Below are 113,200 nucleotides of genomic sequence, written 5' to 3'. Positions count from 1 at the left end.
TGATTGCCACTGCCTGACGCTGGAAGAGCTGTTTCAACAAACGCTGGACGATTACCACCTCCGGCATGAAACGCTGACCACGCTTAAGGAAGAAGCTAAAGCCATCAATGCCGGTAGAGTGGTGAGTTTTTTGATGGCGCTTGGGTTAGAACAGGATCGGCAGGGAGAGCGGCTGAAAACAATTCTGGAAGAGGTGCGCGATGCCAGGAAGGCCGGCCTGTGCATGAGCCAGACCGACAGTCGCGTACTCAGCTTCGTTGAGCACAGCCCTCACTGAGTAGCTTCACCTCTGATAAAAACACCGCAAAGGGCGGTGTTTTTTGTTTCTGACAGTTGACTACAGCTTCAGTGCGCTTCTTTTTGCTGAGTAAATTTCAGCTCAATCAGGGCGATGGCCTTTTGAATCGCACGGCGGGTGACCGGATCAACAGCCGCCGGATGGGTGGTAAAATCGATGGTTTTCAGCTGTTCCGCCATCTTGTCCCGGACTTCAACGGGCGCAATCACATCAATCACGTCGAGAATTTGTTTAATCACTAACTGGCACGCCACGACATCGGAAACCAGTTCCTGATCGGCAGAGAGTTGTTCGGCCATTTTAATCTCCTGTTTTATTTGCGCGACAGTCTACCTGCGCGCCTCGGCACCAGGCAACAGTCCATTCTCTGGCAGAGAGATGAAGAGGAAGCGAAATGCCGGCGACGACTCATTTTTCGAACAACCAGCAGGCCACGCGGTGACCCGGCGAGATCTCCTGCATTCGGGGACTGTGATTTACCCCATCGGCTTCACCTATTTTTTGTTACCACTCCGCGTCGGGCATAAAAAAAGCAGCCCGAAGGCTGCTTTTTCACATGCGTGGTTTTCAGACTGCGTTAAGGCGGAACATTGCCACCGCGTCATGCAGATAGTGCGCCTGTTTCTCCAGCTCAACGGAAGATAGCACCGACTTCTGAACCAGATTCACGTTCTGCTGCGTCACGCTGTCCATTTCCCGAACGGCGATCCCGACCTGCCCGATGCCCTGACTTTGCTCGAGGGAGGCGCTGGCAATTTCCCCCATGATGTCGTTCACCTGCTTCACGGCGCGAAGGATCTCGTCCATCGCTTCTCCCGCTTTTCGCACCTGCTGCGATCCGGTGTGAATATTACTGACCGAGTCGTTGAGCAGCGTTTCAATCTCTTTTGCCGCCCCGGCGCTCCGGCTGGCCAGATTACGCACTTCGCTGGCGACGACCGCAAAGCCTTTGCCCTGCTCTCCCGCCCTTGCGGCCTCCACCGCGGCATTTAGCGCCAGAATGTTGGTCTGGAACGCAATGCTGTTAATCACCGTGGTGATATCGACAATTTTGTTCGCGCTGCTGGCAATCACGTCCATGGTCTTCACTACCTGCTTCACCGAATCCCCGCCGTTTACCGCAGTGTTGGTGGCATTCTGCGCGAGGTGGCTGGCGTGATTCGCATTGTCGGCGTTCAGCTTCACCGTACTGTTCAGCTGCGCCATGCTGGCGCTGGTCTGCTCCAGCGCGGCGGCCTGTTGCTCCGAGCGGGATGACAGGTCGGTGTTCACCCCGGAAACTTCGGTGGCGTTGGTGCGAATAGCCTCGGCGCTGTCCCGGATGCGGCTCACCGCCCGTTGCCAGTTTTCCTGCATTTTTTGAATCGGCGGTACCATCAGGCCAATACAGTTACGCCCTAAGTCCGGCAGCGCGGCAGCCAGTTCGCCCTGCGCCAGAACATGCATGTGGTGGCGGATCGTATTAACCGGCTTTACCAGGCAAAACCACAGGTAGCGTTCTGTAAAAATGACGATCGCAATGCTGATAGCAATGGAGATAATCAGCATCCGTTGGGCCGTGTTAATCCACGTGAGCTGATCCGGGCTCAGCGCAAGCTGTTGTTTGAGGTTATGTAATAGCCATAGCGTCGCACCCGCCACGCAGATCCATGCCAGCGTTGAAAAAATTTGTATCAGCACCACCATCGCGCGAATTTTAATATTGCGAACAATGTTCATTTTTTGGTTCCCCGGTAAAAAATAAAATGCACTTCCTGTGCGGCTTTAGCGACGCGCGTCCTGATCTATTCCCTTGTATAGCTGCATAAGTGAAATTAAATCGCGCCGTAGCGCTATTGTCGGCACGTTTCAGCAAAACTTGACGCGTTTTTGATCAAAAAATCGCCGCGTATTTTGTGGGGAATTTACGTTAGGTTAAACGTTTTTATTTCGTAATTTGAATTAGGGATTATTTAAAATTCGAAATTTATGGAATTTGCGCCCCGCTTTGTTGAACGGGCTTTTCTGTCCGCCGCGCGTGCTACCATGAAGGCGGTTAAGTATGAGGTATGAATCAAAGATGAAGCGCATTTATCTGGCCGTTACCGCCCTGTTGCTGGGCGGATGCACCGTAAGCAAAACGCCTGTTCCGCTCAATGCCAATGAGCCTGCCGGTGTTGTTCGCCTCGCCTATAGTCTGCCGCCGCTGCAAACCGCCAAAGTGGATAAGTTCCTCGCCCAGTCCACGGCATCGCGCCAGTGCCAACAATGGGGCTATGCCAGCGCCCTTCCTTACGGCAGCGATATCAAGACCTGTACTACCTATAGCGGCCCCCTTTGCCTGAGCACCCAGGTGGTGCTGGAGTACCAGTGCCGTGGCGTGACCGGACCACAGTATGCGGGCGTCACCAGCAACTGGTAATTGACCAATACTCATCTATTTTTAGAGACAACTGTACAAAGAGAAGCCTGACGCCAATGTAACCCGTTCCTGACGATAAATATCTCGCGCTGCCGTTTTCCCACGGCGGCTTGACTCTATTTTTTCATCAGGAAATTAACATGCTTCTTTTATTGCTACGCGCCCTGCGCCAGCACCGCTGGTTCACGCTGCTCGGGCTGGCGCTGCTGTTTTCTTCTGTGGGTAACGGCCTGACTTACGTTCTGGTCTTCAGTCAGCTGTTAAACAGCCACGCTACCCCCGCCTGGCTTTCTCTCGCTTATGTCCTTTCCCTTGCACCCGGCTTGCCTGCCAGCTTTGCTGGCGTGTGGTTATTAAAGCGCTGGCCGACGTTTTCTGTGCTGCTTCTCGGCGAAGTTTTCGGTCTTACGGGTCTGCTTCTGCCGTGCCTTGCGCTGTGGAATGAACACCCAGGCTTGCTGTTGTTAAGCCAGGCCGCCGCCGCTTTTAGCACCGGCCTGACGGTGCCGGCCTTAAGTCAGCTTTTCAAACAAGGTTTATCTAACGCACTCATGCCCGCCGCCGCAGGCGTTGAAACGCTGGTGTTTGCCGCCAACGTTATCTTCGGCGTGGGGCTTGGGACATTATTATATGGCCACATCAGCCTCTGGCTGATGCTGCTGCTGGATGCAATTAGTTTCATCGTTGCCATAGGGCTGCTCTGGTACGCCTCGGCGGCCTTTGTTATGAAGGCAGAAGAAGACAGCGCCCCGGTCGAAAGCGAGGAGTTTAGCTGGCAGAACGTTACCCCGGTGCAAAAGCGCAGCCTGTTGCTGTTGCCCAGTCTTGCGCTGGTCGGCGCCCCCGTGATGGCTTTGCTCCCGGCGCTGGCGCCTGCGTTGCCGGGTGATAACGCGGCCAATGGCCTGGCGCTGCTGTTTGCCCGCAGCGCTGGGCAACTGCTCGCCCCGCTCCTGCTAAGCGAAAAACAGGTGCGCAACCGGGCGGGTAAAAGCTTCCCGCTAATGCTGGCGCTGCTGCTTTTTACTTTGTGCTATTTCGCCGTGGGGTACTCGGGCACTTTGTGGCTGGCGGTGCCGCTGATCGTTATCGCTCATTTGTTCAGCAACTGGTTCTATCTGGTCGCCACGCTCAACGTGATGGACAGTTTCCCTGGCCCGCAGGTTGGCGCCGCGATGGCGGCAACCTGGCGACTGCAGCTCGGCATTACGTTAGTTGTCCCGCTGGTAACGGGAACGATTGCCGGATACTTCCCGGCGCAGTGGGTTCTGCCCTGCAGCGGCATCTGCGGGATTATTATTGCCCTATTGGTGCTCGGTGACTTGCGAAAAGTGCGGAATTGTAATTTTATATCGCGGCGGAATCATTCCGCATTTAATTTTAATAATGATGATGACAGCAAGACAGGTGGATAATGGTATTTTATAAAGCAACACTGGCCGGGGCATTAGCTCTGGCTCTGACGGGCTGCGTCACGCCAGCGAAAACCACATCGGCGGTTACCGCCCCGGCTAAACAGTGCCTGGCTGGCGATGCAATGACGCAAACCACGCTCTATTTCGGTATCAGCCGTCCAACCGGCGCGGAAATTACCGCCAATGAATGGCGTAGCTTCGTGGATAAAGACGTGACCCCGCGCTTCCGCGAAGGGCTGACCGAATATGACGCCAAAGGCCAGTGGCTGAATGCTAAAGGCGAAGTGACCCACGAGCCGAGTAAAGCGATTATGCTGATTCGCGGCAGCGATGCCGAGAGCAGCAAAAAGGTAGACGAACTGCGCTCTATCTATAAAACCCGCTTTGCGCAGGAATCCGTCATGCGCATTGACCAGCCGGTCTGCGCCGCGTTCTGATAATTCTGCGTTAAAGAAACGGCGGGGAAACCCGCCGTTTTTGTTTTTACAGTACTAATCCGGCAAACGCCGCCGACAGCAGACTGACCAGCGTCGCGCCGTACACCAGGCGCAGGCCAAAGCGAGACACTACATTCCCCTGCTTTTCGTTCAGCCCTTTGATGGCGCCTGCCACAATCCCGATAGAAGCAAAGTTAGCGAACGACACCAGGAAGACCGACAGGATCCCCAGTCCGCGCGGTGACAGGGTCGCCATGATCTTCTGCAGCTCAATCATCGCCACAAATTCATTCGCCACCAGCTTGGTCGCCATAATTCCGGCCGCTTTCAGCGCATCCGCCTGAGGAATACCCACCAGCCAGGCAAACGGATAGAAAACGTAGCCCAGAATTTGCTGGAAGCTCAGGCCGAAAACGGTCGCGAACAGCGCGTTGATAGCGCTGATCAGCGCGATAAAACCAATCAGCATCGCCAGGATAATCATCGCGACCTTGAAGCCCGCAAGGATGTACTCCCCCAGCATTTCAAAGAAGCTTTGGGATTCGTGCAGCTTCTCAAGCTTGATTTCTGGCTCGGTGCCCGGGCGGGTCGGGTTAATGATCGACAGAATAATGAACGTGCTGAACATATTCAGGATCAGCGCCGCCACCACGTACTTCGGCTCCAGCATCGTCATGTAAGCCCCGACGATGGACAGCGAAACCGTGGACATTGCCGTCGCGGCCATGGTGAACAGGCGGCGAGAGCTCAGGTCGCCCAGCACGCCTTTGTAGGCGATGAAATTTTCGGACTGACCCAGAATCAGCGAGCTTACGGCGTTGAATGATTCCAGTTTGCCCATGCCGTTCACTTTAGAAAGCAGCGTACCGACAATGCGGATAATAATAGGCAGAATGCGGAAGTGCTGCAGGATCCCGATCAGCGCCGAGATAAAGATAATCGGGCACAGCACGCCGAGGAAGATAAAGGCCAGCCCCGCCTTGCTCATGCCACCAAAGACGAAGTCGCTGCCCTGCCCGGCGAAGGTCAGCAGGTGGCCAAAGAAACCGGACACGCCGTTAATCACCCACAAGCCGCTGTCGGAGTGCAGGAAGAAGAACGCCAGCAGGCCTTCAATGACGACAAGCTGTAACAAATAGCGGATGCGGATGGTTTTACGATCGAAGCTCACCAGCCACGCCAGTCCCATGATGACAAAAAGTGCGAGAAGAAAATGAAGGATGTTCATGTGCAGTCTAATTTTGAAAGAAACGTATTTAGCCACAGCTCCTGCGTCAGGTAAATGGCGTGCGTAAGAATATTTAGCCATAAGATTTTCCAATGACAACATAAACTTACTCTTAGCATGGTTACCATTTACGCGGCTAAATATGACTAATTCATGACACTGTATTTGACAATAAAATAGCAAAGCGGAACAAGATTAATTCTCATTATTAATTCAATTTGTCACAAATAAAATAATAGTAACAACCATTCTCATTACACTAATATAATTAACAATTTCTTTGCATTATGGAAAATTAATAATTAAAGTAGCGCCATATTAATGCCCCTCAAAAAGAATATGGAGCCTGTGATGCTGAAGACGGAAATGATTGAAAAACTGAACGAGCAGATGAACCTTGAACTCTACTCCTCCCTGCTTTACCAGCAGATGAGCGCCTGGTGCAGCTATCACAGCTTCGAAGGGGCTGCCGCGTTTCTGCGCCGCCACGCTCAGGAAGAGATGGAGCACATGCAGCGTCTGTTTGCTTATTTAAATGATACCGGGAGCATGCCGCGTATTAACGCCATTCAGTCCCCGTATTTAGAATACGCTTCGCTGGACGAATTATTTAAAGCCACTTACGAGCACGAGCAGTTAATTACGCGTCAGATTAATGCGCTGGTTCATTCCGCAATGACCTCTCAGGATTATCCAACCTTTAATTTCCTGCAGTGGTATGTTGCCGAGCAGCATGAAGAAGAAAAACTGTTTAAATCCGTGCTGGATAAACTCAGCCTGGTGGGTAAAAGCGGCGAAGGTCTGTATTTTATCGATAAAGAGCTGGCCACGCTGGACGCTCAGGCGTAATTGCCGTGGAGTAGCAGGCCATCACGGCCTGCTATTCTCATTTTAGTGCAGCGCCTCGCCGTTTCGCTGGCTGTGCCAGAAAGCGTAGAGCGCCAGTGCCGCAGGTTTAATCGCCTCGATGCTCGCCAGAAACGCTTCCGGCGTCAGGCTCTCAAACTTCGATTCATTTTCTTCCAGCCCATGCAGGGCAATCGCGTCCAGCTCTGGCTGAAGCTCCGCCGGCAGCGCGGGCCAGCTTTCCAGTGACACACCGCGCATGTAGCCGTAGCACCACTCTTCCACGATGGTGATTTCGCGGTTATCCACTTCGCTGGTGCCAAACAGCGGCTCAAACTGCCCCGGATATTCGGCAAGGCGCTCGGCAATGTCGTTCATATGCTGGAATACCAGCACGCTAAAGCGCGTCAGTTCTTCTTTGCTTTCCCATTCTGGCCCAACATCGCCGCCCCACACCGCCCGCAGCACGGTCGCAGGCTCGGTTACCGCTGGCCCCGACAGCAACGCCGTGAGCAGGCCATCCAGCTCGGCTACATCAATCACCGAATGCGCGGTGCCATACTTAAGCAGAATGTCATCCAGCCAGATAATTTCGTCTTCGTTTAGCGGGCCCTGGGTCATCTTTGGCTTCCTCGTCTCACGTTTTAATAAAATTTTGCGTAGTGTACCCGTTCCGCGCGCAACGCGTCATTTTCATTCCGCTTTCGTCAGGCATTCCACCAGTAATTGACGGGTTTTGTCGTAGAGTGAGGGATCGTCCTGCAGCGCCTGCCAGACGCTGTTGTGGTCGGCGCCCGGCACGGTCAGCAAAGCTTGTTTGCCCTGCCCCGATGCCGAATCATAAAGTCGGGGCGGGATCTCCGCCGGGATCACCCGGTCTTCAGCCGCGGCAATCACCAGAATATTGCCGCTAAATTCAGCCACGGCCTGCCAGGCATCACTTTCGGCCCAGCTTCGCGGCTGGCGGATAATGGCGGAAAATTCAGGCCCGAAGTTTACCCGATAAGCTGATGGGTGATACACGCCGGGCACCATCAGGATAAGGGAACGCAAAGGCCGGGACTGGCTTAGTTTCAACGCGTTGTAAGCCCCCATGCTGACGCCCATGCAGCCGGTCAGCTGAGAACCTAAATGTTCGGCAATCGCCAGGGCCTGGTCGGTGCGATTTATCAAAGATGAGTGGGAGAGTTCCCCGCCCGTCTCCCCGTGGCCGATGCAATCAAAAGCCGTGCTGCCAAACCCCAGCCCCGCCATTAAATACCGGTAGCGAAGGCTCGCCTCACGATCTTTTGAACCTCCGTGGATCATCAGGACGTGGCCTTTACTGGCGAAAATACTGTCAGCCTTGAGCGTGTGGCCCTGAAAAGAGACATCAAATGCGTGTCGGGAGAACATGTTCATCGTTGCCAGATGGAATGCCAGGGAAAGGTTTAGCATGGCATTCTTTTAGCGGAACAGGCAGGATAATTTTCAGAATGGCAAATCGCAGGCAATAAAAAACCACCCGAAGGTGGTTTACACGACACTGCTTATCATTGATTTTATTCTTTTTATTCCCATGGTACCCGGAGCGGGACTTGAACCCGCACAGCCATAAGCCGAGGGATTTTAAATTCTACGCAAGATCAATGTGTTACATAGCAACTCATTACAACACTATGCGGAGATTGACTATCCATCTTTGCAGTAGTTAGCAAAAAATAGTTAGTCATGGATAGCTTTGAGCACAGAAACGCCACAGATATGAGTTCGTGCCTAAAGTATTATCAATTTGCTGAATGCGACGCTAACAGTGAGTGGCCAAGTGTGTAAACCCAACATAGCGCACAGCTGACCCGCAGCTGCCAGCAGCGTATCAACTAGCATTTGTCCACTCTGAATGCGCATAGTTATACGCAAATTACTTAAACGGGCTGTGACGTTAAAAGAGCTATCATCCCCAGTCAGGTGCCATGCTGAATGAAAAACAGGGTGGTCATGCCCACCAGAATGAGTGTATTCACCAGCGTGAATCCAGTGGCCAGCTTGCCCCAACGGCGGTTTGTCTGTAGCTCTGCACGTTGTTTATCCTCTAAGGTGAATATTTGTTGATGCAGGGATTTATTCTGTTCCGCGAGCGACTCCAGCATCACGTTTTGCGCCTGCATCTCGGCAAGAGTAGCGGAGAACAGTTTTTCCTGAAGAGCTACCTGCTGATGGCTTAACGCCACTTGCTGTTCCGTAAGGGACGTCAATGTTACGTTTTGCTCCTGAAGTCTAGCGCTCTGTTGGGGCAATTGTTCATGGATGCGTTGTAGTTGTTCGACCTGTTCTTGATGATGCTTACTATTCTGTTGCTGGAACATGTCATGCAGAGCGGTAGTGTCCGCCTTGTTCTGCGCCAGACGGTTCAATAAAGTCAGAAAATGTCTTTGAGCTTCATCTTTGGCATCGTTCAGTTCGCGTGTCTGCTCACCGAGCGTATCGGATATCGTCTCAAGCGGTCCGGTCAGTTTTTTAAATTCAGCGACGAGTTTTCGGTCGAGATTAAAGAGTTTGTCATTACTGTCGTCAATACTCTTCTTTTGCCCGACCAGCTCGCGTCGCAAATGCTCCAAAAACAGATCCTGCACCAGTTGGTCCAGTAACTGTTCATCGTTGGCCGTTTCCGCTACAACAAGGTTTTTATTCAATTTTACTGCTCTCCTCGGCTAAGGATTTTACGTAGTCAAAATCGTTGTTCAACGCTTTATACATCAGCAACCAGCCGAGGCGCTCGCTGCGGCTGATGTCTGGGTTTTTAACGTTGACCTCGATTTCATGCGCCCGGGTATTTTTCGCCGAAAGAATGACATTCAGAAAGTTTTTACTCTCGTGAAGCCGCTGGGAATAACGAGTTAACGACTCGTTGAACTCCTGCTTAATCCGGACGATCCGCAGATGTGTGAGCTCTTTTTTTTTCAATAACTGAGCAACGATACGCTCCAGTCGCCGTGTTGTGCGCTCATTTTTGACAATGTTTTTATTCAGGGCACATTCTTCGGTATCGAACTTAAACTTGATGCGTTTGTGGAAAAGAGCCGTTAAGACGTTGGCGTCTTTGAGGCACGCCCCTTTGATCTCATCCTGATCTTCCCTGCGTGTTTTCTCGCGAAAATAGGTTTCAAACCAGTAGCCATTCAGTCTGGTTATGACCCGCTCTAGATAGGCCATCTCCGGCACCCTTTCAGGAGGAAGCTGGAAATCTTCCAGCAGGTCATTCCAGCATTGGGTATAGGTTTCACCACATTCACGAATCTTCGACTTAAGTAAATCTAGAGATGGCGATTTGCATGTCGTTAATTGCGCGATTAGCTGAGGTACGTTCGAATGCTCACCAAAATCTATACCCGATGCATCATCACGTTTTTGTAATAACGTTTGCTGCTTCTCTAGTAATTTCTGGTGTTTATCTCTATTACAGCTCACACGTTCCTGGTACATGTCAACATGCTCTTCCAACCGTAAGAGCTGTTTTCGCAGCAACGTTTTTTCTGTTTCGTAATGCCCCTTTTCGACGGCCATTTGCTGTTCAATGATATGCGGCAACGCGTAGCCCGTGCGCAAGCGTGAAAGCGGGTTCGACGCCTGGTGCAGAGAGTCGAGTAACTCTTGCAACACGTCTCGCCGCAAATCTCGGCACTGGCAGGCGAACTCGTCATCTCCGGCATTGATTGCCAGCCAGGTGTGGCCGCACTCTACGGGGTAGATCAGTTCACTGATACTTTCAGGCAAGCCCAGCTCCATGGTATTGATTTGTTCAAGCAAGAACGTCCGCATTGCCTTTTTATCAAACCGTTTCTGCTTGATAAGACGCTGAAGTGTTGCATCAGAATAAGCCCGGGTCAGGACAATCTTGTAGCGGTGGCGTTGCCAGTGCCAGTCCTTCAGCAGGTCATTGTCCAACTCTTCTGGTTTTAGGAAGGCCAACGCATCTGCCTTGCCGGTCAGCAGCACCACATCGGCAGAGGCAAGATAACGGCTGGCAAGCATGTTGACATAGTACTGCTCATTGGCGTTGGTTGAATGAGTGCCTGGTAAATCACGGATCAACAGCTGAGCACTGCTCTGTTGCTGCAAATCAAAAAAGCGTCGGGGCAGGAATACATCCACGCTATCGAATTCTCGCACACCCTGCTCAACCTCCTGGCGAAAACCGGCAAAAATGGCCTTCGCCTCCTCGTCGTTAAACCAGGCTGTACCGTTTTCGCGGTGACTAAAGTACCAGAAGTCGTTTTTCGACATACGATAGCGATAAGTGCGCGCTGTGGACATCGTGCCCAGATCCTGCTCGCCACGTAGCAAAGTATTTAGTTCGGTGAAGCAGTCATCACGAATGCCCAGCAAGGTCAAGATCAGTGAGGTTTTACCAACCTGAGCCGGACCGTAAAGGATCACTGAAATCTGCCTGCTGGCATTGTCCGTCGCCTGGATTAGCCGTTGCTCGTCAAATTTCTTTAGAAAGGCGACAAAACTCTCTTCTGCCCACAAGTAACGTTCCCGGCTAAGATCAACCCAAGATTTTTCGGAAGTGAGTTTCATACAGTTTTGCTTCCTTTTGTGCCGCAGTTAGCTTGTTAATCGCGAGTATCAACGCACTTCGATTTGCCAGGGCATCCGTTTCGCCAAAAATCTGCTTCAGGTTATACGCAATATGCTCTCTCAGTTCGGCAATCATCTCCTGATAGTTGCCGATCACTGTTTGTTCGTTATGGAATGCCAGTTCCTCCATCGCACGACGAATGTAATAGATCTGCGCTTTATCACTGTCGCGAATCACGCCCGTTATTTGGTAAATACCATATGCCACACTGGCTACCAACGCCGCTTTACCTACTAACGCCAGCGGAGTCAATCCCCCTTCGTTATTTGGTGCGCTCTTACCATCCACCGTTCCATCTGCAGCATCAGCCCCCAAAAACGCCATCATAGCTGTTTTAATTGGATGATACTGTTCACTGCTGGAAAAGAGAGCATCAAATATTTGCTTAGGTTGGATCTCTTCTGCCAGTTGGGTAGTACAAGCAGGATCGAGCTGCATTGCAAGCCTGGAACGTGCATTTTCCAGCATTAAGGCAGGCAAAATATCCAGAGCTGCGGTGAGTTTTTTAGGCAGAGGAACTTGATGCTCTTTGCTCGGTTTTTTGAGCAGTGTATACAGTCCCGTCATCAGCTCAGGATCTGTCATCGAGTACTCCGTCTGCTTATCCTGAACCAGATATCCCATTCTCCCGGGTGCTGTTGCCGGTAGTAACTGCTGATTTTCAACAGTAGGCAAGAGCCCCTGAGCACGAAGCACCTGTGTATTTGTAGATGTCAGTGCCTTGAAGTTATGCTCGTGGATGCTGACGTTTTCGTATTGTTTATTCCAAGCATCAAGAATGCGTCGACTGCGCTCGTCATCCACTTCTACGCCACGCAACGACAGACGCCGCGCAAAAATTTTGAGATTGTTTTGAAAACCAACCTCTTCGCTTTTATAGTTTTCTTCACAATGCAGAAGTGCATCAGTAAAGTGCTGACGGGTATGCTTTTTTATCGCTGCGCGTAATTTTTGCTCATGGTTAGCGGCTGATTCATCAAAGGCCTCAAGGATCTCTTCTACCATGGATTCATGATGCTGCTGTTTATCCGCCAATATTCTCAAATCATTAATAATTTCGGATACATCTTCGCGAATAAGCCCCATAAAATTATCCAAAGCAATTGCTTCAGACGCCGCGCTGCTAGTGAGCTTATTGGTCACCGTCTGGCGCAATGCATCAATCCAAATATCGCTATTGCCGGAGCCTGTCGCTACGATATCCTCTTTTTTCATTCCAACATTTGGGAATACACGTTCAGCAGCACTGGTCTTGAGCTGTTCGATCTCCTGTAAACCGAGCATCTCAGTTTTGCTGATGACCACCACAGGGCCTCGGTCACTGAAGTTATCTCGCAAATCTTGCAACACACCAGATTTGCTGTCGTTCGCTAACAACGAGGCATCGGTAACGAACATGACGCCACGGGCGTTAACCAACACGTGGCGCATCATATCCTGCCAGAGATAGTTTTTGCTGGTGGTCAACTCATAGCCCGGCAACAGCGCCCAGGTCACCTGTTCATCAATGAACGAGCTTTTCTTGCTGATCAGCAGTTTGGGGTAGAGCAGCTTAAAGCCTGCTTTTTCATAGCGACGAACACTGTTCCAGTCACGAAGGAGGTTTTGAAGTTGCTCCCCGCCCTCGCCTTTTTGCTGCTGAATTTCGCCAGTTTTAAGGTTGAGGCATTGATAGACTACCTGCGGAAAGTAGGCGGGGTCACCATCCACCTGTTCGATAAAAAGCGGCACCTGCTCGCCACGACCCGGATTGGCGTCTAACCATTCATCATTAATACCGAGGATCGTTTTCGCCAAGGTTGTTTTACCAGCCCCTTGCATACCGGCGATAGCATAAATTGGTTCTTTCTGCAAAAGTGTCGTCAGCTCCACCTGACGCAAAACATCGGTAATGTGATCGACATTTTCTGCTGCTTCACCATGCTTAATGGAGAGTTCCAGTGCAGTAAGTAATCCAGTACGTAGATTCTTCAAAGTATTGATGTTAATTGACATGTTAAGTCCTTTTTGATCGTCGGTACGCAGTGTCGCAACATGCTTCCGTTTTCATTCAATATACTCAAGGCAGCGTTCTCAATGGTCGGATCATCCATTCAATGCCAAATGCAGGCTTTCGTGATTATATGCGCCATGAACCTGCCATACATCTATGCACGTCACTTTAGGCCATCATTTTTCCATGAATTTCAATGAACTTGCTCCATCGCGGACGCAGATACTCAATATTAATGTGTGTCTGCATACGCGTTGCTATGATAGTGCTCCCATGCCACTCTAAGAGGTCTTCATCCATCGAGCAGACCTGAGGACTGAAGTAAACTTTCATATTGTGAGGATCAATCGCACAATGGTTGTGGTCAAATAAGGTGTGGATATCCCTACGTAATAGAAGACCGTTCGTAACGTCTGGAATACCTTCTTCGTGTCGCGGCATTATGTGAGCCGCCTCAGTCCTCCAACGCGATTGGACTCCGGTAACGACACAGCGGTCAAAACAATTCTTTCTGACATCTTGTGAAAAGGGTGACTGGTCGGGACTGTAAGTTGTATTGCATTCCTGCCCTTCTTTATACACGCGAGTAGGAAAAATAACTGTGTTGCTCATACCTGGAGAGATTGAAACATACGCGGTCCCTCTACCACTGATCTTTCCACCATTAAAAACTTTTGAAATGGATTTTGTCATGCCCACCAATCTGGGATTACTCATTTCGACGATTTGTCCGCCGCTTCTTTCTGACCGATGGAGTCGAACAAAATGGCCAGTGTAGACATCATGATAACTATCGGGTCGCTCAACGCGCAAAACAACATAGTCAAACGTTCTTGTATCTGCGATGTCCCAATCGCCAGTTTTGACTCGCTTGGCTTTACCTAACCCGACTGTCAGATCAGGTAACAAGGTTCCCTTCTTACCTGCAGTACGAATTGATAAAATTTCTCCTGGCAAGCCCAAGTCTGAAAGCTCATGGATTACTGGGAGGTATTTCCGGGCTACCGGTTTTCTTTTCGTCAAATTCATCAGAGTTACACCAAGCCAAGTCAGTTTCAATTGAACACATTACAAAGTTACGAGTTTGACTGAAAATCTTCGATTATCTTCTGATTATAATCATCCAGATACTTTTGCAGTTCATCCCTGTCGATCAGTCGTATCATGGCTGATTCAGCTAGTTCTTTTGCTGAACGAGTAAAATAGGAATTAGTCACAACCATTGCCTCATCACAACCATAGAACGTTTTAGCAGAGATCACCTGCTGCACCGCTGAGTTACCTACAGAACCAGAATAATTTTTCGCCTGAATAACCATATCCTTACCAAATCGAGTGACGAAGAGATCTGCACCCTGATCTTGTGTTCTCTTGGTTTCTTTAACGTCATATCCCATAGTCTGGAACACTTCCACAAGGAAATCTTCAAACTGGAAACCGTCCATTGCGTCAACTAAGTACATGGTGACGAATTTGTTAGGGTTAAAATGTTCGAGCCGTGTAGCTAATCTATCCACCAGAATATCAAAATAAATACTTTCACACACAGCCAAGTATTTTTTAACTTCATCGAATGAAACTAAAGGTAGACCCGGCGTGGCAACGGCTTTTTCATTAAACTCTACGGATGGGAACACTATTTTGTTGCTCCACAGATAAAATAGAAATAACGAAAGATCAGCCCGAAAAGTAGTACCCGCTTCCTCAATCCATGACTTCAAGGATTCAGTAAGTGTAGATTTAATATGCCGTTTAACTTCCTTAGCGAAACCATAATAAAGAGCGTTAAATGACGTGGTAAGGAGTAATTTATCTAATAGTTCAGGTAATTCCTCAAGCTCATTGAACCCTTTTCTGACCAACACCTCTCGGAAAAGTTGTAATTCGGAGTATGTACCATTATCTGTTGAAAAATCTGCTTCCGATTTATTATTATGAGAGAATCTGGAAGTGTAAATGAAGTTAGTGAAATATGGATCTTTTAAACTGGAGTATTTTTCGAGAACATTTTCAAGCAATTGATTAAGCTGAGTTTGTTCTTTCTTTTTGCCAAATAGATCTTTCAGTACGCCTTTTGATTGATACTGAAACTCGGGATAAAACGATGGATTCAATGGTGTCATTCGTTGTATTTCTGATGTTAGCACGGTCGATGGTGATGAACCCCATGCAGACGTTTTTACAGATGTGATCCCAGTACACCAAGGACAGTTAATTTCAAAAGTAGTTCTTCCACATGTATAACATTGATAAATCATTACAACCCTCCATGCCATTACAGATTAATTAACATCCTGACTTAACTATAAATTATGATCCCAAATATTCTCACAAATTATTTTATACAAAGACTGTCGTTCATCGATATCTTGTTTTTTAAATGAATCATGTGGCTTGAAAGGCAATCCGAATACATTTCTCAACTGATTGAAATTAGGGTTATTCATATATGCCAATGGGCATAACGATTTAGCCAGAAGATTCTCTTTGATGTAATGAGGTTGCTTTTGATCGTAACACAAATCACCATATGACTGGTTTGAGCCTCTAGGTAATAAAACCAAATCACCTAAGCGATTTCTGTAATTGTTAAATTCGTGCTCTTGTTCAAACTCATCAGAGTAACGTTCATATTTATCGGCCCAAATATGCTCGACTTCAAATGGCTTACCGTGTTCTGGCTGATAATATGTAATGAAGGTTGTACTCATTCCGGCTTGTTGCTCAACCCACGCAGTTATACGAGAAAGCAAAAACTTCACAAAACGATAGTTTTGACCATGGAGACGAAACTCTTCCATTCCTGCAAAAGTATCTGGCATTTCGGATAACTTCTTAGATAACAAATCTTTTAATTCTTCAATACTTTTACCACGAATCTCTTTAACAAGACTGTACATTGTGTAACGAATAGAACTGGCAGAGAATTTTCGGAAATTAACAGAACGACGAACAACAAACGTTTCAATATAGCGCGCCACCAGGTTTATTTTGGCTATCACAGCCTCAGGACTGTCACCTACATTTAATGGAGCCAACATCAAAGGGAAACTTAAAGTAGGTGCAATACCCCAATGGTGGATATAAAATACATATTCCAGTTGGTGCGTTAATGCTCTCTCAGCATTCAGTATTTGTGTATAGGCATTCAAATAAAACAAAAAGTTTTTTTGTATAAATCGTTCGAATGTCTCACCATTATCTGGGTCCAATCCCACCGCCTGAAGATTATCTCTAACCCAGCTATGAAAACGCGTACCTATTTTTTCAAAGTCTTCATTTTTTGAACCAGCTTTACCCGGGCGTATTGTATCAGCATATTGAGCACGCAACCATGACTGGAAAAAACGTTGGTCTTCATCTTTGTCATAGTTTTTTAAATCCATCATCGCTTTTTTCCAGAGTTCATTTGCCTTTTGGCGTTTATCTCCCTGATGAAAGCGTGAAAGTAAAAAACCTTTAAGCATTTCGGACGGAGTAAGATTCAATCCTCGGTCATTCATAGTCTCAAAGATGGTATATGCGTTTTCATCTGAATAGGCAACTATCTCAACCATAATAACGTTATACTTAAGCCAGTCGATAAAAAAAGGAAAAGCCTGACCTTTTAACTCATCAGGAAAAGCATCTGTGATATTCTGATATCTCTCCACCATGTTATGGGTTGACTCATCATCCCCATCAACTAAACTATAGCTACCAAAATTAAACAATGCTTCCATGCAAGGAATTCTGTCTTCAACTACTATATTGAATGATTTGCTGCCACGTAGCTCGGAGAAAATCATTGATTCTATTTTCTCTTCATATTTAAGTTCTTTCTGAAGGTTATGGAGGTAAATTAGAAATAAAGTTAATGAAGTCAGTCGTTGCTGACCATCAATAATACTCCGTTTCCCATCTTTACTACTCACAACAAATGGTCCTAAGTAATAATTATTGTAGTTTTCACCCTGCTCCCGAGAATCACCGACTGTGTATTCATTGAGAAACGCAGATGTTAAGTCTGTAACCAACTCTTCAATATGTTTCTCACCCCAGCTATACTCGCGCTGAAAGTAATCAACGGTATATTTTTGCGCATTTAGAACATCAAACAAATTACGATGGCGTGCTTCAATTTTATTATCTAACTTACTCATTATTATACTCCCTGCATTAACGAGACTGACCAAACCCTTAAGAACTCATATTGATAAGTTACATATCAGCCAACAACATCCCAGCCATCCCATCCAGTCGTTTCTTGACCTTTTCCCACCCCGGCATAACCTGCCCCATCAAGCGGTAAAACTCCTCGCTGTGGTTGTGCTCAGCAACATGGCATAACTCATGTAGCAAAACATAATCGATACATTCTGAGGATGCCTTAACCAGCCATGGATTCAGGGTCAGACAGCCTTTTGCTGAACAGTTGCCCCATTGCGTTTGCATCGCCCGCAGACGTATCGGAGGACGCTCACTGACCCAAAGGGTCTGCGGAATCAGTAAATCAAGCCTGCGCTGAAAAACATCTCTGGCACGTTCCCGATACCATTCGGCCAGCAACGCTTTAATCTTTTCTGCCGATTTGTGTCTGACAGTCACTTCCAGCCGCCCACGCAACATTTTCACTCGTTGCGGTACAGTAGCGTCTTCTGTCACTTTCAACTGATATTGCTTGCCAAGATAGTAATGGCTTTCTCCACTGATATACTGACGAGGGACAATGTGTGTCTGTTGCTCCCTGAAATCACGCAGTTGCTGATATATCCAGCGCCCTCGTTTTTTCAGCGCAGACAACACCTCGTGCTCAGGTGTTTCTGGTGGTACAGAGGCAACAACACGGCAGTCCGGATGCACCTTGATGAGCACCCTGCCCTTAACGACCTGACGCGGAATGCACTGTACGGTGATGACCTCATCACCATAAACAATGCGTAACACTTTCATTGATGGCGACTCTTTTTCACTCATGATTTCATCAAACCAACGCGCAGGATCTGGATGATGGTTTCCACGATACGGTTAACCTGATTCATTCCGGCACCCATTTCCCGGCAGGTCGTAAACAGCAGAGGTAACAGATTTGTCTTAACGGCCTTCTCAATATCCTGAGGGTTCAGGGAATTTTCTTCCACCGCTTTGACGATGATGCAGTCCACCTCAAAGGCCAGCTTCGTCCACTTCTCCTGCACCTGAACGTCGTTGACCGCAAAAACCTCAGGCAGCTCTTTTTTAAATACACCGTAATATGCCTGAGCATGTTTGTTTACCGTCAGTGCATCCGGGATATCACTGAGCTTACGGGCTTCAACCTGCTCTTCAAACTCACGGAACAAGAGGTACTGCTTCAGTGGATGGTCGAACAGTTTTTCAGCCTCTTCGATTGCCATACGCAGGAGTTTGGAAAAGGCCTCCTGAGCATACGGGTCATCACGCAGCTCCTGCTCAATCATCTTTGTCACACGGGTTTTAATGATGTCGGTTTCATTGCGGGTTTTATTGTTGTCCCACTCTTCGGGCTTTTCACTCTTGCCCATTTTACCGACTTCATACACGCCATCTGGTTCACGAACCTCAACGCCGGTGACATGCTTATCCAGCAGTTTTTTCACCTGCTCAGCGTAGTCGTCATAATTGACCTGCTCTCCACTTACCTGCATCGCCCACTGGCGAAGACTGGACATCTGTTTTACGGTTTCTTTATAGAGATTTCGGTCTTGTTCCGTAAAGCTCTTGTCGGTGAAGAAGGTGGCGGACTGTAGTGCTACTTTCAGACACCCGGCAAAGGCAGTTAACGCCTCGAAGAAATCATCACGGGTTTTCTGATAGATATCGACCATCTCTCCGTCACGTTCTTCCATTTTAGGCACCAGAACTGCACGCAACTGCTCAGTATCATTCTTGTTTTTAACACCGGCAAATATGGCCCACAACTGGTTATATAGATGCGGCAGACGCTTGTATTCAGAGCTCATGGCGCTGTACAACCCGTCAATATCCTTGATGTCGTATCCTCCCTGCGTTCGGGAGGCGAGATCCTGGTATTTACCTATAGTCGTGTCCAGTTCAGCCAGAATGCCGCGATAATCTATCAGCAGGCCAAACTTTTTCAGTGGATGCAGTCGGTTTACCCGGGCAATCGCCTGGATAAGGTTATGGGATTTAAGCGGCTTGTCGATATACAGCACGGTATTCTTTGGTTCATCAAATCCGGTGAGCAGTTTATCAACGACTATCAGCAATTTGAGCTTATCATCGGTATCGAAACGACTGATGATATTACGGGTATACACAGACTCATCCTGCGTGCCGACATTATCCTTCCACCATTTCGTCACTTCCGGCAGTTTGCTTTCATCCACTTCGGTATTCCCTTCCCGGGTATCCGGCGGGCTGATAACTACAGCTGACTCAAATAACCCGGCTTCATCAAGATACTTTTTATATTTGATGGCGGAAATCTTGCTGTCGCAGGCAAGCTGGCCTTTCAGCCCCTCATCAATATTCTTCGAGAAGTGCGTGGCGATATCTAACGCAATTAGACGGATGCGGTCATCTGCACTATAAACCTCACCCTTACGGGCATATTTACGCTTAAGGTCGGCTTTTTGCGCTTCACTTAACCCATCCGTAATACGGTCAAACCAGGCATCTATTGCCCGGTCGTTTACCTCAAGATCGGGAATACGTTCCTCATAAAGCAGAGGCGTCACGGCCTGATCTTCTACCGCCCGCTGCATGGTATAAGCATGGACAATCGGCCCGAATTTATTGGTGGTTTTATCTTCTTTCAGCAATGGCGTACCGGTGAATGCCACAAAGGCGGCGTTCGGCAGGGCCAGTTTCATTCGCACATGGTTCTCGCCCCCCTGGCTGCGGTGTCCTTCATCAATCAGAACGATGATATCGGGGCTGGTATTGACGCATTCAGGTAATTTTGTCGCTGAGTTAAATTTCTGGATAAGGGTAAAGATTATACGTTCTTTACCGGAGCCAATCTGCTGTGCCAGCTTCTGGCCTGAGGTCGCCATCGCTTTGGCCTTATCATCCTTCCCGGCCAGTTCTCCACCAGAAGCAAAAGTACCGCTGAGCTGCCCTTCAAGATCGACACGGTCCGTCACCACCACAATGCGACACTGCTTCAGGCTGTCATGAAGAATCAGCGCCTTACTGAGGAACACCATGGTGTACGATTTACCGGACCCCGTGGTATGCCAGATAACACCACCTTCCCTGCCCCCGTCCGGTCTGCGTGTGCTGATGCGTTCCAGCAGTCTTTTTATCCCGAACACCTGCTGATAGCGGGCGACAATTTTCCCGGTCTTGTTATCAAACAGGGTGAAGAAGCGGGTCATCTCCAGCAGACGTTCCGGCGAAAGCAGGCTGATAAGCAGCTTATCCTGTCCACTGACAGCCAGTTCACCAGCGGCGATTAACTGCTGGTACCAGTCGAGATCGGCTGAAGGACGATGATCAAACAACGCATGAATCTGTTCAGTCGATAACTGATGGTTGCGCAGCGCATACATTTGCGGATCGGTAATATCTTCTTCGCGCCATGCTGCCCAGAATTTCATTGGCGTATGGCAGGTACCGTAGCGCCCGTCATGCCCGTTAATTGAAAGCAATAGCTGGCTAAAGGCAAACAGCTGCGGGATTTCATCGTTGAGCTGATTACGGATACTCTGGGATATCCCCTCGTCAATGGTTGGCCCTTTCTTGCCGTGACCTGCCGGGCTTTTCGCTTCAATGAGAGCCAGCGGAATACCATTCACAAAACAGACAATATCTGGTCTGCGGGTTTCGACACCACCTGACCGCAATACCGTAAATTCTTCAGTAAAGTGGAACTGGTTATTTTCCGGGTGTTCCCAGTCAATCAGCGCTATGGTGGGGTTGACCTTCTTGCCATAGACAAACTCAGTCACGGCGATCCCGTAGAGCAGATGGTTATACATCCGCTCATTGGCTTTCAGAAGCCCTTCGTTCAGCGCCGGAGAACAGACCTGCGATATCAAGTTATCCAGTGCCTTTTCCGATAACTGACAGGTTTTACCACCAGCAACAAAGGAACGTTTCGACAATACCTCACGCAGAACCGGACGCAGCACCACCTCATCCTGTTTATAGCCCCGGTAATCCATAATCTGTTTTGGGGATAAAAACATCCAACCGAGGCTGGTCAGTAACGTCAGCGCCGGAATTTTGGCGCTGTATTCTTCCTGGAATTTTGGCGTGTACGTCTGGTTCATTGGCTTTCCTTGTTCTTCGCGTTAAGCGCTAACGGCTTCTTCAGCTTCTACTTTCACACGACGTTTCCCGGTCAGTAATTGCTGCATCAGGGCTTTTTTCTCGTCTTTCAGGCAAGTGAGTTTTTTCTCCAGCGTGGAGATCTCGGCATCGGCAGCGGACAAGACGGCGGCGATCTTTTGTTGTTCTTCAAAGCCAGGAACCGGAACTTTTAATGAAAAAAAGTCCGAAGGTTTTACATTTAGCAAGCCATGAGCCCGACCACCTTCATGAGCGATTTGAGACAAACTGTTATTCAAAAGGCCTGACTCAAAATAATGCTCCCAATAGTCACCGAATGATTCTTTGGGTGTAGAAAGTTCAAAACATATATACAGAGTTGTTACTACTCCCTCTGGGTATCGATTTAATCGTTTTATTGCGCCCATCGGATAACCATTAGAGTAACTTTTATTATATGCAAACTGTCCTTTTTTTAATAAAAAATACCCATCAAGGGTATCTGATGCCACTGTTTTCTTGAAAAAATCCTCCTGCTTAATCAAACCATGTTGTCCGGAAATGGTTACAACATTAGTGCTCTTTCCATTGTTTTTGATCGTAACTCTCTGAAATAATTTCGATAAGGCATACAATCCCCAAATTTCAGAAAATCTTGTACCATTATCATCCAGCAAGCGTTTCTTCCCGGTAAGCAATTGCTGCATCAGAGCTTTTTTCTGCTGCTGACTGTTGGCAAGAAACTTTTCCGTTACTGAAATCGTCTTATCCCAGGTCAACAGGATCTGAGCGATTTTCTTCTGTTCGTTTAATGGAGGCACATTAATTGGGTATGATTTTATTGATTCTGTATCTAAACGTCCTGTCCCATGACCCGCAGTACTAACAAGTTGCTTTATTTTGTGTTTCTCTGATACCAGCAAAAAAGATAGAAAAAGACCATCAATATTTTTATTGGGTACTAACGCCTTTAGGTCTTGGTTGAATGCAACCTCTCTAATAGCGAAACCTACAGGAAAATCTTTGAGCAAAGTCATTCCTCGCACAAGAATAAGTGATGCTCCTGCAGGTGCCCGTTTAGCTATTTGGAAGCCTTCATCTGTGAGGGTATCGATACTCGTTTCAATAAAGTGTGTTTTTAAGTCTTTACCTGATATCCACGGCTTTGTCCCACCCCAAAAATTTGCATTCTGTTTGCTCGGAGTTCCTCCCGAGGAAAATTTTGCGATATCGCCAACCTGTGTGGCGACCCATCCCTTAGGCACCATAATCCAACTCCTCCAGATAACCCGCCATCTGCATTTCCAATTTCGCCAGTTCCGCTTTCAGTTGCTCACGCTCAGCACGTACGGACAGCAAATCAATCTCGTCTTCTTCCTCGAAGGTATCGACATAACGCGGGATATTGAGGTTATAGTCGTTGTCCTGAATTTCCTTCAGGCTGGCGAGATAGGCGTATTTCTCGACGTTATCGCCTTCTCGATAAGTTATAACGATCTTCTGGATATTTTCTGCGCTGAGCTGGTTCTGGTTTTTACCCGCCTTGAATTCACGGCTGGCATCGATAAACAGCACCTTGTCATCCACTTTCTGCTTTTTGAAAATCAGAATCGCAGCAGGAATCCCCGTACCGTAGAACAGTTTTTCCGGCAGGCCAATGACTGCATCCAGCAAATTTTCATCGATCAGTTTCTGGCGAATTTTACCTTCGCTGGAGCCACGGAACAGCACACCGTGTGGTACCACCACACCCATACGACCCGTTCCCGGTTTCAGGGTTTCGATCATATGCGAGATAAAGGCGTAATCCCCTTTAGTTTTCGGCGGTACACCGCGACGGAAACGACCAAACCTATCGTTTTCAGCCTCGTCATGGCCCCACTTATCCAGGCTGAAAGGAGGGTTAGCGGTCACGATATCAAACAGTATCAGGTCGCCATTTTTATCAAGCAGTTTCGGGTTACGAATGGTATCGCCCCACTCGATTTTATGGTTGTCTTCGCCGTGCAGGAACATGTTCATTTTGGCCAGTGACCAAGTAGAGCCAATCGCTTCCTGACCAAACAACGCATAATTACGGCTGTCATGTCCGGAGACAATTTTACGTCCGCACTTCATTAACAACGAACCAGAACCACAGGCCGGATCGCAAATGGTATCACCCGGTTGCGGATCGAGCAGTTCAGCAATCAGGTCCGAGACTTCCGGCGGGGTATAGAATTCCCCGGCTTTCTGCCCACCGCTGGCGGCAAAGTTTTTAATCAGATATTCGTAAGCATTACCGATAACGTCCAGCGTATCGACACGGCTCGACTTCAGGTTAAGATCTTCACCGGCGAAGTCTTCCAGCAACTGGCGCAGAATGGTGTTCTTTTGTTTTTCTTCACCCAGACGATCGGTGTTAAACGAAATATCCTGGAACACGCTTTTCCCGGCATCTTTAAGTTTGGTACCGTTGGCTTCTTCAATGGCATGTAATGCCTGATCGATACGCTCACCGTTGCCAGGCTCATGGCGACGCTCATATAACGCATAAAAACTGGCACTTTTCGGCAACACAAAACGCTCATTCGCCATCATGGCTTCAATCAGTTCCGGCGCATCACCATATTGCTCTTTATAATCGTCATAGTGATCCTGCCAGACATCTGAAATGTACTTGAGGAACAGCATGGTAAGGATAAAGTCTTTATAGGTATCAGCACTGATAGTGCCACGGAACGTATCACACGCGGCCCACAGGGCTTTGTTGATCGTGTCCTGACTGATTTTGTCGTTCATGAATCTTCCTAATTTGAAAGAAATTTACGATGCCGGATAGCACGTTGAATAAGCTGCCGGAAATAATACCCCACCACATCCTTTCAGGCACGCCAAAGCACCCTATCAGAATCAGACTTGACTCAAGCGACATTAATTGTTGTGGGAGGGCAATAGAGATACGTGAAAGTATTCAGCACTACAGCAGGAAAAAGACACTGGTGTATAACCAAATCGCAGGCAATAAAAAACCACCCGAAGGTGGTTTACACGACACTGCTTATCATTGATTTTATTCTTTTATTCCCATGGTACCCGGAGCGGGACTTGAACCCGCACAGCCATAAGCCGAGGGATTTTAAATCCCTTGTGTCTACCGATTTCACCATCCGGGCTCGGGAAGAAATTGGAGGCGCGTTCCGGAGTCGAACCGGACTAGACGGATTTGCAATCCGCTACATAACCGCTTTGCTAACGCGCCAAAATCTTTTGCCTTTTCAGGCGGTAACAGAATTTCTATTACCTGAATTTGGAGCGGGAAACGAGACTCGAACTCGCGACCCCGACCTTGGCAAGGTCGTGCTCTACCAACTGAGCTATTCCCGCTTTTTGTACAAGTGAACGTTGGTTGCTATTAAGCTAATCACTTGATTTTATTATCTTCCGGCAAACCTTGCTGCCTTTCGATGCGTTGCATTCTACTTACCTGACGCAATGAGTCAATGAAATTTTCTAACACCACGAATCGTTTGCTGAATTTTGCGCCGGATAGATCACGGTTCGAGCAAATCACCGCGTGCAGCGGCTAAATATTGGAACATTGACCAGAATGTCAGTACTGCCGCAACGAAGAAAAGCGCGATACCGGCGTACTCAATCCACATGTTCGGCCGCCACAGCATGCCAATCAGCGCCAACATTTGCGCCATTGTTTTTGTTTTGCCTATCCAGGAAACCGCCACGCGGCTGCGCTTACCAATTTCCGCCATCCATTCACGCAGCGCTGAGATGATGATTTCGCGGGCTATCATCGTTGCCGCAGGCAGGGTCACCCACCAGGCGTGATAATGTTCGACCACCAGCACCAGCGCCACCACCACCATCACCTTATCGGCAACGGGATCGAGGAACGCGCCGAAGCGAGTGCTTTGGTTCCAGCGGCGAGCGAGAAAACCGTCAAACCAGTCGGTGATGGCCGCCAGCCAAAAAATGAAAGCGCAAAGGAAAGGTGCCCAGTTGAACGGCAGATAAAACGCCAGCACAAAGAACGGGATAAGGATGACACGAAACAGCGTGAGCAGTGTTGGGATATTGAATCGCATAGTGCCAGTTAACTATCTGTCATAAGTGGAAATTGTCTCTATGTTGCTACAGAGCCCTTAATGTTTCAACGAGTAGTAGATCTTTTCTGCCAATGCCTGCGAGATGCCCGGCACTTTTGCGATCTCCTCGATGGAGGCGTTGATTAACGGTTGCAATCCGCCCATATACTTCAGCAGCATCTGACGGCGCTTGGGCCCGATGCCTTCAATCGTCTCCAGCGAACTGGTGCTTTTCACCTTCGCCCGTTTTTTACGGTGGCCGGAGATTGCATGATCGTGCGAGTCATCGCGAATGTGTTGGATCACATGCAGCGCAGGAGAATCCGGCGGCAAAGAGAACCCCTCACCTTCCGGTTCAAAGAACAATGTCTCCAGCCCGGCTTTGCGGTCGCTGCCTTTGGCCACGCCCAGCAATAACGGATGATGTTTGTCCCACGGCACGTCCAGCTCGGCAAACACCGCTTTCGCCTGCCCCAGTTGTCCTTTCCCGCCGTCAATCAGGATCACGTCCGGGATTTTGCTTTCTTCTATTGCCTTACCGTAGCGGCGGCGCAGCACCTGATTCATGGCGGCGTAGTCGTCTCCCGGTGTAATACCGGTAATATTGTAGCGGCGGTATTCGGCCCGAAGCGGGCCGTTGCTGTCGAACACCACGCAGGAAGCGACGGTTTGCTCCCCCATCGTATGGCTGATATCAAAACACTCCATCCGTTTTACTTCCGGAAGTTTTAGCACTTCGGCCAGCGCTTTCAGGCGCTGCTGGATGGTGGACTGCTGAGAAAGTTTTGTCACCAGCGCCGTTGCCGCGTTGGTGCGGGCAAGCTTCAGGTAACGCGCCCTGTCACCGCGAGGTTTAGTCTGCACATTCACTTTACGCCCGGCCAGTTCACTTAACGAGTCTGCCAGCAGGGATTTATCCGCCAGTGCAAAATCGAGCAGGATTTCAGAAGGCAGCGTCCGCATCTGGCTGCCCTGCAGATAGAACTGCCCGACAAACGTTTCCACCACTTCGCTAAGGTCGGTTCCTGCCGGGACTTTCGGGAAGTAGCTGCGGCTGCCCAGCACTTTGCCCTGCCGAATAAACAAGACGTGCACGCAGGCCATGCCCGCATCAAAAGAGACACCAATGACGTCCAGATCGTCGCCGGTATTGGAGACAAACTGTTTTTCGGTAATACGTCTGACCGCCTGAATCTGATCGCGGATCCTTGCGGCCTCTTCAAACTCAAGATTTTTGCTCGCCTCTTCCATCCTGGAAATAAGCTGCGTCAGCACCTGATCGTCCTTTCCCGCTAAAAACAGGCGAACATAGTCCACCTGCCGGGCATAGTCTTCTTCCGTAACCAGGCCTGAAACACAGGGACCAAGACAGCGGCCGATTTGATACTGAAGGCAAGGCCGCGAACGGTTACGGTACACGCTGTTTTCACACTGGCGAACCGGAAAGACTTTTTGCAGCAGCGCCAGCGTTTCCCGCACCGCATAGCCGTTAGGAAACGGGCCGAAGTATTCGCCCTTCGCGTGTTTCGCGCCGCGATGCATCGCCAGCCGTGGGTGGCTATCGGCGCTCAGGAATATAAAGGGATAGGATTTATCGTCTCGCAGCAGTACGTTGTAACGCGGCTGATAAAGCTTGATGTAGTTGTGCTCCAGCAGCAGAGCCTCGGTTTCCGTATGGGTCACCGTGACATCAATATGCTGGATCAGCGCTACCAGCGCCTCGGTTTTACGGCTGGCAAGATTCGTGCGGAAGTAGCTGGAGAGGCGTTTCTTCAGGTCTTTAGCTTTGCCAACATAAATAACCGTGCCGCCGGCATCGTACATGCGGTAGACGCCGGGCTGGCTGGTTACCGTCTTGAGAAAAGCCCGGGAATCAAAAGGTTCACTCACTGCTGATTAACGTCTCCGCATTGAATAACCCGTGGCGAATCGCCAGGTGCGTCAGCTCCACGTCCCCGCTGATATTCAGTTTACTAAACATGCGGTAGCGGTAACTGTTCACCGTTTTAGGGCTGAGATTAAGCTGCTCAGAGATCTCATTGACCTTCTGGCCTTTGGTGATCATCAGCATAATCTGTAATTCACGCTCAGACAAACTGGCAAAAGGGGATTCGGCTTCTGGCGCTATCTGGCTTAAGGCCATCTGTTGGGCAATGTCGGAGGCGATGTAACGCTGGCCCGCATTAACGGAACGAATGGCATTGACCACGTCCTGAGGCGCCGCACCTTTGCTTAAATACCCTGCCGCACCGGCCTGCATGACTTTGGCAGGCAGCGGATTCTCTGTGTGGATAGTCAACATGATAACTTTGATATCTGAAGAGTAGCGGGCAATTTTACGGGTGGCTTCCAGGCCACCGATCCCCGGCATATTCATATCCATTAATACGACATCGACCGGGTTACTGCGGCACCATTTGATGGCATCCTCACCGCAGTTCACTTCACCCGAGACTTTGATGCCTTTAATCTCTTCCAGAATGCGTCGTATCCCTGCGCGCACCAGTTCGTGGTCATCAACAAGAAGAACGTTGATCAAAGGGCTATTCTCCAGAAAGGGATAACGCTGCTGATAGCTAATTGTCCATATATTAACGTTTTTTCGGCAACATTAAAATCCAAATTGCGCTCAGCACATTCTGTTAACCCCCAGGAAGAATATATCTTTACTTTCAAGTCTGTTTCTGCGGCGCATCTCAACGTTCAAAACACCGTGTCCAGGTGATTATTCTCTGATTAAAAAACAGCTAATTATCAAAATGCGACCACTATCAAGAATAAAAATCTTTTTCCCTCTCTTTATTTAACGTTAGTTAAACGAGAACGAAACAATTTTTTTAATTCTCATTTTTCTCTGTAGGAATAACCCTGAGCAAGGGTTGTTTATTACCATAAACATTCAAACGCATTCTCACTGGTCGAACATGAATAATTCTGGTGAATGTTATGGTATACTCCGCCGCCTTATGAATATCACTGTGCATAATGGCAGCGTACTAACTAAGCATTGAGGAAAGTAAATGAGCACTCCAGATTTTTCCACCGCCGAAAACACCCGTGAGCTGGCACAAGAAGTCACCTGTCTGAAGACGCTGTTAACCCTGATGCTGCAGGCTATGGGCCAGGCCGATGCGGGCCGCGTTATCCTGAAAATGGAAAAGCAGATCGCTCAACTGGAAGACCCAGCTCAGGCTGAAGTATTCAGCAATACCGTTAAGCAAATTAAACAGGCTTACCGTCAATAAGCCGGGGCGGCTGGCAGAATCCGGGTTCTCCAGCCGTCAGCACCTGACGCAGCATTTGCCCTCCAGGTTCAGATAATCCCCATCGCCGCCGCATAGCAGGCTATCTGCGTCTTGTTTGGCGCGTTGAATTTCTTCTGCATATTCTTCTGATGGAAGTTCACCGTATTCTCAGAAATTGACAGGATAATCGCAATTTCTGCCGACGTTTTCCCTTCTCCGGTCCACTGAAGAATCTCTCTTTCACGCTTGCTGAGTTTCATGTCAATCATTTCGACCGACGGATCTTCCAGCCGATTTAGCGTCGCCATACTCAGCTCGGCCAGGTAGCTCAGCCGCAGCCCAAGTTCATCTTCCGACAAAATGTCCTTACGAACGTCCGAGCGTGAAACAGACAGGAAACCCGCCGTACGATTAGGGGCCATGACGCAATGTGTTCGTCCGGTAGCCAGACCGTGGTCGCGCGCGGCATCCCAAAGCTCGCGAGATTCAGCAAACAGGGCATCGCTCCAGATTATTTCGCCACGCATGAAATTAGACTGTTTCAATACTGGGTCAATAGCAAAATAGTTTTCAGTCACGTACCACTCGAGCCATTTTTGCGGATAAGAACTCTGCAATGATAATTTAGGCCGAGTAAAAGGCACCGGGTGCCGAACACACAGCGAAAAATAATCAAACTCGAGGCGTTGAGTTTGTTGTTGAACTAAAGTTTGTAATTCGCTGGCTTGAGTAATTGACAGGAAAAGTTCGAGCGCTTCCCGTCGCCAGCTAAAAAAGTCACGTTCCAGCATTATATCTGGCGTCTCTCCCGGCGCTAAAAAGTATTTCATTAATAGAATGTAATAAGCTAACACATTTATTAAGCTAATTAATGTAATTTATGGTTTTTCCGCCACAATTCTTCGGTTTTTACATATGTCAGGAAAAATTTACTGGAGCTCAGTATGGTTAAATCTTCGTTTTCGCTTCTCTTCGGTGCAATGGGCCGGGATCTGGGGCTGGAAATAGCCCAGCCGTCAGTGGCCGTGACGGGCAAAGGTGAGCTCAGTGCCCGTTTTCCTGTGACCGAATTCGCCACCGCCAGCCTGGCGACGGCGGGTTGTGCCCTGAGAGCGCTGCTTTCTCGCCCGGATGCACCGCTTTATATAGACCAGCGGCTGGCCTCATATTGGTTTTCGAGCAGCCATTTCCCCGTGAACAGAGCGTCCGCCGCGCTGTGGGATGAATTTGCCGGTGATTATGCCACTCGGGACGGCTGGATCCGCCTGCATACCAATGCGCCGCATCACCGCCAGGCAATGGAAAGCGTACTGGGTGTGAGCAAGAACAAATCAGCGCTCGCCCAGCGAGTTATCGCGTGGGGCAAAACCGAGCTTGAAGCCGCGATCGTTGCCGCAGGTGGATGCGCGGCCGCGATGTTAAGCCACGACGAATGGCTGAAGCATCCGCATGGGAAAACCGTGGCAACAGAGCCATTGTTCTGGCAGCAGTTCCACGCCGAAGCGCCTCGCACAACGCTGGCACTGTCACCTGCACGCCCGCTGGCAGGCCTCCGGGTGTTGGATCTCACCCGTATTATTGCCGGCCCGGTTGCCACCCGATTTTTGGCCGGGCTTGGGGCGCAGGTGCTACGCCTTGATCCCCCCGGATGGGAAGAGTCGACGCTTGTTGAGGAAGTCACTCTCGGGAAAACATGCGCAAGACTCGACCTCAAGTCTGCCGAAGGCAGATCGCAGTTCAAAGCCCTGCTCGCCGACGCCGATGTGCTGGTGCATGGCTACCGGGCGGATGCTCTCGAAGCCCTGGGCTTTGATGCCGAAACCCGACAGCAGCTCTCTCCCGGCCTGGTAGACGTGTCGCTCAACGCCTGGGGATGGCACGGACCGTGGCGTAACCGCAGAGGTTTCGACAGTCTGGTCCAGATGTCCTGCGGCATCGCCGAAGCGGGCATGCGCTGGAAAAACGCCGGTCGGCCTTACCCGCTCCCCGTCCAGGCACTGGATCACGCCACGGGTTACCTCATTGCAGCGGCGGTATTAAAAGGTCTACAAGTCCGGCTTGAGCAGTATCAGGGCTACAGCGCACGCCTGTCGCTCGCCCGAACGGCCGCTTTATTACTGTCTCAGCCGGCAGGAGAGCCGTCGGCGCTTGCCGCTCTCGGCCCGCATGATTACCAGCCGATGATGGAGTGGTCCGCCTTTGGGCTGGGAAACAGGCTGAAATTTCCGCTGAGGCTGGCAGGCACGCCGATTATCTGGGGCATACCACCGGCGCCTCTCGGCTCGGCGCCAGCCGCCTGGGGATAAAATCAGGCCTGCCTCGCCGCTACTGGGTCAGAAACTTCTCCAGGAATTGCTGCGTGCGCGGCTGCTGTGGGCTGGCAAAAAGCGCTTTTGCCGGCCCCTGCTCCACAATCCTACCCTGATCCATGAATATTGCGCGATCGGCCACATCCCGGGCGAAGCTCATTTCGTGGGTCACAATGACCATGGTGCGTTTCTCATCCGCCAGCTGGCGAATAGTATTCAGCACCTCCCCCACCAGCTCAGGATCCAGCGCGGAAGTCGGCTCGTCGAACAAAATAACTTCTGGCCGCATGGCCAACGCACGGGCAATTGCCACCCGCTGCTGCTGTCCACCCGACAGGCGCCGCGGGTAACTGTTCTCTTTTCCGCTTAAGCCCACCTTCACCAGCAGTTCACGCGCCCGGGCGACGGCATCTGCTTTCGACTCGCCCTTAACGATGACCGGACCTTCAATAATATTTTCCAGCACCGTGCGGTGCGGAAAAAGATTGAAACTCTGGAACACAAACCCCACCTGCTGACGCAGCTCACGAATTTTCTCTTTCTGCTTTGCCAGCGACTGCCCGGCATCAATCGTGATATTCCCCACCTGAATGGTGCCGCTGTCCGGCTCTTCCAGCAGGTTAATACTGCGCAATAGCGTGGTTTTTCCTGAACCGCTCGGGCCGATGATCGCCACGACTTCGCCGGGTTTAACGTCCAGATCAATGCCGTGCAGTACCGTCTGCCCGTGGAATTTTTTCACCAGTTTTTTAACGTCAATGGCGCTCATTTCGGCTCCCTGTCCTGGCGATTAAGCTGGTTTTCAAAATAGTTCTGCAGCGTGGAGAGCACCGTCGCCATCACCCAGTACACCAGAGATGCGGCGAGATACATGGTAAACACTTCCAGCGTGCGGGAGGTGATCAGCTGCGCCTGGCGAAACAGCTCCGGCACCTGAATGGTGGCCGCCAGCGAGGTATCCTTCACCAGGCTGATAAAGCTGTTCCCCAGCGGCGGCAGCGCCACGCGGGCTGACTGTGGCAGAATCGCGCGACGCAGCGTTTGCCAGCGAGTCATTCCGATGCTGGCCGCAGCTTCCCACTGGCCTTTATCAATAGAGGCAATGGCCGCCCGCAGCGTTTCAGAGGCGTAAGCCGCCGTGTTTAACGACAGGCCAATCATCGCCGACGGGATAGGATCCAGCTCAATGCCAAACTGCGGCAGCCCGTAATAAATCATAAACAGCTGGGCGATAAGCGGCGTCCCGCGGAAAATGGACACATAAAAACGCGACAGCAGCGAAAAAGGCAAAAACGCGGACAGACGCATCAGCGCCAGCATAAAACCGAGGATCAGGCCAAAAAACATCCCGCCAATACTCAGCTGGAGCGTGAAAACTGCCCCTTTAAGCAAATACGGTGCTGAATCCAGCACCAGTTGCAAACTTTCTTGCATGGTGATTCCCGATGATTAAAACCTGACCCGCAGCTTACAGATGCGGATGGTAGGCAAACAGCGCCGGCGCACCGCCGGTATGAATAAAGGCAATTGGCCCCTGATCCTTAAATCTTTTTTGCGCCACGCCGTCAATAAGTCCGGCCATTGCTTTGCCGGTGTAGACCGGGTCAAGCAAGATACCTTCCAGCCGGGCCAACAGCTTCACCGCTTCCATCCCCTCTTCATTCGGCGTGCCGTAGCCTGGCGCAAAATAATCATCCCACAGGATGATTTCGCTGGTCGCGCTCACCTCAAGAGAGTGCGCCACGGCCTGCTGCAGGGCGACAACTTTTGGCTTTTGCTGCGCCACGGTTCTGGACACAGTAACGCCGATCAGCTCCACGTCCGGCATTAACTGTTCGAGGCCAACCGCCAGACCGGCATGCGTTCCCGCGCTGCCAGAGGCAACCACCACGGATGACAAGCTCACGGCGTTCTCGCACTGCTGGGCAATTTCCAGCGCGCTTTCAACATACCCCAGCGCACCCAGTGCATTAGAACCGCCGACCGGAATAACATAAGGCCGAAACCCCTGCGCTTCCAGACGCGTAGCCACCGCTTCCAGCTGCTTATCCGGAGCGCTCAGCGCCTCGCACATCTCGACTTCGACATTGAAAAGATCGACCAACAGGCGGTTGCCGTTGGTCAGGTAATTTTCGGCTTTTGTCCCGATCGGGTTTTCAAGCAGCGCCACGCAATGTAACCCAAGCTTTGCCGCTACCGCCGCCGTCTGGCGAACGTGGTTAGACTGGATAGCGCCGGCAGTGACCAGCGTATCGGCCCCTTCACGCAGCGCGTCGGCGGCTAAAAACTCAAGCTTGCGCAGCTTGTTGCCGCCCATCGCCATCGGCGTCACATCATCGCGTTTAATGTAGATTTCACGGCCAAGATAGTCCGAAAAGCGCGGCAGATACTCCAGCGGTGTGGGCGCGCCAATAAATTCCAGACGAGGAAAACGCGTTAGGTGATGCAGTGACATAGGGCCTCCTGAGCCGATAACAATATCCAGTTTTATTATGCACCAGAGAACCGGCTTCCCTCTCTGGGATAAATAAAAAAGGTGCTGAAATCAGCACCTCAGACGGCAGACAAACCGCTGGTGACAGAAGGAATACCAGACGGTTTATCAAAAAAACAGGAAAATCAATTTATTGATTTTCGGCTGATAACCACAAAGAGAGAAAAACCACGCTTTTTCTCTCTTTGTCAGCAAAGCAAGGTGCTGAAATCAGCACCTTTACACCGTGATACCGCGTTACTTAGTGACGTCCGCCCCAAACCATTTATCGGACAGCTTAGCCAGAGATCCGTCTTTCTGCATCTCGGCGATGGCTGCGTCGATGGCTTTCAGCAGATCTTCATTACCTTTACGCACGGCAACGCCAGATTCCTGGCGGGAGAACGCATCCCCCGCTACCGCCAGCGTATTGTTGGTTTTCTTAACCAGATCCAGCGCGGCGAGGCGGTCAACCAGAATCGCGTCAATGCGGCCCACGCGCAGATCCTGGTATTTAGTCGGGTCATCATCATAGGTACGGATATCTACGCCCGGCACGTTTTCACGCAGCCACTGCTCGTAGTTAGTCCCGAGGCCTACGCCCACTTTTTTGCCTTTCAGGTCGGCGGCGGTTTTAATTCCGCCTTCGTTACCCTTTTTCACCAAAGCCTGAATACCGGAGATGGTGTAAGGGGTGGAGAAGTCGTATTTTTTCTTACGTTCGTCGGAAATGGTGACCTGGTTGATGACCACGTCAATGCGTTTAGAATCCAAAGAGGCCAGCATGCCGTCCCATTTGGTCGGCTTGAGGGCGGCTTTAACACCCAGGTGCTGAGCCAGCTGCTCGGCAAATTCGACTTCAAAGCCGGTAAGCTTGCCGTCATCGCCCTGGAAGCTGAATGGCGGATAAGTCCCTTCCAGCCCCACCAGCAGCGTGCCGCGCTCTTTTACTTTATTCAGAAGATTTTCTGCCGCGAAGGTTTTCACGCTTGCGCCAGCCACCAGAGCAACGGCCAGTACGCCCATCAGCGCCTGACGCCCCATCATTTTTAATTTCATGTTTACCCCGATTATTTACGTTTTTTGTAGTGTAGCGGGCGGCTTCGGGATATATCAAAACCAGTCCGCTACAACTTATGCAAATTTAGTATATATCGGAGGTTGCGCTAATTTCCTGGCTCGGGATCGCATGTCCCTGCACCTGGAATTGCCAATATTTGCGTAACGCAATGCGGTAATTATTGGTGCTGGTGCGGGGCAGCCAGGCGTCCAGCGTCTCGTCCAGCAGGCCCTGCAGCGAGCCGGGAAGCGGGACTTTATGCTCACTCAGATGGTTTCCCAGACGACGCAGGCGAACCACGTACTCACGAATCGTGCCGTGGCTCATTTCGGTTTGCTCAAACAGATACTGTTTAAAGCCAATAATATCGAAGTAGTTGTTTTGTTCTTTGCAGTGCAAATCACCGCAAAAACGACACAGCGCCATCCACTCTTTCTGCTCGATAAGCCAGGTGGCCTCATCAATAAGTGTATCAAGTTGGGCAATGGTGGCTTTATTAACTATCACCCCGCTGCGCGTGAGCGTGATGCGGTCGAGCAGCTTACTGCAATGTGCACAATGTGTCTGGGTGTGTTTGAAATCTTTGAGATAGCGGCTTAATGGCCGTCTTTTTGACTGCTGCACCGTCATGATAATTCCCAGGTCGTCAGATAATTGTGCGGCACTCCCTACAACTTACCCAGCTTGGTGCGCAAACGCTTGATCGCCTGGCTATGCAACTGGCTAACCCGTGACTCACCCACATCAAGCACCGCGCCAATCTCTTTGAGATTCAGCTCTTCCTGGTAATAGAGCGTCAGCACCAGTTGTTCGCGTTCCGGTAAAGCTTCAATAGCTTCCATTACGCGCTGGCGAAGATTGCTGTCCAGTAATTGCTGTAGCGGGTTTGCCTGCTGGTGTTCCTCGGTGACCAGTTCAATGCTATCGCCGTGCTCTTCCCGCCACTCATCATAAGAGAAGAGTTGGCTATTATTGGTGTCGAGCAACATCTGGCGATACTCTTCGAGCGGGATGTCCAGTCGCTCCGCGACTTCCGTCTCGGTAGCGTTACGCCCCAGCTCTTGCTCCAGTTGACCAATCGCCTGTGCCACACCGCGAGCGTTACGCCTGACGCTTCGCGGCACCCAATCACGGCTGCGCAACTCATCAAGCATCGCCCCACGGATGCGCTGCACCGCGTAGGTAGTAAATGCCGTTCCCTGCAGGGCATCGTAACGTTCGACTGCATTCAACAACCCGATGCCGCCTGCCTGTAGCAGATCGTCGAGCTCCACACTCGCCGGCAGACGTACCTGCAGGCGCAATGCTTCGTGACGCACAAGCGGTACATAACGCTGCCACAGCGAGTGTTTATCCATTACACCTTCAGCGGTATACAGTGAATTCACGATAAACAGCCCTGCGTTAGTTGAGTTATCGGCATGATTATCCGTTTCTGCAGGGGTTTTAATCGGATGAATAGTGGGTGAAATGGGGGGTTATTTGGAGGTTATGAAGAAATAAACCCGTCGAAATTTAACCATAAAGTATGGCAAATCATGTTCCGGCTTACTTAAAAGTATCAATTGGTTGTTAAATATTAACGCCACCTACTATAGCGAAACCCGAGAAATTAAGCCGAAGAATCTATCCGATAAAAAAAGGATAAAATCATCTGTTATTCCTGGCCTGATCTCTGGTCAGATTATCGTACAGTGATAAATATACGCGTCGTCTCTCTGCGGCAAACTCGCCCCTGCCGTCAGGCAAAGCAGATTACAAGACAGGTCATTGACATGAACATTTTAATTACGGCTATAGGGTCGATGTCTGCGCCAGCCGTGATCGATGCGCTCAAACGCGCATCACACACAGTCATCGGCTGTGATATCTACCCCGCGCAATGGAATTATGCCTCCCGTCTGGTCGACATTTTTGTTCAGGTTCCCCGAGCAACGGACAGCCAGGCCTTTATAGAAAGTATTAATGCGATTTGCGACCAACATCGCGTTGACGCCATCATCCCGCTGACCGATGTCGAGGTCGATACGCTTTCTGATTGTCGCGACGAACTGTGCTCGTCCGCCATGCTGACGCTGATGGCCGCAGACTCTATTACCCTTGCCAGGGATAAACTGGCCTGGAGCAAGCAGTTTGCTCATAACGGCATTTTTCTCCCGCTGCCTTCCGTCGCCCTGGATGAATCACACACGCTGTCATTTTGTTTCCCCGTCATTCTCAAACAGAGGCATGGCCGCAGCAGCGAAGGGCTCCGCCGCATTGAGACCGAATCCGAACTCAGCGAGTTACGCGAGCGGCTCAACGGCAGCGACTGGATTGTCCAGCCCTGGCTACCGGGAGATGTTCACGTGATTGATATTGTCCGGCAGCGCGAGACCGGCGAATGGGCAGGCGTTGCCCGTAAAGAGCTGCTGCGCACCGCGAACGGTGCCGGATTAACCGTCGAAATCATCCAGGATGACGCTCTGGTCACCAAAGCGGCTGAAGTTGCCCGCCTGCTCGACCTTAACGGCTGCATCAATATTGAGTTTATGCGCCATTCGACCGGGGATTATCTGATGGACATAAACCCTCGTTTCTCCGCGGGGGTCGAATTTTCGGTAATGGCAGGCTACGACATGATTACCAACCATCTTCATTGTTTCAGCCGCCAGCCTATACAACCCGCATTTGCCGTAGAAAACGCCATCTTTACGCGCCACTACGTCACTGAAAAATCATTCACAGGATAGAGATATGAGCCAAACAACAGGGCCTGAAAAGCTCACCACGGCCGAGGACTGGGACCATAAATGGCAGGGTATTTTCGAGCATTACCAAAACGATCTTCGCCACGCCTACTATATCGATGCGGTCAGAAAGAGCAGTGAAAAACAGGTATTAGAGATTGCCGCAGGCAGCTTCCGCGATATCGTGCAGCTGACTAAGCGTGGCGTGGAGGGGCACGGCATTGACTTCTCACCGGAGTCAGTGAGCATGGCGAAAAAGCTTTATCCGTCTCTGCAGGATCGCTTTTCCGTGATGAATGCCTTCAGCCTGGCATACCCGGACAAACATTTTGACCTGACCTACCACAATGGATTCTGGGTGCTGTTCTCCGATGAAGACATTCAGAAGATGGCTCAGGAGCAGGCAAGAATCACCCGCGGCAGAATGATCGTTACGGTACATAATGCCCATAATCAGTCGTTCGTTAATTACTTCAACTCGAAAAAAGAGACCGACTCGCTGTTTAACATCCGCTTCTTTACCGTCGAACAAATGCAGGAGATCCTCGGTAAAGTCGCCCGCAAAGTCACCATTATTCCGGTCGGGAAAGGCAAGAAATCACACGAAGACTGGCTGATACGTCACGGCCTGCATAACCCACTGTTGATTAACGGCATGTTCAAATTGTCCGGCCAGCGCTATCTTGAGCGCAGCGAGCGCTTGATGTGTATCGCCGAGCTATAACAGGACGCTCAACACGGTAAAAAGGGCCTTGTCGCAAGACAAAGCCCTTTTTTATTCCGCCCCGAACTCGTTATGCGGCGACGCTTTGCACCTGAGCAATTCGTCTGACAGCCGCGATGATACGTAGCTGCTCTTCTTCCTCAAGATCCGGGAATATCGGCAAACAAAGCACCTTACTCGCCAGGTCGTTGGCTACCGGCAGATGCTCCGCGGCGGAGGACGGTAAATGCCGATACATCGCGAAGGAGCTGATAAGCGGATAGAAGTAGCGGCGAGAGTAAATCCCCTCTTCTTTTAACGCCTCATACAGCGCATCCCGGCTCACCGGGAAGCACTCATCTATCAGCACGGGATAGTAGGCGTGGTTCCACTCGTAATCGCTTTTCTGGGTATAAAACTCAAGGCCAGGAATATCGGCCAGTCCTTCACAGTAGCGCTGATAAATGTCTGCCCGGGCGCTTAAGGCACCGTCAATGTGCTGAAGCTGCAGCAGGCCAAAAGCCGCCTGCACCTCGTTCATTTTTGCGTTAATTCCCGGCGCGATCACCGTCGTTTCGTCAGCAAAGCCAAAGTTTTTCAGGTAATCAATACGCTTCTTGGTTCTGGCATCCGGACAGATGATCGCCCCGCCTTCGATGGTATTAAACACCTTGGTGGCGTGGAAACTCAGGATAGACAGATCGCCACAGTTCAGGATGCTGCTGCCGTTCTGCTTCACGCCAAAGGCGTGTGCCGCATCGTAAATCACCTTCAACCCATAGGTGTCGGCGAGACGCTGAATTTTATCCACATCGCAGGGAATACCGTAACAGTGCACCGGCATGATGGCCGTCGTTTGCGGGGTAATCAGCGCCTCAATCGCGTCGGCGTTAATATTGAACGTCTGCGGGTCAATATCGGCAAAGACCGGCGTCAGGCCATTCCACAAAAGGCTGTGCGATGTTGCCACAAAAGAGTAAGGCGTCGTTATCACTTCGCCGCTCAGTCGCAGCGTCTGGAATGCCGTCAGCAGCGCCAGCGTGCCGTTAGAAAACAGCGAGAGATATTTTACGCCCAGATAGTCGGCCAGAGCCTGCTCAAGCTGCTGATGAAACGGCCCGTTATTGGTCAGGTATTTATTCCCCCAAATTTGCTCGAGGTAAGGAATAAACTCCTCCAGCGGCGGAAGCAGAGGGCTGGTGACAAAAATATTTTTCATAGAACACCTCTTAATAGCGTTCACGCAAAGTGTTGCTAGCGGTTTTACATCCGCCGCAGACATCTCACTCTAAAACGGTAAAAGTACGAGCCGTTTCACCCGCGCAGTAAATACGCCAGGCTTCCTGTAAAGCCTGTTCAAACGTTCCAGCCACGTTAAATCCGCTCTCATTCTCCGTTGGGATCTTGTCGCGCATTCCCACGCGGATTTCATTCAGCTCATCGAAGTGCTCTCGCCAGCCGATGGCCTTGCTGATGTAATCTTCTTCACTGAAAGCAACAAACTGTTCCAGCCCGTAAGAGCGCATAATATCTACGCCCTGCCGGCCCGCCATGGTTGCACCGCACAGGGTCAGCGTTGGTACGCCCATCCAACAGCCATGGTTGCTTGTGGTACCACCCGTGTACGGAAAGGCATCCAACAGAATGTCGATTTCGTGGTGGTAGGAAAGGTACTCGATAAGTCCAGCCCGGCGCCTGAAGCTCAGCTGAGAGGCCTGAGCGCCGTAACTCACCAGTTTCTCAGTGAGTGTCTCAATCATTTTTTCATCGACCATAAAGCCAATGACCAGTTTCGATTCAGGGTAGCGCGCCAGAATCGTCGCCCAGACGCGCAGCACCTCGTCATTGATTTTTTTCGGGCGGTTGAAGCTGCCAAAAGTGATATAGCCATTACGCAACGCTGGCAGCGTATTCACCGGCGGGCTGTCAGCATGAGGTTCAAAGACTTTCCGCATTTCGATAAACATAATGTTTTCGGTCAGCTGCTGCTCAAGCCCTGCGGGTTCACGCTGGGTATGCATTAACACGCGGTAGTCCATGGTGCTCAGCCCCGTTGTGCCGGGGTAGCCAATCCATGAAATTTGTACCGGTGCCGGACGCAAGGCGAAAGCGGGCAGCCGGTTAAGGGTCGTGTGGCCAGACAGATCAAAGAGGATATCAATCCGGTCTTCGTTGATCTGGCGCGCCAGTTCAACGTCATCCAGCGCGTAAACCTCGCGCCATAGCACCGCGCCTGCTTTCAGATACTCGGTCATTTCGTCTTTAGCAAACGATGCGCTGTAGCCCACCAGTTCGAAACGGTCGCGGTTCAGTCCATCCCAGAACGGAAGCAAGAATTGGCTGACCGGATGATGACGCAAATCCCCGGACACAAAGCCCACGCGCAGTTTCTTCTCGGGGTTTTTCTCACCTTTAAAGCTCAGGCGAAGACCGGTTTTAGCCGCCCACTTATCCACAATTCGGCCATATTCACGATGCTTCTCGAATAGCGTCCGGGCATCAACCTTAGCGTCATGCGTCATCACGAACAGCAGGCTGGTAAAATAGTCGAGGTTATGGCTATCCAGCTGCTGCGCTTTCTCAAGGAAATAGCGCGCCTCTTCCAGCTGCTGGTTGTCACTTAAAATCACCCCCATCATCGCCAGATACTTGGGGTCTGGCTTGCGGGTACGCAAAGATTCCCGGCAGCATTTTTCTGCCATGACAATCTCACCGCTGTGGTGATAGATAGCGGCCAGAACATGCCAGTATTCAGCGTTGTTCGGGGCTAAACGAAGCAGCGCATGGAGAATTTTAGTGGCGGGAACGAACGTTTTCAGTTTCTGGAAGACGATCGCCAGATCGTAAAAAATTTCCTGGCTGGAGAAATAGTGCCCCATCATGCGGCACAGGGTGGATAAGGCCTCTTCGGTATCGCCGGTCAGAATACAGCAGCGCGAATAACTGCGCAGCGCCGAAACATCATCCGGATGAGCGAGTAAAAGCTGACCGGCCAGCGCTTTGGCCTGCTCCGGTTTTCTGGCGACGATCAGTCGGTTAACGTCGTTATAAAGCGCGTCGCTGCCCTTCTTCGCCGTCTTCTGCGGTTCATGCGCTGTTCCGGTGGCCAACAGCCCGCCTTGCTCGACTGAAACGCTCAGCAACAGCAGGCTGTCGAGCAAATCCGCAAGGTAGTCTGGATTGCCCTCCAGCAGGAAGCGCTGATAGTGTTTTTTCCACGCCTGCGGCGAACCGCTCAACGCGCCTTTCAGCCGCAGAGAGATAAAGCAGCCCCAGGAAGCTTCATCCGTTCCGAGCATATCCCCGGCCAGATAGCGCCATTCCTCGGCGGTGAGCGTACAAGACTCACCCCAGTGATTACGCACGGTGACGGCTTTGTTTTCCTCTAATACCAGCGCCAGCGGGTTAACCGTCGCCCTGAGAGACGGTGAAACATCCTGATTGTAGGCTCCAGGGGAAGTACTCCAGTAAAGTCCCGGAAGCTGTTTCACATAAAGCGAGGTCAACACGGCCAGAACCTGCTCACGAACATCAGCAGACAGCCCAGGAGTACGTGCGTTAAACACTAACTGCTCGACGCTGAGGCTTAGCGGCCAGGCCGCTCCCAGCAGATCAAGCACCCGCAGGGTAATGGGATCCCCATGAATAACCACTTCGCCCTGGCCATTAATATGGGCGGTCACGGCCTGCCCTTTTTCATTCACCATGCGCCGGAAGTTACCCGACCAGTGAAACGTCTCCAGGAGGCTTAGATCCGGCAGTGAAGGGATATTGTCACCTCCCGCAGCACTTAGCAGACTAAAGCGTTGAGAACGCCCGAGCATGTCATCAAGGTGCTGTTGGTTAACCGCCCTGGGCTGCCCGGTAAACTCGCGGCAGGCCGCCTCAATGTCATCGCCATAATGCAGCGGCAGTTCATATTGCGGGACTATGTCCCCGACATAGCGCAGGCCATATTCGTCTATCAGAGTACAGAAATGGCTAAAGTCCAGCGGCTCAGCGGGCTGACCGAGATAGCGAAGTGTCAGGCAGAGATCGCTCTCATTCTGCGCCTCTGCAACTTTCAGTTTCAGTTCACCGGCCGGCAACTCAGCGAGCAAGAGGGCCAGTTTCGCCCGAGCAGCCTCGAGCTGCGCCTCCACATCCTGCGCACCGGACTGCACGACATGGGATTGAACAATCTGCCGCAGCCCAGCAGCATGATGTTCGCCGGGTAAAGTATGCCATTGCAGCGCAATCACCCCAGAGGTTGACAAATTCTGGCGGCACCATTGCAGCAGCGCGGCTCGCTCCTCCCCGGCAAGCAGAGAAAACACGCCGCCAATTATGATGTAATCAAACGCCCCGCCTTCAATAGCAAGGATATCGCCCAGCCCGGCACAAAAAAGCTCGACGTTAGCAAGCCCCAGCGCCTGAACATAGCGCTGGCCGCTGGCAATGCCCGCCTCATCAATATCAATCCCGATGGCTACGCTTTCAGGCCAGGCCAGCGCGTGGGTCACGATCCCCTTCGCTTCTCCACAGCCAATATCGAGAATACGAGCGTGCGAAGGCGCCACCGTAGCAAGATGGTTAAGCTGCGCGGCGCTCTGCATTGCCACGGGCGACATTCGATGATCCGGGTATGACTGACTCACTTTTTGCTGTCCATTATTTTCAATTAGTTATGTCTTTTCACTCAACCAGGGCGCGATACTTCTCGCGCAGCGCGGTTTTATGTTGCTGCCATCTGTCGCGGTGAACGGAATCCTGAATAAAGGCCCAGCTAAAGGCGTTATCTGAACAACCGGCATCGGACACTTGCGCCAGCGGCTCCCGGCCAACGGCCATTTGCTCTACCGCGCTAAGTTCATGCAGGGCACAGGCCAGGCCAATCTGCCCCAGAAACAGTTCGGCATTGCCGCTTGCCAGGTTGCCATCGATAAAGTTCGCCACCCGGGCAAAGTACGTCTTCGCCAGTTCACCGCCCTCGGTGTAGATGAAACTGGCCTTAAATTCTTCCCAGAACGGAGCAGCGTCCCGCCAGGCAATCGTCAGTTCTTTATGATTCAGCGAGTCCAACAGCGGGGGAAGCGAGCCAATCACCAGGCTGTCTGCGTCAAGCATCAGGAGCGGGCCGTGGAATTTCTCCAGCGCGTGAGGCATAAACGCGAGCCGGCGGCTGGCGTAATGCACTTTGTGATTTTTGCTCGGGATGAAAATTTCGCTGCTGTGGGAAATAGCCAGTTCAGGGAACGCATTGCGCAGGCTGGCTACGTCGGTTTCCAGCTGGCTGTCGCTGTTATAAATATGAAAATGCACGTTTAGGCTGTCGCGGTTGGTGTCGTAAATTGACAGCAGCAGCGGCACGCCGTGCTCGTAGAAATAAGCCTTATCGCAGCCAATCACCGCCGTGGTTTTACCGTTTTGGGTCGGGTGTATCAGCCAGCGGTAGCGCGACGTATCCGCCTGCCTGCCCGGGTTGGCCAGCGGGCGAAAATCAATAAAGGAGTCAGGTATGCCGCCGAGTTTATAAATAGCGCAAACCACCATCACCAGCGTCAGCGGATCTTCGCCAATCAAATCTGAGTTCGAGGTAAGCTGTTGAATCACCACGTAAGCCTGATTGTAATCGTCTTCCATCAGGCAGATCAGCAGTAAAATTTTCAGCGCGACCTGCTCGTTTTCCAGCTCGGAGAGATTATTGGAAATCAGGAAGACGGCGGAATTGACTTCATTAATGCGAAACAGAATCTGGACGGCAGCAATCAGGAAGTTTTTATTTTGGCTCAGCTGCAGCGCCTCAACCACCCACTGCGTGACGGCCTGGGCTTTTTCAGCCTCAAAGGGCATCGGGTTGTTCAACGCCCCGTTAGCAAGAATAATGGCACGCATCAGCAACTTCAGCGCCCTCTCCTGCTCCGGGGGATAACCCGTTTGTGCCGCATTAATTTTTTCTTCAAGCGCGACGATATCCGTGCTGTGAAAAGTAAGCACCTCAGCCACCAGATGGGCGGGGAAGGCATCAGCTTCCGGCAAATATAGGGTACTCGTGTAAACATCACGATAAAGCTGCGGCATTAACCGGGTACGCTCGAAGGTATTCATTGATAATGTTGCCCTGTTTTTCCTCATCATCAGGATGAGTGAAATGCTAGCATCCGCCCCGTCAGCATAATGGCGTGAACAAAACCGAAATTAGTGGCCTTTCCGCCATATTGAGAACCGCCCTGCCGCTGCGTTTGCCCGGGTATAAAACAAAAAAAGGCTGCTGTTTCCAGCAACCTTTTTTGTACTTTTCTGCGAAATTAACGCAGCAGGGACAGCATAGACTGTGGAACCTGGTTTGCCTGGGACAGTACAGAAGTACCAGCCTGCTGCAGGATCTGCGCACGGCTCATGTTGGATACTTCGGTCGCGTAGTCAGCATCCTGGATACGGGACTGAGCAGCAGACAGGTTGTTGATAGAGTTGTTCAGGTTGTTGATGGTAGATTCGAAACGGTTCTGAATCGCACCCATGTTAGAACGAGCGGTATCAACTTTGTCGATTGCAGCTGCTGCAGCGTTGATAACAGCCTGTGCTGAGGAGTTATCGGTGATGTTGCCAGCCAGACCGCTGCTCAGGGACGCAGATTTAGCGTTGATCAGCGCGGTGCTGTCGATAGTGATAACGTCGTTAGCAGAAGTACCCGCACCAACCTGAATTTTCAGAGAGGTAGCAGAACCGTCCAGCAGGTTTTTACCGTTGAAGTTTGCACCACCGGCGATACGGTCGATTTCAGACAGACGCTGAGTGATTTCAGTGTTGATGGAGGTCAGGTCGCTGGTGCCGTTAGTGTCGTTTGCAGCCTGGGTAGCCAGCTCACGGATACGCTGTAAGTTGGTGTTGATTTCGTTCAGGTTGCCTTCTGCGGTCTGAACCAGAGAGATACCGTCGTTGGCGTTACGGCCAGCCTGAGTCATCCCTTTGATCTGAGAAGTCATACGGTTAGCAATCGCCTGACCAGCAGCATCGTCTTTAGCGCTGTTGATACGCAGACCGGAAGACAGACGCTCGATAGCAGTACCCAGAGAAGACTGAGATTTGTTCAGGTTGTTCTGAGTAGTCAGGGACAGCAGGTTAGTATTGATTACGGACATAGTATTAATTCCTTAAAAAATTGGGTTTAGGTTCGGTGCCTAACACTCACGGCGTCTCTCACCGTCAACAAGGTTATCGACGCCCTCTGTTCCAACTTTAGAATTAATCATAAAAAATTTTTAACTAACTGAATAAAAAGAAAATTAAAGTGGATATATTCTTTTTGGTTTTACTTACGTGAAGATTTAACCGTAATAACGTATATCAAAATACGCCCCACAAAATATTTCCTGCCAGGCGACTTAAGGCAAACCCGCTACTCTATTAATGAAGAACCTTTATCCCACAATCGACTTATAAGGCGGATTCCCACCCGGCTATTCGGCTGATTATTTTTTTTACGCGGGAGTAAACTTTTCGAGAAGTCCGCCGATAAGTAGTGAAACCACCAGCGACTTAAAGGAAGACATCAATGGCATCGATCTCTAGCCTTGGAGCAGGCACTTCCCTGAATCTCCAGGACACTTACGATAAGCTTTACACGGCAGAACAGACAAAGCTAAACATCTTTGATACGCAGACAAAAACTTATCAAGCTCAGTTTAGTGCCTTTGGCCAGTTGAAGAATGCGTTGTCCAGCCTCGAAACCGCCACTGCAGCGCTGACAAAATCCGGTGCCCTGCTTTCTACTTCCGTGAGCAGCACCAATACGGCGTTCAGCGCCACGACGACCAGTGATGCGCTGCTTGGCGATTACACGGTTAACGTAAAACAGGTTGCTAAAGCCCAAATGCTGACGACGGGCAGCATCGCCAGTAACACGGCGCAACAGGGGAATACAACCGGCGGCACGCGTACCGTGACCATTACTCAGCCGGGCACAAAAACGCCGCTGACGGTGACGCTGTCTGATTCAGATACCTCGTTAAACGGTATCGCCAAAGCAATTAACGCCGCTAACGGCAACGTGTCTGCCTCAGTGGTAAAAGCTAACGACGGCGACTATCGCCTGATGGTGTCTTCAAAGACCACAGGCACGCAGTCTGATATGACCATTACCGTGACCGGGGATGACAAGCTGCAGGCGCTGATTGGCTATGACTCAACCAGCAAAACTGGCGCGTTAACGGTACAAACGCCATCACAGAATGCACAGATGACGGTGAACGGGGTTGATATTGAGCGCCAAATTAACTCAATTTCGGATGCGATTCCGGGCGTGACCTTTAACCTGAAGGCGAAGAGCACCGCCGACGAAACGCTGAGCGTCACGCGTTCGACCGACGCCAGCAAAAAAGTGATTACCGACTGGGTTAAAGCCTACAACGCATTGCAGTCCACAATTGCTACCGTTACCAAATATGTAAAAGTTGATCCCGGTACGGCCCAGGACGGCAGCAACGGCGCCCTGGTAGGTGATAGCACCGTACGTGGTATCCAGGCAGACGTGCGCAGCATGCTGACCAACGTTCAAAGCGGCAGCTACGCGATCATGGCTCAGTTGGGTATCACCCAGGATCCGGTGCTGGCTCCGGACGGCTCAAGCCAGCTAAAAGTGGACGATACTAAGCTGACCCAGGCGCTGACCGATAACCCGCAGGGCGTGATCAACTACTTTGCCGGCGACGGTAAAACCACCGGTTTCGCGACCCAGTTAGATACGAAGCTGAACAACATGTTGAGCACCAGCTCAATCAACTCCGGCGTGATTAAAAATGCCCAAGATGGCATCAACAGTACGCTGAAAACGATTGGCGATCGCAGACAGGCGATGAGTGACAGCATTGACGCCACGATGGCGCGCTACAAGACGCAGTTTACCTCACTGGCAAGCCTTGTAAGCTCGATGACCAACATGGGGAACTATCTGGCGCAGCAATTCAACAAAAGCTAAGGATTTAATATGTACAAGAGTTCTGGTGTACAAGCCTATCAACAGGTCGGTCTGGAAAGCGCCGTCATGAGTGCCAGTCCACACCAGCTCGTGGTGATGTTGTTCGATGGGGCACTCAGTGCCCTGGTTCGGGCACGTCTGTTCCTTGAACAGGGGCAAATGCCGCAAAAGGGAGAGGCGCTCTCCAAAGCCATTAATATCATTGATAATGGACTAAAAGCAGGACTGAATATGGATATCGGAGGGGAACTGCCTGGTAACCTTGCGAATCTTTATGACTATATGGTGAGGCGCCTCCTGCACGCTAATTTGCGCAACGATGCAGAAGCGATTAGCGAAGTAGAGCGATTGCTCACCAATATTGCAGATGCATGGAAACAAATCGGCCCCTCTCCCTCTACACTTCAGGATGCTATCTGATGAATGATTTCATCTCATCCCTCAATGAGTGGTATGCCCTGCATGCGCTCAGCCAAACCATGCTTGACCTTGCTCACTCTGGACAATGGGATGAGCTGATAGAACAAGAAGTGAAATACGTTCAACTGGTAGAAGCGATTGCCAATAACCCGATTGCGCAGTCCAGCCAAAGAAGTCAGGAAGAAGCGAAGGCGCTGCTTGATATGATTCTCGCCAACGAAAATCAGATCAAAGGGCTGCTTAACAGCCGCCTGAGCGAGCTTCGCGACCTGATTGACCAGAGTGGCCGTCAGAAATCGCTAAACAACACCTACGGTTTTCTCTCCGGCAACGTGTTAACACCGAGCGATCTGAACCAGTAAACCTGCCGTATTTCGATTCTTATTCCATACTCCAGAGGTCAGCTAAATGACTTCTGGAGCACGGACAAGATGACGAACCCCACCCTGTTACAGTTTTTTCACTGGTATTCCCCCGGCGACGGAACGCTCTGGTCAGAAGTGGCCGACCGTGCGGCCAGCCTCAGCGACATTGGTATCAACATGGTCTGGCTTCCCCCGGCGTATAAAGGCAGCGCGGGCGGCTATTCGGTTGGCTACGACAGTTACGATCTCTTTGACCTCGGTGAGTTTGACCAGAAAGGTAGCATCGCCACCAAATATGGGGATAAAACACAGCTGCTGGCGGCCATAAAAGCCCTGCGGGATAACCATGTTTCGGTCCTGCTGGACGTTGTCGTCAATCATAAAATGGGCGCCGACGAAAAAGAACGCATCCGCGTCAACAGGGTTAACGCCGATAACCGCAACGATATCTCGCCTGAGGTTATCGACTGCGAGGCCTGGACCCGCTACACCTTCCCCGCCCGTGCCGGGCAATACTCGCAGTTTGTCTGGGACTACAAATGCTTCAGCGGCGTGGATCATATTGAAAACCCCGATGAAGACGGCATCTTCAAAATCGTCAATGACTACACCGGCGACGGCTGGAACGACCAGGTGGACGACGAGCTGGGGAATTTCGATTATCTGATGGGCGCCAATATCGACTTCCGCAACCATGCGGTGACCGAAGAGCTTAAATACTGGGCGCGCTGGGTGATGGCCCAGACGCAGTGCAACGGCTTCCGGCTCGATGCCGTCAAACACATCCCGGCCTGGTTTTATAAAGAGTGGATTGAGCACGTCCAGGACGTGGCGGAAACGCCGCTGTTTATCGTGGCGGAATATTGGTCTCACGAGGTGGACAAGCTGCAGGAGTATATTGCCCAGGTAGAAGGCAAAACAATGCTGTTTGACGCCCCGCTGCAGATGAAATTCCATGAAGCATCCCGGCTCGGGCGCGACTACGACATGAGCCAGATTTTCACCGGCACGCTGGTTGAGGCCGACCCGTTCCACGCCGTGACGCTGGTGGCTAACCACGACACTCAGCCGCTGCAGGCGCTTGAAGCTCCCGTAGAAGCCTGGTTTAAACCGCTGGCCTATGCGCTAATTCTGCTGCGCGAAAACGGCGTACCGTCGGTGTTCTACCCGGATCTTTTTGGCGCCAGCTACGACGATGAAGGCGGCGACGGCCAGAATTATCATATTGATATGCCGGTCATCGAACAGCTGGATGACCTGATTCATGCCCGAGAGCGCTTTGCCCACGGCATACAAACTCTATGGTTCGATCACCCCAACTGCATCGCTTTCAGCCGCAGCGGCACGGCAGAGGCTCCTGGCTGCGTGGTCATCATGTCCAACGGCGATGAGGGAGAGAAGACAATAGGCTTAGGCGAAAATTTCGCTGAGAAGAACTGGCGTGATTATCTTGGCAATCGCGAGGAAACGATTCACACCGATGCAAACGGCAGCGCAACCTTTACCTGTCACGGCGGCAGCGTTAGCGTTTGGGTGCTGGAAGATGTGCTCTGAATTTGAAATCTTTTGGGAGATCTCTTTAATCCGGGAGCTGTTCCGTTCACCCGTAGATCTGTTTTCCCTACACGTTTACTGCACGGTGAACGTGTCCGGGGGATTACGCCATCCCCCGAACAGCCCCGGCGCCCGGCGGGCTCATCGCCGCTGAAGCGGTAAACCCACCGGTTATCACCCAAACATTCGGGGTCGTTCGCGATGCGTTCCCGACGATCGCTCTCTTTCGCTGTTCCCGACAGCTCAACCCCGTCTGAGTTGGGTCATAACCGGGGGCGATGAGAGCCGGGGACAAATCTCCCCTCACCCCAGCCCTCTCCCCAAAGGGGCGAGGGAGAAAACAAAATCTACGGAAAACATTGTTTATTCCCTCTCCCTTCCAGGGAGAGGGTTAGGGTGAGGGTAAAAGAAGCAGAGACGTTGTGGCCGGGAGTCCGGGTTCTCAGGGGAATGACGGTGATTCCCCTGAGACGTTCACAAGCTCAGAAGCTACATAGGAATTTGGACTTGAAGTGAACGGAAGCTTAGCCGTTCCTCCATAGAACTTATTGGTCACTACAAGACAGCCCCAAAAAAGTAAGCGAATGAAATCGCAGCCACAGCGTTGAACTCCAGCCCTCTCACCTCTCTGGAGTGAGAGGCATTCTCCCTTAGCCTTTCGACAGTTCACTATCTAAAGGATGCTTAGCAAGAAAATCAGCGCATTCTGGCGTCAAACGGTCCACACGCTTCAGCGTCATCCCCGCATATTCCAGCGTCTGGCCGTTAAGCTCGATGGCGTAAATCTCACGCTTGACGGTGACGTTGCGCAAATCGCCAGACAGATGTGTCAGCTTGCCCGGTACCCCAATCACCCGCTGCCACTGACGGCAATCAAGGGTATCGCCTGCGGGCGTGACCACCAGCGAAGCAATCGCCTCCGGACTAACCAACGCGCTCTGCGGCCCGCTGGACTGCCAGTAGCCCGCCATGCCGGCCGGCGCTTCGGTACGCACTACCTGCTTATAATCTCTGACCTCGGTGCAGCCGCTCAGTGCCACCAGCGCCGCCAATACTAAAAGCTTCTTCATCGTCTATCCTGACTGCGGAGAAAAAATAATTCTGGCATTAAAGCCCGATGCCTGCCAGCAATTCCGTCCGGGGCATAAAAATTGATCCAGATTATTTTTTCATCTTTTCAGCCTGTTAAGCCCAAAAGATGCGCGTATGATTGCGCCTTCTTTTGCCCATAGCGGCACGTTCTTCTGAGTTCAGAGGCGAAAACAATGACCTGGCACTCCTTTAAACAACAATACCTGGTTACCTTCTGGAAACCGATGCCCGCGGTGATCGCGGCCGGGGTTCTCTCCACCTGGTACTTTGGTATCACCGGCACCTTTTGGGCCGTCACCGGCGAATTCACCCGCTGGGGCGGCCAGCTCCTGCAGCTGATGGGCATTCACGCAGAAGAATGGGGTTACTACAAGCTGATTCACCTCGACGGCAGCCCGCTGACCCGTATTGACGGCATGATGATCATCGGCATGTTTGGCGGCTGTTTCGCCGCTGCACTGTGGGCCAATAACGTCAAGCTTCGCCTGCCCCAGCACCGCATCCGCATCATTCAGGCCGTGCTCGGCGGGATCATCGCAGGCTTCGGCGCACGACTGGCCATGGGCTGTAACCTCGCGGCATTCTTTACCGGGATCCCCCAGTTTTCACTGCACGCCTGGTTCTTCGCCCTTGCCACCGCCATCGGCTGCTGGTTTGGCGCTCGCTTCACCCTGCTGCCGATGTTCCGCATTCCGGTCAAACTGCAAAAAGTCTCCGCCGCCTCCCCGCTCACCCAGCAGCCGGATCGCGCTAAGCGCCGCTTCCGCATGGGAATGCTGGTGTTTATCGGCATGATCGGTTGGGGCGGCTTTACCGCCATAAACCAGCCGAAACTCGGCCTCGCCATGCTGTTTGGCGTCGGTTTTGGGCTGCTTATCGAACGCGCGCAAATCTGTTTCACCTCTGCCTTTCGGGATATGTGGATCACCGGCCGTACCCATATGGCCAAAGCGATTATTCTGGGTATGGCGGCCAGCGCCATTGGCATCTTTAGCTATGTTCAGCTGGGCGTTGAGGCCAAAATCATGTGGGCGGGACCCAACGCCGTTATCGGCGGCCTGCTGTTTGGTTTTGGTATCGTGCTGGCCGGGGGCTGCGAAACGGGCTGGATGTACCGTGCGGTTGAGGGCCAGGTTCACTACTGGTGGGTGGGTCTCGGCAACGTGATTGGCTCTACGCTGCTGGCCTGGTTCTGGGATGATATTTCTCCGGCGCTGGCCACCAGCTGGAACAAAGTTAACCTGCTGGAGACCTTTGGGCCGCTGGGCGGGCTACTGGTGACCTACCTGATGCTGCTCGCCGCTTATTTGCTGATCGTCGGCTGGGAAAAACGCTTCTTTCGCCGTAAAAACCAGGCTATCGGCACGACAACAGGAGAAACCGCATGAGTCAGACTATCGTCCCTGATTACCGGCTGGATATGGTGGGTGAGCCCTGCCCTTATCCGGCTGTCGCCACGCTGGAGGCGATGCCGCAGCTGAAAAAAGGCGAGATCCTCGAAGTGGTCAGCGACTGCCCGCAGTCCATCAATAACATTCCGCTGGACGCCAAAAACCACGGCTACACGGTGTTGGATATTCAGCAGGACGGCCCCACCATTCGCTATCTTATTCAGCGTTAATCCTACAAGGGGCAAAACCGCCCCTTTTATCAACGAACCGGTTTTACCCACGCCCCGGAATCCAGCAGGAAACGCTCCGCGCTGGCAATCTTCTCTACCGCTCTTTCCCCATGTTTAGCCACCAGCATCGCCAGCAAACACTCGGCAATACCCATGGCCGACACGACGGAAGGAAAGAACGACGGACTGTGCGCGGAGAAATAAAGCGTGCTGGCGGCGTGCTCCGCGAGCGGGGAAAGTGGAGAGTCCGTCAGCGCAACAATTTTGCTTCCGGCCTGCCTGGCCGCGCCCAGCACGTCTAGCGACTCGCGCGAGTAAGGGGCGAATCCTATCATCAGCACGACATCTTTAGGCGTCAGCTCTCGGGTGAAGATTTCGTAATTGCTCGCCTGACCGTCAATAAGCGACACATTTTTATTAAACAGGCGATAGATATAAAACAGCGTGTAAGCCACCGAATAGCTGGCGCGAAAACCGCACACATAAACATGTTCGGCTGCATCCAGAACATCAACCGCCAGTTCCATTGCCTGAGGATTTTCAGTCCTGGTATGGGAAATATTTTTCGCATGGGCGTCAAACACTTCCTGATAGAGAGACGCCGCGCTGCCCTTGTCGACCAGCTTTTCGGCCCTCGCCTGATGGGTTTCATTATTCAGGCCAAGCTCCTGAATAAAAGCCGTTTTAAACTCCCGCCAGCCGACGTAGCCCAGGCGTTGAGCCAGGCGCAACAGCGTGGCGGGCTTGACGCCAATACGCGCGGCAAACGCCCGCATGGAAAGCGCAATTAACGCCTTCATATTATGCAGGCTCAACTCCGCGGCCCGCTGCAGCTCGGGGGTTAATGTCTCGTAATGCTCTGCTAACTTTTGTTGCGGGGTCATAGGCCGACAGGACGCTCCCATTTAGACCGGAAATCCTTGCCGGTATTTTTAAGGTATCGTCCTGATAGTGCAGTGAAATTACTTTAGACGTCAAACAAATAAGGGCATCAGACTGATAATTAGCGTTAAAACGCTATTTTACTTAACATACTAATGCTGTGAAAACGCGGACGGGCATCCATTAGCATCCACGGAAGACGCGGACAGAATGAAGAAAAGATTCAAGAATTAAGGCGGGATAAAACTAAAACTCAGAGCCAAATCGCCCGATCGCAGACGGGAGCAAATAACGTTTGCTCCGGCCTGAAATCAGTTAACTCATCAGCTCATGCACTACACCTGCATGTTCATCACTTCCTGGTAAGCTGCAACCAGCTTGTTGCGCACCTGAATGCCCATCGACAGTGAAACGGAGGATTTCTGCAAATCCACCATGACGTCGTTCAGCGCGACGCCTGGCGTGCCGAGAGCAAATTTCTCTGCCTGGGCACGCGCGGTGTTGGAGGTTTCGCTTATCCGTCCTAAAGCGGCCTGCAGCTCGCCGGCAAAACTTACCGTTGGCGCAGAGGCAGCCGAAGCTGCGGGATTGGTCGCCGACAGCGCGGTCGCCTGAAGTTGTTGCAGTACGCCCTCGATACCCTGAATAGCCATTTTTACGCCCCATGTGTATTAAGCCGAGGAAGATTACCACCTTGTCAATAGGATAAAGGCGTTAAATAGACGTAAAAAATAGAGCTAATTCAGCCATCGAAAATTCCTGAAACGAAAATAATGACACTGCCATCCATATGGAACTTTTGTCGTGTTTGTCGACCCGGGAGTCAGTCTTGTTCACTCATTACTCTAAAAATTCTGTCAACGCTAAGCCGCGAGGTGTGGAATGACCACTGCTGCTCAGGCGCAAACGCCGCAAAACAAGACACTTGAGTGGTTAAATCGCCTTCGTGCTAATCCCAGAATCCCGCTGATAGTGGGTGGTGCCGCCGCCGTTGCCGTGCTGGTAGCCCTGGTGCTTTGGGCAAAATCTCCCGATTACCGCGTGCTGTACAGCAACCTCGCCGATCAGGACGGGGGCGCGATTGTTACCCAGCTTCAACAAATGAATATTCCCTACCGCTTCTCAGACAACGGTAGCGCCATCATGGTCCCGGCAGACAACGTCTACGACCTGCGTCTGCGCCTCGCTCAGCAAGGCCTGCCTAAGGGCGGCGCCGTTGGCTTTGAGCTTCTGGATCAGGAAAAATTTGGTATCAGTCAGTTTAGCGAGCAGGTGAACTACCAGCGTGCGCTGGAAGGCGAACTGGCCCGCACCATTGAAACGCTTGGCCCGGTGAAGAATGCCCGCGTCCACCTCGCCATGCCAAAACCTTCCCTGTTTGTTCGTGAGCAAAAATCCCCTTCCGCCTCCGTTACCCTTAGCCTTGAGCCCGGCCGCGCGCTGGATGAAGGGCAAATTAATGCCGTGGTGCATATGGTTTCCAGCGCGGTGGCTGGTTTACCGCCGGGTAACGTCACGCTGGTCGATCAGGGTGGCCATCTGCTGACTCAGTCCAATAACGCGGGCCGCGACCTGAACGACGCCCAGCTCAAGTACGCCACTGACGTAGAGAGCCGCTACCAGCGCCGCATTGAATCTATCCTTGGCCCGATTGTCGGCAACGGCAACGTGCATGCTCAGGTCACCGCGCAGATCGATTTTGCCAACAAAGAACAAACCGAAGAGCAGTATCACCCTAATAGCGATCCGGCCCAGACCGCGATCCGCTCTCGCCAGCTGAACCAGACCTCTCAGGTCAACGGCCAGTTCCCGGGCGGCGTGCCGGGCGCGCTTTCCAACCAGCCTGCGCCGGCAAACACGGCACCCATTTCAACGCCGCCGCAGAACAACCAGGCTAATCAGCAGGCTAACAACGGCCAGCAGAACCAGACCAGCACTACCGGTCAGAACGGCAGCAGCAACACTTCGCGTGACGAAACCACCAACTATGAAGTGGACCGCACCATCCGTCACACCAAGCTGAACGTGGGGGATATTCAGCGTCTGTCCGTGGCCGTGGTAGTGAACTATCGCCAGCTTGCCGACGGGAAACCTTTACCGCTCACCGCAGACCAGATGAAGCAGATCGAGAACCTGACCCGTGAAGCGATGGGCTATTCCGAATCTCGCGGCGACACCCTGAACGTGGTCAACTCTCAGTTCACCGCCACCGAAGACGACAGCGGCAGCAGCCTGCCATTCTGGAAGTCTCCGGCCTTCTTCGACATGCTGCTCTCAGCGGGTCGCTGGCTAATTGTGCTGATTGTCGCCTGGCTGATATGGCGGAAAGCGATTCGTCCGCAGCTCACCCGCCGCGCGGAAATTCTGAAAGCCACGAACGAAGCTAAACAGAGCGCTAAAGCCGAAGAAGAAGCCGTGGCCGTTACGCTAAGCCGCGACGAGCAACAGCAGCAGCGTAAAGCTAACCAGCGCCTGAGCGCAGAAGTCATGAGTCAGCGAATTCGTGATATGTCCGACAACGATCCTCGCGTAGTTGCGCTGGTGATCCGCCAATGGATGAGTACTGAAATATGAGTATGACCGGAACCGAAAAGAGCGCCATCCTGCTGATGACCATTGGCGAAGACCGCGCCGCCGAGGTGTTCAAACACCTCAGCCCGCGTGAAGTGCAGCATTTAAGTGCGGCGATGGCGAACACCCATCAGATCTCGAACAAACTGCTGACCGAAGTGCTGGCGGAATTTGAGCAGGAAGCGGAACAGTTCGCGGCGCTGAGCATCAACGCCAACGACTACCTGCGCACTGTGCTTATCAAAGCGCTGGGCGAAGAGCGTGCCTCCAGCCTGCTGGAAGACATTCTCGAAACTCGCGATACCACCAGCGGCATCGAAACGCTCAACTTTATGGAGCCGCAGAGCGCCGCCGATCTTATTCGCGACGAACACCCGCAGATCATTGCCACCATTCTGGTTCACCTCAAGCGCGGCCAGGCGGCGGATATTCTGGCCCTGTTCGACGAACGTCTGCGCAACGACGTCATGCTGCGTATCGCCACCTTTGGCGGTGTTCAGCCGGCCGCGCTGGCAGAACTGACCGAAGTGCTGAACAACCTGCTCGACGGCCAGAATCTCAAGCGCAGCAAAATGGGCGGCGTGAGAACGGCAGCGGAAATCATCAACCTGATGAAAACCCAGCAGGAAGAAGCCGTTATTACCGCCGTGCGCGACTTCGACGGCGAACTGGCGCAGAAAATCATCGACGAGATGTTCCTGTTCGAAAACCTCGTGGCCGTCGACGACCGCAGCATTCAGCGTCTTCTGCAGGAAGTGGAGTCCGAATCTCTGCTTATCGCCCTCAAAGGTGCAGAACAGGCGCTGCGCGAGAAGTTCCTGCGCAATATGTCCCAGCGTGCTGCGGACATCCTGCGCGACGACCTTGCCAACCGTGGCCCGGTGCGTCTGTCGCAGGTGGAAAACGAACAGAAAGCTATCCTGCTTATCGTGCGTCGTCTGGCGGAGACCGGCGAGATGGTGATCGGCACCAGCGAGGATACCTATGTCTAATACGCTGCCATGGAAACGCTGGACGCCTGAAGATCTCGCCTTCCCTACGCCGGTGTTCGAAGAGATTGTCATGCCGGAAGCCGCAGCGGAGCAGGAAGAGCCGGAGAGCGAGCCGGACCTCCAGCAAACGCTGGCGATGATGCAGGCTCAGGCCCGTGAACAGGGCCACAGCGCGGGCTTTGCCGCCGGACACGATCAGGGCGTAGAAGAAGGCCGTAAAGCGGGCTTCCAGCAAGGGCTTGAGCAGGGCATCAATGAAGCCCGTCAGCAGCAGGCACCGGTGCACGCCCGCATGCAGCAGCTGGTGAGCGAGTTCCAGTACACGCTGGACGCGCTGGACAGCGTGATCGCTTCCCGCCTGATGCAAATGGCGCTGGAGGCCGCGCGGCAGGTGATTGGCCAGACGCCTGCCGTGGATAACAACGCGCTGATCAAACAGATTCAGGGCCTGCTGATGCAGGAACCGCTGTTTAGCGGCAAGCCGCAGCTGCGCGTCCACCCGGATGATTTGCAGCGGGTAGAAGAAATGCTGGGCGCCACGCTAAGCCTGCACGGCTGGCGTTTACGCGGCGACCCAAGCCTGCACCAGGGCGGCTGCAAAGTCTCCGCCGATGAGGGCGATCTCGACGCCAGCGTGGCAACCCGCTGGCAAGAACTTTGCCGTCTGGCCGCGCCGGGAGTGCTCTGATGACCGCGCGCCTGACCCGCTGGCTGAACACGCTCGATAATTTTGAAGCGCGGATGGTCGAGCTACCGTCCGTGCGTCGCTATGGCCGCCTGACGCGCGCCACTGGCCTGGTCCTTGAAGCCACCGGCCTGCAGCTGCCGCTGGGGGCGACCTGCATCATCGAGCAGCACGACCGCGAAGTCGAATGTGAAGTCGTGGGCTTCAACGGCCACAAACTGTTTCTGATGCCGCTGGAAGAAGTGGAAGGCATTCTACCCGGCGCCAGGGTTTATGCCCGTTCGGCAACGCCGGAAGGTCTGCATAGCGGTAAAAAGTTGCCGCTCGGACCCGCCCTGCTTGGCCGCGTACTGGACGGCAGCGGCCGCCCGCTCGACGGGCTGCCTTCGCCGGATACCGGCCTGACTGGCGCGCTCGGCGCGGCGCCGTTTAACCCGCTGCAGCGTACGGCCATTGAACATGTCCTCGACGTTGGAGTACGCCCGATTAACGCCCTGCTAACCGTCGGTCGCGGCCAGCGTATGGGCCTGTTTGCAGGCTCCGGCGTCGGTAAAAGCGTCCTGCTGGGCATGATGGCGCGTTACACCCAGGCCGACGTGATCGTCGTGGGCCTGATTGGCGAGCGTGGGCGCGAAGTAAAAGATTTTATCGAGAACATTCTTGGTGCCGAAGGCCGCGCGCGTTCGGTAGTGATTGCCGCTCCGGCGGACGTTTCCCCGCTGCTGCGTATGCAGGGTGCTGCCTACGCGACCAGGATCGCCGAAGATTTCCGCGATCGCGGCCAGCACGTGCTGCTGATTATGGATTCACTGACGCGTTACGCCATGGCACAGCGTGAAATCGCCCTCGCCATTGGCGAACCTCCGGCGACCAAAGGCTATCCGCCTTCGGTGTTTGCCAAGCTCCCGGCGCTGGTTGAGCGCGCGGGGAACGGCATTCACGGCGGCGGCTCGATTACCGCGTTTTATACCGTACTCACCGAAGGCGACGATCAGCAGGACCCGATCGCCGACTCCGCGCGAGCCATTCTTGACGGCCACATTGTGCTGTCCCGCCGCCTGGCAGAAGCGGGCCACTATCCGGCCATCGACATCGAAGCTTCTATCAGCCGTGCCATGACATCGTTGATTACCGAGCAACATTACGCCCGGGTACGTCGTTTCAAACAGTTATTATCCAGCTTCCAGCGCAACCGTGATTTGGTGAGCGTGGGGGCTTACGCCAAAGGCAGCGATCCGATGCTCGATAAGGCCATTGAACTGTGGCCGCATCTTGAAGCCTTCCTGCAACAAGGCATTTTTGAACGCGCAAACTGGGAAGAAGCCAGCCTCGCACTGGAGACGCTTTTCCCCACGGTTTGATGAGAGGTGACCATGAACCAAAACAGCGCACTGGATACTTTGCGTGAACTCGCCGCCCAGGAAGTGGAAAAAGCGGCGATTCGTTTAGGGGAGATGCGCCGGGGTTGCCAGCAGGCAGAAGAGCAACTCAACATGCTGATTAACTATCAGTTTGAATACAGCAATAGCCTGAATGACAACATGAGCCAGGGGATTGCCAGCAACCGCTGGCAGAACTACCAGCAGTTTATACGCACGCTGGAAAAAGCCATCGAACAGCACCGCCAGCAGCTGATGCAGTGGACCAATAAAGTGGATCAGGCATTGGGCGCATGGCAGGAAAAACAAAAGCGCCTGCAGGCATGGCAAACCCTGCAGGACAGAAAGGCAGCGGAGCTGTTGCTCGCGCAGAACAAGCTCGATCAGAAACAGATGGATGAATACGCCCAGCGGGCCACTTTGAGGAAAGGTGAATGATCACATTGCCAAAAATTCTGTTAAACACCGGGGCCGATACCGCTGCAGCCGGGGATGCAAAAGGCGCGGACGGCAAAAGCTTCGGTGAAGATTTCCTGGCCCTGCTTGGCAAAGCGTTGCCGGGTAACGTTGCTTTAGAGGACGGCAAATCGCTGCCTTTGAGCGCGGCGTTAAGCAAAGCTGCCGCGGCCAATGCGGCCAAAGGTGATACCAAAGACGGCCAGGCAGCTCTCGCTGAACTGCTGAACTCACCGGAGCAACCTGAAGCGCTTTCCGCCCTGCTCACTTCTCTGGGCAAAACAGAAGCGGATGATAAGCCAGAGGCGGCGCTGAAAGACGCCAAAACCGATAAGCCCCTGAGCGACGCGGAGCTGCAAACGCTCGGCGCGCTGTTGGCGATGCTGCCTCAGCCCGTGACCGCGGCACAGCCCGTGGCGCTAGCTAAAACGGCTACCGACACGGCATCGCTGTCCGCCCTGACCTCTGCGGCAGGTAATACCGCAGGCCAAAACACTGCGGACAGCCTGCTGCCTGCTGGCGGCAGCGCGAAGAAAGCCGCCCCGGTGGGCGCCACGCTTGCGGACAGTAAATCTGCCGCTGCCAACGCGCCGGCAGTAGCCCAGCCGCAGGGGGATGACAAAGCTCAACTGGTCGCCAGCAACACGCCTGACAGTCGCGATAACGCGGCTCCACAGGCAAATAACACCGCCCCAGTGACGGCGCAGATAACCCCGGCCATCAGCAGCGCCACCGTCGCAACCCCAACCACAACGCATATCGCCACCCCAACGGCGCCAACGATCAGCGCCCAGTTGGGAAGCCATGAGTGGCAACAGCAGATTTCTCAGCACGTTACGCTGTTTACTCGTCAGGGCCAGCACAGTGCCGAGCTGAGATTGCACCCGGAAGATCTCGGTCAGGTGCAAATTAGTCTAAAACTAGAAGATAACCAGGCACAGCTGCAGATGATGTCACCGCACAGTCACGTGCGGGCCGCGCTTGAAGCCGCACTGCCGTCACTGCGTACTGCGCTGGCGGAAAGCGGTATCCAGCTAGGCCAGAGCAACATCAGCAGCGAAAGCTTTGCCCAGCAGCAGTCCGGCCAGCAGCAACAGCAGCAAAGCGCCCGTAGCGGGGAGCGTTTCTCCCTCGGCGGCAATGACGCCGAGCCGCTGCCGGTGGCCGATAGCCTGCAGCGGCTGGCAAGCAGCAACGGCGCGGTGGATATTTTTGCCTGAGCCCTGTGAAAGGGTAAACGCCAGAGCTAGCGACAATAAACGTGTGTTTTCCGGGCTTTGACCGCCCGGAGACACGGGATAATTGCTATTCAGCAGTACCGATACAGGAATAAAGCGTTCAATGACTGATACCGCTATCACGAAAGGCCGTAAACGCGCCATCTGGGTGCCGATACTGGTTCTTATCACACTCGCCGCGTGCGCCACCGCAGGCTATAGCTACTGGCGCATGCAGCAAACGCCAGCCACAGCCCAGGCAAAAACGCCTGAGCCACCGCCTGCGCCAGTGTTCTTCGCTCTGGATACGTTTACCGTCAATCTGGGTGATGCGGATCGCGTGTTGTACATCGGCGTCACGCTGCGTTTGAAAGATGAAGCGACCCGCCAGCGCCTGAGCGAATTCCTGCCGGAAGTCCGCAGCCGTCTGTTGCTGCTGTTCTCTCGCCAGGACGCCAATCAGCTTGCCACCGATGCCGGCAAGCAGAAGCTGGTGGAAGCGATTAAAACTACTCTGGCGCCGCCTCTGGTCGCCGGGCAACCTCAACAGGTAGTCAGCGACGTGCTGTATACCGCCTTTATTTTGCGGTAAGTCCATGGGCGACAGTATTCTTTCTCAGGCCGAAATTGATGCGCTGTTAAACGGCGACAGTGAGAATAGCGACGAGCCGAAGGCCGGGGCGCCGGGCGAATCCGATATTCGTCCCTATGACCCGAATACCCAGCGTCGCGTAGTGCGCGAGCGCCTACAGGCGCTGGAAATTATTAACGAGCGTTTTTCTCGTCAGTTCCGTATGGGGCTGTTTAACCTGTTGCGTCGTAGCCCGGACATCACCGTCGGGGCCATCCGTATCCAGCCGTACCACGAGTTTGCCCGCAACCTGCCGGTGCCAACGAACCTGAACCTGATTCACCTGAAGCCGCTGCGCGGCACCGGGCTGTTCGTGTTTTCACCCAGCCTGGTGTTTATTGCGGTAGATAACCTGTTTGGCGGGGATGGTCGCTTCCCAACGAAAGTGGAAGGCCGGGAGTTTACCCACACCGAACAGCGCGTGATCAACCGCATGCTGAAGCTGGCGCTGGAATCCTACAGCGACGCGTGGAAGGCAATTTATCCGCTGGACGTGGAATACGTTCGTTCAGAAATGCAGGTCAAATTTACCAATATCACCACGTCGCCTAACGACATCGTGGTTAACACCCCGTTCCACGTCGAAATTGGCAACCTGACCGGGGAGTTCAACATCTGCCTGCCGTTCAGCATGATTGAACCGCTGCGCGAGCTGCTGGTGAACCCTCCGCTGGAGAACTCCCGTCAGGAAGATCAAAGCTGGCGCGACACCCTGGTGCGCCAGGTGCAGCATTCCGAGCTGGAATTGGTGGCGAATTTCGCCGATATCCCGCTGCGGTTATCCCAAATCCTAAAACTGAAACCTGGCGATGTGCTGCCCATCGAAAAGCCAGATCGTATTATCGCGCACGTGGACGGCGTACCGGTTCTGACCAGCCAGTACGGCACCATTAACGGCCAGTATGCCCTGCGCGTAGAACATTTGATCAACCCGATATTGAATTCGCTGAATGAGGAACAGCCCAAATGAGTGATATTAATCAACCGTCCGATGACAATGCAGGCTCAGTGGACGATCTGTGGGCTGATGCGTTAAACGAGCAGAAAAGTTCCGGGAAAAGTACCGCGGATAACGTATTCCGCGCGCTGGAAGGCAATGACATTGCCGGTAACGTGCAGGATATCGACCTGATCATGGACATTCCGGTCAAGCTGACCGTTGAACTGGGCCGTACCCGCATGACCATCAAAGAGCTGCTGCGCCTGACGCAGGGTTCCGTGGTGGCACTTGACGGGCTGGCCGGCGAGCCGCTGGATATTCTGATCAACGGTTATCTCATTGCTCAAGGGGAAGTGGTTGTCGTCGCCGACAAATACGGCGTGCGTATCACCGACATCATCACCCCATCAGAACGTATGCGTCGCCTGAGCCGCTAAATGACAACCCAGGCCACCGTCACTCAGCCCAGCGTCAACGCCAGCTCGCCGCTTGTACAGGTCAGCGGAGCGTTGGCCGGTATTGTTATTTTTATTCTGGTGGCCGCGTGGCTGGCAAAGCGCTTTGGTTTTCACGGAGCGGGCGTCGGCGCAAAGAAGTCGCTGAACATTAGCGCCAGCGTGAGCGTAGGCCCGCGCGAGCGCGTGGTGGTGGTGGACGTCGAGGACGCTCGTCTGGTCCTCGGCGTCACCGCCAGCCAAATCACGCACCTGCACACGCTGCCTCCTGCGCCGGTCACGGATGCTGTTGAAAAAGCCCCTGCGCCTACCGATTTCCAGAAACTGATGAAGAACCTGCTTAAACGTAACGGGAAAGATTGATGAAACGTTTGCTGACGCTCTCGTTACCGGGCCTATTTCTGCTCCTCCCTGCGGCTGCCTTTGCGCAATTACCGGGCCTGATAAGCCAGCCCCTTGCCAACGGCGGGCAGAGCTGGTCCCTGCCGGTGCAGACGCTGGTCTTTATTACCTCCCTGACCTTCCTGCCGGCCATTTTGCTGATGATGACCAGCTTTACGCGCATCATTATCGTTTTTGGCCTGCTGCGTAACGCCCTGGGCACGCCGTCCGCGCCGCCTAACCAGGTGCTGGTCGGCCTGGCGCTATTTTTGACCTTTTTTATTATGTCGCCGGTGTTCGACAAAATTTATACCGACGCTTACCAGCCCTTCAGCGAAGACAAGATCTCGATGGAAGTGGCGATGGATAAAGGCGCTCAGCCGCTGCGCGAATTTATGCTCCGCCAGACCCGTGAAGCCGATCTGGCGCTGTTCGCACGCCTCGCGAATACCCAGCCGCTGCAGGGACCGGAAGCCGTGCCGATGCGTATTCTGCTGCCTGCCTATGTCACCAGCGAGCTGAAAACCGCGTTCCAGATTGGTTTTACCGTATTTATTCCATTCCTGATTATCGACCTCGTGATCGCCAGCGTCCTGATGGCGCTCGGGATGATGATGGTTCCCCCCGCGACAATTGCCCTGCCCTTTAAGCTGATGCTTTTCGTGCTGGTCGACGGCTGGCAGCTGTTGGTGGGTTCATTGGCGCAAAGTTTTTACAGCTAGCGGAGAAAGAAAATGACGCCAGAATCGGTCATGATGATGGGCACCGAAGCGATGAAGGTGGCCCTTGCCCTTGCGGCACCGCTGCTGCTGGTGGCGCTGATAAGCGGCCTGGTCATTAGCCTGCTGCAGGCGGCCACGCAGATCAACGAAATGACGCTGTCGTTTATTCCAAAAATTCTGGCCGTATTTGTGACTATTGTCATTGCCGGGCCGTGGATGCTTAACCTGCTGCTAGATTACATGCGTTCCCTGCTGACTAATCTGCCGAACACCATTGGATGATCCACGTTGACAGCACCCAGTGGCTTAACTGGCTGAGTCTCTATTTCTGGCCGCTGCTGCGCGTGCTGGCGCTGATCATGACCGCCCCCATTCTGAGCGAGCGCTCGATTCCCAAGCGGGTTAAGCTTGGTCTCGGGCTGATGATCACCTTCATCATCGCACCTTCCCTGCCTGCAACCGGCGTGACGATTTTTTCCGCCGCGGGTTTCTGGCTGGCAATACAACAAATTCTTATCGGTGTGGCGCTGGGATTTACGATGCAGTTCGCTTTTGCTGCCGTGCGTACCGCCGGGGAAATTGTGGGCCTGCAAATGGGACTTTCGTTCGCAACCTTCTTCGATCCCGGCAGCCGCCTCAATATGCCGGTTCTGGCTCGTTTTCTTGATATTCTGGCGATGCTGCTGTTCCTGACCTTTAACGGCCATTTATGGCTTATTTCGATGCTGGTCGATACTTTTCATACCCTGCCCATCGGCGGAGAACCGATCAACAGCAACGCATTTATGGCGCTGACCCGGGCGGGCGGCCTGATCTTTCTCAACGGCCTGATGCTGGCCCTGCCGTTAATCACGTTGTTACTGACGCTTAACGTTGCACTAGGTCTGTTAAATCGTATGGCTCCCCAGCTATCGGTATTTGTTATCGGTTTCCCCGTCACCTTATCTATCGGCATGCTCATTTTTATGGTAATGATGCCGCTTATCGCCCCCTTTACCGAACATTTATTCGGCGAGATTTTTGATCTGCTCGCGGATATAGTCAGTGAAATTCCCACAAATTAATACCCTTAATTTCCATGATGCCTCTCTGAGGATATTCCTAAAAAAATATGTTAATAACATCCGCCAAGATATATCTGGCGCGGAATATAAGTTTTTACCTTGCTCACAATACGCAACATTCACTTTACTTTAAGAACATTCCTGGCAAATTATAGGCAACTTTCCGGGATAGTGATTTCGCCTTTTAAATTATTAATAATGGTTACCCATAAATAATTAGAACTGCGGAAAATGCGGCGGACTGGCTTTGCCCTGGGACTGACATTGTCACTCGCGGTACAAAACCAGTACAGCTTTCAATCTGCGCTCCTGATTATTACGGGTATAACGCGCTTAGTGAGGGTTTGCTATGTCAACGATTATTATGGACTTATGCAGCTATACCCGGCTGGGGCTTGTCGGCTACTTAGCCAGCCGCGGGGTTAGAAAACGGCATATTGCAGATGTAGAAACGGTAGAACAGCTGGCACAGGCATGCCAGTCGCAGACACCCAGCGTGGTGTTTATTAACGAAGACTGTTTTATTCATGACCCGGAAAGTAGTCAGAGAATTAAGCAGATCATTAATCAACACCCAGGGACGCTATTTTTAGTCTTTATGGCAATTGCTAATATTCACTTTGATGAATATCTTCTGGTCAGAGAAAATCTGCTGATCAGTTCGAAATCCATCAAGCCAGAATCTTTAGACGATATTTTAGCTGAATACTTAGCAAAAAATGCACAATGTATTGGACATATTAATTTGCCGACACTTTCTCTTAGTCGCACAGAGTCCAGCATGTTAAAAATGTGGATGTCCGGGCAGGGAACGATTCAAATCTCTGATCAAATGAACATCAAGGCAAAAACCGTTTCGTCGCATAAAGGAAATATTAAACGCAAAATCAAGACCCATAACAAGCAGGTGATATATCATGTAGTTCGCCTGACCGACAACGTCACCAACGGTATTTTTGTTAACCTCCGGTAGCTTACTTCCGCTGCATCCCTACGCCGCTTTGGCCGCAGTATTTAATCTCTGACGCCCGTCAGAGATTAAATACAAGTTAAACGACACTCTTTCCTGTAACAAAACCGCAACCTTTGCTAAAAAAAACAGAAAAATCTCACTAGACTTACGTCGCACAAGTATTCATGGAGAGATTTATTGCTATGGTAGCCGTTATCATTCTTGGCGTTTTTATTATCAGCGTCTTCTACGCTCATTCCCGCGGTGTCGAAAAACAGAAGTTTTCCCGCCAGCTTTTTGACCACTCGACCTTTATGGCCCCGGTCAATATGTTTATGACGCGTTTCTCACGCCTGCCGCCTAAACAGCCTTATTTTCCAACCAGTGACTTTCCTGAACTGCAAAAACTGACGGATAACTGGGAAGTCATTCGTGACGAAGCGTTACGCCTGCAGGGTCATATCAAAGCGGCAGAAAGCCACAATGATGCGGGGTTTAACACGTTCTTTAAACGGGGCTGGAAGCGTTTTTACCTGAAGTGGTACAGCGATGCGCATCCGTCAGCGCATGAGCTTTGCCCGATCACCACCCAGCTGGTCAGTGAAATCCCCTCCGTTAAAGCGGCGATGTTCGCCGAACTCCCGGCAGGATCGTACCTCGGCAAGCACCGGGACCCGTATGCCGGATCGGTGCGCTACCATCTTGGCCTTGCCACGCCCAACGACGACCGCTGTTTTATCGAAGTGGATAGACAGCGCCACAGCTGGCGCGACGGTGAAGCCGTGATTTTTGACGAAACCTATGTGCACTGGGCGGAAAACAAGAGCGAACAGACGCGTATCATTCTGTTCTGCGACATTGAACGCCCGATGAAATGGCGCTGGGCTCAGGCTGTGAACCATTGGGTAGGCACCACGCTGATGTCAGCCGCCAGCTCGCCAAACAGCGACAGCGACCGTACCGGCGGGCTGAACCGCATTTTCAAGTATGTTCATGCGCTGCGCGACAGCGGGCAAAACCTGAAGAAGAGAAACCGGAAACTGTATTACGCGATGAAATATTCGGTGATTACGGTGATTTTTGCGGCGATTATTGTGCCCAGCGTGGTGTAAAGATTGCCCCTCCCCCTTTCCCCGAAGGCGAGGGAACAGCCCAGCGTTCACCTGATAGATTTCCCCCTCTCCCTTCCGGGGAGAGGGCCGGGATGAGGGTCATACACCCTTTACCCTACTCCTCGCGCTCCACAAAAATCCCGTCCGGATGGCCTGATTCATTGAAGAACCAGATCCCCAGCGGATAATCCTCCAGCGACACAAGATACATCGTCCCTTCGTTAAACGGCTCCACCGCCAGAACGACGCCCGAACGCCGGGGGCCGCCATCGGTTTTAACGGTCACCCGATCATTGATTTTCATGGTTATTTCCTCCAGAGATATTGCTTGCCATTGTAGATCAAAAAACCCTTAAACGCCCTTACTCCGGGCCGGCTGGCAGATTATCTGAAACGACTATACTTAAGGGTGGTAGTCAGCGAGGGCAAAGTGATGAAGACCGTGAAAATCAGCGGCAGCGCGGCGCATCAGACAACGGAAGTGGATGTTGACGCACTGCTTGCCGCCATCAATGAAATTAGCGAAAGCGATATCCGGCACGCCAGCAACGATGAGCACCCGCAGCGAGTGAGCGTGGATGGGAGAGACTGGCATAGCTACAAGGAACTGGCGGATGCTTTTGAGCTGGATATTCGGGATTTTAGCGTGAATGAAATTAACCGCTAAGAAAAGCATCCCGGCCGGGGAGCCGGGATGAAAACTTGCTGAAGCAAGAAGCACTTGAAATTCGTTACATCAGGAAATCTGATGTGTTGACCACATTACCTTAAATTTTATTGAATACAAGGATATATTCTTTTCAAGAATGCCTAAGGCCACACCCATTGACGCAATGAATTTGATTCCAATGCCTTGTAAAATCGTTTTTTTAAGTCTGAGATTCGCATCCAGTGAGCATTTTCATCCTGAAAAAATTAAGATTTATCCTAAATTTACTTTTCTGTTTTCACCGATTTAACCAGAACTGAGATCGGCAATTATGCCCGATAACGCCGACCATCATGTGACAAAAACATTACGCCTGCTTTAGCGAGCGCCCTCTTCGATAAGCGAATAAAACATCAGCAACGCTTATATGATATAGCGGCCACGCCCGACGGGAAAATCAGTCCTGGGTGCAAACCTGGTTGCGTCCGTTCTGCTTCGCCTTGTACAACCGCCGGTCGGCAATAGACTGCAGGTGTTCAAAGTCATAATCGTGGCGCTCATGGGCGCAGCTTACGCCAAACGAGGCGCTGATTTTGAGGGTCTGTCCGGCCTGTAAAAGCAGCTCTTTAGTATTGATGCGGTGCCGAATTCGCTCGGCGACGGCTGCCGCTTCCGGAAGCTTCGTGCCCGGCAGCAGCACGCAGAACTCTTCCCCACCCACGCGCCCGGCAATATCCTCTTCCCGCAGGGAAGAAGCGAGCAGCGCGGCGGCATGCGACAGCACTTTGTCGCCAGCGTAATGCCCGTAGCGATCGTTAATGCCTTTAAAGAAATCGAGATCCATCTGGATAACAGAGAACGGTTTCTCCTGACGCTGGCAGTCCTGCGCCATGCCGTGCGCGATATCGAAGAAAGCACCACGATTATAGAGTCGGGTCAGGGTATCGTAATTTGCCCGCCAGCTCAGCGTTTGCTGCAGCGTCAACATATTGCTGACCAGCCGTCGGATAACCCGCCAGGAGATGAACAACATCAGCGTAAAGAGCAGCCAGAGCAGCGTCAGTACAATGCTGATTCGACCAAATTCCCCCTGCACGCCCTCGCCCAGGGTATGCACTTTGATCAGCACGCCGTCAAAATTCATCAGCTTCGCCCACGTCACAAAGCGGCTGTCCATCCGCAGCTCTCCCTCTTCTCCACTTTCCATGGAGCGCGCAATCTCGGCCTGCTGTTTTGCGTTAAACACCGGCGCCAGCGGCGCGCTGTCAGCCGCGGTGGCAATGAGCGAGAAATGGCTGTCAAACAGCATCACGGTGCCTTCGTAGCGATCGTGAGACAGCTCCTGAAGGAATGCATGCATCCCGCTGACAGGAAAATCCATCGCCAGTACGCCGTACCAGCGCTGATTAAGATCCAGCGGCACCGAGGCTGTAATGATCTGCCCATTTGGGGTGTCTGGATTGTAGGTATGCATCCACTGAAGGCCACGGCCAGGGTTATTTTGCGGCGACTGAGCGCCAAAATAGGGCTGGGCAATGAGCCGATAATAGAGCGACACCAGGCCCGGATCGTTTTCCGGCGGCGTACTGGAAAGAAAGAAACCCGCTCTGGAGGCATAAAACACGCGTCTTTGCAGATCTCGCTTGTCATCGGCAAGCTGCATGATGTAGCTGAACTCCAGCGCCGCCTCCAGCTCCGGATAAAGCCAGCGCTCATCCCGGTCGAGTACGTGACTGTGGCTGACAAACTCGTCAGAAACGCCGTTAATCGGCATTCCGCGATTAAGATCCAGCTTTAATTGCCAGTATGGCTGCGTGCGCTGCACGGCGAAATCCGCCAGCACCTGACGTGAAATATCGGTGGAGATAGGAGACTGCAAGGCATAGTGCATGGCATTGCGATAAAACAGCAGGTTATCAACGCTGTGCTGCAGCTGCCGGTCCAGCGCGGTGGCGATGCTGTCGAGACTGTTGCGCTGGCTAGAAATATAGGCGGATTCCAGCACGGCCACTTCACGCCAGGTCAGTAACGTTGAGCATAGAAACACAACGACAAAACAGAGGTTTACCACCCGCTGCGGTCTTTTATAGCGGCTTAAAAACCGCTCAAATGCATTACCGATCAAGGGGGATTCTCCCTGGCGGGCGACCCGGGCCGCGGTTGTCAGTTCCTTCCGAAAAACCCTGGAAGAATGAAGTCTTTACGGATTTTGCCACCGCAACAGCGCTTTGTCGAAGCTGGCCTGCAGAACAGCGCCTTATCGTATGATAAAAAAACCCGGCATAGCCGGGTTCCGTTAGAACCAGAAACATCACGCCTGCTGATGTTCTCTGGTTTCGGCTGGCGCAAGGTCATCCTCACGAAACGCCTCACGCTTTACGCCGTATCCGTCGTACCAACGGCACTCCACCATGCCACTAGCATAACCCGTCACAATCATGCTCGGACCACCGTTTTTACGCCGGACTTTATCGCTGACCACATAAACCATAGCCGCCTCCGGCATTAGGGGTGAAAACCTCTAAAGGTATAGCCAATGGTCAGCGTTTTTTCCTGGCTAAAAGCACAATTTTCTTTCTAACCTGAATGCGAAGCGCTGCTCCGGAGGTGATTTATGCCATTGACCGCAAGCAGCACAACGCCGCCCGTAATAAAGCCGAGCACCAAATTGGCAAGCGTCGGACCGACAAGCTCCACCACGCCGCCAAACTGCCCCATCCATTGCTCAATCCCGTGGTGAAGCACCGGCACGCCATGCACCAGGATACCGCCGCCCACAAGGAACATCGCCAGCGTCCCGACTACCGTGAGCGCTTTCATCAGCCACGGCGCGAGAATAAGCAATCCTTTCCCCACCGCCTGAGCCAGCGCCGCGCGTTTATCCGCCAGCCAGTATCCTAAATCGTCAATTTTTACGATCATCCCGACCAGGCCATACACGCCGATGGTCACCAGAATGGCTATCCCGGCGAGGATTAGCACCTGATTTAACAGTGGCGCCTCCGCCACGATGCCGAGCGTAATGGCGACGATTTCCGCCGAAAGAATAAAGTCCGTGCGCACCGCCCCTTTTACCTTATCTTTTTCAAAAGCCATCGGGTCCTGGGCGGCAACGGCCTCCAGCCTCGCCTGTTTTTCCTCCGGGCTTTCTTTGTGCTTTCTCGCCTGCAGGCTGTGCAGCACTTTTTCCACGCCTTCAAAACAGAGAAACGCCCCGCCCACCATCAACAGCGGCGTGATTGCCCAGGGCGCAAAGGCGCTGATAATCAGCGCCAACGGCACCAGGATAAGCTTATTGAGAAACGATCCCTTTGCCACGCTCCAGACGACGGGCAGTTCCCGATTCGCACGCAGGCCAGAAACCTGCTGAGCATTCAGTGAGAGGTCATCGCCCAGGACCCCTGCCGTTTTTTTTGCCGCGAGTTTGCCCATAACGGAAATGTCATCCAGCAGCGTGGCAATGTCGTCGAGCAATGTGAGTAAGCTACTTCCAGCCAAAATATCTGTCCTTATTAATGTCGATACCCAAGAGTATGAAGCAAAATGCGCGCCGCGAAAAATCGCCGCCCTTGTCAATTAAAATTAACATTACATCAACAAGTAAAATGCTCGCTATCCGTCCACTTTTGGCGTTAACTGTCGGCCTGAAATTGGTGTCTGGTGAGGGATTATGCGAGCTCGTTCTGGTCAATTAGTGCCGCTGATTGCGGCGCTGTTTGCGTTGTACATTATTTGGGGTTCAACCTATTTAGCGCTGGCTATCGGGGTGAAAAGCTGGCCGCCGTTTATCCTCGCCGGAACGCGCTTTATGCTTGCTGGCTCGCTGCTGATGGGTATTCTGCTGCTTCGTGGCCACAAGCTGCCAAAACTGCGCCCGACGCTTAATGCCGCCCTGATCGGCGTGCTTCTGTTGGCCGTGGGCAACGGCTGCGTCACGGTGGCCGAGCACCAGCACGTCCCTTCCGGCATTGCCGCCGTGATGGTCGCCACCGTACCGCTGTTCACCCTCTGCTTCAGCCGTCTGTTTGGCATCAAAACGCGCAAACTGGAGTGGCTCGGCATTGCCATTGGTCTCGCGGGTATTGTGCTGCTGAACAGCGGCGGCAATCTCAGCGGTAACCCCTTCGGCGCTGTTTTAATTTTGATTGGCTCCCTGAGCTGGGCGTTTGGGTCGGTTTACGGATCGCGCATCGAACTGCCCGAGGGCATGATGGCCGGCGCGGTGGAAATGCTGGCAGCCGGGATTGTGGCGCTCAGCCTCGCGGCGCTCACCGGCGAACGGCTGACAACGATGCCGGACACCTCCGGCTGGCTGGCGCTGGGCTATCTCGCGCTGTTTGGCTCGATGATCTCCATCAGCGCCTATATGTATCTGATTCGAAATGTCTCCCCGGCGGTGGCCACCAGCTATGCCTACGTCAACCCGGTTGTGGCCGTGCTGCTGGGCACCACCTTTGCGGGGGAAAGCCTGTCGGCGATTGAATGGCTGGCGCTGGGGATCATTATTTTTGCCGTGGTGCTGGTCACGCTGGGTAAATACCTGTTTCCGGCCAAACCGGTGGTTGAGGCGTGTGAAGTAGAAAAATAGCTAGTCCGCGGCCAGCCCCTGCTGGCCGCTGTCGTGTCGCTGATGAATTCCGGTCGCGTTAATTTCCGCGCTACGCCCACCGCTGCAAATCCACTCTTCTAACCGTTCGCACAGCGCCCGATCCTGCATTTTCTCGCGGCCGCGCAGTGCGCATTCCCAGACAATTAAAACTCGCCAGCCCTGCGCCAGCAAAAGCGCTGTGTCTCGCTTATCCCGAACAACGTTGCGGCCTATCTTTTCCATCCAGAACTCGGTGCGGGTGGCCGGGACTTTAAACAGATGGCAGTCGTGATGATGCCAGAAACAGCCGTGGGTGAAGATCACGCTGCGGTATTCATCCACCACAAAATCTGGTTTGCCGGGCAGCGCGGCATCCTGCGTGCGAAAGCTAAACCCGCATTCTGCCAGCAGCCCGGCGAGGCGTTTTTCAATGGCGGTGTCACGCGTGACAATCGCCCGCATGTTTTTACTGCGTATTGCTTGGCTGTGCACATCCGCCATTTCTCTCTCCGCTTAGCGCTTTTTCACCGCTTGTTTAATCACCGGCTCCAGCAGCTTTGCCACTGCGGCAAACGCCGGTACCACTACGGAGTTGCCGAACTGCCGATAGGCCTGGGTGTCGGACACCGGAATGCGGAACGCTTTCCCGTTCGGCGACTCAAACCCCATCAGCCTGGCGCATTCGCGCGGCGTCAGGCGACGCGGCCTGTTCAACTGGTTATCAGGCTGGTTAAAATCAGCTTCGCCCAGCGCCTTATCCCAGCCGCGATCGACCAGAATCTCCGCGCCATCTTTGAAATAACGGGCCGACAGCGTTCTCGCTACGCTTGCCGGGTTCTTCGGGTCAACCAGGCCGTAACCAAAGCCGTTGCCCTTGGCCTGATGCTTCTTCGCGTAGTTATAGAGGTATTTCCACAGCGTTGGGGTCAGCACATATTTCGCGTCAACCTCATCGTCCAGCAGCTCGCCAAAGGTCGGGCGGCGAGCCGGATAGAACTCGCTCAGCGTCGTCAGCGTCACCGTGGAATCCAGATTCAGATCGCGGCGCGTGCCGACCAGCACAATGCGCTCCCGGTGCTGCGGCAGGAAATTCTTACCGTCGACAATTTTAGGGTCGTCACGCCCGGAAACCGCAGCATCGGCTACGTCGTAACCCAGCTCGTCCAGGGTCTGCATGATAATGCGGAACGTATTGCCTTTATCGTGACTCTTCAGGTTCTTAACGTTCTCCAGCACAAAAACCGGGGGACGCTTGGCGGCAATGATCCGCGCCACATCGAAGAACAACGTGCCCTGCGTTTCACAGGCAAAACCGTGCGCGCGCCCAAGGGCATTTTTCTTCGACACGCCAGCCAGCGAAAACGGCTGACAGGGGAAACCGGCCAGCAGCACATCATGATCGGGCAACGTGGACTGGATGTGGGCCGTCGCCTGCTCGTCCGTGACGTCGCCACGGTTGCTGAGCGTCACGTCGCGGATGTCTTCATTGAACTGGTGCTGCGTCGGGTCGCAGTACCAGTTTGCTTTGTAGGTCCTCACCGCGTATTTGTTCCATTCACTGGTAAACACGCACTGGCCGCCGATGGCCTCAAAGCCGCTGCGGATCCCGCCTATCCCGGCGAACAGGTCGATAAAACGAAAAGCATAGCGCCCGTGATGCGCCGGCGGCGACGGCAGCATACTTTGCAGCATCTGCACTTCCACTTCGGTTAAGCCCCGGGGAGCCGACTTGCCGTTATACCAACGATTCAGGGACTCGCGCGTCCAGTCGCCGCCGACCTGGCGCAGGCGCAGGGCAACGGTTTTTTGATCGTAGATTTCCAGTAAACGGCTGACCAGCGCCCTGTCTTCTTCTTGCTGAGTTTGTTTGTGGCGCTGCGCCTGAAGGGAGAGGTGTTCTGCTATCGCGTCAAGATCGTTCATCGTGAACCAAAAATGGGAAAAGGGAGTGAAACTGTATCACTGATTTGACCCAGAAAGAATGAAAACAGCCCGCAGAAATGCGGGCCGGAGGGATTAAGCCTGTGATTTAAAACGCTGCAGAACCTGCTCGTCCACCCGCAGATAGTCGCCTTTCAGCTCGGCGCACAGTTTTGCCATATAGCCGACGAGGAAATCCGCATTGTGCCGCGCCAGCGCGCGCCCGGCTTCGGTTTGCATTGACTCCGGCAGACGCAGAAGCTTTCTCTGAAAATGGTCCACCGAATATAAGGTATCGTCCAGTTCCCGGTGCTCGGCCAGCGGATCGTCGCTGTCAAACAGCGAGCGCCCCAGCGCGCCGGAGACATAAAACACCCGCGCCAGGCCTATCGCCCCCAGCGACTCCAGCCTGTCCGCATCCTGCACCACTTTCGCTTCCAGCGTCTGCGGTGCAATCGCCGCGCTGAAACTGTGGGCCCGCACCGCATGGGCTACATCGTCATACAGCTCGCGGGGAAAGTCCGGGAAGTGCGTGTCCAGAATACGCAGCGTCTCCTGCGCGGCCTGCGTGGAGGCCAGATGGCGCTCCGGATGGTTCTTGGGTAGGTTAACAACGTCGTGGAAATAGCAGGCGGTCAGCACCACCAGCCTGTCCGCCTCCGTCCCGGCCATAATATGCTGGGCGGTTTTCCATACGCGCCGAAAATGCGCCACGTCATGGGCTTTGTCATCCTGCGCCCAGTTCTCAATCAAATAGTTCTCAAACTGCTGCTGCCAGCGGGCTATCGGCATACACGTACTCCCCTTCTCGTGAAAAGCGCCAGTCTGAGTATAACCAGATTTATGACAAGATTATGACTTCCTCGCGGAACACATCCACCACGGCCTGCGCCGTCGCCGCGGCCAGCAGCTTCTCGCGGAAGGATTCATGCATCAGCCTTCGGGCCAAAACTGAGAATATCCGCATATGCTGAGCCTGTTCCTGTTCGCTGAGCGTCAGCATAATCACCAGCCGCACCGCCGCGCCGTCTCCCCAATCCAGCGGATCTGCCAGCCGCAGGACGGAAATACTGCTGCGGGAGATCGCGGCAGACTTACAGTGCGGAATGGCGATGGAAAAGCCCAGCGCGGTGGTAAAGACCGCTTCGCGCTGCCAGATAGCCTGTTCGGCAAGCGTCGCGGAGACCGCCCGCCTCTGCACTTCAAGATTGTCCGTCAGCCGTTTAATCACCTCGTGCTTATCGCTAAGTTTTTCATCCAGAAACACCAGCGCCGGGCTGAACATATCCGTTTCCTCGCCCTTTGGCTCAGCGGCAAGCTTTTTGCACTCAAGTTCATACCAGCGCAGCGCCACATCATCAGGCGCTGCCAGCACAAACCCGTGCCCGGCGCCCAATAAGTATTGTCCCGCCCCCGCGGCAAACAGCGGCCTGGTCGAGGCCAGGCACAATAGCGGCGTCGCCAACGCCCGGGCGAGGATGACAGTATGGGATGTTTCGCCGCCTGTCGGCATCACAATTCCCCGCAGAAATGGCCCTCGCAGCATGAGCAGCTGACCCGGCGTCAGCACGCCATCGCCAATCACCAGCGCGTCTTTATCCAGCCGGGGCAGCCCCAGCCGCGGGTCGCCGGTCAGTTCGGCCGCAATGCGTAGCCCCAGGTCAAAAATATCCAATTCCCGCTGGCGCAGGTATTCACTGTCGCTTTGCCGGAAAGGCTCCCGCAGTACGTCCACCGCTTTTGCCAGCGCGGCCAGGGTATTGCGGGCGTCATGCTCGTCCAGCAGGCACTCTTCAACGGTTTCATCTTCCAGCAGCTGACGTTGCGCATCCAGAATCTGCGCCACCTCATCCGCTTGCTGGCTGATTTCTTCCCGTAAACGCTGCCGCGCAGCCTGCAGGGCGACGTTCAGCCGCTGTTGCTGCAGGGGAAAAGGTTCCTCATCGTGCCGCAGCGCCATCGCGTGGAGATCGATCTGCTCAACAAAAACGGCCCGTGCCAGCGCCACCCCTGGACTAACGCCCTTCCCCTGCCAGACAGGGGATGCGCTTCGGGACAGGAACACCGGCAGCGGTTGCGCCTCTTCAACGGCAGCCGCCAGCGGCGAGTCACTCTGCGTGAATTCATGTTCAATAAAATGGCCGAGCGCCTGCCGGGCTATCTGCTCGTCCGGCCCTTCTATCAGTAGCTGGCACTCATCGCCCCCGGCCACATCCACGCCAACCAGGGCCAGGACGCTCTTGGCATCACCCCGGCGGGATTTAGTCTGGTTCACTAACGTCACCGAGGACATAAAGCGGGAAGCCTGCCGTTCAAGGGCGCTGGCTGGCCTGGCGTGCAGCCCGTTCACCAGCGGGCAACGAAATAACACTGTCTGCATATGGATAGCGCCTTATTCAAATGAACGAATGAGCCAGGAAACCGGCGTGCCTGCTGCTATGGAGTCCGTTGGCGTGGCCGGTATTTCCGCCAGCGTGACCTGCTGCAACGTCCCGTTTGCCGTTGGGGGAAGGTTGTCCAGTGCCGTCAGGCCTGGGTTCCAGCCCCTGAGCACTAACGCCTCTGCGTTTTGTGCTTTTTTCAGGGTGCTGAAATGCAGGGCGCTCTCCCAGCGCAATACGCTGAAGTGCGGTGGGAAGATTTTTCCGTGGGGATTGGTGCGAAACCGCGACCAGCCAGAGTCCAGGTAGCCTGATGCCGGGGTGCGCCACTGCTCGACGGCCTGCCAGAACGCCGGACTTTGCCCGTTGTCCATTGGCATAACGGCAAAATGAAAGGCGTGGCGGCCAGGTATTTGTGAGTCGGGGGAAGGCAGAATCATGCCGGATGCCCGCCCGGGCCGCCATTCGAGCGCGGGCCTCCCCAGCCAGCCCACGCTGCGGAACAGGGTAATCGCCAGCGTATCCGGCTGCCCAACGGGAATTTCGTACTCCCGCAGCCCGGCGGTCACCACGCCAAGACCGCGCTGCGCGTGATGCATCATCACCAGGCTCTGCATTGGCCACAGCGAGGCGGGCGCTTCCGTCCAGCTTTCCTGCTGCCAGACCTCAAGCGCGCGAGGCACATTTTCACGTTCGATCAGGCCAAAAGGCTGATCGGCAAAATGGGTCGCCTGGCGTACGCCTGTCGGCAGTTCAATCTGCAAACGGTGGTCGCGCAGCGTGTTGTTAACTTCAACCGCAACATCCAGCCAGGCGCTATCGTGCGGCAGGGAAATTGTCATCACCGCGTCCAGCCGGGCATCAGTCCGCCTGGCCTGGCGTGCATCGGCATCAGCCGGGGCAGGAATGTGCAGCGTTAGCTGCAGGGTGTCTTTGAGCACGCCGCGCGTAAGCATGGCCTGCTGCAGGCAGCCTTCGCTGCTCATCTTCCAGTCAGTCGCCGGGGGCGAATAGTTATAGTTGTCTCCGGCATCTTCGCCGTCGACCAGCCGCAGAATGTGCGGGTAGACTTCGCCCGTGCGTTTATCGGTCAGCGTGAGCTCTCCGGCGTTGTTTTCCAGCCGCAGCCAGGCGTTTTCCAGGCAATCGCTCTCCCTCGCAGCGATATCGAACCCGGCGGCGTTTCCTTCCTGTAAGTAAAAGGTTTGATACCCGCAGGCCGGCAGCGCCTTTGCCTCCAGCAAAATATGGCATTTACGATACCAGGTGGTTGTGGTGCTGTTGGAGAGCTCCTGCACCACCAGCGACATGTCCTGCGGCTCTTCGTGCAACAGCTGCCAGCGGCACGGATTGCCCTCGCCATCCACGATGCGGAAGTCCTCTTCCGGGGTATAAAGCGTGAGGCTCACCTGCGTATCACGCCGCGCGGGCAGCGGGTTAAAGACCACAATTTTTTTCCCGTGCTGGCTCGCCTCAATCCCTTCCACAAGCATTTTCATGTTCAGGTCAAACAACTGTTCGGCGCTCTCTTTGCCGGACTGCAAACGCCCCTTCACCATTTGGTTAACCCGGTCTGAATTACAGCCGCCAATGCTATCGTGGGCGTGAGATTTCATCGCTTCCCGCCAGATGTGCTCCACCGCCTGTTGCGGGTAAGGCAGCCCGAGCCGCCAGTTGATCGCCAGCAAGGGCTCCAGCGTCTGGCTGACAAACTGTTCCAGCGAGGCATTAAGCTGCTTGATGTCCATTCGGGTAGAAAAAATACCGCGATGAATACGCATGTATTTAGGGCTGAGTAGCTCGCCACGCAAGAGAGGCAGAGTGCGTGCGCTCTCTCGCAGGCCGGCGAAGAAATCGCTAAAGCTGCTGCGCCTGAAATGATATTCGCTCTGGCTGGCGTTCAGTTTTTCCAGCGCATCAGGCACCGCATATTCGAACGGCGACTGATCGTTACCGTTGGGGAGCAGCAGATGATTCGTGGCGGAAAAGCGCCCCTGTTTTTCCAGGATCTGCGGTAATTTCTCAGCCAGCGCCTGCGATACCGTGGGCAGCCACTTCGCGCAGCCGTAGCCCCAGGGAAGCACGGCGGTGAGCACCTGCTGTCCGCCCTGCGCCTGCCAGTTAAATTCGCTGGTCGGCGCATCATGTTCGCTCCACCCGCGCCAGAGCACCGCGCTGTCGATGGCGAACTCGCTCAGAAACATCGGTAGCTGCGCACTTTGCCCGAAAGAGTCAGGCACATAGCCCACCGGCATATAGCTCCCCCAGACGTTGCAATCCGCCAGCCCAAGCAGCAAATTGCGGGTTATCGACTCCGCACCGACGACCAGGAAGTCGCTTTGTGTGTACCACGGGCCAATCAGTACCCGCCCGTCGGTAATCAATTTTTGCAGGCGCGCCCGGTGGTCTGGCGCCACCTGTAAAAAATCCTCCAGCATCACCGTCTGTCCATCTAAAATAAACGGCCCCAGCGTTTTGTCCTGCTCCAGCCGGGTGATTAAATCCAGCATAAAATAATAGAGCACGGCTTTTGAGTCGTTCTCGGTGAAATACCACTCTCTGTCCCAGTGCGTGTGCTGAATTAAATGCACAGTTTTCATAACGTCACCTTATTGGCGGCTGATGAGTAAAATTTAAGGCGTAGCTATTCCCGGCATGAAATACCGCGAAAGCACAACGCATACAGCCTGAAATAAATTACCCGGGCGACTAGCGCCCTACTTTAAATTTAGGCACGGCTGCCGCAGGTTTATTTTCAACGGCAGTTTCACCCCGAAATACTAATAACGATCCCACGGCAATAATCCCTGCCCCGGCGGCAATAGACAGCACATAAATGGGCCACTTATCCACCGCCAGCCAGCCGTAAAAACCTGAAATCGGCGCATGGTTTACCGCCCCCAGGCCGACGGCCAGCGCTGCCCCGGTGGCTGAACCCACCACGTTGATGACGATAATTTTGGGATTTGCCAGCGCGAAGGGAATGGCCCCTTCGGACACGCCAATCAGGCCCATCAGCGTCGAAGCCTTGCCCGCCTCGCGCAGTGAAGCCGGGAAGCGTTTAGCCCAGATGAGCGTGGCGACGCCGAGACCAATCGGCGGGACGATAATCGCCACCTGTGCCGCCGTGTTAGGGTCGTAAATCCCGGAGGCCAGCAGCGCCATCGCGGTGGTTACCGCCGCCTTGTTCACCGGACCGCCCAGGTCAAAGCCCACCATCCCGCCCACAACGGCAGCCAGGATGATTTTGTTGGTGCCGGACATCGCCAGCAGCCAGGTTTCCATCCCGTGGTTCAGCGCCGCCAGCGGGCCGCCGATAATAAACGCCATCACCATGCAGGTCAGCAGCGTGCCGCCCACCGGCAGGATAAAAATAGGCCCGGCCGAGGCCAGCGCAGCAGGCAGTTTGACCCAGGTCGCCAGCGCCCGCACGATATAGCCCGCAACAAAACCAGCGGCGAGCGCCCCAAGAAACCCGGTCCCCAGACTGCTGGCCAGTAGCCCGCCCACCATCCCCGGCGCCAGGCCTGGCTTATTGGCGATGGCGAAGCTGATATACCCGGCGACCACCGGCAGCATCAGCGACAGCGCCAGGCCGCCAAACCCGTCGAATTTATGCAGCATCTGCACAATGATGCTCGTCGCCTGGGCGTGGCTGGCATCCCAGATATTCTCGATGCCGTAGAGCGAGGCGCCGATGCGCGAAATGCCCATGATCACCGCCCCGGCAATGACAAACGGCAGCATCCATGACACCCCGGTCATAATGGCATTTTTGACCTCTTTGCCGGTCGACATCCCCGCCTCAGCCCTGAATTTAGCCATGTGCTATCTCCGCCTCTATCGCCTCAAACACGGCCTCGCCAAACTTGATAGGATCGGCCACGCTGCACTCCAGTTTCATCATGCCGTCAAAACGTTCTTTGCCGGTAATCGCCACATCAGCGGCGAGAATAACCGCGTCGGCCCGGGCAAGATCGTCGGCGGTAATTTCGTTTTCAACACCCATGCTGCCCTGCGTTTCGACTTTCACTTCATGCCCACGCTGCTGACCCACCAGGGCCAGGGCCTCCGCAGCCATGTAGGTATGGGCGACGCCCGTAGGGCAAGCTGCAACACAAACGATATACATAACAACTCCTTATCTGGCTGAAGAACGGCAATAAAAAAAGCACAATGGCTGAAAAGCGCATTGTGCTTTGGGAACGAACAGCGGCCAGCATCGCGGCGTCTCCGGCATCACCACCGGCGTGAAGGCACATCATCAGCTGATGCAGGCTGGAAATACGGCACAGGAACGAAAGTTCATAGCGTTTACGAACGGCCAGACGGCGCGGACGCGCAGCGGTATGTTCTTTTTTTAAGAATGGAGAATGTGAATAGCGAAGTGAATGATATAGATCGCCTGCGCTACGCCAGAGCCGGGACCAATTTACGGCACAAACGTTATCCAGCGAATCAGAATAAACGGCGTCGTCTTTTTCCAGTTCGCTCACGCTATTAAACCAGCAGCTATTATTCAACCAAACGCGCGCCCTGCTGCCGAACATCGACAACATAGTGCGAACAAACGTTATGATTCGAACAATATACATATGCATAGTTTTCCCCATAAATCCTCCCGCAGTGTAGACAGTTCGAAAAATAACAAACGTGACTTTACGCACAGTTATATAAATACGATAAACCCTCTTTTTTAATGAGGAATAAATAGCATTGCAGCGCAGAGAAAAATTAAATGATGCCAGGCAAGAACATGAACTAAATAAAGTGGCTTCAGCGGGAGTTTTAAAGCGGGAAGGTATACAGCCTGAGCCACGCAAAGGCAGGTGGCTCATCGGGCAATCTGGTTTCAACGCATTCGGTTTTCCCTGGCGCGAACAGGATAAGCACGCGGCCTTGTATACCACGCTATCCAGCCCAGTACCGCCGCCACGGAGCCTAGCACCAGCAGCCCCATCAGCGCCCCGAGGAGTTTACCGCTGAAGGTGCCTAAATCGCCGCTGGTCACCCCGCTGACGACCCAAAAATAACGCACCATCGCCCAAACGATGTACAAACAAAAAGCATAAAACAGCCACAGCGCAATTTTGCCGCCGGGGCTGCGAGTTGGTTTCGCATCCATAACGTTCGACCTAACTTTTCAACTGAATCAAAAACGGGTTGTCGACGGCAGTTCCCCCGCCGTCTTAATGTGATTTTTATCACACTAACGCAGCAGATGAACCGCTATAAGCGTTAAATTTTGTTTCAAATCAAAGCACGAGGGGCAAAAACCGGCTTTGCCCGCAAGATTTGATTTAGCTTAAGGAAAATATTAATGGTGACGATATCTCTCGCCTAAACAAGAATCGGGCACAAATCCTCCCCTCACCCCGGCCCTCTCCCCAAAGGGGCGAGGGAGAAAACAGCAGGTCAGAACAGTACGTAATCTCTTCCCTCTCCCTTCCTGGAGTACTCAATTTGTTCCCTCTCCCTTCCAGGGAGAGGGCCAGGGTGAGGGTCAAAAACAAGAGGACCGGGTTTCGGGGAAATGACGGCGATCCCCCAGCCGTTTACAAGTTAGAAAAAAACACAACTCAGGGAGTGAGATAAAAATACCCTTTATTCTCCTCCCTCAATATTCCCTCACTGAAATATAAACGAACACATTTAATTTCCACTCGCGGGTTGACAATGGTACTGCTCATGGGTAGATTTCACGAGCCGAAGTTGCGGCCTTTCCTAACCTGACATAAGAGACTAATGGATACTGAATTTAGTAGCTGCCCGAACATGGCCTTAATGGCGGTTCGGGAAAGTAAACATGAAATCGATTGTGATCACTTCTTCGTTTTGGTGTGTCTCGCCGGAGCCTGATGCTCTCGTGTTGTCCCACCTCGACCAGGGTTTTCACGGTCCCGAGGTGTGTTATGAACTTCAAATCTACCCTTTTTCCTGGTGTCAAAACAGTGACATCAACGCTGCGTGTCCGGCCGCCCCGCGATCGGGTGTTGTCCGCACGCAAAAAACAGTCAAACTCAATTTTCTCTTCGAAAATCAGTGAGTTGAATCAACGTATCACTAACTGGCGTGTCAGTCCTGTCACCGGCCAGCTGGAGCGTCGTTGCAGCTTCTCTGATGGCGAAGACCCACAAAGTCGACCCTTCGTAGCCTGATTCAGCCGTTACGCCGTCGGGCGAGTCTGCGCGCTATGCCGCAGCCCGCTTCCGTGCGCCAGGCTGAGTTACGTCACTGCTGGTACCTGTTTATTCGCTGATGCCTTCCGGCATATTTATCAGCGGGAATAAACATGTCCAAAGAAAATAAAATATAAATTTCTCACCTGTTTATTTTTAATAAATAAATAGCGAGAAACCCTGTGCGAAATTAATTTAAAACCGATCGTTCATACCGTATCGGGCTATTTTCGGCTGCCCTTAATCTGGCATTCACCGTAAAACAGCCCGCTGCCGTCCGGCGACAGGAGCACCACCATGACTGTACAAACCAAGAACCGTAATAAAAAAAGCACGCTGTCTATGCGTGCCGCCCAGGAAGCCAAAAACGGCATCGCAGAAACCCTGGTCAACCTGAACACCACCCGGGAAGGGCTGCAGGAAGCCCACGCCAGCGCCCGGCTGGAGCGGGATGGCCTGAACGAAGTTGCCCATGACAAGCCGCCTCACGCGCTGGTTCAGTTGCTGATGGCATTTAACAACCCGTTTATCTATGTGCTCGGCATTCTCGCCGGGATCAGCTTCTTTACCGATTACTGGCTGCCCACCAGCCACGGCGAAGACGGTGACCTGACGACGGTGATTATCATCGGCACCATGGTGGCGCTTAGCGGCCTGGTGCGTTTCTGGCAGGAACACCGTTCGGCGAAGTCTGCCGAGGCGCTGAAAGCAATGGTTCGCACCACCGCCACGGTTGTGCGTCGTGAACACGCGGGGCAAAAAGGAACCCCGCGTGAAATTCCGATGCGCGAACTGGTCGTGGGCGACATCGTGCAGCTCTATGCGGGGGACATGATCCCGGCAGACGTGCGCCTCATTGAGTCCCGTGACCTGTTTATCAGCCAGGCCGTGCTGACCGGTGAAGCGCTGCCGATTGAGAAATACGACACCCTGGGCGACGTGGCGCAAAAGTCCGCACACGATAAGGCTGTCGACAGCGAAAACCTGCTGGATATCCCGAACATCTGCTTTATGGGCACCAACGTAGTCAGCGGTACCGCGCAGGCGGTGGTGGTGGCGACCGGGCCACGGACTTACTTTGGCTCACTGGCTAAAGCGATTGTCGGCAGCCGCGCACAAACGGCCTTCGACCGCGGCGTGAACAGCGTCAGCTGGCTGCTGATCCGCTTTATGCTGGTGATGGTGCCGGTGGTGTTTCTGATTAACGGCCTGCTGAAAGGCGAATGGTGGGATGCCCTGCTGTTTGCCCTGGCGGTCGCCGTGGGGTTAACGCCTGAAATGCTGCCGATGATCGTCAGCGCCAACCTCGCCAAAGGCGCGGTGGCTATGGCGAAGCGTAAAGTGGTGGTTAAGCGCCTGAACGCTATTCAGAACCTGGGCGCAATGGACGTGCTGTGCACCGACAAAACCGGGACGCTGACGCAGGATAAGATCATCCTCGAGCACCACGTGGGCACCAACGGCCAGAAAAACGAGTCCGTGCTGGGGCTGGCCTGGCTGAACAGCTACCACCAAAGCGGCATCAAAAACCTGATGGATCAGGCAGTCATTTACTTCTCTGACAATGAGCCCAACTTCGTCAAGCCGCAGGGCTACAGCAAAGTTGACGAGATGCCGTTTGATTTCGTCCGCCGCCGCCTGTCGATTGTGGTGAAAGACAGCCAGAGCAATCACCTGCTGGTGTGCAAAGGCGCCGTGGAAGAGATGCTGAGCATTGCCACCCACATGGAAGAGAACGGTAAGGTGGTCGCGCTGGATAATCAGCGTCGTGACGCGATGCTGGCAATGACCAATGACTACAACAAAGATGGTTTCCGCGTGCTGGTGGTGGCCACTCGCGATATTCCTAAAGCCGAGGCGAAAAAACAGTACGGCACCGACGATGAGCATGACCTGATTATCCGCGGCTTCCTCACCTTCCTCGATCCACCGAAGGAGAGCGCGGGCCCGGCGATCGCCGCCCTGATGGACATTGGCGTGGCGGTAAAAGTGCTGACCGGCGATAACGCCATCGTCACCACCCGCATCTGCCGCCAGGTCGGGCTGGAGCCGGGCGAGCCGGTACTCGGCCCGCAGATTGAGCAACTGAGCGACGCCTCCCTCCAGCAGCTGGTGGAAGAGCGCACCGTGTTTGCCAAGCTGACGCCGCTGCAAAAATCTCGCGTGCTGAAGGCGTTGCAGGCCAATGGCCATACCGTGGGCTTCCTGGGCGACGGGATTAACGATGCCCCTGCCCTGCGCGATGCCGACGTCGGTATCTCGGTCGACAGCGGCACCGATATCGCCAAGGAATCCGCCGACATCATCCTGCTGGAAAAGAGCCTGATGGTGCTGGAAGAAGGCGTGATCAAAGGCCGCGAGACCTTTGGCAACATCATGAAGTACCTGAACATGACCGCCAGCTCCAACTTCGGCAACGTGTTCTCGGTGCTGGTCGCCAGCGCATTCATCCCGTTCCTGCCGATGCTTGCGATCCAGCTGCTGCTGCAAAACCTGATGTACGACATCTCCCAGCTCGCGCTACCGTGGGACAAAACGGACAAAGAGTTCCTGAGCAAGCCGCGCAAGTGGGATGCCAAAAACATTGGTCGCTTCATGGTCTGGATTGGTCCGACGTCGTCCATTTTTGACATGACCACCTTCGCGCTGATGTGGTTTGTGTTCAGCGCCAACAGCGAGCACATGCAGACCCTGTTCCAGTCCGGCTGGTTCGTTGAAGGCCTGCTGTCGCAGACGCTGGTGGTGCACATGCTGCGTACCCAGAAAATTCCGTTCATTCAGAGCACCGCCGCCTGGCCGGTACTCATGATGACCGGGCTGATTATGGCGATTGGGATTTACGTGCCGTTCTCTCCGCTCGGGCCGTTGGTTGGGCTGCAGGCGCTGCCGTGGCAGTACTTCCCGTGGCTGGTGGCTACCCTGCTCGCCTACTGCTGCGTGGCTCAGGGCATGAAAACGTTCTACATGCGTCGCTTCAAGCAGTGGCACTAACGCTGCGTTAAGTACGGTAATAAAGCGCCGTTTCGGCGGCGCTTTAAACGACAGGCAACACAAGCTGGAAAGCATTATGGAAAAGCAATCTTCCATTATTTTCCTGATTAAAAATAAGACCATCGCACTGGTTGTCTTATTTTTAATGAAAATAACCCGCACCCTTCGCGTCCGCGCCCTGGCCTGGTTCGCCGGAGGGAAAATCAACTATCGACACGCGAAAGCGTTACTGAACCTCGCCAGCGCCATACATCGTTTTTCGATCAGGTTACTGCGTTTTGTTACACCACCCGCCCTGAAGAGGGGGAATTGAATATGTCCGGAACTACTCTGTTAATTAACCTGGCTGGCGCCATCGCTTTGCTGCTCTGGGGCAGCCATATGATCTCTACTGCGCTGCAGCGCGGCTTCGGCACGCCGCTGCGTAACTGGATGGGACGTCACCTGACCAACCGCTGGACGGCTCTGCTCGCCGGGATCGGCATTACCGGCGTTCTGCAAAGCAGCACCGCGGTAAGCATGATGGCGACGTCGTTTACCGCCGCCGGGACGCTGAGCCTTGCCCCTGCCCTGGCGGTAATGCTCGGCGCCAACATCGGCTCCACGCTGGTGGTACAGCTGATGAGCTTTAACATGGAAATGGCCATCCCGCTGCTTCTGCTGGCCGGGTTCGTGGTCTTTAAGCTGCGCGACCATTCCAACTTTGAGAGCGTGGGCTGCGCCCTGATTGGTCTCGGCCTGATGCTGCTTGCCCTGCATTTACTGAGCGGCACGCTGGCGGAAATCGAAGTCACGCCGGTGTTTCACGCCGTGATGCAGGGGCTGCAGGGGGACATATTAATTGCCCTGCTGGTAGCCGCGATCCTCACCCTGCTGTGCCACTCCAGCGTGGCGATCATTTTGCTGATCGCTTCCCTCGCCGCCACCGGCGCGATGGGGCCAGAAACAGCGCTGATCCTGGTCATGGGGGCTAATATCGGCGGCGCGCTTCCGCCGGTGCTGAACGCGGGCTCCGCCGTGGCTCGCCGCCTGCCGGTGGGCAACCTGATTGTCCGGCTGGTCGGCTGTGCGCTGGGGCTGCTAATGCTCCCGCTGCTGACGGATCTCGCGCAGAAGTCCGGGCTGAGCACACCTCAGCTGGTGGTGTGGTTCCACACGATGTTTAGCGCCGTGCTCGCGCTGCTGTTTATCGGCCTGACCGCGCCGATGGCTCGCTTCCTGGAACGCGTGTTCCCGGAAGAAGAGCGCGTGGGCGACCCAGGAATGCCGATGTATCTGGACGATGCCGGCCTCGAAGTGGCTTACATCGGCCTGTCTAACTCAGTCCGCGAATCGCTGCGCGCCGCCGACATGCTGACCATCATGCTGGATCGCCTGCTGGTGCTGTTTGTCACCCAGGAAAAGCAGGCCGCCGATGAGATTCGCCAACTTGATCAGTCGGTGGATCTGCTCAGCGCGGCGGTGCGTGCTTACCTGGCCGATATCAGCCATGACGGGCTGAATGACGCGGATGCCGATCGCGCCCAGGAGATCCTGATGTTCATCATCAACTTCGAGCATGCGGGGGACATTCTTTCCAGCAATCTGACCCAGTTAGCTACGCGCCGCGCGCGCCGGGGAGAACTGTTCAGCGACTTTGAATTACACAATATTCGCCTGCTGCACGCGGAGATCCTCACCAGCCTGCGTCTCGGCATCGCCGCGTTTATGCGTGAAGATTTATCCGCTGCCCATCAGCTGGTGCAGCGCAAGGAAACCATTCGTCAGCTCGAGGCATCCGCCAGCCGCGAGCACTTTAAAAAACTGCGAGAGGACAAAAATGCCTGGGCGGAATCCGGCGACATTTTCCAGCGAGTGCTACGGGACTACCGCCGCGTACATCACCACATCGCGGCCGTGGCCTACCCGGTGATTGACCGTCTGGGCGATAAGTCGCTGCGCTTTATCGAAACGCCGCCGGACGCTTAAAAAACAATAACCGCCGTAAGGTGGACGAAGCATCTTTTCAAGGAAAGCAACGTTAAGGTACAGAAAAGTGAGAGTTTTAATCTGCGCAGGTCGGTTTTATGCCGATACCCACACCCTCACCCGCGTGCTGGATTTGTATGCCAGCACGCAGACAATGAATGTGCTGATCCACGGGGGACATCAGTCGCTCGGCGGCGCCATTGAAACCTGGGCACGCGGCACCGACGTGCACGTCATTCGCTACCCGGCCAACTGGGCGCTGCACGGCAAATACGCGGAAACCCGCCGCAATCTGTTTATGTTGGAGGACAGCCGCCCTGACGTGCTGCTGGCTTTCCCTGGAGGAGAAGATACGGCGGAGTGCGTGAAAATGGCGCGCAGTTCCGGCGTGAAGGTAATAGAGATTTAATCCACCCGGGCTGCGGCAGAGGAATGTTACCGCAGCCCGTTTTTTAGGCCAACGCAGGCGCCAGGTTAACGTCTTTCAGGAATTCGGTAATGCGCGGGTTTTCTCCGCTGCGCAGCGCCTGAGGGGAGTCATCGCAAACGACTCGCCCTTTTTCCATAAACACGATTCTGTCCGACACGCTGAACGCAAAGTTCATCTCGTGGGTGACGATCACCATTGTGATACCCTCCTCCGCCAGGTTCTCAATCACCTGCAGCACCTCATTCACCTTTTCAGGATCCAGCGCCGAGGTCGGCTCATCAAACAGCATGATTTGCGGACGCATCATTAAAGCCCGGGCGATAGCGACCCTCTGTTGCTGCCCGCCGGAAAGCTGGTGCGGGTATTTGTGGGCGTGCTCGAGCATGCCGACTTTACGCAGCAATACGCAGGCCTCGCGCTTCAGCTCTGCATCCGTCGCCAGGCGATGGTAGTGCGGGGCCAGCATCAGGTTTTTCATCACCGTTAAGTGCGGGAACAGGTTAAAGCCCTGGAACACCATGCCGATGTTCAGCCGGTGCGCGGCGTTTTCCACGTACTGCGGCTTCTGGGCCCCGTGTTTTTCCAGGCGAATAAACGGCTGGCCGTTAATCAGGATCTCGCCGTTATCCAGCTGTTCGAGGCCGTTCAGCAGGCGGATAAGTGTGGTTTTGCCGGAGCCAGACGGGCCAATAACAGACACCACTTCGCCGGGTTTAATATCCAGGTTCACTGCGCCAAGCACTTCCACGTTGTTATACGCTTTGTGCAGCTTGTGGGCCTGCAGGGCGGGAATATCCGCAGCCAGCGCCGGGCGAGCAACCTGCCCGCTTTCCTGTGCCGCCATCGCTTCCAGTTCGGCTTCCGGCAGGCGTGCGGTTTTGCGCTGGGTGACATCCAGCCGTTTTTCCAGCAGCTTCAGCAGGAAATCAAAAACGGTCACGATAAACACATAATAGAAAGCCACCGCCGCCATGGTCTCCATCACCAGGAAGTTTTGCGAGTAAAGCCGCTGCCCAACCATCAGGATCTCGGTCAGTGAAATCACCGAAACCAGCGAGCTAAGCTTCACGATGGAGATGTATTCGTTCGCCAGCGACGGCAGCGCCACCCGCAGCGCCTGCGGCACGATAACCAGCCACTGAATACCGGCGTAGCGCAGCCCCAGGGCATGGGCGGCCTCACGCTGCCCGCGCGGGATAGCCAGCAGGCCACCGCGGTGAATCTCGGCAATGTAGGCCGTTTCACTCAGCACCAGCGCGATAAGCCCGGCCCAGAACGGGTCGCTTAACAAGGCCGAGCTGCCGGGCAGCGCCTGAGGCAGGTTGTAGACAAAAATCAGCAGCACCAGCAGCGGCAGGCTGCGAAACAGCCAGATATAAGCCCGCGCCGGTAAAGAGAGCCAGGGAGACGCCGCCTGTTTGCCCAGCGCCAGAAGAAAGCCAAACCCAATGCTGATGACCCAGCTCAGCAGGCTCAGCTTAATCACGGTCCAGGTTGCCTGCCAAAAATCAGCGTTGCTAAACAGGCTGAATAAATAGTTCCAGTCAAACGACATATCTGTACTCCCTGGCGGTAATGATTACAAACTGCTGGCCTGAATTTCGGCTTCGGACGGCTCCGCCAGGTGATACTTTTTCACTAAGGCCGAGTACTTGCCGCTGGCTTTAAAGGCCGCAATGCCGTCGTTCAGCGCTTTTTTCAGCTCCGGGTTGGTTTTACTTACCCCAAGCCCCACCAGCACCGGGTACAGCAGCTCAGTTGAGGTCACCGCCAGCCGCCCTTTCATTTTGTCCACCACCTGACTTGCCACGGCGGCATCGGTCATCTGCACTTCAACCGCGTGGGAAAGCAGCGCCTGGGTTGTCTGCGGGTCGGTTGAGAATTCGCTGACCGTAATCGGCTTCAGCCCCTGCTTCACGCAGTAATCCGCCGACAGGGTGTGCAGTTTTTCCAGCCAGTAAGTGCCCTGCATCGACCCGACTTTATGCCCGCAAAGCTCTTCCGGCTTGGTTGGCTTGAAGCTGGCATTGCTCAGCGTCAGCAGCGACTCGCCGGTTTTCAGGTAAGGCACCATGTCGATCACCTTCTGGCGCTCCGGGGTGATAAACAGCGCGGAAGCAATCAGCTCGAAGCGTTTCGCCTGCAGGCCGGGGATCAGGCTGGTGAAGCGGGTATCCACGTAATTGGGCTGCAGCTTCATCGCTTCGGCCACGCCGTTGATAAATTCAATATCGAAGCCCGCCGGGGTTTTGCCGTCGAGGTATTCGTAAGGCGGGAAAGTAATGTCGCTGCCTACCGTAAGCTGACCGGGGGTCATCACGGCAGCCTGAGCCCCGCCGCTGAGCAGTAAAGGCAGCGCCGCCGCCATGCAGGTAAATAACGCCTTGCTGTGTGAGGATGTAAACATGCGATGACTCCAGTGCAGGTGGTTAATCATTTTTATGGATGCCTAAACGGCGGCACCTGAAACAACGTATGATTTTCGCGCCGGGGAATACCTTGCAATATATTCGCCAGAACGATAATCACTCGATGAGCGTTTGCGATGAAGCCATGCTGCAGGAGAAGCGCGTCGGGATAAAGGACGAAAAATATGCCTTACCTCTATAAAAAATTGTTTTAATGCAAAGACGTTTTTTTTGCACCAGCGAAGCGCAAAACATTAATTCCCCAAAAGAAAGCCAATAAAGACATATTTCAGGCAGATAATTAAACATTTAAATATTCACCCGCACCAAAAAAGTGCAGTTTGATTTTTTCTTGCCACTTTTTGGGGATAATTCGTGGCCAATAAAAATAAAAATATTTTTTCAGGGCATGATTTTTACCCTTTGTGTCTACCACTACGGCATCTGGCACAGGCCTTGCTACGGATGGACTGTATAGCCTGAAACTCTCTTCCAGGCGGCATTGACAATAAAAAAGTGGGGTTAGCGCCATGACACATTTCACGCTCAAGCAGCTCAAGTACTTTGTTACCGTCGTGGAGGCGCAGAGCATCGCTGAAGCTTCAAGGCAGCTGCATATCGCCCAGCCTTCCGTCTCCATTGCCATCAAAAACCTGGAAGACACCTTTGAGCAGCAATTTTTTATTCGCCATCACGCGCAGGGCGTTTCGCTCACCCCCGGCGGGCTGCGGTTCTATGAAAAAGCCCGCGAACTGCTGCGGCTTTCATACCAGTTTGAGCAAAATGCCAAAGCAGATAACGATCTGGTTTCCGGCACCATCGCCATCGGCTGCTTCGAATCCGCGGCCCCGCTTTATTTGCCGCGCCTTATCGCCGGGTTTCAAAAGCTTTACCCTGAAATTACCCTTCGGCTGTACGACGGCGAGCAAAATGAGCTGACTCACGGGCTGCACCGCGGGCGCTTCGACCTTGCCTTTATGTACAATCTGGAGTTAGAGCCCGCGCTGCACACCGAAAAACTGAACGCCCCGCAGAAGCCTTACGCTCTGCTGCCAGAGGGCCATCCTCTGGCGGAGAAAGGGGCCGTGACGCTCGAAGAACTCAGCCGTGAACCGATGATCCTGCTGGACGTGATTCCCAGCAAAAGCTACTTCATGAATATTTTCACCGACAAAGGCCTGCACCCGGCAGTGGCCTGGAGTTCGCCGTCGATTGAAATGGTGCGCTGCATGGTCGGCCAGGGTATGGGATTTTCGGTGCTGGTGACCCGCCCCTGCACCGACGTAACCTATGACGGCCAGCGCGTTAAGCAGGTGGAAATCATTGATGATATGGCGGCGTCCACGCTGGTGATGGCTTATTTACGCAACAATGAACCAACCCGCCCGACGCGTTTATTTATGGATTACTGCCGCGCCTTTGAGCTGATGCCGGAAGCGCTGGCAGAAGATTAAACAAAGCGTTATTCACAGCCCTAAAATACAGGAAATTCATAGCCTGTACGTGGAGGCTACTTTATTTATGCCTTATCCCTAGATTTATAATATTTTACGGAATGTCTGCCGCTTAATAACCTTGTGCCATCGCGAAGCTGCGCTAAATCTTATTTCCCCGGCACCAAGGAAACAGACATGACCGAAATAAAAACACAGACAGATACCCTTGTGATTGGCGCCGGCCAGGCCGGGGTCGCCATGAGCGAGCACCTGACGCGCCTCGGCATTCCCCATCTGGTGCTGGAGAAAAACCGCATTGCCGAAGCCTGGCGCAGCGGCCGCTGGGATTCGCTGGTCGCCAACGGTCCGGCCTGGCACGACCGCTTCCCTGGGCTCGAATTTAATACCGCCAACCCCGACAGCTTTATCCCCAAAGACGAGGTGGCGAACTACTTCGAAGACTACGCCCGTAAATTTGAAGCGCCGGTAAAAACGGGCGTGGAAGTCAAAAGCGTGACGCGCAATCACGGCAGGCCGGGTTTCACGGTGGAAACCAGCGACGGCATTGTCGAAGCCAGGCATATTGTGGCCGCCACCGGGCCTTTCCAGCGCCCTGTCGTCCCGGCCATAGCTCCGGAAGAAGATGGGCTGCACCAGATTCACTCTGCTGCCTACAAAAATCCTGCCCAGCTTCCGGCTGGCGCCGTGCTTGTGGTGGGCGCAGGCTCTTCCGGGGTGCAAATTGCCGATGAGCTACAGCGCGCGGGCAAACAGGTTTACCTGTCCGTGGGCGCCCACGATCGCCCTCCCCGCGCCTACCGTAACCGGGACTTTTGCTGGTGGCTGGGCGTACTTGGGCTGTGGGATGCGGCGGCCAACCAGCCCGGCAAAGAACACGTCACCATTGCGGTGAGCGGCGCTCGCGGCGGCCACACCGTTGATTTCCGGGCTCTCGCACACCAGGGCATTCACCTCGTCGGCCTGACCCAGCGCTTCGCCGGAGGCAAAGTCTTTTTTGAAGACAACCTGGCGCACAACATTCGCCAGGGCGATGAAAGTTACCTGGCCCTGCTGGACGCCGCCGATGCGTGGATTACCCGCAACGGGCTCGATCTGCCCGAGGAGCCACAGGCCCGTCTCTTCCCGGCCGATCCCCTTTGCGTCACCCGGCCCACGCTTGAATTGAATCTGGCCGAAGCGGGCATCACGTCGATTATCTGGGCGACCGGATACGCCCCGGACTACGGCTGGCTCAACGTGGACGCTTTTGATGCGCAGGGCAAACCGCGCCACCAGCGCGGCGTTTCCAGCGAGCCTGGCGTCTATTTCCTCGGCCTTCCGTGGCTTTCCCGCCGGGGCTCAACGTTTATCTGGGGCGTGTGGCATGACGCGAAATACGTCGCCGACCACATCGAAACCCAGCGCAAGTACAGTCGCTACCTTGACGCTTCTCAGCGCTAACCTTTTTGCCAATAAGGAATTCACCCATGCCAACGCATACCCGTATTCGCATGTTTAACACCAAAGAGACTTACCCTAACCAGTCGCTGAACAACGACCTCTGCCAGGCGGTGCGCGCCGGGAACACCGTGTATGTGCGCGGCCAGGTCGGGACGGATTTTGAAGGGAATTTGATTGGGCTCGGCGACCCGCAGGCGCAGGCTGAACAGGCGATGAAAAACGTGAAGCAACTGCTGGAGGAAGCCGGGAGTGACCTTTCCCACATCGTCAAAACCACGACGTATATCATCGACCCGCGCTACCGTGAGCCGGTGTATCAGGAAGTCGGCAAGTGGCTGAGAGGCGTCTTTCCCATTTCTACCGGGCTGGTGGTTTCCGCCCTCGGGCAGCCGCAGTGGCTGATGGAAATAGACGTTATCGCGGTGATCCCGGACGATATTCAGGGGGAGAAATGACCTTTTCCATCGCCGCACGCTGCCGGGAAACCGGCCAGCTTGGCATCGCCATTAGCTCATCCAGTATCGCGGTTGGCGCACGCTGCCCGTGGCTGGTGCCGGGCGTGGGCGCGGTATCGAGCCAGAACATTACCCTGCCAGCGCTGGGCCAGATGGTGCTGTCGAAGCTGGGCGAAGGCATTGCCCCCGAAGCCGCCCTCAAGCTTGTCGTCGGCGAGCATCTGCATAGCGATTACCGGCAGGTGACAGTCATTGACAGTCATGGCAAAACGGCCTGCCACAGCGGCGTGAATTCGCTGGGCATTTACCACGCCGTAGAGGGAGATAACTGCGTGGCGGCGGGCAATATGCTGGCCGATAAATTGGCGATCAACGCCATGGTTGAACGCTTCGAACAAAGCGCTGGCCCGCTGGCAGACAGGCTGATGGCCGCCCTTAACGCGGCGCTGGAAAAAGGCGGTGAAGCCGGGCCGGTGCATTCGGCGGCGTTAAAGGTGGTGGACACCGTCGCATGGCCGGTTATCGATCTGCGCGTGGACTGGGCTGACGACAACCCGATTGCCGCACTGCATTCGCTCTGGCTGGCCTATAAACCGCAAATGCAGGATTACCTTATTCGCGCGCTCGACCCGAGAGAAGCCCCCAGCTACGGTGTGCCAGGCGATGAATAGCCCACTGATTCCTTTATTGCAGAAGTTGCTGGCGCGAGACACCACCAGCCGCGAGTCCAACCTGGTGCTGATCCAGGATATCCACGATTACCTCACCGAATGGGGCATCAGTGCGGAGCTGTTTCACAGCGCAGACGGGCGAAAAGCTAATCTTTATGCGGTGCTTGGCCCGGCAGGCGGCGGCGGGGTGATGCTGTCCGGCCATACGGACGTGGTGCCGGTGGACGGGCAGCAGTGGAGCGTTCCCCCTTTCGACATGACTTACCGCAATGGCCGCTACTACGGGCGCGGTGCGGCGGACATGAAGGGTTTTATCGCCTGCGTGCTGGCGTCCGTCCCGGCGTTCCTTGCCCAGCCGCTGAGAATGCCCCTGCATCTCGCCTTCTCTTACGACGAGGAGGTCGGCTGCCTCGGCGTGCGCAGCCTGGTGGAGCACCTCCGCGCGTCCACGGAGAAACCCGCACTTTGCATTGTCGGAGAGCCAACCGAAATGCGCCCGGTTTACGGGCATAAAGGGAAAATCGCCGTGCGCTGCGAGGTCCACGGCCATGCCTGCCACTCGGCCTATGCACCAGCGGGCGTGAACGCCATTGAATATGCTGCCCGGCTTATCGGCAAACTGGGTGAAGTTCGCGAGGCGCTAACCCAAAAGACGGATCCCCGTTTTGATCCCCCGTTCAGCACGCTCCAGGTTGGCACCATTCGCGGCGGCAGCGCGCTGAATATTGTCCCGCAGGAATGCCAGTTTGATTTCGAAATCCGCTACCTGCCGGGCGTCGAGGCCACGGCGGCAATCGATGACATTCAGCGCTATGCACGGCAAAAACTGGAGCCCGCCATGCAAAAGGTTTCCCCGGCAAGCGCCATCCGGTTTACTCCTCTCGGCCACTACCCTGGCCTGCTCACGGACGCCCAGTCGGAATTTGCCCGATGGCTGGTACAGTGGTGCGGCAGCGATGACTTCAGCACCGTGGCATTTGGTACCGAAGGCGGACTTTTTGATGAAGCCGGGATAGCCACGCTGATTTGTGGCCCCGGCAGCATGGATCAAGGGCATAAGCCCGATGAGTTTGTTGCCGAAGAGCAACTGCATAAATGCATGGCGATGCTGGAAAACCTGCGCCAGTGGATGCGTGCCTGATCGCTAAAAAGCACGCCTGTATTTAGCGCGTGAACCGCTTTTTGGCCGCCTCCGTGACCGGCGTGTACAGTGAAACCAGCGTACCTTCCGGGTCACGAAACTGCATGGTACGGTTGCCCCACGGCATCTCTTTGGGGTCATGTACCATCTCAACATGGTCGTTTAACCGGGCAAACTCCGCGTCCACATCATCCACCCTAAATTCCAGAATGACCGAGCGATTGCTGGCGGGCTCCGCACTGCCCGCTTTAAAGAGCGGGACGGTCTCAGCGCTCCCTATGGCGATAACCCCCACCGGCGTGATAATTTCGGCGAAAACCGGAGCCAGCCAGTCGGCTTGTGCACCGGTCAGGCGTTCATAAAACGACACCATTTGCTGCATGTTTTGCGCAATCAGGCGAACAGACACAAATTTCATTGATGATCTCCTTTTGGGCGGCGAATGGCGCGGCCCCGGCGGCATCATCCCCCAGGCATGCTGCCAGCGTGGTGGCAACAGGATTAAAAAATGCGGCGAGCAGACAGATTATTTCAGCTGATCCAGATCCTCAGGCGTTCCTCCCGCCCGGTCACCGCCGCGCGCCTGGCCGAAGAGCTGGAGGTGTCAAAACGCACGGTTTACCGGGATATCGCCGACCTGGCCGGTCAGCGGGTACCGGTCGAAGGCGAAGCCGGGAGCGGATATACGCTCAGCGCAGACTACGACATGCCCGCCCTGATGTTCACGCCAGATGAACTGGAAGCGCTGCTGTTAGGTGCTGAGTTTGTCAGCAGACTGCCGGACGCGACACTCGCCAATAACGCCCGGGATGCGCTGGCGAAAATCCTGTCTGCCCTGCCGGAAAGGCTGGCGCAGACTGTCACAAGTTCAGCGGTGGCGATCAGGCCGGATATCGTGCCCGAGCAGCAGCCAGACACTCGCCTCATCAGGGCAGCCATTCGGCAAGGTAAAAAGCTGCGGCTAGGCTACCGGGCAGCCAAAGGCGAAATATCGGCCAGGGTGGTGTGGCCGGTTGTGCTGGGCTATGACCTTGAGCACTGCCTGCTGATCGCCTGGTGCGAAACCCGAAGCGACTTTCGCCACTTCCGCGCCGACCGTATTGAAGAGATAACCGTCCTGGAGGAGAAGATACCGTTAGCGCCATCCATGCTGAAGGAAAACTGGCGGCGCTGGCGGGAAGAGACGTTCAGGGCAGCGTCACCCGCACGTGAAGAGTCATTCCCTCTGCTCTCACGACTTAGCTCACAGAATTAATGACATAGTCTCAAAGCGCTACCCAAGGAGGCGAGTCAGGTGATAACGTGTCGGTCGGTCTCTGGGCAGGTAAAAACATCAGCGATGAATACCGCTTCAGAGAAAAAGGGGAAAGAGTGAAATCTGGCAGAAATAAGTGGCGGAGAGAGGGGGATTTGAACCCCCGGTAGAGTTGCCCCTACTCCGGTTTTCGAGACCGGTCCGTTCAGCCGCTCCGGCATCTCTCCGTTCTGGTGGTTGCCATCATGCCCGGTTATGCGGCATTTTAACAGTCTGGGTTCTTTCGTTTCAGTTCAAACGATGACTTTGCGAGCAAGTAACATGATTAAGTGGCCCTGGAAAGCAACCGATTCAAGCGCCGCCCCCGCGTTACCGTGGGAGCAAGCGTTAGCCATTCCCGTGCTGGCATCACTCAGTGAAACCGAGCAGCAGAAATTGATTGGCCTTGCGGATCGTTTTTTACAGCAAAAACGGCTGGTGCCGCTGCAGGGTTTTGAGCTGGATGACCTGAAGTGCGCCCGTATCGCGCTCCTGTTCTGCCTGCCGGTGCTGGAACTGGGCATTGAATGGCTGGACGGTTTCCACGAAATCTTGCTTTACCCTGCGCCGTTTATCGTGGATGACGAATGGCAGGACGACTTCGGCCTGGTGCACAGCCAGCGCGTGGTGCAGTCCGGGCAAAGCTGGCAGCAGGGCCCTATCGTGCTTAACTGGCTGGACGTGCAGGACTCCTTCGATGCCTCCGGCTTTAACCTGATTATTCACGAAGTTGCCCATAAGCTGGACAGCCGCAACGGCGATCGCGCCAGCGGCGTGCCGTTAATTGCTCTGCGGGATGTGGCGGGCTGGGAACACGACCTTCACGCCGCGATGGACAGCATTCAGGATGAAATCGACATGGTGGGCGAAAATGCCGCCAGCATCGACGCCTATGCCGCCACCGATCCGGCAGAATGTTTCGCCGTGCTTTCCGAATACTTTTTCAGCGCGCCACAGCTTTTCACGCCGCGTTTCGCCTCGCTTTACCAGCGCTTTTGCCAGTTTTATGGGCAGGATCCGCTCCAGCGGCTGGTTGATCGTGAAAACTCCCCCGGCATCGCCGGAAATACGGTGCATTAAATCAGCAACGCGGCGTAAATTTAACCATATGAATTAATGCGTTACTTTTGCTGTTGACAGTTTTTTTGGCTAACGCTAATATTCGCCCCGTTCACACGATTCCTCTGTAGTTCAGTCGGTAGAACGGCGGACTGTTAATCCGTATGTCACTGGTTCGAGTCCAGTCAGAGGAGCCATATTTAAGAAAGCAGACGTTCACTGACGTCTGTTTTCTGCATTTCTATTATGCTGGTTATCCCCTTCTTCAGGTTCACCCTCGTTCACTAAAAACCACCCGAAGCCATACCTATTTGCTGGTAAATATGTTGGTAATGGTAGTTTGATTGCGTTTTTACCAACAAGCGGGGGATGCCGTTATGCCACTTCCTGATACTTAAGTAAAAAACGCCAAACCCCTTGATAAGGAATACAAGCTGACCGATGGCTTTGGTATGTCCCTTCGCGTTAGCCCTAAAGGTTCCAAATACTGGCAAATGGCTTACCGCTTCGACGGGACGCAAAAAATCTTCTCCATAGGTGTCTACCCTGCTGTTTCACATGCTGATGCAAGGCAGCGCCGTGATGAAGCTAAAAGACTCTTTGCTCAGGGCATTGATCCTAATGCAAAGAAACAGGCAGAGGTTAAAGAGCTAAAGGCCAGGCGTGATAAAACACGCTCTTTCAGTGTAGTGACCCTGACCCCGAATATGCTCCCCTGTATGTTTACCTGGCAGGAGGTAAATCCATGATATGAAGTTCTTCTATATGACGCTTGTTCAGGTTTATCTCACACTGATCTTTAAATGATTGATAGTCATGTGCCCTCTCCCCGATTGAACTTGCCACACCGAGACAAAGATTTTTCTTGTAAGTCATCCAGGCGTTCTGAGAATCTAAAAAATATTTATTATATATGGAGCCAACAGTTTCATCTGAACTATCAGGTTTCTCTGTGGGATAATCATAGTTGGATATAATTTTTTTACTTGTTTCAGATATCAAAACATCTAACTGACTATCACTCTCTACCCGTTTTTGATAGAGACAATTATATGCATCAGCAATTTCCTTATGCTCTTTAAAACAGGCGTCTCTTTCATTTCCGGTTGACAACGCCGCATAGGAAGGCAAGGAAAACATCATCATCACTATTAATGAAAATATTTTTTCTTTCATTTCAAATACCTTAACCTTTTCCTGTTGCTTTCATATGACATATAAATAGATGATGTTCGGATAAGTTCAATTAGGGCGGGCTTTCCTTTTATTGCCGCTCTGAATAATGCTTCAGCATTCTCCACCCCTTGGAAAAATATATCAACCAGAACATCTCTTATCCGTTGTTCAAAACTTTGCCATGTTGGAGCATCAGGTATTCACCGTGATACCCGGCTATAGACGCCCTTTGTATATTCGAGCTTTTCTCTGTACGCAATTTCAAAGAGCCTGATTTGCTGCTGATGGGTGATTTCTCCCACTAATGGTCCGTACACCTTCACAAACTCACCTGCTAGCCTCCCCTTAAGCCCGGCAGCTCTGGAACAAAGACTTGCCTTATACTCTTCCAATCCTGCTCCACGCAATGTTGCAAAGACTTCGCCAGTGGAACGATTTCCCATATCATAGCCGTGCCCCAGAGTAACACCGGACGAAACATCAGTCGGCCAGTGAAGTATCCTCGAAAAGTAAGGCGTTCGGTGCTGTCTGAACGGTGCCACAGCGGTAACATAATCAGCGCCCTCCGCATCAAAAGCGATCTGCCCTTCCATTACCCTTAATGGTCCATGCTGGTGTCTTGGTCGCCAGCCCGGAGCAGCATTCTCAAGCGCCACCATAAATGCACTGTCCACTGGATGAACTAATCCAGATGGATGCATGTTCAGCAAACGCTGATACCAACGAATAGCCTCTATGGTTTGCTGACCACACTGCCCATTTATACGTAGATGTCTCCCTGTAGCTTGGTGATAACCAGAGAGGGGTGAAGCAATATAGGCTCGTGATATTTTGACATGGCAATCTCCCTGATCATCATAAATCTAACAACTAATTGTAATTACTATCCCTTTACAAGTCCCAATAGATACATCGAATTAGATTATTGCCCAGGCTAAATTCTTGTGGGTGAGAAATAATTATATAAGGATTAAGCTTGGGCAATCGCTATATACGATTTATGATCCACATCAGCAACTCCCGTTAATTCAAATTTTTTCAACTTTATCACCTTCTAACCTTAACCTTTCTGCCGCCTGAAATTTCGATATTTTTTCCGTTGTAGGCAGCCCGAACTGTTCCGCTCTCTCTGATAAGGCTGCTACGATATATGGTATTAACAGGATACTGGCGACAATATTCCTGCTGGTCAGAGGTGAGCATTCGCGTTTCATCATTCATTCCGGCCAGCAGTTCCACCGTAAACGAGGATTGATCCATTGTTGCCAGCAGTTCCGGGGTCAGTTCATGTTACCGGAAGCAGTATCTCCGGCAACGGGTGATGTTTATGTTCTTGGCCAGGGTTTAAATAAACAGAGTCACTATCACGACACAGCCACTGAACAGTACCAGGATGCCGACGATTTTCATCAGCATGCATCCCTTGAATTAATCCCCCTGCTTTCCCGTTGCCAGCCGACCCAATACGCCGTATGTTGAACTCCCTTCTCTACTCCTGATTTAGCGGCATTACGCGTTGAGGAATAATGGAATCACTGTTTGTCTACGGCACGCTTCGTCCCGGCCACGAAAACGCCCACATCATGGAAAACATTGGCGGAGAGTGGCTGCCGGGCTATGTGCGCGGCACTTTCTACGAACGCGGCTGGGGGGCTGCCGCCGACTTTCCCGGCATCGTGCTGGATAAAAATGGCCCGGAGGTTCACGGCTACCTGTTTCTCTCTCAAAATCTGAGTGAGCACTGGGCAATGCTGGACGAATTCGAGGCTGGTTACGATCGGGTAAAAGTCGAGGTCAGCACGCCTGATGGCCGCACCGTCATCGCGTGGATTTATGAGCTGCAGCCGCTGCGTTAACCGGAGACCGAACGCGGTTCGGCCTCCTTCTTCTGGTCGGTTAATTTACCCCGAGCCGCAGCGCTAAATAGTCCGGATAAGGGTTGAAGTAGTTCTGCGTCAGCAGATAGCGATCCGGGTATTCCGCCAGATAATGTTTCAGCAGCGTCAGGGGAGCCAGGATCGGCAACAAACCGTCGCGATAATGCAGGATCACATCCCGCAGCTCACCGCGCTGGCGAGTATTCAGCTTTGGACGAAAATAGCCCTGAATATGCATCAACACATTGGTGTGATTTTTACGCGAGGCGGGCGTTTTAAGGATTGCCATCAGCTTCTCACGGTAGGCCACAAAGAAGCTCTCCAGATCGTCCCACTGATGCAGCGAGGCGACGAAAGGCCCAATGTCGCGGTAGCCCGCCTGATGGTGTGCCAGCAGCTGAAGTTTGTACCGGCTATGGAAATCGAGTAACGCGCGGCGGCTAAGGCCGTTTTCCCGCAGCGTGTTCAGCTCATGCAGCGCAAAAACGCGCTCCACAAAGTTCTCTCGCAGCATTGGATCGTGCAGGCGACCATCTTCTTCCACCGGCAGCCAGGGGAATGTCTCCAGCAACACTTGGGTGAAGGTCCCCACGCCTTCTTTGCGGCCAGGATTGCCCTTCACGTCGTACAGCCTGACACGTTCCATCCCGCAGCTCGGCGATTTAGCACAAACGATAAACCCAGCCAGCCCATCCAGCCCCGAGACATAGTTAGTCGCGAAATCGGCCATTTTTTCCGTGATGTCGTCATGGGGCGCCTGGCTGAAACGCATTCTGATCTCCCCTTCGCCCAGTTTAACCAGGCGCAGGGCGGGCCGGGGAACAGGCAGACCAATCGCCATTTCCGGGCAGACCGGTTTGAAGGTCACACTTTGTGCCAGCCCCTCCATCACAAAGGCCATACGTTTGTGCCCGCCGTCAAACCGCACGGCCGAACCGGTTAAACAGCCGCTGATCCCAATCACAGGTTTGGTACTCATCGCTTTATCCTCTCTGACTACGCTTTGCGGGTGAAGAAAAGCGTGACGGTGCCTACGGTAACCCCGAATTTTTTCATCTCGGTTTTATTGAAGATATGTTTGTCGTCCTGGAGGTACATCCAGTCGTCAAAGTGCAGCAGCCAGGTGCTGCCGTTGGCTTTAACGTTCATGCTGTAGCGCCAGTTAAAAGCGTTGCCTGCGGCCTGGCCCGTCGCCACGCCGTCGATATCCCCGGCCGTACCTTCGAAGCGTTCCGCGCTGACGCGGCGGATGCGCCACACCCGCTGCTGCTGTTCCCCATCGTCATAGAGGAAGTGTTCATTCAGCGTCAGGGTATCCCCCACAACATCGCCGTCGACCTCCACGTGAAAGCGGCGCAGCTGTTTCCCGCTGCGATCCTGCACCATGCCCCACGCCTCAGTTTTGCCCTGGAAATAATGGAAGATGTCTAGCGAAGGCTGCTGGTGACGATAATCCGTAATCTCGGTGCTACAGCCAGCCAACAGCATCAGCATCCCCAAAGTGAGTAACAGTATGCGTTTCATTTTTCACCTCCGGTCAGCTGCTGGCGCAGCTCAGGGTATTGCGTTCGGGGTCCCAGCCAGATGGCCAGAAAGCGCGTACTGAAATCTGCAGTCTGGCGCGGCCCTCGTGGCGTAAAGTTTTTTTGCGCCGCAGAGGCGCGATACCAGAACTGGCCCTGCCCGTCAGTCAGGACAAAAGCCAGCTGCGCATCTGGGGTGACATCCGGCCAAAGCGTTTGCAGCATCCGTAGCCAGGCTTCACTTCGCGGCTCGCTGGCCAGGATGCCCTGCGCCTGCCACTGCTCGCGGGTGGCATCCACCAGCGCCCGACGGTCGATATCGCGCTTATAGGTAATGATCAGCGCCTGATCTTGCGTCAGCCCCTGATAGCGCCCATCCGGCGTGCGCAGCTGAGAGGTATAGACGGTAAATGGCCCCCAGGTCAGGGTCGCGTCCCCCACTTTGCGCCAGCTAAGCCAGTCAGCAGCGTGAGCCGCTGACGAAAGCGCGCTCAGGCACAGCAGCAGAAAAACGTGCAGATAGCGTTTCATACCCGCTCTGCGGTCAGCTGCACCACGCTGATGGTGCGGGCGTTGAATCCGGCCTCACAGTAGCCGAAGTAATAAAGCCACATCCGGCGGAAGCGGGCGTCAAATCCCAGCGCCTCAATCTCCTGCCAGGCATGAACAAAACGCTGCCGCCAGTGCGCCAGCGTGCGGGCATAATCGGGCCCCATATCAAACAAATTACGCACTACAAAGTCGGTGTGGCGGGTCATCAGGTCGCTCATCACCGTCACGCTGGGTAAGAAACCGCCGGGAAATATGTAGCGCTGGATAAAGTCGACGCTTTTGCTGTAGTCCCGGTAGCGCTGATCCTGAATGGTGATGGCCTGAATCGCCATTTTCCCTCCCGGGCGCAGGCGAGCCTGGCAGATGCGGAAGAAGTCAGGCAGGTAGCGCTGCCCTACGGCCTCGATCATCTCTATCGAAACCAGCTTGTCATATTGCCCGGTCAAATCCCGGTAATCGCAAAGCAGCACCTCGACCCTGTCCTGCAGTCCCGCACGGGCGATGCGTGCCTTCGCCCAGTCGAATTGCTCCTGGGACAGCGTGGTGGTGGTGACCCGGCAGCCATAGTGAGAAGCAGCGAACTCCGCCATCGCCCCCCAGCCGGTGCCAATCTCCAGCAGGTGATCGCTTGCCTTTAACGTCAGCTGTTCACACAGGCGCGCCATTTTTGCGCGCTGGGCTTGAACAAGATCCTGTCCCTCAGAGGAAAACAGCGCGCTGGAATAGAGGAGTTCTTGATCGAGAAATAGCGAATAAAAGGTATTGCCCAAATCATAATGTGCGGCGATGTTTTCCCTCGCCTGCTCCCGGTGATTACGCCGCGTCCAGTGGCGAAAGCGTTCCACGGGTTTACCCAGCAGGCGGAAACCGTTTTCCAGCCGCCCTAAAACACGCCCGTTTAGCGCAAGAATTTGCAGTAACGCGGTTAGCTCTTCGGTCTCCCAGTCACCGTCCATCCAGGCTTCGGCGGCCGCCAGGCTCCCGCCGGTAAGCACTCGCCAGTAAACCCTCGGGGAGATAATCTGTACCCCAGCGCTCAGAGAGGCGTTTGCATCGCCAAAATGGAAGGTCTGCGCCCCTTCGCGCACGGTGACAGACCCGTGTTCTATGCCGCTCAACAAACGAAACAACAGCCAGCGTGCGATACGGACGCTGCGCGGCACATCAGGTTCAAGCGCAAAGGCGGGATTGGTCATGAACGTTCACTCCTGCTGGCCGAATGATTGTAAACAGGCACACGTTTGAGCCACAGCCGCAGCGCCTGCCAGTAAATGGCGACCGCCGTTTTTAACGTCATCGCAGGGAAACGCAGCAGCATGGACGTCAGATTTTTGCGCGTCAGGGCCTGACGGCGCAGCAACAGCGTGGCATCAAACACTTTCGAGGCCTGATGGTTTTCAATATGCATGTGCAGCGTTTTGCCGGGGGGGTTAAAACGCCAGTGGTACACCATGTCCATCGGGTTAAACGGCGAAACGTGGAAGGCTTTTTCAATCGGAGGTGGCGTCTGTCCATCCACGGCATAGTAATGACGCTCGTTCCAGGGGGTATTTCGCACCTCGGCAAGCACCCAGCGCAGGCTGTTGTCGCCGGCATAACAGTAGTAAAAGTTGACCGGGTTAAAGTGGAAACCGTAGTAACGCAGCTGGGTCAGAAGCATAACTCGCCCTGCAGGCTGCTCCCCCGTCAGGTCCTTCAGCCGCGCAAGGACTTTCTCTTTGAGCGGCGTACCCAGCGGGTAATCCGCATCGTGGAAAGCGGCAGCGGCGAAGCGGTTACGGCGAATGCCAATCCCCGGTAGCGCATCAAGCTCGTCTAAATCAAGCCAGGCCATGAACACACGATAGGTAAAGTGGTGCGTTTTAGGCTGAAGGCGGCGGTGGCGCAAGATCCCCTCATAAAGGCAACTGTTCATCTTATTGCCCTCCTCCGGCCGCAATGCCTTGCACCACATCCAGCGCACTGTGCACGCCATCTTCATGAAAACCGTTGTACCAGTAGGCACCGCAGAACCAGCTTCGCTGGTGGCCGTTAATCTCACCGCGACGCGCCTGCGCACGCCAGCTTTGCGGGTTAAAGAGCGGGTGCTCATAAACAAAGCGCTGCCAGACGAAGCGAGGGTCGATAGAGGTTTCCGGGTTAAGCGTCACGCAAAACAGCGGCGCTTCTTTCGGCAACCCCTGCAGAATGTTCATGTTGTAAGTGACGCAGGCGCTGGCCCGCTCCTGCGAACTGAGGCGATAGTTCCAGCTTGCCCAGGCGCGTTCGCGCACCGGCAGCCAGCGGCGATCGCTGTGTAACACCACCTCGTTGCGCTGCCAGCCAATATCGCCCAACACTTCGCGCTCGGCCTGAGTGGGGTGCTCAATCATCGCCAGCGCCTGAGCCGAGTGGCAGGCAAAAATCACCTGATCGAACGCCTGGTTTGCGTGTTCCAGTTGGATGTTAACGCCGTCATGACGACGAATAACGCGCTGCACCGGTGAGTTGAGATGCACGGTCAGCCTTTCACCCAGCTGTGCCAGCATCGCCCGGATGTATTCCCGCGAACCACCGGGTACCACGTACCACTGGGGACGCTGAGTGATATCCAGCAGGCCATGGTGCTCAAAGAAGCGCAGAAACAGCGCCAGAGGAAAACGGCGCATCTCTTCCAGCGACGAGGACCAGATAGCGGCCCCCATGGGCAAAATGTAGTGACGTGCAAAAAAGGCGCTGAACTGCCGCTGAGCAAGGAAGTCCTGCAACGTCGCCTGGGGATCAATCTCTCCCGCCAGCGCGGCTTTTGCCTGCCGGTTAAAACGGACAATCTCTTTTAGCAGTCCCCAAAATGCCGGGTTAATCAGGTTGCGACGCTGGGCGAACAGCGAGCTCAATGTGTGGCCGTTATATTCCAGCCCGTTTTGCGGGTTATGCACCGAAAAACTCATCTGCGTTTTTTGCCCACGGATGCCAAGCTCGCTCAGCAGGCCCATAAACCGCGGATAAGTCCTGTCGTTATAGACAATAAACCCGGTGTCTATGGCATAGGTTCCCTGCGGCGTGGCAACATCCACGGTGGCAGTGTGGCCTCCCACGCAGGAGCCCGCCTCAAAGAGAGTGACCTGATGATGTCCGGCGAGCCGCCAGGCGCAGGTCAGCCCGGCGATACCGCCGCCGATAATAGCGATGTTCATGCGCGAACCATCCTGCGCAAAAAGAGGCGCTGTAGGCCTATGGGTAACCCTGCCAGCAGGCGCATCACCAGGCCGAATCCGGTCGGGAAAGCAATGTCATCGCGGCCTTTAGCCAGGCCACGGCGAATCGCCCTCACCGCAGCATCAACGCTTACCCGTCCAGGCATGGAAAAATCGTTTTTTTGGGTTAACGGTGTGTCCACAAAGCCCGGTGAAACCACCGTGACGGCAATCCCTTTCGGCTCCCAGTCCAGGCGCAGGCTATTGGCAAACCAGGTCAGCGCGGCTTTCGAAGCACCATAGGCTTCTGCCCGTGGAAAAGGCAACCAGTGGGCCATCGAGCTGACCAGCACGACGCGGTTGCCGGAAACAAGCCGAGGCTGAAGCGCGGCCAGGCAGTTGACCGGCCCAAGAAAATTGGTCGCCATCACCCGCTCGACCAGTGCGGCATCCACCTGGCCGTGATCCAGATACTCACAGGTTCCCGCGCAAAGGATAACCAGATCCGCCCGGCAGTCGGCCAGCGCCTCGCGGCTGGCATCCCGGTCGGTCATATCGAACTGGCGTACCGCGATGTTTGGACTGTGCTGCTGCAAGGTTGCCAGCCGCGCCGCATCTCTGCCACAGGCAATGACGCGATGGCCCTCATCGGCCCAGGATTTTGCCAGCCCGGCGCCGATGCCGGAGCTTGCGCCCGTAATAAGGACAGTCATCATGGGCGCACCCTTCTTTTCACGCTGCGAACCGCCCAGCCCAGCAGGGGCAGATGTTCGTACAGCATTTCTCCGGCATCGTAGTAGTCTCGCTGGCGAATAATCAGGTCATTCTTGAGATCCACCACCGAACAGCCAGGCAAGGACAGCCCTTCTCCACCGGCGACCTTCGGGTGAGACCAGTGCATTGTCCAACTGACGGCAAAACGCGCCTCGTCACATAGCGGGGGATCGATAGCAAAACGGCAGGACGTCACGCTGGCCAACAGGTGGGCGAAGTAGCGCTGGATCTCAGGCAACCCGCGATGCTCGCCAAACGGATCGATGAGTATGGCATCGGAGGCGTAAAGCCCGGCCAGCGCCGAGGGCGACTGCTTGTCCAGCCCGGCGTAATAATCAACAAAGCGATGAATGGCGGTTGGCGTTGTGCTCATGAGTTTCACCCTCGCGGTGAAGCACCTGACGTTATCGTATACTTAAAACTTGCACAAATACTTATATTTGTCCAAGTTTTGATTGTGATATTTTTAAAAAACCAATAATTTCAATTCGTTAAAAACAGGTGAAAGATGCGAGAGATTTTCATTTTCTGATAGCACAGTGCGGCCCACCGCGTATTCAGCGGGCCGCCGGAGGAGGACATTGTGGAGGGGAAACGAGCCTAGAGGGGAATGACCTCGAGCGTAGCACCCTGCTGCTGCCAGAGTTCAAGCTGCTTTTTACGTGTCGCCGTCAGCTTACCGGAGGTGACCAGCAGCCATTTTCGATCGGGAAAGATTTCCGGGGCCAGGACGGCAGGCGGAACGGGAAGCACGTCGATGCGGTGTCCCTGGCCGGTTCGCCTGAGCGCCTCCAGCCAGATTTCGCAGGGGTCACTCAGATGCCAGCCGGTAATCAGGCAGTTGTCACCGGGCGCTCTTTTATCCCCTTCAAGGCAAAACGAGGTGTAGGCGATAATGATGCCGTCGAGAATTTCGCGCAGGGTCATGATGGCCGGTACGTTAGCCGAAACTTTACTGCGCAGCGGGCGCAACACTTCCGTCACCAGTTCCGCGCGCGGATATTCCCGGCCTGCATCGTAGAGAAGCTGACGAAGAGATTCGATTTTCCCCTCATTCAGCCGCTGCAGCATACTCTCCTGCAGGCCAAGCCAGTTGTTCGCCCGGCGCGTTTCAGGCCGGGCCAGCAGCGGCTTAACCTGGCTGACCGGCACCCCTTTTTTCACCCAGTCGAGAATGTTAAGCGCCTGCTGGATATCTTCGTCGCTGTACTGCCGATGACCGCCATCGGTTCGCATCGGCTTGAGCAGGCCGTAACGACGCTGCCAGGCACGGAGCGTGGTGGCGTTTATCCCGCAGAGCCGGGCAAATTCGCCGATGGAGTAAGACATGAAGAGCACCTGATAACCATGAATACTCACAATATACTACGAATTATACCGGGCTGAATGAAGCGCGAAGCGTTTGCACTTTATTTTCAATGCCCAAAGGAAAAACATTTACCCGTTACCGGCTTTGTCCCCGCCAGGAGAAAATCCTGTCTGAAAAATGCCTGGCGGGGCGCCGCCCGACTCAACGACTGATTAACTTAAATCGTGCAGCCCTTTATCCAGCGCGGCGCTCAGCATCATTTCGTCGAAGTTCACCGCCAGCCCGCCACGCTGCGGGGTGCAGCACATCACGCCCACCCTGCATGCGTCGAATCCGGGGAAATGCGCCAGTCTCAGCAGCGGCCAGCTTTTGCCGTCAACGGAATACTGCAGCCGCAGGCTGTCACCTTTTCGGGTCAGGCGCATCCAGAACAGATTTGCCTGACCGGGAAATACGCCGGTTGCCCAGTCGGAATGGCCCTGCGTCAGCACGCTGCCAATGGCGGGCGCGTCGTCGTTAAACTCGATGCCCGCTTTTAGCCAGTGGGATTCATCCCCCAGCAGCATGATGCCGGCCTGGTCGTAGAGTGCGCTAAATTCAGCGTTGACCTTCACCTGGAAGGTAAAATCCCCCCGCACGTTGCAGCCATAAAAATGGCCGGAGAAACGCTCGAAGCCGTACCATGTTTTGCGCCAGAAGTCGGTTTGTGCATCGGTGACAACCGTCAGCCCGCCGTCGCCTTCTTGCCAGACTTTTGGCTCATTAATCCAGTAATAATCCGCGTTCATAGCATGACCTTTCCCTGTTTTATTTAGCGCCAGCCCAGCTCTGGTGCAACGTGCTTCAGAATAGATTCGATAACGTGCGCGTTATAATCCACGCCCAGCTGGTTTGGCACGGTTAACAGCAGCGTGTCGGCTTCGGCAATCGCTTCATCCTGCGCCAGTTGCTTAATGAGCAGTTCCGGTTCAGCGGCATAGCTGCGGCCAAAAATGGCCCGGGTTTGTGGCTCGATGTAGCCGACCTGATCGCCTTCTTTACCGCTGCCGCCGAAGTAGTTGCGGTCGCGCTGGTCCATTAACGCAAAGATGCTGCGGCTGACGGAAACGCGTGGCTCACGCGTATGGCCCGCCTCTTTCCACGCGGCCCGATAAGCACGGATTTGCTTCGCCTGCTGGATATGGAACGGCTCGCCGGATTCATCGGTTTTCAGCGTGGAGCTTTGCAGGTTCATCCCTAACTTCGCGGCCCACTCCGAGGTCGCGTTGGAGCTAGCCCCCCACCAGATCCGCTCGCGCAGCCCGGCAGAAAACGGCTCCAGACGCAGCAGACCAGGCGGATTAGGAAACATCGGCTGCGGGTTCGGCTCGGCAAAGCCTTCTCCTTTCAATGCTTCGAGAAACACTTCGGTATGACGGCGCGCCATATCAGACTCGGTTTCTCCTTCGCCGGGTACGTAGCCAAAATAGCGCCAGCCGTCGATCACCTGTTCCGGCGAGCCACGGCTGATCCCAAGCTGCAGGCGCCCCCCGGCAATCAAGTCCGCCGCCCCCGCGTCCTCCACCATGTAAAGCGGATTTTCATAGCGCATATCGATCACGCCGGTGCCGATTTCAATGCGTTTGGTTTTTGCCCCAATAGCCGCCAGCAGCGGGAAAGGCGAGCTTAGCTGACGAGCAAAATGGTGCACGCGGAAGTAAGCGCCGTCCGCGCCAAGCTCTTCTGCAGCAACGGCAAGATCGATGGACTGCAGCAGCGTATCCGCCGCAGAGCGCGTGCCGGACTGGGCGGCAGGCGACCAGTGGCCAAACGAGAGAAAGCCAATCTTTTTCATCGGATATCGTCCTTAGACTCAGAGGTAACCGGCCTACAGTGACAAAATTCCCGCCCCGAGTGCCAGCAAAATATTGCGATACCGCACTAAACGATTCGTCAGTTTCAGCAGAGTCAGCGCCCGCGTCCGACGATTGTAATCAAAAAGTAAATGTCGTATAACAGGCACCTCCGAGGGGTGTCCTGTATGGGCTGAGATGGCGTAAGCCGAACCCTTTGAACCTGATCTGGGTCATGCCAGCGAAGGGACGGTCGGCAATAATGGCTCTGTTATTGTCTGTTCATACCTCTGCGCGCCCGGATCTCCACTTACCCAGGAGGTCCCATGTACACCCCACTTTTCGAAAACGGTCTTTACGGACGACTGCGCGAGCAGGCTGGTCAGCACTGGCAGGATTACGTCGATCACCCTTTTCTGCAGCAGCTTGCCGTCGGCACGCTGCCTGAAGCCGCATTCCAGCGCTATCTGACCCAGGATTATCTTTTTCTGATTCATTTTGCCCGCGCCTACGCTCTGCTGGTGAGCAAGTTTCGCACGCTGCCGGAAATGCGTGCCGCGACCGCTTCGCTGAACGCCATTGTCTCCGAGCTGCCGCTCCATGTGGCTTACTGTAAAAGCTGGGGGCTGGACGAAGCGCAGATGGTGGCCGAGGCGGAAGCGCCGGAAACCATGAATTACACCCGCTACGTGCTGGATATTGGCCACTCAGGCGACGCGCTCGATCTGCTGACTGCCCTGCTGCCCTGCGTGGCCGGATATGCAGAAATCGGCCTTGGCCTGCTGCATAGCCCCAACACGGTGATGGCAGGCAACCCCTACGCGAACTGGATCCGTAACTATGGCGATGAAGGCTACCTCACCGGCGTACAGGCCGCGGTGCAGCTGCTCGAAACTGTAGGCTACCAGCGTGGCGCGGAAAGCCGTTTCTCAGAGCTATCGCAGATTTTTACCACCGCGACGCAGCTTGAATCCGCGTTCTGGCAGATGGGGCTGAATGCCTCATGACCGACAGCGCGACCTCGCCTGGCATTCAGGTTCGCAATCTCAGCCTGAGTTTTGGCAAACAGACCATTTTTGAGCGGCTGAATTTTGATATTCCCGGCGGCAGCTTCGTTGCCCTGCTGGGCGCGAGCGGAGCCGGTAAAACCAGCCTGCTAAAGATTATCGCCGGGCTGTCGCAGGCCACCGCCGGAAGCGTGACCTGCAGCGACGGCCTGCCGGTTGCCGGGCGCATCGCCTGGATGGGGCAGAAGGATTTGCTCTACCCGTGGCTCAGCATCGAGCAGAACGTGGCCCTGGGTTCTCGCCTGCGCGGTGAAGCCGCCGACAAGCAATGGACGGCGCACTTGCTTGAGCAGGTCGGGCTGGGGGGGTACGCCAAAGCCTTACCGGCTTCGCTATCGGGCGGGATGAGGCAGCGCGCCGCCATCGCCAGAACGCTTTACGAAAAGCGCCCGATCGTGCTGATGGATGAACCCTTTTCAGCGCTGGATGCCATTACCCGCACGGCGATTCAGGATCTGGCCGCCAGGCTGCTGGCAAACAATACCGTGCTGCTGATCACCCACGATCCGATGGAAGCCTGTCGGCTCAGCCACCGCCTGCTGGTACTCTCCCGCTGGCCCGCGGGCATCGACGATACGCATGTGATTGCCGGGCAGCCTCCGCGCGCGCCGGACGATGTAGATCTACTCCAAAGCCAGGCCGGGCTGCTGCAACAACTGATGAGGGCGGCCGAATGAAGCCAGCTTCAGACACCCATACCACACGCCTGCGCCGCGGGCTGACCGTTTTTGCCGGGCTGCTGCTGCTTTGGTATCTGCTGACCCTCGGCAATATTCCCGCCTTTCTTTTGCCCTCTCCCGCTGCGGTGGCACTGGCGTTATGGGATGGCCGCGATTATCTCGCCTGGCACACGCTGGTCACCGCCTCAGAGATTATCAGCGGGCTAATTCTGGGCGTACTCCTCGGTGCAGGTCTGGCGCTGGGCATGATGTTTTCCCCCCGCCTCCAGCGCTGGCTGATGCCGCTGGTACTCACCAGTCAGGCAATCCCGGTGTTTGCCCTCGCACCGCTGCTGGTGCTGTGGTTCGGCTTTGGCATGAGCGCCAAAGTGGCGATGGCGGTGCTGGTGATTTTCTTCCCGGTGGTGTCGTCGTTCTTTGACGGGCTGCGGCGGGTGAACAGCGACTATCTGGATCTGGCCCGCACGATGGGGGCTTCACGCTGGGCGCAGCTGAGGCACGTCCGGCTGATGGCGGCGCTGCCTGCTTTTGGCTCGGGGCTGCGCATGGCCGCCGCCGTCGCCCCCATCGGGGCAATTATTGGCGAATGGGTGGGCTCTGCCGAAGGGCTGGGCTACGTCATGCTGAACGCCAACGCCCGCATGCAAACCGACGTCTGCTTTGCCGCGCTGTTTATTTTAGTCCTGATGACCGTTCTGCTTTGGCTGGCGGTCGATGCTCTGCTGCGGCGGCTGATTGTCTGGTCGCCTGAAAACAACGAATAGCCGCCTTAATTAAGGAATTAAGAAAATGAAAAAAACGCTGTGTGGCCTGCTGCTCACCGCTGCCTTTGCCGCTCAGGCCTCCGCCGCCGAAAAGCTGACCCTGGTGCTGGACTGGTACATTAACCCCGATCACGCGCCAATTATGGTGGCAGAACAAATTGGCGCTTTTAAGGCCGAAGGGCTGGACGTGAAGATTATCCCGCCGTCTGACCCGGCGCTTCCGCCGCGCTTGGTTGCCGCCGGACAGGCCGATCTGGCCATTACCTACCAGCCGCAGCTGCACTTCTTTGCCGACCAGGGTTTGCCGCTGGTGCGCGTCGGGACGCTGATTAACACCCCGCTGAACACCGTGATGACGCTGGATCAGACCATCAAATCGCCGGCGGATCTCAAAGGCAAAAAAATCGGCTATTCCGTCAGCGGTATCGAGCAGGCGACGCTTGCCACCATGCTTGAGCATGAGCACGTCAAACCGGAAGAGATGAAGCTCATCAACGTCAACTTCCAGCTGACCAGCGCCCTGCTGGCGGGTCAGGTGGATGCGGTGATCGGCGGCTACCGCAATATCGAAGCCCTCGAACTGAAGCTTCAGGGTAAACCTCCGGTGGTGTTTAACGTCGAGGACTACGGCGTCCCGGCCTACGATGAGCTGATTTTTGTGGCGAATCGTAAAACGGCGAATGAACCGAAGATCAAAAAATTCTTCGCCGCGTTGAAAAAAGGCAATGAGTACCTGCAGGCGCATCCGCTGGAAACCTGGCAGGCTTTTGCCAAAGCCCATGCGGAGCTGAACACCGAACTGAATAAACAGGCCTGGCAGGCAAGCCTGCCGCTGTTTGCTGCCGACCCGGCTAAACTCGACCGCACCCGCTACCAGGCCTACGAACAGTTCCTGTTTGATAACAAGCTGATCAAGA

At 54.0% G+C, this 113,200-nt stretch carries 110 protein-coding genes, 5 tRNA genes, 1 pseudogene and 1 riboswitch (2 of these 117 cut by a window edge); of the genes and pseudogenes, 51 read left to right on the top strand and 65 right to left on the bottom strand.

What is annotated here, in order from left to right:
• Positions 1-277 carry the 3' portion of a non-heme ferritin-like protein gene (locus F3J29_RS03985; protein ID WP_166863210.1) on the top strand. Its footprint begins 227 nt before the window's first position, so the window shows 277 of its 504 coding nt (coding positions 228-504); its start codon lies beyond the left edge, outside the window; its stop codon occupies positions 275-277.
• A gap of 68 nt (positions 278-345) precedes the next feature.
• Here the strand turns inward: F3J29_RS03985 and F3J29_RS03980 are convergent, their stop codons facing one another.
• Complete coding sequence (locus F3J29_RS03980; protein WP_008453864.1) at positions 346-597, bottom strand: DUF2766 family protein; 252 nt, start codon at positions 595-597, stop codon at positions 346-348.
• A gap of 268 nt (positions 598-865) precedes the next feature.
• Positions 866-2,017, bottom strand: coding sequence for a methyl-accepting chemotaxis protein (locus F3J29_RS03975; protein ID WP_166863208.1), 1,152 nt, complete (start codon positions 2,015-2,017; stop codon positions 866-868).
• Positions 2,018-2,339: 322 nt separating this feature from the next.
• Between F3J29_RS03975 and yecR the strand changes: the two genes are divergently transcribed.
• The 3 genes from yecR to F3J29_RS03960 all read left to right on the top strand — a co-directional run bounded on the left by yecR (position 2,340) and on the right by F3J29_RS03960 (position 4,551).
• Positions 2,340-2,699 (top strand): YecR family lipoprotein, encoded by a 360-nt coding sequence (gene yecR, locus F3J29_RS03970; RefSeq protein ID WP_286175141.1) that lies wholly within the window; start codon positions 2,340-2,342, stop codon positions 2,697-2,699.
• Positions 2,700-2,839: 140 nt separating this feature from the next.
• Positions 2,840-4,114, top strand: a complete 1,275-nt coding sequence (locus F3J29_RS03965; protein WP_166863206.1) for an MFS transporter — start codon at positions 2,840-2,842, stop codon at positions 4,112-4,114.
• On the top strand, positions 4,114-4,551 hold the full coding sequence (locus F3J29_RS03960; RefSeq protein WP_166863204.1) for a DUF3574 domain-containing protein: 438 nt from the start codon (positions 4,114-4,116) through the stop codon (positions 4,549-4,551). The genes F3J29_RS03965 and F3J29_RS03960 overlap by 1 nt, the downstream gene beginning before the upstream one ends.
• 46 nt (positions 4,552-4,597) lie before the next feature.
• Here F3J29_RS03960 and F3J29_RS03955 read toward each other — a convergent pair whose 3' ends face one another.
• Entirely contained in the window at positions 4,598-5,779 is a 1,182-nt protein-coding gene (locus F3J29_RS03955) for a NupC/NupG family nucleoside CNT transporter (protein WP_166864920.1), read from the bottom strand.
• Positions 5,780-6,130: 351 nt separating this feature from the next.
• Here F3J29_RS03955 and ftnA point away from each other — a divergent pair, with 351 nt between their 5' ends.
• Positions 6,131-6,628 carry a non-heme ferritin gene (gene ftnA / locus F3J29_RS03950; RefSeq protein ID WP_166863202.1) on the top strand — a complete coding sequence of 166 codons (498 nt, stop codon included), beginning with the start codon at positions 6,131-6,133 and terminating at the stop codon, positions 6,626-6,628.
• Between the two features lie 42 nt (positions 6,629-6,670).
• On the opposite strand, the gene F3J29_RS03945 is transcribed toward ftnA, so the two are convergent.
• The 18 genes from F3J29_RS03945 to uvrY all read right to left on the bottom strand — a co-directional run bounded on the left by F3J29_RS03945 (position 6,671) and on the right by uvrY (position 28,095).
• Complete coding sequence (locus tag F3J29_RS03945) at positions 6,671-7,246, bottom strand: UPF0149 family protein (RefSeq protein ID WP_166863200.1); 576 nt, start codon at positions 7,244-7,246, stop codon at positions 6,671-6,673.
• A gap of 72 nt (positions 7,247-7,318) precedes the next feature.
• Positions 7,319-8,062, bottom strand: a complete 744-nt coding sequence (locus F3J29_RS03940) for an alpha/beta hydrolase (RefSeq protein ID WP_166863198.1) — start codon at positions 8,060-8,062, stop codon at positions 7,319-7,321.
• A gap of 506 nt (positions 8,063-8,568) precedes the next feature.
• On the bottom strand, positions 8,569-9,297 hold the full coding sequence (locus F3J29_RS03935) for a hypothetical protein (RefSeq protein ID WP_166863196.1): 729 nt from the start codon (positions 9,295-9,297) through the stop codon (positions 8,569-8,571).
• Positions 9,290-11,185, bottom strand: coding sequence for a hypothetical protein (locus F3J29_RS03930; RefSeq protein WP_166863194.1), 1,896 nt, complete (start codon positions 11,183-11,185; stop codon positions 9,290-9,292). Before F3J29_RS03930 ends, F3J29_RS03935 begins: the two co-directional genes overlap by 8 nt.
• Positions 11,154-13,241, bottom strand: coding sequence for a hypothetical protein (locus tag F3J29_RS03925; RefSeq protein WP_166863192.1), 2,088 nt, complete (start codon positions 13,239-13,241; stop codon positions 11,154-11,156). Before F3J29_RS03925 ends, F3J29_RS03930 begins: the two co-directional genes overlap by 32 nt.
• Before the next feature lie 166 nt (positions 13,242-13,407).
• Complete coding sequence (locus tag F3J29_RS03920; RefSeq protein ID WP_255459842.1) at positions 13,408-14,298, bottom strand: HNH endonuclease signature motif containing protein; 891 nt, start codon at positions 14,296-14,298, stop codon at positions 13,408-13,410.
• A 17-nt stretch (positions 14,299-14,315) separates the two neighbouring features.
• Positions 14,316-15,497 carry a restriction endonuclease gene (locus F3J29_RS03915; protein WP_166863190.1) on the bottom strand — a complete coding sequence of 394 codons (1,182 nt, stop codon included), beginning with the start codon at positions 15,495-15,497 and terminating at the stop codon, positions 14,316-14,318.
• 45 nt (positions 15,498-15,542) lie between these two features.
• The gene (locus tag F3J29_RS03910; RefSeq protein ID WP_166863188.1) at positions 15,543-17,381 is read right to left on the bottom strand and encodes a DUF262 domain-containing protein; all 1,839 of its coding nucleotides are present in this window, start codon (positions 17,379-17,381) and stop codon (positions 15,543-15,545) included.
• Between the two features lie 58 nt (positions 17,382-17,439).
• On the bottom strand, positions 17,440-18,195 hold the full coding sequence (locus tag F3J29_RS03905; protein WP_166863186.1) for a M48 family metallopeptidase: 756 nt from the start codon (positions 18,193-18,195) through the stop codon (positions 17,440-17,442).
• Complete coding sequence (locus F3J29_RS03900; protein ID WP_166863184.1) at positions 18,192-21,476, bottom strand: type I restriction endonuclease subunit R; 3,285 nt, start codon at positions 21,474-21,476, stop codon at positions 18,192-18,194. The genes F3J29_RS03905 and F3J29_RS03900 overlap by 4 nt, the downstream gene beginning before the upstream one ends.
• A 21-nt stretch (positions 21,477-21,497) precedes the next feature.
• Entirely contained in the window at positions 21,498-22,742 is a 1,245-nt protein-coding gene (locus F3J29_RS03895; RefSeq protein WP_166863182.1) for a restriction endonuclease subunit S, read from the bottom strand.
• A complete protein-coding gene (locus F3J29_RS03890) occupies positions 22,732-24,255 on the bottom strand; it encodes a type I restriction-modification system subunit M (protein WP_166863180.1) in 1,524 nt (507 codons plus the stop codon). The genes F3J29_RS03895 and F3J29_RS03890 overlap by 11 nt, the downstream gene beginning before the upstream one ends.
• Positions 24,256-24,543: 288 nt before the next feature.
• Positions 24,544-24,629 (bottom strand) — tRNA-Leu (locus F3J29_RS03885).
• 12 nt (positions 24,630-24,641) lie between these two features.
• Positions 24,642-24,715, bottom strand: a tRNA-Cys gene (locus F3J29_RS03880).
• 49 nt (positions 24,716-24,764) lie between these two features.
• Positions 24,765-24,840 (bottom strand) — tRNA-Gly (locus F3J29_RS03875).
• Positions 24,841-25,007: 167 nt separating this feature from the next.
• A complete protein-coding gene (pgsA, locus tag F3J29_RS03870; RefSeq protein ID WP_166863178.1) occupies positions 25,008-25,556 on the bottom strand; it encodes a CDP-diacylglycerol--glycerol-3-phosphate 3-phosphatidyltransferase in 549 nt (182 codons plus the stop codon).
• A gap of 57 nt (positions 25,557-25,613) precedes the next feature.
• Positions 25,614-27,446: an excinuclease ABC subunit UvrC gene (gene uvrC / locus F3J29_RS03865; RefSeq protein WP_166863176.1), complete on the bottom strand. Its 1,833-nt coding sequence runs from the start codon at positions 27,444-27,446 to the stop codon at positions 25,614-25,616.
• Positions 27,439-28,095: a UvrY/SirA/GacA family response regulator transcription factor gene (gene uvrY, locus F3J29_RS03860; protein ID WP_008453836.1), complete on the bottom strand. Its 657-nt coding sequence runs from the start codon at positions 28,093-28,095 to the stop codon at positions 27,439-27,441. The genes uvrC and uvrY overlap by 8 nt, the downstream gene beginning before the upstream one ends.
• 481 nt (positions 28,096-28,576) lie before the next feature.
• On the opposite strand from uvrY, the gene F3J29_RS03855 reads away from it, so the two are divergent.
• The gene (locus tag F3J29_RS03855) at positions 28,577-28,801 is read left to right on the top strand and encodes a DUF2594 family protein (RefSeq protein WP_166863174.1); all 225 of its coding nucleotides are present in this window, start codon (positions 28,577-28,579) and stop codon (positions 28,799-28,801) included.
• 68 nt (positions 28,802-28,869) lie between these two features.
• Here the strand turns inward: F3J29_RS03855 and sdiA are convergent, their stop codons facing one another.
• The gene (gene sdiA / locus F3J29_RS03850) at positions 28,870-29,592 is read right to left on the bottom strand and encodes a quorum-sensing transcriptional regulator SdiA (protein ID WP_166863172.1); all 723 of its coding nucleotides are present in this window, start codon (positions 29,590-29,592) and stop codon (positions 28,870-28,872) included.
• A gap of 153 nt (positions 29,593-29,745) precedes the next feature.
• On the opposite strand from sdiA, the gene F3J29_RS03845 reads away from it, so the two are divergent.
• Complete coding sequence (locus F3J29_RS03845; RefSeq protein ID WP_166863170.1) at positions 29,746-31,107, top strand: CoA transferase; 1,362 nt, start codon at positions 29,746-29,748, stop codon at positions 31,105-31,107.
• A gap of 19 nt (positions 31,108-31,126) precedes the next feature.
• Here F3J29_RS03845 and tcyN read toward each other — a convergent pair whose 3' ends face one another.
• The 6 genes from tcyN to fliA all read right to left on the bottom strand — a co-directional run bounded on the left by tcyN (position 31,127) and on the right by fliA (position 36,031).
• Positions 31,127-31,879: an L-cystine ABC transporter ATP-binding protein TcyN gene (gene tcyN / locus F3J29_RS03840; protein WP_166863168.1), complete on the bottom strand. Its 753-nt coding sequence runs from the start codon at positions 31,877-31,879 to the stop codon at positions 31,127-31,129.
• Complete coding sequence (gene tcyL, locus F3J29_RS03835) at positions 31,876-32,544, bottom strand: cystine ABC transporter permease (protein ID WP_061272088.1); 669 nt, start codon at positions 32,542-32,544, stop codon at positions 31,876-31,878. The genes tcyN and tcyL overlap by 4 nt, the downstream gene beginning before the upstream one ends.
• A gap of 34 nt (positions 32,545-32,578) precedes the next feature.
• Positions 32,579-33,565: a D-cysteine desulfhydrase gene (dcyD, locus tag F3J29_RS03830; RefSeq protein ID WP_166863166.1), complete on the bottom strand. Its 987-nt coding sequence runs from the start codon at positions 33,563-33,565 to the stop codon at positions 32,579-32,581.
• A gap of 276 nt (positions 33,566-33,841) precedes the next feature.
• Positions 33,842-34,642, bottom strand: coding sequence for a cystine ABC transporter substrate-binding protein (tcyJ, locus tag F3J29_RS03825; RefSeq protein WP_166863164.1), 801 nt, complete (start codon positions 34,640-34,642; stop codon positions 33,842-33,844).
• A gap of 85 nt (positions 34,643-34,727) precedes the next feature.
• Entirely contained in the window at positions 34,728-35,273 is a 546-nt protein-coding gene (gene fliZ / locus F3J29_RS03820) for a flagella biosynthesis regulatory protein FliZ (RefSeq protein WP_166863162.1), read from the bottom strand.
• Between the two features lie 38 nt (positions 35,274-35,311).
• On the bottom strand, positions 35,312-36,031 hold the full coding sequence (gene fliA, locus F3J29_RS03815; protein ID WP_008453816.1) for an RNA polymerase sigma factor FliA: 720 nt from the start codon (positions 36,029-36,031) through the stop codon (positions 35,312-35,314).
• 387 nt (positions 36,032-36,418) lie between these two features.
• Between fliA and F3J29_RS03810 the strand changes: the two genes are divergently transcribed.
• On the top strand, positions 36,419-37,375 hold the full coding sequence (locus tag F3J29_RS03810) for an ATP-grasp domain-containing protein (RefSeq protein WP_286175137.1): 957 nt from the start codon (positions 36,419-36,421) through the stop codon (positions 37,373-37,375).
• Between the two features lie 4 nt (positions 37,376-37,379).
• Positions 37,380-38,096 carry a class I SAM-dependent methyltransferase gene (locus F3J29_RS03805; protein ID WP_166863160.1) on the top strand — a complete coding sequence of 239 codons (717 nt, stop codon included), beginning with the start codon at positions 37,380-37,382 and terminating at the stop codon, positions 38,094-38,096.
• Between the two features lie 70 nt (positions 38,097-38,166).
• On the opposite strand, the gene F3J29_RS03800 is transcribed toward F3J29_RS03805, so the two are convergent.
• The 4 genes from F3J29_RS03800 to F3J29_RS03785 form a co-directional block, all read right to left on the bottom strand.
• On the bottom strand, positions 38,167-39,294 hold the full coding sequence (locus tag F3J29_RS03800) for a DegT/DnrJ/EryC1/StrS family aminotransferase (RefSeq protein WP_166863158.1): 1,128 nt from the start codon (positions 39,292-39,294) through the stop codon (positions 38,167-38,169).
• Between the two features lie 64 nt (positions 39,295-39,358).
• A complete protein-coding gene (locus F3J29_RS03795; protein WP_166863156.1) occupies positions 39,359-42,685 on the bottom strand; it encodes an O-linked N-acetylglucosamine transferase family protein in 3,327 nt (1,108 codons plus the stop codon).
• Between the two features lie 64 nt (positions 42,686-42,749).
• The gene (locus F3J29_RS03790; protein WP_166863154.1) at positions 42,750-44,162 is read right to left on the bottom strand and encodes a hypothetical protein; all 1,413 of its coding nucleotides are present in this window, start codon (positions 44,160-44,162) and stop codon (positions 42,750-42,752) included.
• Between the two features lie 200 nt (positions 44,163-44,362).
• Positions 44,363-45,196, bottom strand: a complete 834-nt coding sequence (locus F3J29_RS03785) for a flagellin N-terminal helical domain-containing protein (protein ID WP_166863152.1) — start codon at positions 45,194-45,196, stop codon at positions 44,363-44,365.
• A gap of 413 nt (positions 45,197-45,609) precedes the next feature.
• Here F3J29_RS03785 and fliD point away from each other — a divergent pair, with 413 nt between their 5' ends.
• The 4 genes from fliD (at position 45,610) to amyA (ending at position 49,370) form a co-directional block, all read left to right on the top strand.
• Positions 45,610-47,031, top strand: a complete 1,422-nt coding sequence (fliD, locus tag F3J29_RS03780; RefSeq protein WP_286175135.1) for a flagellar filament capping protein FliD — start codon at positions 45,610-45,612, stop codon at positions 47,029-47,031.
• 9 nt (positions 47,032-47,040) lie between these two features.
• Entirely contained in the window at positions 47,041-47,451 is a 411-nt protein-coding gene (gene fliS, locus F3J29_RS03775) for a flagellar export chaperone FliS (protein WP_166863150.1), read from the top strand.
• Complete coding sequence (gene fliT, locus F3J29_RS03770; protein ID WP_039294732.1) at positions 47,451-47,813, top strand: flagella biosynthesis regulatory protein FliT; 363 nt, start codon at positions 47,451-47,453, stop codon at positions 47,811-47,813. Before fliS ends, fliT begins: the two co-directional genes overlap by 1 nt.
• A gap of 69 nt (positions 47,814-47,882) precedes the next feature.
• Positions 47,883-49,370, top strand: a complete 1,488-nt coding sequence (gene amyA / locus F3J29_RS03765) for an alpha-amylase (RefSeq protein WP_166863148.1) — start codon at positions 47,883-47,885, stop codon at positions 49,368-49,370.
• 650 nt (positions 49,371-50,020) lie between these two features.
• Here the strand turns inward: amyA and yedD are convergent.
• Entirely contained in the window at positions 50,021-50,440 is a 420-nt protein-coding gene (gene yedD / locus F3J29_RS03760) for a lipoprotein YedD (protein WP_166863146.1), read from the bottom strand.
• 195 nt (positions 50,441-50,635) lie between these two features.
• Here yedD and yedE point away from each other — a divergent pair, with 195 nt between their 5' ends.
• Together yedE and yedF are read left to right on the top strand one after the other, a co-directional pair.
• Entirely contained in the window at positions 50,636-51,850 is a 1,215-nt protein-coding gene (gene yedE / locus F3J29_RS03755; RefSeq protein ID WP_166863144.1) for a selenium metabolism membrane protein YedE/FdhT, read from the top strand.
• Positions 51,847-52,083, top strand: coding sequence for a sulfurtransferase-like selenium metabolism protein YedF (yedF, locus tag F3J29_RS03750; protein ID WP_045782999.1), 237 nt, complete (start codon positions 51,847-51,849; stop codon positions 52,081-52,083). The genes yedE and yedF overlap by 4 nt, the downstream gene beginning before the upstream one ends.
• A 29-nt stretch (positions 52,084-52,112) precedes the next feature.
• Here yedF and F3J29_RS03745 read toward each other — a convergent pair whose 3' ends face one another.
• A complete protein-coding gene (locus F3J29_RS03745) occupies positions 52,113-52,967 on the bottom strand; it encodes a MurR/RpiR family transcriptional regulator (protein WP_166863142.1) in 855 nt (284 codons plus the stop codon).
• 333 nt (positions 52,968-53,300) lie between these two features.
• Positions 53,301-53,618 (bottom strand): flagellar hook-basal body complex protein FliE, encoded by a 318-nt coding sequence (gene fliE, locus F3J29_RS03740; RefSeq protein ID WP_166863140.1) that lies wholly within the window; start codon positions 53,616-53,618, stop codon positions 53,301-53,303.
• Between the two features lie 229 nt (positions 53,619-53,847).
• On the opposite strand from fliE, the gene fliF reads away from it, so the two are divergent.
• The 15 genes from fliF to lpxO all read left to right on the top strand — a co-directional run bounded on the left by fliF (position 53,848) and on the right by lpxO (position 66,522).
• A complete protein-coding gene (gene fliF / locus F3J29_RS03735) occupies positions 53,848-55,539 on the top strand; it encodes a flagellar basal-body MS-ring/collar protein FliF (RefSeq protein ID WP_166863138.1) in 1,692 nt (563 codons plus the stop codon).
• Positions 55,536-56,528: a flagellar motor switch protein FliG gene (gene fliG, locus F3J29_RS03730; protein WP_166863136.1), complete on the top strand. Its 993-nt coding sequence runs from the start codon at positions 55,536-55,538 to the stop codon at positions 56,526-56,528. Before fliF ends, fliG begins: the two co-directional genes overlap by 4 nt.
• Positions 56,521-57,216 (top strand): flagellar assembly protein FliH, encoded by a 696-nt coding sequence (gene fliH, locus F3J29_RS03725; protein WP_166863134.1) that lies wholly within the window; start codon positions 56,521-56,523, stop codon positions 57,214-57,216. The genes fliG and fliH overlap by 8 nt, the downstream gene beginning before the upstream one ends.
• A complete protein-coding gene (gene fliI, locus F3J29_RS03720) occupies positions 57,216-58,574 on the top strand; it encodes a flagellar protein export ATPase FliI (protein ID WP_166863132.1) in 1,359 nt (452 codons plus the stop codon). Before fliH ends, fliI begins: the two co-directional genes overlap by 1 nt.
• A 12-nt stretch (positions 58,575-58,586) precedes the next feature.
• Positions 58,587-59,030 carry a flagellar export protein FliJ gene (fliJ, locus tag F3J29_RS03715; protein WP_166863130.1) on the top strand — a complete coding sequence of 148 codons (444 nt, stop codon included), beginning with the start codon at positions 58,587-58,589 and terminating at the stop codon, positions 59,028-59,030.
• Positions 59,027-60,268 carry a flagellar hook-length control protein FliK gene (locus F3J29_RS03710; RefSeq protein WP_166863128.1) on the top strand — a complete coding sequence of 414 codons (1,242 nt, stop codon included), beginning with the start codon at positions 59,027-59,029 and terminating at the stop codon, positions 60,266-60,268. The genes fliJ and F3J29_RS03710 overlap by 4 nt, the downstream gene beginning before the upstream one ends.
• Before the next feature lie 121 nt (positions 60,269-60,389).
• Complete coding sequence (gene fliL / locus F3J29_RS03705; RefSeq protein WP_008458135.1) at positions 60,390-60,857, top strand: flagellar basal body-associated protein FliL; 468 nt, start codon at positions 60,390-60,392, stop codon at positions 60,855-60,857.
• 4 nt (positions 60,858-60,861) lie between these two features.
• Positions 60,862-61,866 (top strand): flagellar motor switch protein FliM, encoded by a 1,005-nt coding sequence (fliM, locus tag F3J29_RS03700; RefSeq protein ID WP_166863126.1) that lies wholly within the window; start codon positions 60,862-60,864, stop codon positions 61,864-61,866.
• Positions 61,863-62,273, top strand: a complete 411-nt coding sequence (gene fliN / locus F3J29_RS03695) for a flagellar motor switch protein FliN (RefSeq protein ID WP_008458131.1) — start codon at positions 61,863-61,865, stop codon at positions 62,271-62,273. The genes fliM and fliN overlap by 4 nt, the downstream gene beginning before the upstream one ends.
• Positions 62,274-62,654, top strand: coding sequence for a flagellar biosynthetic protein FliO (gene fliO, locus F3J29_RS03690; protein WP_166863124.1), 381 nt, complete (start codon positions 62,274-62,276; stop codon positions 62,652-62,654).
• On the top strand, positions 62,654-63,394 hold the full coding sequence (gene fliP, locus F3J29_RS03685) for a flagellar type III secretion system pore protein FliP (RefSeq protein WP_008458126.1): 741 nt from the start codon (positions 62,654-62,656) through the stop codon (positions 63,392-63,394). Before fliO ends, fliP begins: the two co-directional genes overlap by 1 nt.
• A 12-nt stretch (positions 63,395-63,406) precedes the next feature.
• Entirely contained in the window at positions 63,407-63,676 is a 270-nt protein-coding gene (gene fliQ, locus F3J29_RS03680; RefSeq protein WP_008458124.1) for a flagellar biosynthesis protein FliQ, read from the top strand.
• The gene (gene fliR / locus F3J29_RS03675; RefSeq protein ID WP_166863122.1) at positions 63,673-64,458 is read left to right on the top strand and encodes a flagellar biosynthetic protein FliR; all 786 of its coding nucleotides are present in this window, start codon (positions 63,673-63,675) and stop codon (positions 64,456-64,458) included. Before fliQ ends, fliR begins: the two co-directional genes overlap by 4 nt.
• 349 nt (positions 64,459-64,807) lie before the next feature.
• Positions 64,808-65,431, top strand: coding sequence for a transcriptional regulator RcsA (gene rcsA / locus F3J29_RS03670; protein WP_166863120.1), 624 nt, complete (start codon positions 64,808-64,810; stop codon positions 65,429-65,431).
• A 182-nt stretch (positions 65,432-65,613) separates the two neighbouring features.
• On the top strand, positions 65,614-66,522 hold the full coding sequence (lpxO, locus tag F3J29_RS03665; protein ID WP_166863118.1) for a lipid A hydroxylase LpxO: 909 nt from the start codon (positions 65,614-65,616) through the stop codon (positions 66,520-66,522).
• Positions 66,523-66,637: 115 nt separating this feature from the next.
• On the opposite strand, the gene dsrB is transcribed toward lpxO, so the two are convergent.
• Positions 66,638-66,826 (bottom strand): protein DsrB, encoded by a 189-nt coding sequence (gene dsrB / locus F3J29_RS03660; protein ID WP_166863116.1) that lies wholly within the window; start codon positions 66,824-66,826, stop codon positions 66,638-66,640.
• Between the two features lie 129 nt (positions 66,827-66,955).
• Here dsrB and yodD point away from each other — a divergent pair, with 129 nt between their 5' ends.
• The gene (gene yodD, locus F3J29_RS03655) at positions 66,956-67,189 is read left to right on the top strand and encodes a YodD family peroxide/acid resistance protein (protein WP_166863114.1); all 234 of its coding nucleotides are present in this window, start codon (positions 66,956-66,958) and stop codon (positions 67,187-67,189) included.
• Positions 67,190-67,628: 439 nt separating this feature from the next.
• Here yodD and dgcQ read toward each other — a convergent pair whose 3' ends face one another.
• The 3 genes from dgcQ to F3J29_RS03640 form a co-directional block, all read right to left on the bottom strand.
• On the bottom strand, positions 67,629-69,296 hold the full coding sequence (gene dgcQ, locus F3J29_RS03650; protein WP_166863112.1) for a cellulose biosynthesis regulator diguanylate cyclase DgcQ: 1,668 nt from the start codon (positions 69,294-69,296) through the stop codon (positions 67,629-67,631).
• A gap of 186 nt (positions 69,297-69,482) precedes the next feature.
• On the bottom strand, positions 69,483-69,662 hold the full coding sequence (locus tag F3J29_RS03645; RefSeq protein WP_166864908.1) for a YodC family protein: 180 nt from the start codon (positions 69,660-69,662) through the stop codon (positions 69,483-69,485).
• 86 nt (positions 69,663-69,748) lie between these two features.
• Positions 69,749-70,672 carry a DUF808 domain-containing protein gene (locus F3J29_RS03640; protein WP_166864906.1) on the bottom strand — a complete coding sequence of 308 codons (924 nt, stop codon included), beginning with the start codon at positions 70,670-70,672 and terminating at the stop codon, positions 69,749-69,751.
• Between the two features lie 169 nt (positions 70,673-70,841).
• On the opposite strand from F3J29_RS03640, the gene yedA reads away from it, so the two are divergent.
• Entirely contained in the window at positions 70,842-71,759 is a 918-nt protein-coding gene (yedA, locus tag F3J29_RS03635) for a drug/metabolite exporter YedA (RefSeq protein ID WP_166863110.1), read from the top strand.
• Here yedA and F3J29_RS03630 read toward each other — a convergent pair whose 3' ends face one another.
• The 8 genes from F3J29_RS03630 to drpB form a co-directional block, all read right to left on the bottom strand.
• Complete coding sequence (locus F3J29_RS03630; protein ID WP_166863108.1) at positions 71,760-72,260, bottom strand: very short patch repair endonuclease; 501 nt, start codon at positions 72,258-72,260, stop codon at positions 71,760-71,762. It lies immediately after the preceding gene.
• 12 nt (positions 72,261-72,272) lie between these two features.
• Positions 72,273-73,682: a DNA cytosine methyltransferase gene (locus F3J29_RS03625; RefSeq protein ID WP_166863106.1), complete on the bottom strand. Its 1,410-nt coding sequence runs from the start codon at positions 73,680-73,682 to the stop codon at positions 72,273-72,275.
• A gap of 93 nt (positions 73,683-73,775) precedes the next feature.
• Entirely contained in the window at positions 73,776-74,471 is a 696-nt protein-coding gene (locus tag F3J29_RS03620) for a phosphohydrolase (RefSeq protein ID WP_166863103.1), read from the bottom strand.
• A gap of 49 nt (positions 74,472-74,520) precedes the next feature.
• Complete coding sequence (locus F3J29_RS03615; protein ID WP_166863101.1) at positions 74,521-76,059, bottom strand: fructose PTS transporter subunit IIA; 1,539 nt, start codon at positions 76,057-76,059, stop codon at positions 74,521-74,523.
• Between the two features lie 12 nt (positions 76,060-76,071).
• The gene (locus F3J29_RS03610) at positions 76,072-78,660 is read right to left on the bottom strand and encodes a glycoside hydrolase family 38 N-terminal domain-containing protein (protein ID WP_166863099.1); all 2,589 of its coding nucleotides are present in this window, start codon (positions 78,658-78,660) and stop codon (positions 76,072-76,074) included.
• A 109-nt stretch (positions 78,661-78,769) separates the two neighbouring features.
• The gene (locus F3J29_RS03605) at positions 78,770-79,885 is read right to left on the bottom strand and encodes a PTS fructose transporter subunit IIC (protein ID WP_166863096.1); all 1,116 of its coding nucleotides are present in this window, start codon (positions 79,883-79,885) and stop codon (positions 78,770-78,772) included.
• Entirely contained in the window at positions 79,878-80,192 is a 315-nt protein-coding gene (locus F3J29_RS03600; protein WP_166863094.1) for a PTS fructose transporter subunit IIB, read from the bottom strand. The genes F3J29_RS03605 and F3J29_RS03600 overlap by 8 nt, the downstream gene beginning before the upstream one ends.
• Before the next feature lie 720 nt (positions 80,193-80,912).
• Positions 80,913-81,185 carry a cell division protein DrpB gene (gene drpB / locus F3J29_RS03595; protein WP_166863092.1) on the bottom strand — a complete coding sequence of 91 codons (273 nt, stop codon included), beginning with the start codon at positions 81,183-81,185 and terminating at the stop codon, positions 80,913-80,915.
• A 1,351-nt stretch (positions 81,186-82,536) separates the two neighbouring features.
• On the opposite strand from drpB, the gene mgtA reads away from it, so the two are divergent.
• From mgtA to F3J29_RS03575, 4 genes are all read left to right on the top strand, one after another.
• A complete protein-coding gene (gene mgtA, locus F3J29_RS03590) occupies positions 82,537-85,230 on the top strand; it encodes a magnesium-translocating P-type ATPase (protein WP_166863090.1) in 2,694 nt (897 codons plus the stop codon).
• Between the two features lie 76 nt (positions 85,231-85,306).
• The gene (locus tag F3J29_RS03585; RefSeq protein ID WP_166863088.1) at positions 85,307-85,543 is read left to right on the top strand and encodes a hypothetical protein; all 237 of its coding nucleotides are present in this window, start codon (positions 85,307-85,309) and stop codon (positions 85,541-85,543) included.
• Between the two features lie 2 nt (positions 85,544-85,545).
• Positions 85,546-87,198, top strand: a complete 1,653-nt coding sequence (locus F3J29_RS03580; RefSeq protein ID WP_166863086.1) for a Na/Pi cotransporter family protein — start codon at positions 85,546-85,548, stop codon at positions 87,196-87,198.
• Between the two features lie 67 nt (positions 87,199-87,265).
• A complete protein-coding gene (locus F3J29_RS03575) occupies positions 87,266-87,607 on the top strand; it encodes a DUF2493 domain-containing protein (RefSeq protein ID WP_166863084.1) in 342 nt (113 codons plus the stop codon).
• A 43-nt stretch (positions 87,608-87,650) separates the two neighbouring features.
• Here F3J29_RS03575 and F3J29_RS03570 read toward each other — a convergent pair whose 3' ends face one another.
• The gene (locus F3J29_RS03570) at positions 87,651-89,183 is read right to left on the bottom strand and encodes an amino acid ABC transporter permease/ATP-binding protein (RefSeq protein WP_166863082.1); all 1,533 of its coding nucleotides are present in this window, start codon (positions 89,181-89,183) and stop codon (positions 87,651-87,653) included.
• Positions 89,184-89,207: 24 nt separating this feature from the next.
• Entirely contained in the window at positions 89,208-90,035 is an 828-nt protein-coding gene (locus tag F3J29_RS03565; protein WP_205246630.1) for an ABC transporter substrate-binding protein, read from the bottom strand.
• Between the two features lie 68 nt (positions 90,036-90,103).
• Between F3J29_RS03565 and F3J29_RS22685 the strand changes: the two genes are divergently transcribed.
• Positions 90,104-90,238, top strand: a complete 135-nt coding sequence (locus tag F3J29_RS22685) for a hypothetical protein (RefSeq protein WP_286175128.1) — start codon at positions 90,104-90,106, stop codon at positions 90,236-90,238.
• A 99-nt stretch (positions 90,239-90,337) separates the two neighbouring features.
• Here the strand turns inward: F3J29_RS22685 and F3J29_RS03560 are convergent, their stop codons facing one another.
• Complete coding sequence (locus tag F3J29_RS03560; protein ID WP_166863080.1) at positions 90,338-90,568, bottom strand: hypothetical protein; 231 nt, start codon at positions 90,566-90,568, stop codon at positions 90,338-90,340.
• Here F3J29_RS03560 and F3J29_RS03555 point away from each other — a divergent pair.
• The 5 genes from F3J29_RS03555 (at position 90,567) to argE (ending at position 95,200) form a co-directional block, all read left to right on the top strand.
• A complete protein-coding gene (locus F3J29_RS03555; protein ID WP_166863078.1) occupies positions 90,567-91,490 on the top strand; it encodes a LysR family transcriptional regulator in 924 nt (307 codons plus the stop codon). The genes F3J29_RS03560 and F3J29_RS03555 overlap by 2 nt on opposite strands.
• A 177-nt stretch (positions 91,491-91,667) precedes the next feature.
• Positions 91,668-92,933, top strand: coding sequence for a flavin-containing monooxygenase (locus F3J29_RS03550; RefSeq protein ID WP_166863075.1), 1,266 nt, complete (start codon positions 91,668-91,670; stop codon positions 92,931-92,933).
• A gap of 26 nt (positions 92,934-92,959) precedes the next feature.
• The gene (locus F3J29_RS03545; protein ID WP_166863073.1) at positions 92,960-93,388 is read left to right on the top strand and encodes a RidA family protein; all 429 of its coding nucleotides are present in this window, start codon (positions 92,960-92,962) and stop codon (positions 93,386-93,388) included.
• The gene (locus F3J29_RS03540; protein WP_166863071.1) at positions 93,385-94,059 is read left to right on the top strand and encodes a DUF1028 domain-containing protein; all 675 of its coding nucleotides are present in this window, start codon (positions 93,385-93,387) and stop codon (positions 94,057-94,059) included. The genes F3J29_RS03545 and F3J29_RS03540 overlap by 4 nt, the downstream gene beginning before the upstream one ends.
• Complete coding sequence (argE, locus tag F3J29_RS03535; protein WP_166863070.1) at positions 94,052-95,200, top strand: acetylornithine deacetylase; 1,149 nt, start codon at positions 94,052-94,054, stop codon at positions 95,198-95,200. The genes F3J29_RS03540 and argE overlap by 8 nt, the downstream gene beginning before the upstream one ends.
• 22 nt (positions 95,201-95,222) lie before the next feature.
• On the opposite strand, the gene F3J29_RS03530 is transcribed toward argE, so the two are convergent.
• Positions 95,223-95,618: a VOC family protein gene (locus tag F3J29_RS03530; RefSeq protein ID WP_166863068.1), complete on the bottom strand. Its 396-nt coding sequence runs from the start codon at positions 95,616-95,618 to the stop codon at positions 95,223-95,225.
• A 90-nt stretch (positions 95,619-95,708) separates the two neighbouring features.
• Here F3J29_RS03530 and F3J29_RS03525 point away from each other — a divergent pair, with 90 nt between their 5' ends.
• On the top strand, positions 95,709-96,455 hold the full coding sequence (locus tag F3J29_RS03525; RefSeq protein WP_166863066.1) for a helix-turn-helix transcriptional regulator: 747 nt from the start codon (positions 95,709-95,711) through the stop codon (positions 96,453-96,455).
• A gap of 137 nt (positions 96,456-96,592) precedes the next feature.
• Here F3J29_RS03525 and F3J29_RS03520 read toward each other — a convergent pair.
• Positions 96,593-96,682 (bottom strand) — tRNA-Ser (locus F3J29_RS03520).
• A gap of 94 nt (positions 96,683-96,776) precedes the next feature.
• On the opposite strand from F3J29_RS03520, the gene mtfA reads away from it, so the two are divergent.
• The 3 genes and pseudogenes from mtfA to F3J29_RS03505 all read left to right on the top strand — a co-directional run.
• A complete protein-coding gene (gene mtfA, locus F3J29_RS03515; RefSeq protein WP_166863064.1) occupies positions 96,777-97,574 on the top strand; it encodes a DgsA anti-repressor MtfA in 798 nt (265 codons plus the stop codon).
• A 100-nt stretch (positions 97,575-97,674) separates the two neighbouring features.
• Positions 97,675-97,750, top strand: a tRNA-Asn gene (locus tag F3J29_RS03510).
• A 180-nt stretch (positions 97,751-97,930) separates the two neighbouring features.
• Positions 97,931-98,245, top strand: a pseudogene (locus tag F3J29_RS03505) (Arm DNA-binding domain-containing protein); the annotation flags it as partial.
• Between the two features lie 31 nt (positions 98,246-98,276).
• On the opposite strand, the gene F3J29_RS03500 reads toward F3J29_RS03505, so the two are convergent.
• Positions 98,277-98,729, bottom strand: a complete 453-nt coding sequence (locus F3J29_RS03500; RefSeq protein WP_166863062.1) for a lysozyme inhibitor LprI family protein — start codon at positions 98,727-98,729, stop codon at positions 98,277-98,279.
• A 200-nt stretch (positions 98,730-98,929) separates the two neighbouring features.
• The gene (locus F3J29_RS03495; RefSeq protein ID WP_166863060.1) at positions 98,930-99,403 is read right to left on the bottom strand and encodes a DUF8812 domain-containing protein; all 474 of its coding nucleotides are present in this window, start codon (positions 99,401-99,403) and stop codon (positions 98,930-98,932) included.
• Between the two features lie 852 nt (positions 99,404-100,255).
• Between F3J29_RS03495 and F3J29_RS03490 the strand changes: the two genes are divergently transcribed.
• Positions 100,256-100,585 (top strand): gamma-glutamylcyclotransferase family protein, encoded by a 330-nt coding sequence (locus tag F3J29_RS03490; RefSeq protein WP_166863058.1) that lies wholly within the window; start codon positions 100,256-100,258, stop codon positions 100,583-100,585.
• 40 nt (positions 100,586-100,625) lie between these two features.
• Here the strand turns inward: F3J29_RS03490 and F3J29_RS03485 are convergent, their stop codons facing one another.
• The 11 genes from F3J29_RS03485 to F3J29_RS03435 form a co-directional block, all read right to left on the bottom strand.
• Positions 100,626-101,585, bottom strand: a complete 960-nt coding sequence (locus F3J29_RS03485) for a YbgA family protein (RefSeq protein ID WP_166863055.1) — start codon at positions 101,583-101,585, stop codon at positions 100,626-100,628.
• A 17-nt stretch (positions 101,586-101,602) separates the two neighbouring features.
• Positions 101,603-102,130, bottom strand: coding sequence for a DUF3833 domain-containing protein (locus F3J29_RS03480; protein ID WP_166863053.1), 528 nt, complete (start codon positions 102,128-102,130; stop codon positions 101,603-101,605).
• Positions 102,127-102,660, bottom strand: a complete 534-nt coding sequence (locus F3J29_RS03475; RefSeq protein WP_166863051.1) for a chalcone isomerase family protein — start codon at positions 102,658-102,660, stop codon at positions 102,127-102,129. The genes F3J29_RS03480 and F3J29_RS03475 overlap by 4 nt, the downstream gene beginning before the upstream one ends.
• Positions 102,657-103,877: an SAM-dependent methyltransferase gene (locus F3J29_RS03470; protein WP_166863049.1), complete on the bottom strand. Its 1,221-nt coding sequence runs from the start codon at positions 103,875-103,877 to the stop codon at positions 102,657-102,659. Before F3J29_RS03470 ends, F3J29_RS03475 begins: the two co-directional genes overlap by 4 nt.
• Positions 103,874-104,596 (bottom strand): DUF1365 domain-containing protein, encoded by a 723-nt coding sequence (locus F3J29_RS03465; RefSeq protein WP_166863047.1) that lies wholly within the window; start codon positions 104,594-104,596, stop codon positions 103,874-103,876. Before F3J29_RS03465 ends, F3J29_RS03470 begins: the two co-directional genes overlap by 4 nt.
• Before the next feature lies 1 nt (position 104,597).
• A complete protein-coding gene (locus F3J29_RS03460) occupies positions 104,598-105,857 on the bottom strand; it encodes an NAD(P)/FAD-dependent oxidoreductase (protein WP_166863045.1) in 1,260 nt (419 codons plus the stop codon).
• Positions 105,854-106,573 (bottom strand): SDR family NAD(P)-dependent oxidoreductase, encoded by a 720-nt coding sequence (locus tag F3J29_RS03455; RefSeq protein ID WP_166863043.1) that lies wholly within the window; start codon positions 106,571-106,573, stop codon positions 105,854-105,856. The genes F3J29_RS03460 and F3J29_RS03455 overlap by 4 nt, the downstream gene beginning before the upstream one ends.
• Complete coding sequence (locus tag F3J29_RS03450; RefSeq protein ID WP_166863041.1) at positions 106,570-107,004, bottom strand: nuclear transport factor 2 family protein; 435 nt, start codon at positions 107,002-107,004, stop codon at positions 106,570-106,572. The genes F3J29_RS03455 and F3J29_RS03450 overlap by 4 nt, the downstream gene beginning before the upstream one ends.
• A 227-nt stretch (positions 107,005-107,231) precedes the next feature.
• Positions 107,232-107,960 (bottom strand): MerR family transcriptional regulator, encoded by a 729-nt coding sequence (locus F3J29_RS03445; RefSeq protein WP_166863039.1) that lies wholly within the window; start codon positions 107,958-107,960, stop codon positions 107,232-107,234.
• Positions 107,961-108,152: 192 nt separating this feature from the next.
• Complete coding sequence (locus F3J29_RS03440; protein ID WP_166863037.1) at positions 108,153-108,728, bottom strand: DUF1349 domain-containing protein; 576 nt, start codon at positions 108,726-108,728, stop codon at positions 108,153-108,155.
• A gap of 23 nt (positions 108,729-108,751) precedes the next feature.
• Positions 108,752-109,774 carry an LLM class flavin-dependent oxidoreductase gene (locus F3J29_RS03435; RefSeq protein WP_166863035.1) on the bottom strand — a complete coding sequence of 341 codons (1,023 nt, stop codon included), beginning with the start codon at positions 109,772-109,774 and terminating at the stop codon, positions 108,752-108,754.
• A gap of 163 nt (positions 109,775-109,937) precedes the next feature.
• Positions 109,938-110,039: riboswitch (TPP riboswitch) on the top strand.
• 59 nt (positions 110,040-110,098) lie between these two features.
• On the opposite strand from F3J29_RS03435, the gene F3J29_RS03430 reads away from it, so the two are divergent.
• The 4 genes in view from F3J29_RS03430 to F3J29_RS03415 are tightly spaced (at most 25 nt apart) and all read left to right on the top strand, a layout consistent with a single transcriptional unit that may run on beyond the window.
• A complete protein-coding gene (locus tag F3J29_RS03430; protein WP_166863033.1) occupies positions 110,099-110,779 on the top strand; it encodes a TenA family protein in 681 nt (226 codons plus the stop codon).
• Complete coding sequence (locus F3J29_RS03425; RefSeq protein ID WP_166863031.1) at positions 110,776-111,516, top strand: ABC transporter ATP-binding protein; 741 nt, start codon at positions 110,776-110,778, stop codon at positions 111,514-111,516. Before F3J29_RS03430 ends, F3J29_RS03425 begins: the two co-directional genes overlap by 4 nt.
• Complete coding sequence (locus F3J29_RS03420; protein ID WP_166863029.1) at positions 111,513-112,283, top strand: ABC transporter permease; 771 nt, start codon at positions 111,513-111,515, stop codon at positions 112,281-112,283. The genes F3J29_RS03425 and F3J29_RS03420 overlap by 4 nt, the downstream gene beginning before the upstream one ends.
• Positions 112,284-112,308: 25 nt before the next feature.
• Positions 112,309-113,200: the 5' portion of an ABC transporter substrate-binding protein gene (locus F3J29_RS03415; RefSeq protein ID WP_166863027.1), read on the top strand. The gene runs 41 nt beyond the window's last position; the window shows 892 of its 933 coding nt (coding positions 1-892); its start codon is at positions 112,309-112,311; the stop codon falls past the right edge of the window.

Origin of the sequence: Enterobacter sp. Cy-643 (assembly GCF_011752815.1) — a bacterium.
Taxonomy (GTDB): domain Bacteria; phylum Pseudomonadota; class Gammaproteobacteria; order Enterobacterales; family Enterobacteriaceae; genus Cedecea.
The sequence above is the reverse complement of the archived record's forward strand: the minus strand, read 5'-3'. Positions and strand labels throughout refer to the sequence as shown.

Excerpts from the sequence above, each read along its gene's own strand:
- F3J29_RS03790 (WP_166863154.1), bottom strand. The coding sequence starts at position 44,162 with ATGAATACCTTCGAGCGTACCCGGTTAATGCCGCAGCTTTATCGTGAT.
- F3J29_RS03420 (WP_166863029.1), top strand. The coding sequence starts at position 111,513 with ATGAAGCCAGCTTCAGACACCCATACCACACGCCTGCGCCGCGGGCTG.
- fliM (WP_166863126.1), top strand. The coding sequence starts at position 60,862 with ATGGGCGACAGTATTCTTTCTCAGGCCGAAATTGATGCGCTGTTAAAC.
- argE (WP_166863070.1), top strand. The coding sequence starts at position 94,052 with ATGAATAGCCCACTGATTCCTTTATTGCAGAAGTTGCTGGCGCGAGAC.
- tcyL (WP_061272088.1), bottom strand. The coding sequence starts at position 32,544 with ATGCAAGAAAGTTTGCAACTGGTGCTGGATTCAGCACCGTATTTGCTT.
- drpB (WP_166863092.1), bottom strand. The coding sequence starts at position 81,185 with ATGGATGCGAAACCAACTCGCAGCCCCGGCGGCAAAATTGCGCTGTGG.
- F3J29_RS03500 (WP_166863062.1), bottom strand. The coding sequence starts at position 98,729 with ATGAAAGAAAAAATATTTTCATTAATAGTGATGATGATGTTTTCCTTG.
- amyA (WP_166863148.1), top strand. The coding sequence starts at position 47,883 with ATGACGAACCCCACCCTGTTACAGTTTTTTCACTGGTATTCCCCCGGC.
- F3J29_RS03905 (WP_166863186.1), bottom strand. The coding sequence starts at position 18,195 with ATGAGTGAAAAAGAGTCGCCATCAATGAAAGTGTTACGCATTGTTTAT.
- F3J29_RS22685 (WP_286175128.1), top strand. The coding sequence starts at position 90,104 with ATGATTTTCGCGCCGGGGAATACCTTGCAATATATTCGCCAGAACGAT.
- F3J29_RS03465 (WP_166863047.1), bottom strand. The coding sequence starts at position 104,596 with ATGAACAGTTGCCTTTATGAGGGGATCTTGCGCCACCGCCGCCTTCAG.
- F3J29_RS03620 (WP_166863103.1), bottom strand. The coding sequence starts at position 74,471 with ATGCCGATAGCCCGCTGGCAGCAGCAGTTTGAGAACTATTTGATTGAG.
- mgtA (WP_166863090.1), top strand. The coding sequence starts at position 82,537 with ATGACTGTACAAACCAAGAACCGTAATAAAAAAAGCACGCTGTCTATG.
- F3J29_RS03900 (WP_166863184.1), bottom strand. The coding sequence starts at position 21,476 with ATGAACCAGACGTACACGCCAAAATTCCAGGAAGAATACAGCGCCAAA.
- fliS (WP_166863150.1), top strand. The coding sequence starts at position 47,041 with ATGTACAAGAGTTCTGGTGTACAAGCCTATCAACAGGTCGGTCTGGAA.
- F3J29_RS03565 (WP_205246630.1), bottom strand. The coding sequence starts at position 90,035 with ATGTTTACATCCTCACACAGCAAGGCGTTATTTACCTGCATGGCGGCG.
- fliI (WP_166863132.1), top strand. The coding sequence starts at position 57,216 with ATGACCGCGCGCCTGACCCGCTGGCTGAACACGCTCGATAATTTTGAA.
- dsrB (WP_166863116.1), bottom strand. The coding sequence starts at position 66,826 with ATGAAAATCAATGATCGGGTGACCGTTAAAACCGATGGCGGCCCCCGG.
- mtfA (WP_166863064.1), top strand. The coding sequence starts at position 96,777 with ATGATTAAGTGGCCCTGGAAAGCAACCGATTCAAGCGCCGCCCCCGCG.
- F3J29_RS03805 (WP_166863160.1), top strand. The coding sequence starts at position 37,380 with ATGAGCCAAACAACAGGGCCTGAAAAGCTCACCACGGCCGAGGACTGG.
- F3J29_RS03560 (WP_166863080.1), bottom strand. The coding sequence starts at position 90,568 with ATGGCGCTAACCCCACTTTTTTATTGTCAATGCCGCCTGGAAGAGAGT.
- yedF (WP_045782999.1), top strand. The coding sequence starts at position 51,847 with ATGAGTCAGACTATCGTCCCTGATTACCGGCTGGATATGGTGGGTGAG.
- F3J29_RS03955 (WP_166864920.1), bottom strand. The coding sequence starts at position 5,779 with ATGAACATCCTTCATTTTCTTCTCGCACTTTTTGTCATCATGGGACTG.
- F3J29_RS03525 (WP_166863066.1), top strand. The coding sequence starts at position 95,709 with ATGCGGCGAGCAGACAGATTATTTCAGCTGATCCAGATCCTCAGGCGT.
- fliL (WP_008458135.1), top strand. The coding sequence starts at position 60,390 with ATGACTGATACCGCTATCACGAAAGGCCGTAAACGCGCCATCTGGGTG.
- F3J29_RS03795 (WP_166863156.1), bottom strand. The coding sequence starts at position 42,685 with ATGTCGCCCGTGGCAATGCAGAGCGCCGCGCAGCTTAACCATCTTGCT.
- F3J29_RS03965 (WP_166863206.1), top strand. The coding sequence starts at position 2,840 with ATGCTTCTTTTATTGCTACGCGCCCTGCGCCAGCACCGCTGGTTCACG.
- F3J29_RS03930 (WP_166863194.1), bottom strand. The coding sequence starts at position 11,185 with ATGAAACTCACTTCCGAAAAATCTTGGGTTGATCTTAGCCGGGAACGT.
- fliT (WP_039294732.1), top strand. The coding sequence starts at position 47,451 with ATGAATGATTTCATCTCATCCCTCAATGAGTGGTATGCCCTGCATGCG.
- F3J29_RS03975 (WP_166863208.1), bottom strand. The coding sequence starts at position 2,017 with ATGAACATTGTTCGCAATATTAAAATTCGCGCGATGGTGGTGCTGATA.
- F3J29_RS03475 (WP_166863051.1), bottom strand. The coding sequence starts at position 102,660 with ATGAAACGCTATCTGCACGTTTTTCTGCTGCTGTGCCTGAGCGCGCTT.
- pgsA (WP_166863178.1), bottom strand. The coding sequence starts at position 25,556 with ATGCGATTCAATATCCCAACACTGCTCACGCTGTTTCGTGTCATCCTT.
- F3J29_RS03485 (WP_166863055.1), bottom strand. The coding sequence starts at position 101,585 with ATGAGTACCAAACCTGTGATTGGGATCAGCGGCTGTTTAACCGGTTCG.
- F3J29_RS03785 (WP_166863152.1), bottom strand. The coding sequence starts at position 45,196 with ATGTCCGTAATCAATACTAACCTGCTGTCCCTGACTACTCAGAACAAC.
- fliD (WP_286175135.1), top strand. The coding sequence starts at position 45,610 with ATGGCATCGATCTCTAGCCTTGGAGCAGGCACTTCCCTGAATCTCCAG.
- fliR (WP_166863122.1), top strand. The coding sequence starts at position 63,673 with ATGATCCACGTTGACAGCACCCAGTGGCTTAACTGGCTGAGTCTCTAT.
- F3J29_RS03605 (WP_166863096.1), bottom strand. The coding sequence starts at position 79,885 with ATGGCTAAATTCAGGGCTGAGGCGGGGATGTCGACCGGCAAAGAGGTC.
- F3J29_RS03925 (WP_166863192.1), bottom strand. The coding sequence starts at position 13,241 with ATGTCAATTAACATCAATACTTTGAAGAATCTACGTACTGGATTACTT.
- fliN (WP_008458131.1), top strand. The coding sequence starts at position 61,863 with ATGAGTGATATTAATCAACCGTCCGATGACAATGCAGGCTCAGTGGAC.
- F3J29_RS03630 (WP_166863108.1), bottom strand. The coding sequence starts at position 72,260 with ATGGCGGATGTGCACAGCCAAGCAATACGCAGTAAAAACATGCGGGCG.
- F3J29_RS03915 (WP_166863190.1), bottom strand. The coding sequence starts at position 15,497 with ATGATTTATCAATGTTATACATGTGGAAGAACTACTTTTGAAATTAAC.
- F3J29_RS03600 (WP_166863094.1), bottom strand. The coding sequence starts at position 80,192 with ATGTATATCGTTTGTGTTGCAGCTTGCCCTACGGGCGTCGCCCATACC.
- F3J29_RS03470 (WP_166863049.1), bottom strand. The coding sequence starts at position 103,877 with ATGACCAATCCCGCCTTTGCGCTTGAACCTGATGTGCCGCGCAGCGTC.
- F3J29_RS03425 (WP_166863031.1), top strand. The coding sequence starts at position 110,776 with ATGACCGACAGCGCGACCTCGCCTGGCATTCAGGTTCGCAATCTCAGC.
- F3J29_RS03555 (WP_166863078.1), top strand. The coding sequence starts at position 90,567 with ATGACACATTTCACGCTCAAGCAGCTCAAGTACTTTGTTACCGTCGTG.
- tcyN (WP_166863168.1), bottom strand. The coding sequence starts at position 31,879 with ATGAGCGCCATTGACGTTAAAAAACTGGTGAAAAAATTCCACGGGCAG.
- F3J29_RS03710 (WP_166863128.1), top strand. The coding sequence starts at position 59,027 with ATGATCACATTGCCAAAAATTCTGTTAAACACCGGGGCCGATACCGCT.
- F3J29_RS03960 (WP_166863204.1), top strand. The coding sequence starts at position 4,114 with ATGGTATTTTATAAAGCAACACTGGCCGGGGCATTAGCTCTGGCTCTG.
- yodD (WP_166863114.1), top strand. The coding sequence starts at position 66,956 with ATGAAGACCGTGAAAATCAGCGGCAGCGCGGCGCATCAGACAACGGAA.
- yedD (WP_166863146.1), bottom strand. The coding sequence starts at position 50,440 with ATGAAGAAGCTTTTAGTATTGGCGGCGCTGGTGGCACTGAGCGGCTGC.
- F3J29_RS03845 (WP_166863170.1), top strand. The coding sequence starts at position 29,746 with ATGGTTAAATCTTCGTTTTCGCTTCTCTTCGGTGCAATGGGCCGGGAT.
- F3J29_RS03455 (WP_166863043.1), bottom strand. The coding sequence starts at position 106,573 with ATGATGACTGTCCTTATTACGGGCGCAAGCTCCGGCATCGGCGCCGGG.
- F3J29_RS03540 (WP_166863071.1), top strand. The coding sequence starts at position 93,385 with ATGACCTTTTCCATCGCCGCACGCTGCCGGGAAACCGGCCAGCTTGGC.
- F3J29_RS03580 (WP_166863086.1), top strand. The coding sequence starts at position 85,546 with ATGTCCGGAACTACTCTGTTAATTAACCTGGCTGGCGCCATCGCTTTG.
- sdiA (WP_166863172.1), bottom strand. The coding sequence starts at position 29,592 with ATGCTGGAACGTGACTTTTTTAGCTGGCGACGGGAAGCGCTCGAACTT.
- rcsA (WP_166863120.1), top strand. The coding sequence starts at position 64,808 with ATGTCAACGATTATTATGGACTTATGCAGCTATACCCGGCTGGGGCTT.
- lpxO (WP_166863118.1), top strand. The coding sequence starts at position 65,614 with ATGGTAGCCGTTATCATTCTTGGCGTTTTTATTATCAGCGTCTTCTAC.
- F3J29_RS03460 (WP_166863045.1), bottom strand. The coding sequence starts at position 105,857 with ATGAACATCGCTATTATCGGCGGCGGTATCGCCGGGCTGACCTGCGCC.
- F3J29_RS03445 (WP_166863039.1), bottom strand. The coding sequence starts at position 107,960 with ATGTCTTACTCCATCGGCGAATTTGCCCGGCTCTGCGGGATAAACGCC.
- F3J29_RS03440 (WP_166863037.1), bottom strand. The coding sequence starts at position 108,728 with ATGAACGCGGATTATTACTGGATTAATGAGCCAAAAGTCTGGCAAGAA.
- fliO (WP_166863124.1), top strand. The coding sequence starts at position 62,274 with ATGACAACCCAGGCCACCGTCACTCAGCCCAGCGTCAACGCCAGCTCG.
- F3J29_RS03645 (WP_166864908.1), bottom strand. The coding sequence starts at position 69,662 with ATGGTTTATGTGGTCAGCGATAAAGTCCGGCGTAAAAACGGTGGTCCG.
- fliF (WP_166863138.1), top strand. The coding sequence starts at position 53,848 with ATGACCACTGCTGCTCAGGCGCAAACGCCGCAAAACAAGACACTTGAG.
- fliP (WP_008458126.1), top strand. The coding sequence starts at position 62,654 with ATGAAACGTTTGCTGACGCTCTCGTTACCGGGCCTATTTCTGCTCCTC.
- fliG (WP_166863136.1), top strand. The coding sequence starts at position 55,536 with ATGAGTATGACCGGAACCGAAAAGAGCGCCATCCTGCTGATGACCATT.
- F3J29_RS03810 (WP_286175137.1), top strand. The coding sequence starts at position 36,419 with ATGAACATTTTAATTACGGCTATAGGGTCGATGTCTGCGCCAGCCGTG.
- F3J29_RS03545 (WP_166863073.1), top strand. The coding sequence starts at position 92,960 with ATGCCAACGCATACCCGTATTCGCATGTTTAACACCAAAGAGACTTAC.
- F3J29_RS03890 (WP_166863180.1), bottom strand. The coding sequence starts at position 24,255 with ATGAACGACAAAATCAGTCAGGACACGATCAACAAAGCCCTGTGGGCC.
- F3J29_RS03940 (WP_166863198.1), bottom strand. The coding sequence starts at position 8,062 with ATGCTAAACCTTTCCCTGGCATTCCATCTGGCAACGATGAACATGTTC.
- yedA (WP_166863110.1), top strand. The coding sequence starts at position 70,842 with ATGCGAGCTCGTTCTGGTCAATTAGTGCCGCTGATTGCGGCGCTGTTT.
- F3J29_RS03450 (WP_166863041.1), bottom strand. The coding sequence starts at position 107,004 with ATGAGCACAACGCCAACCGCCATTCATCGCTTTGTTGATTATTACGCC.
- F3J29_RS03910 (WP_166863188.1), bottom strand. The coding sequence starts at position 17,381 with ATGAGTAAGTTAGATAATAAAATTGAAGCACGCCATCGTAATTTGTTT.
- F3J29_RS03945 (WP_166863200.1), bottom strand. The coding sequence starts at position 7,246 with ATGACCCAGGGCCCGCTAAACGAAGACGAAATTATCTGGCTGGATGAC.
- fliJ (WP_166863130.1), top strand. The coding sequence starts at position 58,587 with ATGAACCAAAACAGCGCACTGGATACTTTGCGTGAACTCGCCGCCCAG.
- F3J29_RS03625 (WP_166863106.1), bottom strand. The coding sequence starts at position 73,682 with ATGAACGATCTTGACGCGATAGCAGAACACCTCTCCCTTCAGGCGCAG.
- F3J29_RS03745 (WP_166863142.1), bottom strand. The coding sequence starts at position 52,967 with ATGACCCCGCAACAAAAGTTAGCAGAGCATTACGAGACATTAACCCCC.
- fliZ (WP_166863162.1), bottom strand. The coding sequence starts at position 35,273 with ATGACGGTGCAGCAGTCAAAAAGACGGCCATTAAGCCGCTATCTCAAA.
- F3J29_RS03570 (WP_166863082.1), bottom strand. The coding sequence starts at position 89,183 with ATGTCGTTTGACTGGAACTATTTATTCAGCCTGTTTAGCAACGCTGAT.
- F3J29_RS03435 (WP_166863035.1), bottom strand. The coding sequence starts at position 109,774 with ATGAAAAAGATTGGCTTTCTCTCGTTTGGCCACTGGTCGCCTGCCGCC.
- F3J29_RS03480 (WP_166863053.1), bottom strand. The coding sequence starts at position 102,130 with ATGAAACGCATACTGTTACTCACTTTGGGGATGCTGATGCTGTTGGCT.
- F3J29_RS03800 (WP_166863158.1), bottom strand. The coding sequence starts at position 39,294 with ATGAAAAATATTTTTGTCACCAGCCCTCTGCTTCCGCCGCTGGAGGAG.
- F3J29_RS03490 (WP_166863058.1), top strand. The coding sequence starts at position 100,256 with ATGGAATCACTGTTTGTCTACGGCACGCTTCGTCCCGGCCACGAAAAC.
- F3J29_RS03530 (WP_166863068.1), bottom strand. The coding sequence starts at position 95,618 with ATGAAATTTGTGTCTGTTCGCCTGATTGCGCAAAACATGCAGCAAATG.
- fliH (WP_166863134.1), top strand. The coding sequence starts at position 56,521 with ATGTCTAATACGCTGCCATGGAAACGCTGGACGCCTGAAGATCTCGCC.
- tcyJ (WP_166863164.1), bottom strand. The coding sequence starts at position 34,642 with ATGAAATTAAAAATGATGGGGCGTCAGGCGCTGATGGGCGTACTGGCC.
- fliE (WP_166863140.1), bottom strand. The coding sequence starts at position 53,618 with ATGGCTATTCAGGGTATCGAGGGCGTACTGCAACAACTTCAGGCGACC.
- yecR (WP_286175141.1), top strand. The coding sequence starts at position 2,340 with ATGAGGTATGAATCAAAGATGAAGCGCATTTATCTGGCCGTTACCGCC.
- dcyD (WP_166863166.1), bottom strand. The coding sequence starts at position 33,565 with ATGTCACTGCATCACCTAACGCGTTTTCCTCGTCTGGAATTTATTGGC.
- ftnA (WP_166863202.1), top strand. The coding sequence starts at position 6,131 with ATGCTGAAGACGGAAATGATTGAAAAACTGAACGAGCAGATGAACCTT.
- yedE (WP_166863144.1), top strand. The coding sequence starts at position 50,636 with ATGACCTGGCACTCCTTTAAACAACAATACCTGGTTACCTTCTGGAAA.
- F3J29_RS03855 (WP_166863174.1), top strand. The coding sequence starts at position 28,577 with ATGAGCACTCCAGATTTTTCCACCGCCGAAAACACCCGTGAGCTGGCA.
- F3J29_RS03550 (WP_166863075.1), top strand. The coding sequence starts at position 91,668 with ATGACCGAAATAAAAACACAGACAGATACCCTTGTGATTGGCGCCGGC.
- fliQ (WP_008458124.1), top strand. The coding sequence starts at position 63,407 with ATGACGCCAGAATCGGTCATGATGATGGGCACCGAAGCGATGAAGGTG.
- F3J29_RS03585 (WP_166863088.1), top strand. The coding sequence starts at position 85,307 with ATGGAAAAGCAATCTTCCATTATTTTCCTGATTAAAAATAAGACCATC.
- F3J29_RS03610 (WP_166863099.1), bottom strand. The coding sequence starts at position 78,660 with ATGAAAACTGTGCATTTAATTCAGCACACGCACTGGGACAGAGAGTGG.
- F3J29_RS03430 (WP_166863033.1), top strand. The coding sequence starts at position 110,099 with ATGTACACCCCACTTTTCGAAAACGGTCTTTACGGACGACTGCGCGAG.
- F3J29_RS03895 (WP_166863182.1), bottom strand. The coding sequence starts at position 22,742 with ATGGTGCCTAAGGGATGGGTCGCCACACAGGTTGGCGATATCGCAAAA.
- F3J29_RS03615 (WP_166863101.1), bottom strand. The coding sequence starts at position 76,059 with ATGCAGACAGTGTTATTTCGTTGCCCGCTGGTGAACGGGCTGCACGCC.
- F3J29_RS03980 (WP_008453864.1), bottom strand. The coding sequence starts at position 597 with ATGGCCGAACAACTCTCTGCCGATCAGGAACTGGTTTCCGATGTCGTG.